Annotated in this window: 113 protein-coding genes, 5 tRNA genes and 3 pseudogenes (2 of these 121 only partly in view); 46 read left to right on the top strand and 75 right to left on the bottom strand. The window is 64.1% G+C overall.

The genetic code is table 11. The features are described 5' to 3' along the window. From CFB50_RS08585 to CFB50_RS08575, 3 genes are all read left to right on the top strand, one after another. Window positions 1-696, top strand: partial view of a type VI immunity family protein gene (locus CFB50_RS08585; RefSeq protein WP_089445548.1) — the 3' portion only. It extends 423 nt beyond the left edge of the window; 696 of the gene's 1119 nt are visible here — the last part of the coding sequence; its start codon lies beyond the left edge, outside the window; it ends in the stop codon at window positions 694-696. A gap of 402 nt (window positions 697-1098) precedes the next feature. Next, window positions 1099-1401, top strand: coding sequence for a hypothetical protein (locus CFB50_RS08580; protein ID WP_256978814.1), 303 nt, complete (start codon window positions 1099-1101; stop codon window positions 1399-1401). An 87-nt stretch (window positions 1402-1488) separates the two neighbouring features. Continuing rightward, the gene (locus CFB50_RS08575) at window positions 1489-1686 is read left to right on the top strand and encodes a hypothetical protein (protein ID WP_012328164.1); all 198 of its coding nucleotides are present in this window, start codon (window positions 1489-1491) and stop codon (window positions 1684-1686) included. Between the two features lie 40 nt (window positions 1687-1726). Here the strand turns inward: CFB50_RS08575 and CFB50_RS39460 are convergent. Next, window positions 1727-1900 (bottom strand): annotated as a pseudogene (locus tag CFB50_RS39460) (SOS response-associated peptidase family protein); the annotation flags it as partial. A 77-nt stretch (window positions 1901-1977) separates the two neighbouring features. Between CFB50_RS39460 and CFB50_RS39910 the strand changes: the two are divergent. Further along, window positions 1978-2148 carry a hypothetical protein gene (locus CFB50_RS39910; RefSeq protein ID WP_236027402.1) on the top strand — a complete coding sequence of 57 codons (171 nt, stop codon included), beginning with the start codon at window positions 1978-1980 and terminating at the stop codon, window positions 2146-2148. Between the two features lie 87 nt (window positions 2149-2235). On the opposite strand, the gene istB is transcribed toward CFB50_RS39910, so the two are convergent. The 13 genes from istB to CFB50_RS08510 all read right to left on the bottom strand — a co-directional run bounded on the left by istB (window position 2236) and on the right by CFB50_RS08510 (window position 10463). Next, a complete protein-coding gene (istB, locus tag CFB50_RS08565; protein ID WP_060091270.1) occupies window positions 2236-3033 on the bottom strand; it encodes an IS21-like element helper ATPase IstB in 798 nt (265 codons plus the stop codon). Next, a complete protein-coding gene (gene istA, locus CFB50_RS08560) occupies window positions 3026-4531 on the bottom strand; it encodes an IS21 family transposase (protein ID WP_089444799.1) in 1506 nt (501 codons plus the stop codon). Before istA ends, istB begins: the two co-directional genes overlap by 8 nt. A 149-nt stretch (window positions 4532-4680) precedes the next feature. Beyond that, a complete protein-coding gene (locus tag CFB50_RS08555) occupies window positions 4681-5115 on the bottom strand; it encodes a hypothetical protein (RefSeq protein WP_089446070.1) in 435 nt (144 codons plus the stop codon). A 43-nt stretch (window positions 5116-5158) separates the two neighbouring features. Then, window positions 5159-5407: a phage portal protein gene (locus CFB50_RS08550; protein WP_089445546.1), complete on the bottom strand. Its 249-nt coding sequence runs from the start codon at window positions 5405-5407 to the stop codon at window positions 5159-5161. Next, window positions 5404-5742, bottom strand: coding sequence for a hypothetical protein (locus tag CFB50_RS08545; protein WP_373452947.1), 339 nt, complete (start codon window positions 5740-5742; stop codon window positions 5404-5406). The genes CFB50_RS08550 and CFB50_RS08545 overlap by 4 nt, the downstream gene beginning before the upstream one ends. Next, on the bottom strand, window positions 5739-6167 hold the full coding sequence (locus tag CFB50_RS08540) for a nuclease domain-containing protein (protein ID WP_089445544.1): 429 nt from the start codon (window positions 6165-6167) through the stop codon (window positions 5739-5741). The genes CFB50_RS08545 and CFB50_RS08540 overlap by 4 nt, the downstream gene beginning before the upstream one ends. After that, window positions 6164-6556 (bottom strand): winged helix-turn-helix transcriptional regulator, encoded by a 393-nt coding sequence (locus tag CFB50_RS38625; RefSeq protein WP_144020641.1) that lies wholly within the window; start codon window positions 6554-6556, stop codon window positions 6164-6166. The genes CFB50_RS08540 and CFB50_RS38625 overlap by 4 nt, the downstream gene beginning before the upstream one ends. Beyond that, window positions 6556-7119, bottom strand: coding sequence for a hypothetical protein (locus CFB50_RS08535; protein ID WP_089445543.1), 564 nt, complete (start codon window positions 7117-7119; stop codon window positions 6556-6558). Before CFB50_RS08535 ends, CFB50_RS38625 begins: the two co-directional genes overlap by 1 nt. A 169-nt stretch (window positions 7120-7288) precedes the next feature. Further along, window positions 7289-7936 (bottom strand): DUF6475 domain-containing protein, encoded by a 648-nt coding sequence (locus CFB50_RS08530; protein WP_089445542.1) that lies wholly within the window; start codon window positions 7934-7936, stop codon window positions 7289-7291. After that, entirely contained in the window at window positions 7933-8739 is an 807-nt protein-coding gene (locus tag CFB50_RS08525) for a helix-turn-helix domain-containing protein (RefSeq protein WP_089445541.1), read from the bottom strand. The genes CFB50_RS08530 and CFB50_RS08525 overlap by 4 nt, the downstream gene beginning before the upstream one ends. Further along, window positions 8736-9590, bottom strand: coding sequence for a ParB/RepB/Spo0J family partition protein (locus tag CFB50_RS08520; RefSeq protein WP_089445540.1), 855 nt, complete (start codon window positions 9588-9590; stop codon window positions 8736-8738). The genes CFB50_RS08525 and CFB50_RS08520 overlap by 4 nt, the downstream gene beginning before the upstream one ends. A gap of 20 nt (window positions 9591-9610) precedes the next feature. Continuing rightward, the gene (locus CFB50_RS39905; protein WP_256978808.1) at window positions 9611-9778 is read right to left on the bottom strand and encodes a hypothetical protein; all 168 of its coding nucleotides are present in this window, start codon (window positions 9776-9778) and stop codon (window positions 9611-9613) included. A 385-nt stretch (window positions 9779-10163) separates the two neighbouring features. Beyond that, window positions 10164-10463 (bottom strand): DNA-binding protein, encoded by a 300-nt coding sequence (locus CFB50_RS08510; protein WP_089445538.1) that lies wholly within the window; start codon window positions 10461-10463, stop codon window positions 10164-10166. A gap of 161 nt (window positions 10464-10624) precedes the next feature. Here CFB50_RS08510 and CFB50_RS08505 point away from each other — a divergent pair, with 161 nt between their 5' ends. Next, the gene (locus CFB50_RS08505; RefSeq protein ID WP_089445537.1) at window positions 10625-10837 is read left to right on the top strand and encodes a hypothetical protein; all 213 of its coding nucleotides are present in this window, start codon (window positions 10625-10627) and stop codon (window positions 10835-10837) included. Here the strand turns inward: CFB50_RS08505 and CFB50_RS39900 are convergent. Then, window positions 10834-11163, bottom strand: a complete 330-nt coding sequence (locus CFB50_RS39900) for a hypothetical protein (protein ID WP_256978806.1) — start codon at window positions 11161-11163, stop codon at window positions 10834-10836. The genes CFB50_RS08505 and CFB50_RS39900 overlap by 4 nt on opposite strands. Between CFB50_RS39900 and CFB50_RS08495 the strand changes: the two genes are divergently transcribed. Continuing rightward, window positions 11162-11470 (top strand): hypothetical protein, encoded by a 309-nt coding sequence (locus CFB50_RS08495; protein ID WP_256978805.1) that lies wholly within the window; start codon window positions 11162-11164, stop codon window positions 11468-11470. The genes CFB50_RS39900 and CFB50_RS08495 overlap by 2 nt on opposite strands. 43 nt (window positions 11471-11513) lie before the next feature. Here the strand turns inward: CFB50_RS08495 and CFB50_RS40505 are convergent, their stop codons facing one another. Further along, on the bottom strand, window positions 11514-11714 hold the full coding sequence (locus CFB50_RS40505; RefSeq protein WP_373452956.1) for a helix-turn-helix domain-containing protein: 201 nt from the start codon (window positions 11712-11714) through the stop codon (window positions 11514-11516). A gap of 94 nt (window positions 11715-11808) precedes the next feature. Here CFB50_RS40505 and CFB50_RS08485 point away from each other — a divergent pair, with 94 nt between their 5' ends. The 4 genes from CFB50_RS08485 (at window position 11809) to CFB50_RS38620 (ending at window position 14012) form a co-directional block, all read left to right on the top strand. Beyond that, a complete protein-coding gene (locus tag CFB50_RS08485) occupies window positions 11809-12246 on the top strand; it encodes a helix-turn-helix domain-containing protein (protein ID WP_256978803.1) in 438 nt (145 codons plus the stop codon). Window positions 12247-12759: 513 nt separating this feature from the next. Then, entirely contained in the window at window positions 12760-13170 is a 411-nt protein-coding gene (locus CFB50_RS39455; RefSeq protein ID WP_179254160.1) for a hypothetical protein, read from the top strand. Next, window positions 13097-13579: a helix-turn-helix domain-containing protein gene (locus tag CFB50_RS40500; protein ID WP_089445535.1), complete on the top strand. Its 483-nt coding sequence runs from the start codon at window positions 13097-13099 to the stop codon at window positions 13577-13579. Before CFB50_RS39455 ends, CFB50_RS40500 begins: the two co-directional genes overlap by 74 nt. Next, window positions 13512-14012, top strand: a complete 501-nt coding sequence (locus CFB50_RS38620) for a DUF6941 family protein (protein ID WP_373452955.1) — start codon at window positions 13512-13514, stop codon at window positions 14010-14012. Before CFB50_RS40500 ends, CFB50_RS38620 begins: the two co-directional genes overlap by 68 nt. Before the next feature lie 362 nt (window positions 14013-14374). Here the strand turns inward: CFB50_RS38620 and CFB50_RS08470 are convergent, their stop codons facing one another. The 4 genes from CFB50_RS08470 to tnpA are packed head-to-tail and all read right to left on the bottom strand — an operon-like array spanning window position 14375 to window position 17341. Next, window positions 14375-14971, bottom strand: coding sequence for a plasmid pRiA4b ORF-3 family protein (locus tag CFB50_RS08470; RefSeq protein WP_089445534.1), 597 nt, complete (start codon window positions 14969-14971; stop codon window positions 14375-14377). Between the two features lie 38 nt (window positions 14972-15009). After that, window positions 15010-16572, bottom strand: a complete 1563-nt coding sequence (gene tnpC / locus CFB50_RS08465; protein WP_089445533.1) for an IS66 family transposase — start codon at window positions 16570-16572, stop codon at window positions 15010-15012. Window positions 16573-16601: 29 nt separating this feature from the next. Then, window positions 16602-16949 carry an IS66 family insertion sequence element accessory protein TnpB gene (tnpB, locus tag CFB50_RS08460; RefSeq protein ID WP_089445532.1) on the bottom strand — a complete coding sequence of 116 codons (348 nt, stop codon included), beginning with the start codon at window positions 16947-16949 and terminating at the stop codon, window positions 16602-16604. Next, window positions 16946-17341, bottom strand: coding sequence for an IS66-like element accessory protein TnpA (gene tnpA, locus CFB50_RS08455; protein ID WP_089445531.1), 396 nt, complete (start codon window positions 17339-17341; stop codon window positions 16946-16948). Before tnpA ends, tnpB begins: the two co-directional genes overlap by 4 nt. A gap of 1292 nt (window positions 17342-18633) precedes the next feature. On the opposite strand from tnpA, the gene CFB50_RS08450 reads away from it, so the two are divergent. Continuing rightward, a complete protein-coding gene (locus CFB50_RS08450) occupies window positions 18634-18927 on the top strand; it encodes a hypothetical protein (RefSeq protein WP_089445530.1) in 294 nt (97 codons plus the stop codon). 265 nt (window positions 18928-19192) lie between these two features. Here CFB50_RS08450 and CFB50_RS08445 read toward each other — a convergent pair whose 3' ends face one another. Then, window positions 19193-19525: a hypothetical protein gene (locus tag CFB50_RS08445; RefSeq protein ID WP_089445529.1), complete on the bottom strand. Its 333-nt coding sequence runs from the start codon at window positions 19523-19525 to the stop codon at window positions 19193-19195. A 180-nt stretch (window positions 19526-19705) separates the two neighbouring features. Between CFB50_RS08445 and CFB50_RS08440 the strand changes: the two genes are divergently transcribed. Beyond that, window positions 19706-21751, top strand: a complete 2046-nt coding sequence (locus tag CFB50_RS08440; RefSeq protein WP_089445528.1) for a DNA cytosine methyltransferase — start codon at window positions 19706-19708, stop codon at window positions 21749-21751. A gap of 20 nt (window positions 21752-21771) precedes the next feature. Here CFB50_RS08440 and CFB50_RS08435 read toward each other — a convergent pair whose 3' ends face one another. Continuing rightward, window positions 21772-22005, bottom strand: a complete 234-nt coding sequence (locus tag CFB50_RS08435; protein WP_089445527.1) for a hypothetical protein — start codon at window positions 22003-22005, stop codon at window positions 21772-21774. A gap of 243 nt (window positions 22006-22248) precedes the next feature. Beyond that, complete coding sequence (locus tag CFB50_RS08430) at window positions 22249-22485, bottom strand: hypothetical protein (RefSeq protein WP_089445526.1); 237 nt, start codon at window positions 22483-22485, stop codon at window positions 22249-22251. A 72-nt stretch (window positions 22486-22557) separates the two neighbouring features. Here CFB50_RS08430 and CFB50_RS08425 point away from each other — a divergent pair, with 72 nt between their 5' ends. Both CFB50_RS08425 and CFB50_RS39445 read left to right on the top strand, forming a co-directional pair. Continuing rightward, complete coding sequence (locus CFB50_RS08425) at window positions 22558-22893, top strand: hypothetical protein (protein WP_089445525.1); 336 nt, start codon at window positions 22558-22560, stop codon at window positions 22891-22893. An 8-nt stretch (window positions 22894-22901) separates the two neighbouring features. After that, window positions 22902-23429 carry a hypothetical protein gene (locus CFB50_RS39445; RefSeq protein WP_179254143.1) on the top strand — a complete coding sequence of 176 codons (528 nt, stop codon included), beginning with the start codon at window positions 22902-22904 and terminating at the stop codon, window positions 23427-23429. On the opposite strand, the gene CFB50_RS08415 is transcribed toward CFB50_RS39445, so the two are convergent. After that, on the bottom strand, window positions 23398-23640 hold the full coding sequence (locus CFB50_RS08415; protein ID WP_089445524.1) for a hypothetical protein: 243 nt from the start codon (window positions 23638-23640) through the stop codon (window positions 23398-23400). The genes CFB50_RS39445 and CFB50_RS08415 overlap by 32 nt on opposite strands. A gap of 197 nt (window positions 23641-23837) precedes the next feature. Then, window positions 23838-24047, bottom strand: a pseudogene (locus tag CFB50_RS39895) (hypothetical protein). A gap of 36 nt (window positions 24048-24083) precedes the next feature. On the opposite strand from CFB50_RS39895, the gene CFB50_RS08405 reads away from it, so the two are divergent. Together CFB50_RS08405 and CFB50_RS08400 are read left to right on the top strand one after the other, a co-directional pair. Then, window positions 24084-24293 (top strand): excisionase, encoded by a 210-nt coding sequence (locus tag CFB50_RS08405; protein WP_089445523.1) that lies wholly within the window; start codon window positions 24084-24086, stop codon window positions 24291-24293. Further along, the gene (locus CFB50_RS08400) at window positions 24269-25447 is read left to right on the top strand and encodes an Arm DNA-binding domain-containing protein (RefSeq protein WP_089445522.1); all 1179 of its coding nucleotides are present in this window, start codon (window positions 24269-24271) and stop codon (window positions 25445-25447) included. Before CFB50_RS08405 ends, CFB50_RS08400 begins: the two co-directional genes overlap by 25 nt. Window positions 25448-25472: 25 nt before the next feature. Here the strand turns inward: CFB50_RS08400 and CFB50_RS08395 are convergent. The 8 genes from CFB50_RS08395 to ssuD all read right to left on the bottom strand — a co-directional run bounded on the left by CFB50_RS08395 (window position 25473) and on the right by ssuD (window position 30579). Continuing rightward, window positions 25473-25548 (bottom strand) — tRNA-His (locus CFB50_RS08395). 57 nt (window positions 25549-25605) lie between these two features. Then, entirely contained in the window at window positions 25606-26592 is a 987-nt protein-coding gene (gene dusA / locus CFB50_RS08390; protein WP_069247871.1) for a tRNA dihydrouridine(20/20a) synthase DusA, read from the bottom strand. Between the two features lie 130 nt (window positions 26593-26722). Then, complete coding sequence (locus tag CFB50_RS08385) at window positions 26723-26968, bottom strand: hypothetical protein (protein WP_069247870.1); 246 nt, start codon at window positions 26966-26968, stop codon at window positions 26723-26725. 55 nt (window positions 26969-27023) lie between these two features. After that, window positions 27024-27221 (bottom strand): hypothetical protein, encoded by a 198-nt coding sequence (locus CFB50_RS08380; RefSeq protein ID WP_027787628.1) that lies wholly within the window; start codon window positions 27219-27221, stop codon window positions 27024-27026. 142 nt (window positions 27222-27363) lie between these two features. Next, window positions 27364-27579 (bottom strand): TOBE domain-containing protein, encoded by a 216-nt coding sequence (locus tag CFB50_RS08375; protein WP_006476104.1) that lies wholly within the window; start codon window positions 27577-27579, stop codon window positions 27364-27366. Between the two features lie 56 nt (window positions 27580-27635). Further along, window positions 27636-28595 carry an ATP-binding cassette domain-containing protein gene (locus tag CFB50_RS08370; protein WP_089445521.1) on the bottom strand — a complete coding sequence of 320 codons (960 nt, stop codon included), beginning with the start codon at window positions 28593-28595 and terminating at the stop codon, window positions 27636-27638. After that, a complete protein-coding gene (ssuC, locus tag CFB50_RS08365) occupies window positions 28592-29404 on the bottom strand; it encodes an aliphatic sulfonate ABC transporter permease SsuC (protein WP_043182674.1) in 813 nt (270 codons plus the stop codon). The genes CFB50_RS08370 and ssuC overlap by 4 nt, the downstream gene beginning before the upstream one ends. Window positions 29405-29421: 17 nt before the next feature. Next, window positions 29422-30579 (bottom strand): FMNH2-dependent alkanesulfonate monooxygenase, encoded by a 1158-nt coding sequence (gene ssuD, locus CFB50_RS08360; protein ID WP_089445520.1) that lies wholly within the window; start codon window positions 30577-30579, stop codon window positions 29422-29424. A 341-nt stretch (window positions 30580-30920) separates the two neighbouring features. On the opposite strand from ssuD, the gene CFB50_RS08355 reads away from it, so the two are divergent. Continuing rightward, window positions 30921-31349, top strand: coding sequence for a hypothetical protein (locus tag CFB50_RS08355; RefSeq protein WP_006484223.1), 429 nt, complete (start codon window positions 30921-30923; stop codon window positions 31347-31349). 88 nt (window positions 31350-31437) lie between these two features. Here the strand turns inward: CFB50_RS08355 and CFB50_RS08350 are convergent, their stop codons facing one another. The 3 genes from CFB50_RS08350 to CFB50_RS08340 are packed head-to-tail and all read right to left on the bottom strand — an operon-like array spanning window position 31438 to window position 33331. Next, window positions 31438-32592, bottom strand: coding sequence for an enoyl-CoA hydratase/isomerase family protein (locus CFB50_RS08350; RefSeq protein WP_174947442.1), 1155 nt, complete (start codon window positions 32590-32592; stop codon window positions 31438-31440). A gap of 31 nt (window positions 32593-32623) precedes the next feature. Next, on the bottom strand, window positions 32624-32962 hold the full coding sequence (locus tag CFB50_RS08345; RefSeq protein ID WP_069247865.1) for a DMT family transporter: 339 nt from the start codon (window positions 32960-32962) through the stop codon (window positions 32624-32626). A 3-nt stretch (window positions 32963-32965) separates the two neighbouring features. Beyond that, the gene (locus CFB50_RS08340) at window positions 32966-33331 is read right to left on the bottom strand and encodes a heme-binding protein (protein WP_089445518.1); all 366 of its coding nucleotides are present in this window, start codon (window positions 33329-33331) and stop codon (window positions 32966-32968) included. A gap of 197 nt (window positions 33332-33528) precedes the next feature. On the opposite strand from CFB50_RS08340, the gene CFB50_RS08335 reads away from it, so the two are divergent. From CFB50_RS08335 to CFB50_RS08305, 7 genes are all read left to right on the top strand, one after another. Continuing rightward, window positions 33529-33605, top strand: a tRNA-Met gene (locus tag CFB50_RS08335). A gap of 161 nt (window positions 33606-33766) precedes the next feature. Further along, the gene (locus tag CFB50_RS08330; RefSeq protein ID WP_006476111.1) at window positions 33767-34312 is read left to right on the top strand and encodes an NUDIX hydrolase; all 546 of its coding nucleotides are present in this window, start codon (window positions 33767-33769) and stop codon (window positions 34310-34312) included. 11 nt (window positions 34313-34323) lie between these two features. Continuing rightward, window positions 34324-35088: a leucyl/phenylalanyl-tRNA--protein transferase gene (aat, locus tag CFB50_RS08325; protein WP_069247864.1), complete on the top strand. Its 765-nt coding sequence runs from the start codon at window positions 34324-34326 to the stop codon at window positions 35086-35088. A gap of 33 nt (window positions 35089-35121) precedes the next feature. Then, window positions 35122-35952, top strand: a complete 831-nt coding sequence (locus CFB50_RS08320) for an arginyltransferase (RefSeq protein ID WP_069247863.1) — start codon at window positions 35122-35124, stop codon at window positions 35950-35952. A 98-nt stretch (window positions 35953-36050) separates the two neighbouring features. Beyond that, complete coding sequence (locus tag CFB50_RS08315; protein WP_021161559.1) at window positions 36051-37088, top strand: quinone-dependent dihydroorotate dehydrogenase; 1038 nt, start codon at window positions 36051-36053, stop codon at window positions 37086-37088. 100 nt (window positions 37089-37188) lie between these two features. Continuing rightward, on the top strand, window positions 37189-37983 hold the full coding sequence (locus CFB50_RS08310) for a cystine ABC transporter substrate-binding protein (RefSeq protein WP_011351851.1): 795 nt from the start codon (window positions 37189-37191) through the stop codon (window positions 37981-37983). A 122-nt stretch (window positions 37984-38105) separates the two neighbouring features. Continuing rightward, window positions 38106-38798, top strand: coding sequence for an amino acid ABC transporter permease (locus CFB50_RS08305; RefSeq protein WP_006484207.1), 693 nt, complete (start codon window positions 38106-38108; stop codon window positions 38796-38798). A 52-nt stretch (window positions 38799-38850) separates the two neighbouring features. Here the strand turns inward: CFB50_RS08305 and CFB50_RS08300 are convergent, their stop codons facing one another. From CFB50_RS08300 to rnr, 6 genes are all read right to left on the bottom strand, one after another. Next, window positions 38851-39837 carry a Gfo/Idh/MocA family protein gene (locus CFB50_RS08300; RefSeq protein ID WP_089445517.1) on the bottom strand — a complete coding sequence of 329 codons (987 nt, stop codon included), beginning with the start codon at window positions 39835-39837 and terminating at the stop codon, window positions 38851-38853. A 101-nt stretch (window positions 39838-39938) separates the two neighbouring features. Beyond that, the gene (locus CFB50_RS08295) at window positions 39939-40655 is read right to left on the bottom strand and encodes a FadR/GntR family transcriptional regulator (RefSeq protein ID WP_089445516.1); all 717 of its coding nucleotides are present in this window, start codon (window positions 40653-40655) and stop codon (window positions 39939-39941) included. 279 nt (window positions 40656-40934) lie between these two features. Further along, on the bottom strand, window positions 40935-41630 hold the full coding sequence (gene rpiA, locus CFB50_RS08290; RefSeq protein WP_011351848.1) for a ribose-5-phosphate isomerase RpiA: 696 nt from the start codon (window positions 41628-41630) through the stop codon (window positions 40935-40937). Between the two features lie 91 nt (window positions 41631-41721). Further along, window positions 41722-42594 carry an N-acetylmuramoyl-L-alanine amidase gene (locus CFB50_RS08285; protein WP_089445515.1) on the bottom strand — a complete coding sequence of 291 codons (873 nt, stop codon included), beginning with the start codon at window positions 42592-42594 and terminating at the stop codon, window positions 41722-41724. Window positions 42595-42691: 97 nt separating this feature from the next. Further along, window positions 42692-43435: a 23S rRNA (guanosine(2251)-2'-O)-methyltransferase RlmB gene (rlmB, locus tag CFB50_RS08280; RefSeq protein WP_039358863.1), complete on the bottom strand. Its 744-nt coding sequence runs from the start codon at window positions 43433-43435 to the stop codon at window positions 42692-42694. 148 nt (window positions 43436-43583) lie between these two features. Continuing rightward, window positions 43584-46052: a ribonuclease R gene (gene rnr / locus CFB50_RS08275; RefSeq protein WP_069247857.1), complete on the bottom strand. Its 2469-nt coding sequence runs from the start codon at window positions 46050-46052 to the stop codon at window positions 43584-43586. Window positions 46053-46301: 249 nt separating this feature from the next. On the opposite strand from rnr, the gene CFB50_RS08270 reads away from it, so the two are divergent. Beyond that, a tRNA-Leu gene (locus CFB50_RS08270) sits at window positions 46302-46388 on the top strand. A gap of 223 nt (window positions 46389-46611) precedes the next feature. Here the strand turns inward: CFB50_RS08270 and CFB50_RS08265 are convergent. After that, a pseudogene (locus CFB50_RS08265) lies at window positions 46612-46818 on the bottom strand (MarR family winged helix-turn-helix transcriptional regulator); the annotation flags it as partial. Window positions 46819-46974: 156 nt separating this feature from the next. On the opposite strand from CFB50_RS08265, the gene CFB50_RS08260 reads away from it, so the two are divergent. The 8 genes from CFB50_RS08260 to CFB50_RS08225 all read left to right on the top strand — a co-directional run bounded on the left by CFB50_RS08260 (window position 46975) and on the right by CFB50_RS08225 (window position 54950). Further along, complete coding sequence (locus tag CFB50_RS08260; RefSeq protein ID WP_089445514.1) at window positions 46975-47964, top strand: aliphatic sulfonate ABC transporter substrate-binding protein; 990 nt, start codon at window positions 46975-46977, stop codon at window positions 47962-47964. 114 nt (window positions 47965-48078) lie between these two features. Continuing rightward, window positions 48079-48165 (top strand) — tRNA-Leu (locus CFB50_RS08255). Window positions 48166-48533: 368 nt separating this feature from the next. Then, window positions 48534-48620, top strand: a tRNA-Leu gene (locus tag CFB50_RS08250). A gap of 371 nt (window positions 48621-48991) precedes the next feature. Next, window positions 48992-50239, top strand: coding sequence for an ROK family protein (locus CFB50_RS08245; RefSeq protein ID WP_069249285.1), 1248 nt, complete (start codon window positions 48992-48994; stop codon window positions 50237-50239). After that, on the top strand, window positions 50226-51779 hold the full coding sequence (locus tag CFB50_RS08240) for a sugar ABC transporter ATP-binding protein (RefSeq protein ID WP_089445513.1): 1554 nt from the start codon (window positions 50226-50228) through the stop codon (window positions 51777-51779). The genes CFB50_RS08245 and CFB50_RS08240 overlap by 14 nt, the downstream gene beginning before the upstream one ends. 42 nt (window positions 51780-51821) lie before the next feature. Next, the gene (locus tag CFB50_RS08235; RefSeq protein ID WP_089445512.1) at window positions 51822-52859 is read left to right on the top strand and encodes an ABC transporter permease subunit; all 1038 of its coding nucleotides are present in this window, start codon (window positions 51822-51824) and stop codon (window positions 52857-52859) included. 82 nt (window positions 52860-52941) lie between these two features. Further along, on the top strand, window positions 52942-53886 hold the full coding sequence (locus CFB50_RS08230) for an ABC transporter substrate-binding protein (protein ID WP_089445511.1): 945 nt from the start codon (window positions 52942-52944) through the stop codon (window positions 53884-53886). Window positions 53887-54014: 128 nt separating this feature from the next. Then, window positions 54015-54950: a carbohydrate kinase family protein gene (locus tag CFB50_RS08225; RefSeq protein ID WP_089446066.1), complete on the top strand. Its 936-nt coding sequence runs from the start codon at window positions 54015-54017 to the stop codon at window positions 54948-54950. Between the two features lie 22 nt (window positions 54951-54972). On the opposite strand, the gene CFB50_RS08220 is transcribed toward CFB50_RS08225, so the two are convergent. The 3 genes from CFB50_RS08220 to CFB50_RS08210 all read right to left on the bottom strand — a co-directional run bounded on the left by CFB50_RS08220 (window position 54973) and on the right by CFB50_RS08210 (window position 58016). Further along, entirely contained in the window at window positions 54973-56703 is a 1731-nt protein-coding gene (locus tag CFB50_RS08220; protein ID WP_089445510.1) for a SulP family inorganic anion transporter, read from the bottom strand. Between the two features lie 7 nt (window positions 56704-56710). Next, a complete protein-coding gene (locus CFB50_RS08215) occupies window positions 56711-57337 on the bottom strand; it encodes a ParB-like protein (RefSeq protein WP_089445509.1) in 627 nt (208 codons plus the stop codon). Between the two features lie 136 nt (window positions 57338-57473). Beyond that, window positions 57474-58016 carry a GNAT family N-acetyltransferase gene (locus tag CFB50_RS08210; RefSeq protein ID WP_089445508.1) on the bottom strand — a complete coding sequence of 181 codons (543 nt, stop codon included), beginning with the start codon at window positions 58014-58016 and terminating at the stop codon, window positions 57474-57476. A gap of 281 nt (window positions 58017-58297) precedes the next feature. Between CFB50_RS08210 and CFB50_RS08205 the strand changes: the two genes are divergently transcribed. The 4 genes from CFB50_RS08205 to CFB50_RS08190 all read left to right on the top strand — a co-directional run bounded on the left by CFB50_RS08205 (window position 58298) and on the right by CFB50_RS08190 (window position 63413). Then, window positions 58298-59518, top strand: coding sequence for an MFS transporter (locus CFB50_RS08205; protein WP_089445507.1), 1221 nt, complete (start codon window positions 58298-58300; stop codon window positions 59516-59518). A 215-nt stretch (window positions 59519-59733) separates the two neighbouring features. After that, window positions 59734-60555, top strand: coding sequence for a TetR/AcrR family transcriptional regulator (locus tag CFB50_RS08200; RefSeq protein WP_089445506.1), 822 nt, complete (start codon window positions 59734-59736; stop codon window positions 60553-60555). Window positions 60556-60711: 156 nt separating this feature from the next. Beyond that, complete coding sequence (locus CFB50_RS08195) at window positions 60712-62466, top strand: AMP-binding protein (protein ID WP_089445505.1); 1755 nt, start codon at window positions 60712-60714, stop codon at window positions 62464-62466. Window positions 62467-62495: 29 nt separating this feature from the next. Continuing rightward, window positions 62496-63413 (top strand): DUF1571 domain-containing protein, encoded by a 918-nt coding sequence (locus tag CFB50_RS08190; RefSeq protein WP_089445504.1) that lies wholly within the window; start codon window positions 62496-62498, stop codon window positions 63411-63413. A gap of 27 nt (window positions 63414-63440) precedes the next feature. On the opposite strand, the gene CFB50_RS08185 is transcribed toward CFB50_RS08190, so the two are convergent. Next, window positions 63441-63725 (bottom strand): hypothetical protein, encoded by a 285-nt coding sequence (locus CFB50_RS08185; protein ID WP_069247847.1) that lies wholly within the window; start codon window positions 63723-63725, stop codon window positions 63441-63443. A gap of 296 nt (window positions 63726-64021) precedes the next feature. Here CFB50_RS08185 and hfq point away from each other — a divergent pair, with 296 nt between their 5' ends. After that, window positions 64022-64600 carry an RNA chaperone Hfq gene (gene hfq, locus CFB50_RS08180; protein ID WP_069247846.1) on the top strand — a complete coding sequence of 193 codons (579 nt, stop codon included), beginning with the start codon at window positions 64022-64024 and terminating at the stop codon, window positions 64598-64600. A 76-nt stretch (window positions 64601-64676) separates the two neighbouring features. On the opposite strand, the gene CFB50_RS08175 is transcribed toward hfq, so the two are convergent. From CFB50_RS08175 to CFB50_RS08110, 14 genes are all read right to left on the bottom strand, one after another. Beyond that, on the bottom strand, window positions 64677-65378 hold the full coding sequence (locus CFB50_RS08175) for a DUF2968 domain-containing protein (protein ID WP_089445503.1): 702 nt from the start codon (window positions 65376-65378) through the stop codon (window positions 64677-64679). A 54-nt stretch (window positions 65379-65432) separates the two neighbouring features. Then, complete coding sequence (locus CFB50_RS08170; protein WP_089445502.1) at window positions 65433-66824, bottom strand: sigma 54-interacting transcriptional regulator; 1392 nt, start codon at window positions 66822-66824, stop codon at window positions 65433-65435. A 108-nt stretch (window positions 66825-66932) separates the two neighbouring features. Then, window positions 66933-68957 (bottom strand): pilus assembly protein TadG-related protein, encoded by a 2025-nt coding sequence (locus CFB50_RS08165; RefSeq protein WP_256978783.1) that lies wholly within the window; start codon window positions 68955-68957, stop codon window positions 66933-66935. 11 nt (window positions 68958-68968) lie between these two features. Continuing rightward, on the bottom strand, window positions 68969-69295 hold the full coding sequence (locus tag CFB50_RS08160; RefSeq protein ID WP_089445500.1) for a DUF3613 domain-containing protein: 327 nt from the start codon (window positions 69293-69295) through the stop codon (window positions 68969-68971). A gap of 20 nt (window positions 69296-69315) precedes the next feature. Further along, the gene (locus CFB50_RS08155; RefSeq protein ID WP_089445499.1) at window positions 69316-70161 is read right to left on the bottom strand and encodes a tetratricopeptide repeat protein; all 846 of its coding nucleotides are present in this window, start codon (window positions 70159-70161) and stop codon (window positions 69316-69318) included. A gap of 17 nt (window positions 70162-70178) precedes the next feature. Then, window positions 70179-71174 (bottom strand): type II secretion system F family protein, encoded by a 996-nt coding sequence (locus CFB50_RS08150; RefSeq protein WP_089445498.1) that lies wholly within the window; start codon window positions 71172-71174, stop codon window positions 70179-70181. A gap of 4 nt (window positions 71175-71178) precedes the next feature. Beyond that, window positions 71179-72180, bottom strand: a complete 1002-nt coding sequence (locus CFB50_RS08145; protein ID WP_089445497.1) for a type II secretion system F family protein — start codon at window positions 72178-72180, stop codon at window positions 71179-71181. After that, window positions 72173-73528 carry a CpaF family protein gene (locus CFB50_RS08140; protein WP_089445496.1) on the bottom strand — a complete coding sequence of 452 codons (1356 nt, stop codon included), beginning with the start codon at window positions 73526-73528 and terminating at the stop codon, window positions 72173-72175. The genes CFB50_RS08145 and CFB50_RS08140 overlap by 8 nt, the downstream gene beginning before the upstream one ends. A 3-nt stretch (window positions 73529-73531) precedes the next feature. Further along, window positions 73532-74806 carry a fimbrial protein gene (locus CFB50_RS08135; protein ID WP_089446065.1) on the bottom strand — a complete coding sequence of 425 codons (1275 nt, stop codon included), beginning with the start codon at window positions 74804-74806 and terminating at the stop codon, window positions 73532-73534. A 60-nt stretch (window positions 74807-74866) separates the two neighbouring features. Continuing rightward, complete coding sequence (locus CFB50_RS08130; protein WP_089445495.1) at window positions 74867-76195, bottom strand: type II and III secretion system protein family protein; 1329 nt, start codon at window positions 76193-76195, stop codon at window positions 74867-74869. Between the two features lie 65 nt (window positions 76196-76260). Beyond that, window positions 76261-77193 carry a Flp pilus assembly protein CpaB gene (gene cpaB, locus CFB50_RS08125; RefSeq protein WP_089445494.1) on the bottom strand — a complete coding sequence of 311 codons (933 nt, stop codon included), beginning with the start codon at window positions 77191-77193 and terminating at the stop codon, window positions 76261-76263. Between the two features lie 86 nt (window positions 77194-77279). Continuing rightward, window positions 77280-77726, bottom strand: a complete 447-nt coding sequence (locus CFB50_RS08120) for a TadE/TadG family type IV pilus assembly protein (RefSeq protein WP_089445493.1) — start codon at window positions 77724-77726, stop codon at window positions 77280-77282. Then, window positions 77723-78223, bottom strand: coding sequence for an A24 family peptidase (locus tag CFB50_RS08115; RefSeq protein WP_089445492.1), 501 nt, complete (start codon window positions 78221-78223; stop codon window positions 77723-77725). Before CFB50_RS08115 ends, CFB50_RS08120 begins: the two co-directional genes overlap by 4 nt. 114 nt (window positions 78224-78337) lie before the next feature. Next, the gene (locus tag CFB50_RS08110) at window positions 78338-78544 is read right to left on the bottom strand and encodes a Flp family type IVb pilin (protein ID WP_089445491.1); all 207 of its coding nucleotides are present in this window, start codon (window positions 78542-78544) and stop codon (window positions 78338-78340) included. Between the two features lie 677 nt (window positions 78545-79221). Here CFB50_RS08110 and CFB50_RS08100 point away from each other — a divergent pair. From CFB50_RS08100 to CFB50_RS08085, 4 genes are all read left to right on the top strand, one after another. Beyond that, entirely contained in the window at window positions 79222-80964 is a 1743-nt protein-coding gene (locus CFB50_RS08100) for a collagen-like triple helix repeat-containing protein (protein ID WP_089445490.1), read from the top strand. A 40-nt stretch (window positions 80965-81004) separates the two neighbouring features. Next, window positions 81005-82354, top strand: a complete 1350-nt coding sequence (locus CFB50_RS08095) for a collagen-like triple helix repeat-containing protein (RefSeq protein ID WP_089445489.1) — start codon at window positions 81005-81007, stop codon at window positions 82352-82354. Between the two features lie 144 nt (window positions 82355-82498). After that, a complete protein-coding gene (locus CFB50_RS08090; protein ID WP_089445488.1) occupies window positions 82499-84184 on the top strand; it encodes a ShlB/FhaC/HecB family hemolysin secretion/activation protein in 1686 nt (561 codons plus the stop codon). Window positions 84185-84350: 166 nt separating this feature from the next. Beyond that, the gene (locus tag CFB50_RS08085) at window positions 84351-84812 is read left to right on the top strand and encodes a DUF2147 domain-containing protein (RefSeq protein WP_069247829.1); all 462 of its coding nucleotides are present in this window, start codon (window positions 84351-84353) and stop codon (window positions 84810-84812) included. A 103-nt stretch (window positions 84813-84915) separates the two neighbouring features. On the opposite strand, the gene CFB50_RS08080 is transcribed toward CFB50_RS08085, so the two are convergent. The 6 genes from CFB50_RS08080 to typA all read right to left on the bottom strand — a co-directional run bounded on the left by CFB50_RS08080 (window position 84916) and on the right by typA (window position 94606). Further along, window positions 84916-85326: a transposase gene (locus tag CFB50_RS08080; protein WP_069247828.1), complete on the bottom strand. Its 411-nt coding sequence runs from the start codon at window positions 85324-85326 to the stop codon at window positions 84916-84918. Between the two features lie 144 nt (window positions 85327-85470). Continuing rightward, on the bottom strand, window positions 85471-86568 hold the full coding sequence (gene zapE, locus CFB50_RS08075) for a cell division protein ZapE (protein WP_069247827.1): 1098 nt from the start codon (window positions 86566-86568) through the stop codon (window positions 85471-85473). Window positions 86569-86666: 98 nt separating this feature from the next. Beyond that, a complete protein-coding gene (lpdA, locus tag CFB50_RS08070) occupies window positions 86667-88097 on the bottom strand; it encodes a dihydrolipoyl dehydrogenase (RefSeq protein WP_089445486.1) in 1431 nt (476 codons plus the stop codon). Between the two features lie 83 nt (window positions 88098-88180). Beyond that, a complete protein-coding gene (gene odhB / locus CFB50_RS08065; RefSeq protein ID WP_089445485.1) occupies window positions 88181-89461 on the bottom strand; it encodes a 2-oxoglutarate dehydrogenase complex dihydrolipoyllysine-residue succinyltransferase in 1281 nt (426 codons plus the stop codon). 135 nt (window positions 89462-89596) lie between these two features. Further along, window positions 89597-92461: a 2-oxoglutarate dehydrogenase E1 component gene (locus CFB50_RS08060; protein ID WP_046545499.1), complete on the bottom strand. Its 2865-nt coding sequence runs from the start codon at window positions 92459-92461 to the stop codon at window positions 89597-89599. Window positions 92462-92779: 318 nt separating this feature from the next. Then, window positions 92780-94606: a translational GTPase TypA gene (gene typA / locus CFB50_RS08055; protein ID WP_039358989.1), complete on the bottom strand. Its 1827-nt coding sequence runs from the start codon at window positions 94604-94606 to the stop codon at window positions 92780-92782. Window positions 94607-94934: 328 nt separating this feature from the next. Between typA and CFB50_RS08050 the strand changes: the two genes are divergently transcribed. From CFB50_RS08050 to CFB50_RS08035, 4 genes are all read left to right on the top strand, one after another. Then, entirely contained in the window at window positions 94935-95426 is a 492-nt protein-coding gene (locus tag CFB50_RS08050; RefSeq protein ID WP_069247824.1) for a MarR family winged helix-turn-helix transcriptional regulator, read from the top strand. A gap of 87 nt (window positions 95427-95513) precedes the next feature. Next, entirely contained in the window at window positions 95514-97010 is a 1497-nt protein-coding gene (locus tag CFB50_RS08045; protein WP_089445484.1) for an efflux transporter outer membrane subunit, read from the top strand. 52 nt (window positions 97011-97062) lie between these two features. Continuing rightward, window positions 97063-98277 (top strand): HlyD family secretion protein, encoded by a 1215-nt coding sequence (locus CFB50_RS08040; RefSeq protein WP_069247822.1) that lies wholly within the window; start codon window positions 97063-97065, stop codon window positions 98275-98277. 28 nt (window positions 98278-98305) lie between these two features. Further along, the gene (locus tag CFB50_RS08035) at window positions 98306-99865 is read left to right on the top strand and encodes a DHA2 family efflux MFS transporter permease subunit (RefSeq protein ID WP_089445483.1); all 1560 of its coding nucleotides are present in this window, start codon (window positions 98306-98308) and stop codon (window positions 99863-99865) included. Between the two features lie 90 nt (window positions 99866-99955). Here CFB50_RS08035 and truB read toward each other — a convergent pair whose 3' ends face one another. The 8 genes from truB to CFB50_RS07995 all read right to left on the bottom strand — a co-directional run. Continuing rightward, window positions 99956-100888, bottom strand: coding sequence for a tRNA pseudouridine(55) synthase TruB (gene truB, locus CFB50_RS08030; RefSeq protein ID WP_069247820.1), 933 nt, complete (start codon window positions 100886-100888; stop codon window positions 99956-99958). 13 nt (window positions 100889-100901) lie between these two features. After that, window positions 100902-101300 carry a 30S ribosome-binding factor RbfA gene (gene rbfA, locus CFB50_RS08025; protein ID WP_039339297.1) on the bottom strand — a complete coding sequence of 133 codons (399 nt, stop codon included), beginning with the start codon at window positions 101298-101300 and terminating at the stop codon, window positions 100902-100904. A 113-nt stretch (window positions 101301-101413) separates the two neighbouring features. Further along, window positions 101414-104332, bottom strand: coding sequence for a translation initiation factor IF-2 (gene infB / locus CFB50_RS08020; RefSeq protein ID WP_069247818.1), 2919 nt, complete (start codon window positions 104330-104332; stop codon window positions 101414-101416). Window positions 104333-104423: 91 nt separating this feature from the next. After that, window positions 104424-105899 carry a transcription termination factor NusA gene (nusA, locus tag CFB50_RS08015; protein ID WP_006476166.1) on the bottom strand — a complete coding sequence of 492 codons (1476 nt, stop codon included), beginning with the start codon at window positions 105897-105899 and terminating at the stop codon, window positions 104424-104426. Beyond that, window positions 105899-106357: a ribosome maturation factor RimP gene (rimP, locus tag CFB50_RS08010; RefSeq protein WP_014897219.1), complete on the bottom strand. Its 459-nt coding sequence runs from the start codon at window positions 106355-106357 to the stop codon at window positions 105899-105901. The genes nusA and rimP overlap by 1 nt, the downstream gene beginning before the upstream one ends. A 453-nt stretch (window positions 106358-106810) precedes the next feature. Continuing rightward, window positions 106811-108568 carry a 23S rRNA pseudouridine(2605) synthase RluB gene (gene rluB, locus CFB50_RS08005; RefSeq protein WP_089445482.1) on the bottom strand — a complete coding sequence of 586 codons (1758 nt, stop codon included), beginning with the start codon at window positions 108566-108568 and terminating at the stop codon, window positions 106811-106813. Window positions 108569-108628: 60 nt separating this feature from the next. Continuing rightward, on the bottom strand, window positions 108629-109660 hold the full coding sequence (gene scpB / locus CFB50_RS08000; protein WP_089445481.1) for an SMC-Scp complex subunit ScpB: 1032 nt from the start codon (window positions 109658-109660) through the stop codon (window positions 108629-108631). Between the two features lie 272 nt (window positions 109661-109932). Continuing rightward, on the bottom strand, window positions 109933-110921 hold the 3' portion of the coding sequence (locus CFB50_RS07995; protein ID WP_089445480.1) for a pyridoxal phosphate-dependent aminotransferase. The gene runs 223 nt beyond the window's last position; 989 of the gene's 1212 nt are visible here — the last part of the coding sequence; its start codon lies beyond the right edge, outside the window; the stop codon is at window positions 109933-109935.

The raw sequence follows: 110921 nt of genomic DNA, 5'->3' as shown, positions 1-110921 counted from the left end.
TTTTGCATCCCAGATTGGCAGGCAGAACAAGGGGATCGCGGACTGGACGCGATGGTGTTCACCGTCCCGCGCCGCTTCCTCGAAATGTGCCCCGGAACGTTCGAGAAGCTGTTCGCGGAATTCGCCGCGGCAGTGCCGACGATTTGGGGGCATGCGGGCATCGGCGTCAATCTCCCGCCGCTGGACCCGGAAGCGAATGAGGCGAGCGAGAATTTCTGGTCGCGGCTATACGGTCCGGGTGTCGATGTCGGCGACCCGATGCGAACGTCGATCCGCGACCTGGTGGACAAGATCAAGACAGTTGATTGGCTGACGGCTCTTGATGGGGATTTCGTCCGCCGCGTCGGCGGCGCTGACGCCTTGATGCTGCCCCCCGACTGGTTCCGCAAAACTCCGATCGCTAACGGCGGTTTGCTGATTCAAGCAGGAGTCGACCCGGTTGCCGGCGTGCCACTTGGCAAGGGCATCCCGCCCGCGCCGCCAGCCGCATACGTCCTTCTTAACCATGCGTTGCGTTCGATCGTGGCCACCGAGAGCGGTATCCTCCAACGCGGCACGGTCAACAGCACCGCACCCTTGCTCAATACGACCGTGGCAAGCGAGGCGTGGTTGCGGCGCTTCAACGTGCCCGACGACGAACTCAACGGATACTGGGTCGAGTTGCACAAGACGCAGAAACTGCAGACATCCATGTAAGTGCACGCACGGCCGCCGAGCCGTGCGAGCGTGCGTCAAGAGTTCACCGGTCGTCGCGCCCCTGACGGAATATCACTACTTCGGCGCCGCGATCATCTCGTCAGCGGGGGTAGAACTGCATCATCGCGCGCGCGGCCTCAATGTTCGACGTCGTCAGCCGATCGTCACAGTCGCCGGGCCTCAGGATCAGGTCGGGCCGCCTCTCTCGCCGCGGACGAAATACAGCGGTTGCCTGAACAGGGATACGCGTATGATGGGTTGATCCGAGCACCAATTGTAGATTCACCGCTCGCCCTCTCCCCAAGTCTGTGCCACACCCTGCCTGCGCACGACATTTGCCCCTTACACCACACTCGTCGGACCGTGCAGCAGCACGGCTCGAGATCGGCTCGCGCGTCCTCTTTGAGCGAGCTCAAGGGCTCTCGCGAAGCAGCAAATCAAGATAAAAATCATCAGAAGGCGGCAAACATGAGCTGGTACTGCGAAGCGGAACGCGAATTACTGCATATTAGGCGAGCGATCGGACTACTCGAGCAAGCCCAACACGCCTTCATTAACAAATCGTCGGTGAACGACCCGGCGTACTGGAGGGTCAAGCTCAACAAGCTCCGCACGCAATCCATGCGAAACAAGGTCCTCGAAATCCAAGTGGACGAGCTTTTAGCCCGCCTCGCACTGATCCAGGATCCGCACTGTCGCAAGTAGGAATCTACCCCTTCACTCTCACCTCCTTCCGGGTGCACGCGCATTCCAGGCGGCAGTCCGAAGGCGCCATCATCACCGGAGCAAGCCATGACCCCCCACGACGTAATCACGATCTTCGAGCGGTTGAATGCAGAAGGGCGGGCAGCGGTCGATCTAGACCACGCTTGTACCGGCTTCGCTGGTTGGCTGGCGGGCGTGTGGGATACATTAGGGGAAGAGGACATTGCGTTGCTGACATCTATCGGCGCGACGCTGTATCGCGAAGGCTACGGGCGGCGATACTAGGGACTGTTGGCTTTCGACGAACGCTTCACCTGTGCCCCGTTTACATTCCCGCTTGCGCCGGTTCGGTGACCATCTCGTCCGCTGGATAGAGCTGCAGCATCGCGCGCGCGGCTTCTACGTTCGACGTCGTCAGCCATTCCTCCCAGTCGTCCGGACACAGGATCACGACCGCCCGTTTCTCATCGTCGGGTTTGCGCATCCGGGAGAAGATCGGGTACCGGAGTTCGACGCCTCAACGATGCCGAGCTGCGCAGACTGTGGCGCGAGTACTCCGATCTTCAAGTTCGCTGGTTGATCCTCGAGATCTTTGCCCTTCGAAAATCGCTGGATCGGATTCAGGAGTGGTTCGACTACGTCGACAAGAACGTCGAGGATCGCGGTCAGCTTGGTGGCGGGAATGGGAAATTGCAGGAGCTGCGCCACCTTCTCCGGAAGGAAAAGGGGCGCGCCGGGATGATGTGACGAATCTGCGCCGCCTGTTGATTTCCACCGAGTCTTAACCCACCGATTTCATCTAAATCTGACCCACCCCGAGACAGCGTAGTACATCTATTCCGGTGTGGATAACTCTTCGTTACCCGCTGGTTTTGCTGCTCTCTTTCTTGTCGTCTTCGCCTTGGCAGAACTGGTCCTGAAGCGCCACGATTCATTGCCCGTTTCAACGATGTGGCAGTGATGGGTGACGCGGTCCAGCAGCGCTGTCGTCATCTTTGCATCCCCGAACACGCTCGCCCACTCGCCGAAGCTGAGATTGGTCGTGATCGCGACGCTCGTGTGCTCGTAAAGCTTTGAGAGCAGATGGAACAGCAATGCACCACCGGTCTGGCTGAACGGCAGATAGCCCAGCTCATCGAGAATCACCAGATCGACGTACATCAGCTTGTGGGCGATCTGGCCTTGTTTGCCGATGGACTTCTCCTGCTCCAGGGCGTTGGTCAGCTCGACGGTCGAGAAGTAGCGCACACGCTTGCCGTGGCGCTGTACGGCTTCGATTCCGATCGCTGAGGCGAGGTGCGTCTTGCCAGTGCCCGGACCACCGATGAACACGACGTTGTGCGCGCTTTCGAGGAACGACAGCTCGCTCAGTTCGCGCACCAGCGCTTCGTCGACGTGTGCCTGCGCGAAGTCGAAGCCCTTCAGGTCGCGGTGGGCCGGGAAGCGCGCAGCGGTCATTTGATAGGCGATCGAGCGCACCTGCCGTTCGGCGGTTTCAGCCATCAACAGCTGCTTCATGAAGCGCTCCGGCTCGAAGTCCGTGTGGCGCGACTGCGCGAGCAGCTCCGGCCACGTGCTCGCCATGCCGTGCAGTTTAAGACCCTTGAGCTGGGCCGCGATATCGTTAGACATGACGATCCTCCGGTGGGTTGGCGCGCAGCGTCTCGTAACGGCTCACGTCGGCCGCGGGCTCTTCCTTGAGCTGGAGTTTCGTCGTGGCGAGGCTGCCATTCGTGACGGGCGCCTTCAGCCGGCTCAGCACGTTCAGGACGTGCTCTGCGCTGGGGCGTCCTGAATCCAGCGCAGCCTGTACGGCGAGCAGCACCGCATCGAGCCCGTGTTCGCGCACCGCAGCGAGCACCTGCGTCATGACGCGATCGCCGCCCGGGTGTTTCAGCAGATGCCGCTGCAGCAGTTGCAGCGGCTGCGGCATCGTGATGAACGGCGCGCCGTTGCGCAGTGCGCCGGGTTTGCGCTCGACCAACGTGACGTAGTGGCGCCAATCGTAGAAGGTCATGTGCCGCTCGAAGCTGCGTTCGTGGCGTGCGATCTCCTGGGCGTTGGCGACGACGCTGAGATATGCCGGATAGCAGCGCACGCTCACCAGCTGGTTCGTGTACTCGGTGGGCACGCTGTAGCGGTTGCGCTGGAAGTGAATCAGGCTGGTCGACGAGACTCGCAGGGTCTGCTCGATGTAGCCGTCAAACGGCCGTGGATTGGGCATCAGCCGGGTACGCTCGTCCTGCAGCACATCCTCGACCGTCAGCTCAGGCCACTGCGGGTGCCGCATGTGCCACGCCTCACGACACTGACCAGCGACCCATTCGTTCAGGACCTCCAGCGTTTCCCAGCGCCGTAGCGCTGCTTCGTGCCAGATCTGACGTCGCCGGTCCTGAACGTTCTTCTCGACGATGCCTTTCTCCCAGCCTGCAGCCCGGTTGCAGAACTCCGGCTCGAACAGGTAGTGACTGCACATCGCTTCGAAGCGCGCGTTGACCGCACGCTCCTTGCCGCGGCCAACCTTGTCCACGGCGGTCTTCATGTTGTCGTAGATGCCGCGCCGCGGCACGCCGCCGAACGCGGCGAACGCGCGGGCGTGCGCATCGAACAGCATCTCGTGACTCTGTGTGGGATAGGCGACGAGCCAGAACGCGCGGCTGGAGTTAAGTTTGACGTGGGCGACCTCCAGGCGTCGCCGCAGCCCGCCAATAAAAGCGTATTCGCAGCTCCAGTCAAACTGGAAGGCTTCGCCGGGTTCGAAGGCGAGCGGCACGAAGGCCTGCCTGCGAGGCGCCTCAGCCTGCTCCTCGTGCCAACGCCTCACGAACGCGCTCACCCGGCCGTAGCTGCCGGCGTAACCCTCGGCGCGGATCGCCTCGAACATGAACCGGGCGGTGCGCCGGTCACGCTTCGGGCGATGACTGTCGGCACGCAGCCAACCTGTCAGCTGTGCGGCCCAGTCGTCGATGACGCTCGGGCTGACGCGCTTCGGATACTTCGGCTCGACGGCATCAGTCTGCCGCAGCCAGCGGCGCACCGTGTTTCGGGACAGGCCCGTATGCCGCGCAATCTCGCGCAACGGGACCTTCTCGCGGAAATACATCCGCCTGATCTTGGCCAATATACCCACCGTGATCACCTTTGTATCCCCTGCTCAAAGATTGAGCAGAGCATTCAATCACGTGGGTCAAAATTCGATGAAAATTTCCAGCTCTAGTGGGTCAGTTCTGCGCGGACATCAACAGTGGGGTGGCGTTGACCGAACGACGAGGCCTAACCTTACGCACTTTGTTCCGGGTGTGGCTCCTTCAACAGACCGCGCGCCCTCACGCGCGGATACAGCGCTACCTTCGCCGCCTGATAGCTCGCATGGGCGTCCGACAGATCAAGGCCGCGCGGATTGCTCCAGACTTTTGCGCCGCATGCCTCGTTCATCGCGCCGATTCGCTTCGCCTTCATGTGTCGCTGGATTGCTGCGCGCTCCTGCCACGTCAGCGCGTCAACGCACACGTCGACCTGTTCCGCACGCTTCTTCGCCGCCTTCCGGTCTGCCTCTTCCGACCGCTCGTCAGCCGTGACCGTCCGTTCGTCTTCGGAGAAGCCACGGCACGACGGATCGACGCGCCCATAGCCAAGGCTCGGCACATAGCCTGCCTGCCAGTCGTACCATTCGCCGAGCAGTTCTTCGATCTGGTTGCTTTCGTCGGTCATCATGTTCATCTTTTTCGATTTGATTGAGAGGCCGGGTTGTTCGTCGTTACATGACGACCGTGAAGTTGATCCCGTAGTGAGTAAGCCAGTCGCCTACGGCATGGCGCATCGTTCGATTCCGCGGCCAAGGAAACGAAACCTGCGTGCCGTGTTCCGTATCCGTGATCTCCCCAGAAAACGGGCATTCGTCGAGCGCGATGAGGTCTGCACCGGTCAGCGAGTCACGATGACGGATCGCCGATACGAGCAGTTGCTCGGGCACGTCGCTGTACAAGATGCATGCGGCGGCACTCATACCTCACCTCTCAACTCCAGCACGTGTGCGCCGCTCGCAAGGAAACGCCCCAGCTCGGGCGACTTCTGGTTGCGGTATACGTATGCCTTCGTCCGGAACACGCCCGGCTCAACCCACCGCGGATCGGCCTTCGGCATGCGCGCCCGATGCATTTCGGGAATGAACGCGTCCACTTCGACGGCCGTGATCAGTTGTCGCTTAACGGTAGCGATACGGGCAATGCGAAACACGGTCGCATCGATCTCGCGCGTACGCTCATAGAAGACGATGCCACCGCTCCCACGCTTTCTCGACGCGCTATATACCCCGTCTGGAATCTCAACCCACAATCTCACTGGCAATTTGCCTCTCCCATCTTTCGGGCGCGCACGGGCGCCCATGCTTCGTAAGCGACGTCCCATGCCGCGAACTTTTGCTCCCGCAGCCCCGGGCCCTGATCGATCAGTGAGTGACAATTGGCGCATCCAGGTACCGTAAATTCGTGGCGTGCCTTGATGCCCATGCCCTTACCGTGTTTCGCCTGGTTCGAGTGACAGGGAACTACCGTTTCCCCTCCGCCGAGACAACCGCGCATGCGCAGATAGCACGGCTCGCCCCGGCAGGCCTCGAGGTATTTCGATCCTTCAGCGACCGTCGGACGCTTCGCTCGCCGCTTCATCGCCACCTTGCGGGGCGCCTGATCGGGCAACGGTGAGCTTTTACGGATCCACGAACCGCGCTTCATCGGCGTCTTGCGCGTGCCAAAGCCTGGGCGCTTCATGCCGCCGCTCGTCCGGTTTCGACCATTGCGCGTATCGCCCTTTCAGCCCATTCGATCGATTCAACTGCTTGCCGCTCACGTGCGGCCTCTGCCGCAATACGCTCCTGAATTCGTCGCCAGCGTTCAGAGCCGGCCCATTTATCGAACCCTTTGAACCGCTTTCCCGTGTACATCAGCGGCGAAGCCGCGTGCCCCTTGGTACCCGCAGCGGTCGCTTTCTCGCCTCTTTTCAAATATCCAGCAGCGATCAAGGTTCGGATCGTCTCGCGCGGGCCACCGCCCTGACTCAGACCCAACCTACGAGCGATTTCACCGGCGTGAATGCCGGGATTCGCCTTCACGCACTCGATGATCATTTTCGAGACCGGCCCCACCTTCCCATCAGCCATCAGAATTCCTCCGTTTGCCAGCCGCCACCGGTCTTCGCGCGGCCGGCCGTCACTGCAATGAACCGCACCGGATATTGGTCCGCCGCGACCTTCACCTTCACGCGCGCGTCGTCTTGCCAGTGGCCCTTGACCTCATGCGCTTCGAGCTGCCCACTCGCCAGCATCACGGCGAAGTCCGGCGTGTAGAACGTGTTGTCAGCGAGTCGGAATTTGATGCCCTCGAACCGATACCAGGCGATCTCCCCGGCCTGCTTCCGCTCCTCGAGGTGATTCGCATATCGCTGCTCGGTCTTGTTCATCTCGCCGGTCTTCAGGCGCCCGAGCGCCTGCATGCGCGCCTTGGCGTCTGGCTGGCGGTACCCAGGCGTCAGCACGGGCGGCGCACCGATTCCATTGCTGATATCGTCGAACCCTGCGTCGACTTGCGGCCGATTGCCAGTCGCGTCGAATACCGCCTTCTGTGCCGCCGTCATCTTCGGTCGCGAGTCATCGCGAACGCGTGCCGTGCCGACCTTCATCGTTGCCGCGTCGACGCGCATCGGCCATGTGGTTCGTTTCGTCATGCCTTCCTGTCGCTATCCACGTAATTCCTCAACTCACGGCGCGCCGTCGCGGCTGCCGTATCCCCAAAGCGTTCACGCACCGAAGTGATGAGCGCGTGCGCCTTGCCGTTTCTTCCCAATCGAGCGTCACGAACAGCAGCCATGAACCGCTCGCGGCACTGATCTGGCGTCATGCCGCACCAAGCAACGGCATCGGCCGGTTTGCCGCCAGTTCGGGCGTCATGCGCACGAAGCCGAGCATTGGTTTGTCTTGGCCGGCGAGCATCACTTGATGAGCCGTTCGGGCATCACCGATCAGCACTGGCGGTTGGCTCTTGTGCCCGGTGCGGTGGTTCTGTGCCTCGGCCATGCCGATGAGCACCGGCAGGTATTCGGGCGTTTCGCTGCGCATCTTGTAGCCGCGGTAGCGATTGACGAACTCGTTCCGCACGAACGGCCATTCCTCTTCGCCCTTCCCGCCAACCAGCACCCACCCGCCCATTTCAGCGATCACCCGGTGAATAAGCGCATCGTCAAAGACGACGCTGTTGTACGTCCCGCACGACCGGACAGCGCGGTCCACCTTCGCCCACGCGACGAGCGCCGCGTCTTGAGTCGAGCCGCCGAGCATCCTCACGATGTCTGCCGGCATCGGCATGAATTGCCCCGAGTCAGGGTTGACGCTGTGGCGGCCGAGTGCATCGTTGACCGCGGCGAGGTCGTACGGCTTCATCGCAGCCCACCAAACGCCGAGCGCAAACTCCGAAAAGTCGCGCTTGTAGAACGCGAACACTCCGGCAATCAGGTTCGAAAACTCTTCGTAGTCGTTCGGCGTCATGCCGCACCTCCGTTCTGAGCCTTGAATTTCTCGGCAGCCCGTCGAGCGATCTCGCGATTCCGGGCCTCCAACGATTCCTGCTTGTTCTCACCGCCGGCAATGCCGCCAGCGAGCGGCTTTTCGGTGCGGACCCAGTTGCGCCACGTTGCCGCCCAATCGGTCTTGCGCCCCCTCTGCCCCGGCTGGGCACGCCAGTGATCCGCGAACTTCTCAGCAACCTTGCGGACGTGATCGACAGTCCACGTCGGTTGCTCGGCAAGAGCCCATTCTCCCAACGCCTTCGAGAGAACCCAGTCGTCGGGTAAGCGCGTTCCGCGCGCACCAACACCGTTCCCACCGTTCTCTACTGTTCCTACTGTTCTGTGTCCCAAATTTGGGACTGTTCCCGGCGGTTTTTGGGACTGTTTCCCACCGAAATTGGGACTGTTTCCGGTGGAATTCGGTACTGTTCCGTTTTCGGAACTGTTCCGGTTATGGAACTGTTCCGAATTCGGGCCTGTTAATAACTCTCGCGGCCCGATCTTCACTTCCACACCACGACCCACGTTGATGACGTAGACCACGACTTGACGCGTTCGCCCGGTGCGCTCGCCCGTGTCGGTGATCCAGCCACCTTCCTTCAGCCGGTCGAGGTTAGCCATGACGGTCTTGCGGTCCTGTTCGGTCCATGCGACCAGCGTCTCAACACTCGGATACGAAACGAAGTTCTCGTTCGCGTAGTCGGCCAGCGCCATCAGGACCGATTTGGCCGGCCCCTTGCCAACCTTCTGATGGCGCGCCCAGGTTGTCGCGTCTAAGCTCATGCAGCCTCGTCGAGCGACATTTGGCGGGAATCGGCAGCATCGGCCGCCGGCTCGCCATCAGCCAGATTCAGAACCCAGCGCAATGCCTCTGCGCGCTCGCCAGTGGCGTTCGCCAGCTCGGCCGTGATCTGCTTGCGGGTACGCATGCGCGGGGCCGCGTCGCCGGTTAATGCGGCCTTCTGCGCGCGCGAGCGTTCGTGCCCCTCCTTGCCGTCGGCTGCGGCGATGACTGCCTTCACCTTTTCGCGCTGTTGGTCCGGCGTCAGCTTCGCGAGCTTCAGGGCGCTCGACACAGTGATCTGGTCCGCTTCGAGCGCATCGCGCACGGCGGCCGTGCAGTCGAGCAGCTTCAACTGCTGGCGGACCGTCGGCACCTCGACGCCGAAGTAAACAGCGACTGTTTCTTCCGTATGGCCGACGTCGAGCATGCGCGCCATCTTTTCGGCACGATTGATCGGCGAGTCCTCGTGGCGGATCTCGTTCGCGCTAACCATCACGGCAGTGAACGACTTCCCGCCGTCATTGATGACCTTCTGCGGAATGGCAGGGATCGTGATCCGCGGTTCGCCAGCAGCAATCAGCTGTCGATTCAGCTCACGGGCATTGATAACGCGCGTCCGGCCGTCGATAACCAGGTTCTTGCCGGTTTCCGGATCCTTGTAGAACAGCACCGGCTCGCGCACACCGATCGCACGGTAGTTCAGTACCGTCTTCGGGTTCGGCTCTTGATGCACGCGACGGTCGTACAGCGGGTGCGAAGGGTCGACAACGAGTTCGAGGTCGTTCGGGTCCATCGCGAGCGCAGTTACCTTGCTCTTCGCGCCATATGCTTCAACGGAGCTTTTTGCCACGTTTCCTCCAGAAGAGAAATTCAGGCCGCCAGCGCTTCGGGCGGCGGATTGCGATCCGCGAAATCGGGATCGCCGGGTGATCGGGTCGAGCCGTCGGTGCGGTGCCAGCAGTACAGCGAACCGCGCCGATGCCAGAACCAGTAACCGGCGCACGTGCACGCCATCAGACGCGTGTTGCGCTTCTGCATCCAAGAATCGATTCGGAAATCGCGCCGGCCGCAGACGTCGCATTGCGGCTGCCGCACGTACTCGTCGGGACGCTTCTTCAGCACCCGGCGCGTTTCGCAGTGCCGGCAGCGGCAATGAAAGCGGGCCATTTCAGTGACCGCACGGCACGGAGCCATCGAGAGATTCGGACGCCCCGCACGACAGGCACTTGCGCGGATAAGTCGGAGGTTGGTTGGTGTCGCGCACGATGCGCTTCACCTCGTCGGACAGGATCGGATTCCGCTGTCTGACTTCGTCCTGCTGGCAAATCGGATTGGTTTCCATAAATTCAATTTTTTAGGATTACTAAGCCAAGACAGAAGCACTCTCCGTCGAAAATGCTTTTGCCTAGACCGGCCGCTTACATCACCACCGGCCGCCGCACTCCCCGAACCCTTCCCTCGCACAGTGGCAGTTCACACCCACCTTGCTCATCGTCGACAGCCCGTCCAGGTACTCGCGCGAGACGACGCGCAGTTCCAGCGAATTCAGTCCGGCGTCGATTTTGTTGATCGGAACGCCGAGATTCCCGGACAGGAACCGACTCACCTGCGAGTCGTCCCAACCGAGCGCATCCGCCACCGGCCCGCGGCTACGCGGATCGCTCAGCGCTTCCCGAAATGCCCGCTCGATGCTCGGCTTCCGGATGACCTCAATCGTGTTCATAGCAACTCAACTCCGTTCAAAACTAATTGAATGACCTTGAAGGTCGAATTTTCTAAACTTCAAGCATCGAATCTCGATGCAGATCGGACTAAGGCGAGGGTTCCGGCCCTATCTGTAGAATTGGCAGCTCTCACACAACCATTCCGATACGGGGAACCCTCATGATCACAGAGCGCTTCAAAGCGACCGACAATGCTGGAAAGGTTTACGAAGTCGTTGTTTTGCAAGACGAAATCGATACCAGCGACCTCGATGGTCCCAGCAGCATGTTGGGAATGAAGGAATTTCGCTTATCAACCGGTGAGGCGCTAAATCGCGTTTCTGAGAACGTCTTCCGCGTCCTCAGATCGGGTATCGAAATCACTCGCGTTTAATCTCCGGCGACGATGTACTCACGACTAGTCAAGCTCATCGTCGTCACCTCCACTTCCTTTCCGTACTTGGACGACAGATGCTTCCACATGGCAACTTCAACGGCAGCGGGAACCGCAATGCTGTCGACCAGAATTTCTGCTCCTTCGAGTCGAAAGACGTTGTCGGGCGCTGCCAGCTCCAGCCGTACCAACGGCTGGCGACCCGCTGTAGCGGTCAAGCTGACCCCGCGCACGCATCGACCGATGTCCACGCCGTCAACCTCAACACTTCCGAGGCCGACTCCGTCGACGCAGATCGTCACTGCGCTTTTCAATAATCCAGCCATGAATAAGACCTCCGTGGAGATCCGCAAGATTGCGGACGACATCGAACAAGTGCTGCGAGAGCACGACCTGGCAACTCCCGATTCAAGCGCGATTGGCGCCCTTCAACTGCACGCCTCTCGCCTCAGAGCACACTGCAACTACTGCGGCGAAAAAGCGGGAAAAATCACGACCCTTGCGAGCACGTTCTACAGCGCTCGGAAACACCAATCTCATCGAGGAGGTTCCGACGGCGTCTGGAGCGACATGCATACCAACCTAGAACTGATTCGGTCATGGGCTGACGTCTGGGAACAGCAAGGCAAGTGAGCTGAACCGATCAACCATGGGACCAAGCGTGCGTACAAGCGCTTCATACGATTTCCTTTCGTTGAGCAAGCTCGCTCCACCACGCCTGTATCGCCACGAACGTACTGCTCTTGCAGTCCGATTTCCCTCGCAGGATTCGATTGACTGTTGGCTGGGAAATTTCGAGGCGACGAGCAATCTCAACTTCGCTGAGACTCCGTTGAGTCTTAATGGCGCTGAGAAGCGCAGAGGCAGTAGTTGGCATGTCCATGCCGGCATTCTATACGCGAATGACTACATGTCAATGCGCGGTTGAGTGATTTGTTGATATGGCCTATTCATTGACGCATAGTCTCGCCATGAAAAATGTCGGCGACCGATTGAAAGAACTCATGCTTGCCCACCCCAACTATGGGGAACGCGGGCAAAGCAAGCTTTCACGTGATACTGGGGTTCCACAGCCCACGATCAGCCGCATCCTTCGCGGCGGGTCCGTCCCCGAGCTTGAGACATTGGCAGCCCTTGCGATTCCATTCGGCGTGACCTGCGAGTGGCTTTTGACCGAACGTGGGCCCAAGTTTGTGGCAGAGCTGTATGCCGCGCAGCCTCATGAGCGCATGGCTGAGACTGGCCGGCCTCTTCCGCCGAACGCTCAGAAATTGCTTTCCGAGATAAGACGGGCAGGCGAGGCGGGTATCCCGGAAGATGCATTTGCTGCCGTATTGACATTGCTTAGATTGATACCGGCGCACCAAACCTCCGACGACGACGGCGATCTTCCTCACCTGCAGCCGTAAAATCGCTACGCTCATCCGAGCCCACAGCCCGGATGGGTTCAAGAGCTGAGTCATACGCCAGCACGCAGCTACTAGCCGCCATCCGCTTTCTATTTTTCGTTAGCGTAACACCCGGCTCCCCCAGCAACGTCACGACCCATTCCGTCCTCGAATGGGCTGCCTTAATCAGCACGATCCGACCGACTAGGGCCGGGTTCCAAGCCTCCTTAACCTTCGCCAAATCTCCCGGCCTGCACCGCAGCCCGCTTGCGTTTGTCCCTCGATTCACCTTAGCCCCCCGCTTGCCCACCAAGAATACTGTATGCATGTACAGTAGTTTAGCGCCAGAACAAGTAAGCTTTCAACGGTATTCACGCGGACGGCAGCGTTCCACTGGTCAGCTTTGTTGGCAATCTGGATATAATCGCACCTGCATCGGCTTGGCTCTCAGGCGTCGGTGCGCTCACCACACGGAACCACTACGCTCCCTCCCCGATTTCTGGGCAGGTCAAAAAATATAACTTGCGTGTTATAATGCCAAGCCTTATCGTAGAGCCGAATGCCGAGGCGGACCTCGACGAATTGTTTGACCAAGACGAAGACGCCGCTGCAGTCATCAACGTTTTGTTAGATGAAATCTATGGCAACAACGGTCTGATTGAGATCCTCTGCGAGAACAGATCGGCACGGCATGAAGATCCTGCTTTCAATGTGGAGCGTTTTATCGAGCTCTGGGAAGATGGGTACACTGTCTTCCGCCTGAAGATTTGGAACTTCGACGGAGCACTGTTGGACTATCGAGTGCTCACTTGCTACGACGGCCGCACCGACTGTACCCACGTGCTCGGCATTCTCCATAGAGAGTTCGCATATGACACAAGCCACCCAAAAGTCAGAAGATGCATTTCTGACTACGAGGCCATTGGGATTTATCGAGCCAAGTAGCCCTGCTTCGGCTGCAACGATCGTCCAATTCGTTGTGCGTACATTTGAGCCGACCACACATCGCGGCGCTGGGCGATCGATTCGAGATGTAACCGCTAAATACGAAGCGGACCCCGTAAAGAAAGCTGCCTTGGACAGAGCGCGCGCGAAGCTTGCGGCGCGAATCGAGGACGCTCATGGTGGTCGGCGTTCGCTTGCGGCAATGCGGCTGAGCAAGGGCCTCTCTCAAACCCAGCTTGCTCAACTCACCGGCTTGCAACAGCCGCAGATTGCTCGATTGGAGGCCGGGGCCATAGCAAGTGCCGGCGCAAAGACAATCAAGAGGCTGAGAGACGCTCTTGGTGTTACTGCTGACGAAATCCTCGACTCGGTTATTGAAAATGACTCAAACAGTTCCGCAACCGACTGACGTCGACCGAGCCCTCTCAGTCACCTATTGCGATGACGTGCGGCAGGAAGTGAACAATAAGCTGTCTTTCATGGGCATGTATCAAGGACAGTTGATTTTCCCCGCACTACCCGCACGTGTGCCGCGTCTTTGTGTGATACAGCAACTCGTTTGCCCAAAAGTTCAGCCGTTTCAGCACGCAAAGGTGGCCGTTTACCGTGACGAGTCACTATTTGCCGAATCTGAGCTTACCCCCCCGGAAGATGCGTGGACGTCCGGCCGGGAAGAGGGATATCTTCGATTCATGATTCCATTCATATTCGAGAACCTAGAGTTCTCACAAAAAACGATTTTTCGCGTGCGCTGCACGTTCGACGATGGAATGATCATCCCTGCGCCAGCCTTGGAGATCGACGCCGCCCCCGGACCTGGCGCTGCACAACATTTCAGCTGAATTTCGTATGCCCCCGTCATCCAGCGGGGGCTTTTCATTTCTCGCAGCACTCAAAGCCTTCCGGCGAAAGAGCGCTCGTATCGTGCGAGCGGCATCAGACACCAGCTTAGCTGGCGTGCCTCTCGCATACCTGCCCTCCGTTAATGTTGAGCCTTCCAGCTGCTCGACAACTCGAGTTCCCAACACAGAAAAATCAACCGTACTCGAAAGAGTAGCGTGGGACGTCGCGCAATCTCGGCACGGCGCGGTGGCTTGGCTATCTAACTCTCTTCCTGCACGCCGGATCACATAGCTCTCGTTGCCACCACATGCCGAAAGCAAAGTCTCGTCGTAAGCGCGTCACCAGCACCGTCGTGACGGAGTTATCGATTACCCCATCGATTGGTCGCGAGTCGCATCAACGCGGCGTTGGCAGCACGCAAATCGAATAGCTCCGGGTCGAATCCTGGGCCGACCCATTGACGATAGTTATCCGCTTCTTCGCTGTCAGGCCTGTCGCGCAACGTGGTCAGGAACGTTTCATACCCTGGCGCACCGCCGACGTCTTCCGGTGGGCAAGCGCGAGCACCATCGATCACCCTGGACTCGCCCCACGACTCGTCTGCAATCGTCTCAACGCTTTCGACCACGATCTGGTGATCCCAGCCGTCTCCGAAGTCATAGCGGTAGAGAATGCGCGAGTCAGGTCGCAGGACTTTGTTCAGTTTGGTTTTCCGGTCGTCGAATGTCTTCGATCGATCCATGAACTCTAGTGCCGCATCGACATCGAACATGGCGTAGGTTTTGCCGTCGATCAGGAAGTCGTGCATGTGTGTGCTTTCCCATCCGAAGGCTGCTTGCAGAATGTGGTGTAACTTGCGCAGCGAGTCGGGTCCTTCGACTGTGATCCGGCGCCAGATAGGCGGTTGGATATACAGTAATTGCACGTGCAAGGTATAGCGCTGAAACGACTTGGCCATCTGATCTCCGAGGTCTGGGCATCAGTGGCATTATCCCTTCACGGCGTGGGAAGGGGCACCGTCCAGGGCAGCAGTTCGTCGATTCGGTTGATCGGGTGATCGGCGATGCGCGCCAGGACATGACGCAGGTACGCCTCGGGATCGATACCATTGAGCTTGGCCGTGCCGATCAGGCTGTAAATCGCGGCCGCACGTTCACCGCCGGAATCCGCGCCGGCGAACAGGTAGTTTCGTCGGCCCAGGGCAACGCCGCGCAGTGCCCGCTCGACCGGCAGATTGTCGATTTCCAATTGTCCGTCGTCACAGTAGCGCGTCAATGCTTCCCACCGGTTCAGGGCATAGAGGATGGCCTGACTCGTGTCCGATTTGCGCGAGAGTGTTGCCAGCGCGGCGTTCAGCCACACATGGAACTGTTCGAGCAATGGTTTGGCGTTCGTCTGCCGGTGCGCTTGCCGCTCGTCTGGCGGTTTGCCCCGGATCGCTTCTTCGACCTCGTAGAGCGCGCCGATGCGTTCCAGCGCCTCCTTGTTCAGCGCGTTGGGCCGCGCCGCATACAGATCGTAGAACTTGCGCCGGGCATGCGCCCAGCAAGCCGCCTCAAGTACCTTGCCGGTCTCGTAGATCTTCTGATAGCCGCCATAGGCATCGGCCTGCAGCGTCCCCTTGAACTTGGCCAGATGCTGTTGCGGATGCTCGCCACGGCGATCGGGGGTGTAGGCGAACCAGACTGCCGGTGGCGCCTTGTCGCCCGAGTTCCGGTCATCGCGCATATAGACCCATAGCCGCCCGGTTTTCGTCTTGCCATTGCCCGGCGCGAGCACCGGAACTGGCGTATCGTCGGCGTGCAGCTTCGTGGCTGCCATCACATGCAGGCGCAGCGCATTGACCAGCGGTTGCAGTAGCTTGGCACTGTGCCCCACCCATTTCGCCAGCAACGAGCGATCCAGTTCCACGCCTTCTCGGGCGTAGATCGCCGACTGGCGGTACAACGGCAGGTGATCGTTGAACTTCGCCACGAGCACATGCGCAAGTAGTCCCGGGCCGGCCTGACCCCGTTCGATGGGGCGGCTTGGCGCTGCCGCCTGTGCGATCTGATCGCAACAGGTGCAGGCCAGTTTCGGTCGAACATGGCGAATCACACGGAAGCTGGCCGCCACGTATTCCAGTTGCTCGGACACGTCTTCGCCGAGCGGCTTCATCTCGCCACCGCACGCCGTGCAGGTTTCGTCGGACTCCGGCAGGTACATTCGTATGTCGCGCGGCAGATACTCCGGCAGCGGCTTGCGTTGTATCTGTTCCGGTACCGTGCGCGGTGCCTTGGGAATCTCGATGGGCGCAGCGCCTTCGTCGGCTTCGAGATCTTCCAGTTTCAGTTCGAGCTGCTCGATCTGGCGATCCAGTTTCTCGGAACTGCGCCCGAATGCCATACGGCGCAGCTTCGCGATCAACAGCTTCAGGTGCTCGATCTCGGCCTTGCCCGTGGCCACCACGGCTTCGTGTGATTCGACCAGATCTTCCAGATGACCGATGCGCGCATCGCGCTCAAGCAACAAGGCTTTGAGCGCTTCGATGTCATCCGGATAGGCGTTGGCCGTGGTCATGCCCACAGTTTACGCGGGCGCCGGTAGGTTTACAACGCCGAACTCGGCTCGGTCGTACGCACCGGCTGCCGCCAGTCGATGCCTTCGAGCAGCATCGATAACTGGGCCTGACTCAGGCAGACCACGCCGCCATCGGCGCGCGGCCAGATGAAGCGCCCACGCTCCAGGCGTTTCATCAGCACACACATGCCGTCGCCGCTCCACCATAGCACTTTGACCAGATCGCCCCGCCGGCCACGAAACACGAACACGTGCCCGCTGAACGGATCTCGCTCCAGCACGGTCTGGACCTTAGCCGCCAGGGTGTTGAACCCGCAGCGCATGTCGGTCACGCCTGCAGCCAACCAGACGCGAGTTCGACTCGGCAAACCGATCACGCTGCCATCCCCGGCATGCCGCGCAACATGTGCAGCACCAGCGTCAACGTACTCTCGTCCGGAGCGCCTTCGATGCGGACATGGGCGTTGCCTACGTTGATCTCAATCGCGCCGGTCGGTATCGTGGTCGGCGCCGACACCGGCACCAGCGGCGTAGTCTCGGCAAGCGGCGTCTCCACTTTCACCGGTAGCAGTCCAGCCGAATCGTATTCGCCGGCCCGCAACGAACGGCGCCATTTGAACACCAGATTCGCATTCAGGCCGTGCTCCATTGCCAGGCGCGCGACCGACACGCCGGGCTCGCATGCCAGCCTGGCCATCTCGCGCCGGAATTCGAGTGGGTGATTCGGGATGCCTTTGCGGCCAATCCTCTTTGGTGCTTCTGTTGTCAAAGTAGTCCCCGCTACTTGAAGTGGTGGGCACTACTCTGGCAACTTCCGGTCACGCCGTCGAGACGGTGCTGGAGACTCGCTTACGTCTCGTCGATGATCCACGCGCAGCTCTTCATCATCTGTTCTCTCTCGCCCCCGCCTTCCATCGGCGCGGGATTCACCACTGCTAGAGGCTAGATTCACAACGTGCATGTCAGTACGGCGTACGCATGCCAGCACTGATCAGCCCACACATATATTCATTCGAGAATAGATTTGGCTTGTTATTTCCATTCATTCGGGTATAGTTTGTTCCGATGCAGCGCCGAGAGCTGCTCCACCGCCCCAGCGGTCGATCTTTAAGAGTGCTAGCGCGCCGGGACCGCAATACAGGGAGCAACCGGCTGGCTCAACGGTGTAGCCGAGAAACGGGGTAGCGCCCGACACCGCACAGCTTTCATGAGATGGGGCCCTGCTGAATCGGACGCGGTCTGGCCGCGGCAAGGGAGCCAGAGGTCACGGGAGTCGGTCGCGACACACATGATGGTTCGCGAGATAGCCGGAGAGTTGACCGGTGGGGAAAGCGAAGCCGGCGACGGCAATGGCCCCATCCCATGAAAGCTGCTCTCAAGAGCGCGCATTCGGTTCGCGGATCCTCCGTCCGCATTCACCAACCCAGCCCAGCAGCCCCCTGCCGAGTGCGCGTCCTTGAGAGTGCTGGAATCGAAATTGCGGAGATGTCAGGAGCAGCGACCCGACGGTGTTCTGTCGGGTCGCTCATCCTAGGTAAAGACGATCGTGAGGATCAGGAACAAGTGCCAAAGGCACTTGGCCAGATCAACCTTAACGTCCACCTTCACAGTTACTTTCGCCATGTGTTGAGCACCGGAGAAAGCCTGTGGCCACAGGCGTTAAGCCCGTTGAGTATTTGTAGCGCGCCCCTGCTCGGCGCGTGCGAGTCACTTCCTAGGATCGCTCCTCGCTCCGGCTTGCGTGGTATCCCGCGAGGGGCACGCTCACCGGGCGGCTCTCCATCCTCCTGGGTGGTCATCCGAAGGCTGCACTATTTTTACGTGGGCGTGACCACGTGCTACGGATGGCGCCCACTTGGGCAGATTACCTTCAGCGGTTCGTGACACCGCCGGCAGGGTTCACGACCTGCCCTATAAGCATAACAAAGCCACCGTTAGGGGTTCCAGTTTTCGTATTTATTTTTCGGACGCCATGACAGCGTTGATCGGACGGCATTGATCCCAGTGTCATTCATTGAGCGCTTTCATATATTCGCATTCCTAATCACTAGAGAGGGAAAAATGGTGACTATCACCAAGGAGCAGATCTACGACGAGCAGATCTCGCCGCTCATGGCCCAGATCATCGCGATCTGCAAGGAACACAAAATTCCGATTCTCGCGTCGTTCTTCACACCCGGCGACGACGATCCGGAGCTCGCGGTCACGACCGCACTCCTCGGAAACGGATTCGAGGCGCCGGTGAATTTCGGCAACGCGCTGCGTGAACTCCGGCCCGAACTGTTTGGCGGAACGCCACTCATGCTTCGAACCGATCACGGCGACGGCAGCACGACACTGACTGCCGTTATCTGATGCCGGCCGCACCACGCCAAATCAACAACGTGAGGTAACGATGAATCGAGATTGGATTCCGCTCTGTTTGATAGCCAGCTTCTACCTGCTTGCCGGCGCCGTCGCTCCCCCGATCGAAGCACTGATGGGAGCCTGGTCGTGAAAACCCTTCTGATCCTGTGGCTCAAGAGCCTCGGCGTGTTGATCGTTGCAGTGCTGGTCCTCGCTACTACCCAGCAATGGGATGAGTCCGCGCGCTGCGCAAGTAGCTACTGCACGTAGATCGTCAGCCTCCTACGTCGATCCCGGCTTTCCGCAAAGCCGCTTCGAGTTCATCGAAACTCTCGAATCGCTTTGCGTCATAGAAGCAATAGAGGTATTCGCCGCTGTTTTGCCGAAATGCTCGGGCTTGTATGGTGAGGTCGCGAATCTCGTCAAATCCATACTTGCGTACCAGCGGCCTGAGCTCGTCACCCTTCGGCCAGTGTCGAAAAGCGAATGGCGTCAGATGAAGGTCGTCGTCACTTACCCAACCTCTGTCGAGAAGCGCCTCTGCGAATACCTCGAAACGGTCACCCATGTCGAGCAATTCGATAATCGAAATATTCTCAATCTTCATTTCGGCTCCAAGAGCACGCAGATGTAGAGCAACTCTGCTGACGCAGATCCCGTAGATGCGTTCTCGATCCTAGCACGACCACCCTACCCCCAAGCCGCGCAAATTCCGGTGCCTCGGATGCGTGGCTTTTTCTTGTGGGCGGCTTGAATAGCACCCTACTTTTTTCCCGACAGAGAACTCATGAAGCGCGACAACTTCACGATGCCGCTCGACCTCGGCAGCGATTTGATCATCGACAACTTCGCCGGCGGCGGTGGAACTTCGACCGGCCTCGAACGCGCGTTCGGCCGCCACGTTGACATCGCGATCAACCACGATCCCGAAGCGCTCGCGATGCACGCGTTGAACCATCCGCACACGAAGCACCTGTGCGAATCCGTGTGGGAAGTGGATCCAATCGCGGTGACGAACAACCGGCCCGTCGGCCTGGTCTGGCTCAGCCCTGATTGCAAGCACTTCAGCAAAGCAAAGGGCGCGACGCCGGTGTCGAAGAACATCCGCGGCCTGGCATGGGTCGGCATGCGGTGGATCGCACTCACGAAGCCGCGCGTGCTCATGCTCGAGAATGTCGAGGAGTTCCAGGACTGGGGCCCGCTGATCATCGACGCCGACGGCAACGCGCGGCCGGACCCGAAGCGGAAGGGAAAGACGTTCGAGAGCTTCGTGCGCCAGTTGCGCCAGCATGGGTACAAGGTGGACTGGCGCGAGCTGCGCGCGTGCGACAACGGCGCGCCGACGCTGCGCAAACGCCTGTTTCTGGTGGCGCGCCGCGACGGACTGCCACTCGCATTCCCACGTCCGACGCACGCCGAGCCGACGTCGGCCGAGGTGCTTCGCGGCATCCTAGCGCCGCATCGCACCGCGGCCGAATGCATTGACTTCAGCATCGCGGCGCCCAGCATCTTCGATCGACAGAAGGGGCTCGTGCACAACACGCTGCGCCGCGTCGCGAAGGGAATGTGGCGCCACGTGCTCGCGAGTCCGACGCCGTTTATCGTGCCGTCCGCCTACGGCGTATCTGCGCCGTTCGTCAACGAACACGCGAACGCCAGCAATCAGCGCACGATGCGCGTCGATGAGCCGCTGCGCACGATCTGCGCTCAGGTGAAAGGCGGCCATTTCTCCGTCGTCGCGCCAACGATGGTCAAGCTGCGCGGCACGAGCGAGGCGCACCTCCGTGCCGATAGCGTCGAACAGCCGCTGTCGACCGTGTCGGCCGGCGGCAACCATCATGCGCTCGCGAGTGCGCACCTGATCACGATCGGCTACGGCGAGCGCGCCGGCCAGCGGCCGCGCACGCAGGAGATCGCAGCACCACTCGGCACGGTCGTCGCCGGCGGAGTGAAGCAAGCGATCGTCGTCGCGCACATCACCAAGTTCCGCACTGGGAGCGCCGGCGCATCGCTCGACGATCCGATACCGACCGTCACGGCCAACAGCTTCGTGAAGCGCCCGGGCGGTTCGGCGCCGCTCGGCATCGTCTCAGCGCGTCTGATGCACGTGACGCATCACGGCGATCGCGCTGGCAGCACGCCAGCGCATCCGCTGCCGACCGTCACCGGCGCGCATCGCGGCGAACAGGCGCTGGCCGCGGCGTTCTTTGAGCAGGCGAACGGCGGCTTCTGGGAAGACAACGATGGCCGGCCCGCAACCGCCCCGCTGTCGACGATCGCGTCGAAGGGAGCCAATCAGCGCCTCGTCACTGCCTACCTCGTGAAGTACTACAGCTCGGGCGGCCAGTGGCAGGACATCGGCGCGCCAATGCATACGCTGCCGACCAAGGCGCGCATGGGGCTCGTGCAGGCAGTGAAAGTGCCGGCAGCCTACCTGTCAGAAGAGCATGCAGAGAAGGCCAGCAAATGCGCGGCGCTGCTGCGCGAGCACCTGCCGGATGAATTCACGGAAGACGCCGACATGGTGATGATGCATCACGCCGGCGCCTGGTGGGTTCTCGTCGACATCACGCTGCGCATGCTGAAGGCTCGGGAACTCTATCGAGCTCAGGACTTCCCCGACAGCTACATCATCCACGAGATCCCCGATCCGAAGCTTCTGTTTGTGGATGGCGTGCAGGTGCCGGGCGATCCGCGCGACCTCCCGCGCATTCCGCTTTCCATCACCGCGCAGATCCGCATGTGCGGCAACAGCGTGTCACCGGGGCAGGCCGAGGCGCTCGTCCGCGCCAACTTCGCCCACGAACAACAGCTCGCGTACGCCGCGGCATGACCGCCATGCATTCCAACCGCTTACGCGAATCCGCCGTCAATGCTCATCTTGAGAGTGGCTTTCGACGCTGCATGCGCCGCCGCCCTGCTGGGGTGGATCTTGTCGGGGCTTTCGATCTTGACCAGCGTCCATGTGCGCTGCCCCAGTTTGCGAGCCAATTGCGAGACGAGTTTAAAACCGCCCTCGACCTCATGGGCTCTAATGCTCAATTCGCGGCCTTCGTAATTGCCGTCCAGGTGAATTCGGTTCGCCATGGTGCCCCCCCTCCCTGAGGTATGGGACCAGCATGGGCCTTTCGATTGTTTTTTGCAATTTACATGTTGCTCAAAACCAAAAAAATTGAACCTGAATCCGGACCTCCTGAGGACCACACCATGACTACCAAAAACGAAAAAAAGCCCGTTCACGCGGAACGCGAGCGGCTAAGAAAACGGAACAGCAATCGAGGCACGAGGACTGTCATCAGCGGATAACGGCACGCGGTCCGAGGACGCAGATCACTCGTCGGGACCAAGCAAAACGTCAATCGCCGCCTGCCCTGCGATCTCGGCCACGAGATATGCCCAGCGTCGGGTAAATGGGCCGTTTCTAAGCTTTATCCGATGTCCACGCGCACCAAGGATACCGAGATTGTCGTGACCCTTTATCTGGAACGTGACGTCGTACATGTCCGGAGCAGATGAGGTCAGTTGGACATCAATTTCAAAGCCGCGGTACTGGATAGTTCGCTGCATGAGAACCTCCGCTATGTGAGTCCGAGCCTAGCACGAATGCAATACAACCTTCCGACGTCCTGAGGACCACACATGATCACCACACCGATGCTGCAAAAAATCCCCGTCGTGCGTGACCAAGACGGCTATTTCATCCACCCTGATTTGCTCCACTTCTGGACGGTCACGATGGACAGCGCCGAGCACTGCACGAAGGAACAGTGGGCCGCGCTCGAGGCGCAGGCCGGCATCAAGACGTCGATCTACTACCTCGAATCCGAGCCGGCAGATCATCCGGCCGTCGTGGCGTATTGGGAACGCGGCGAAGGTGTCTCGCTCTGGAATCCCGATCCGGAGCCAGGCTGGTGGCTGATCGAGATCGGCGACAACGACGACGGCCCGTACGCCGTATATGCAACGCACGCGTGAGGAGCGCCATGACCACGACCACCGATAAGAGCCGCGCTGATGCGCTGACGGACGCCCTTCGCCGAGCGCGTGCCGAACTTGAGATTGTCGAATGGGAAAACGATCCGCCGAGACGCGTCGTTGATCTGTTCTCGACGATCGACACCCTTCTCGTCGCTCAGCAGCCCGAGCCGCGTGACGCGATCGAACGTTCGAAGCGAATCCTCACCCTCGTAGACGATTACCACGAGAAACCGACGCGCGATACGCGAACTACACTTCGAGTCGCCCTGATGTACGAGTTTCAGCGGGAGCCGCGCGCCGAGGTGACAGACGACGACAAGGTGTGTGCCGAGCGGTATCGATGCCTACGGCACGGCCAGCGCTGGAGCGTGATCAACGGCATTGGCGACACGCTGCGCGCCGATGAACTCGATGCCGCCATCGACGCCGCCCGCGGTCACGGCTGGGATAAAAACCCCTGGGTGTGGGTTGTTGAATTCCGGACTGGACGGTGTCTTGAAACTACTCCTCCCCGAAACTCCCCTCGTCGATGAGCAAATGACAGTAGGCGTCGGACGCGTCGAGTGCCAGACCCTCCGAAATGAAAGTGCCAGGCACGCTCATCTGCGAAATCACGGTTTCGGTGGTGCCGTTCCAATGGCGCCGAAGAACATCTATCGTGCCGCGCCACTGGCCATCGTCGCCGAAATTTGCAGAGACTCGGTAGAAATAGCCACGATATGGCTTGAATTCGTCCAGGTCCATTGCTCCCCCCCGCTCGCCGATCGATCATCGTAGCACGCGGCGGCGACTGAGATTTCGGGAAGCGGCACACTGTTTGAGGTTGACGGCGCACTTTGGCAGGCGTGACGCGAAATTTACGACGCCACCGCTATATCCGCATCTCGCTTGGTCGCCTCAATCTCGACGTCGTAGCAGAGATAGGTGTTGCTCCTGCTCCGTCACGCGTACCGGCTCAGCCATTCTTCAGAATAATTCTTCGCGCAGGCAACAGACTCGGCTTCAGTGCCAAACACGCCAAGATTCGGAAACGCAGCTTCCCGGCTGAATCCCAACTTCGTTACTTCGACCTAGGCGGCGTACTTGCCATCCTCCGCCACGCGCGGTTCGCAGTTCATCTCGTACCCGCGCATCACAAATTTCTTCTGCATTGGATCAACGCCTTTTTGAGACAGAGGGATCGTAGCATGGTCGACTCACCTACTCTAATTGCACCCGCCCCCTACGTCACCGTGGCGCTTGCCGCCATGATCACGGGCCTCACGGAGAAAGCCATCCGCCGAAAGATCGAGGACGGAAAGTGGCTCGATGGTCGCGAGTACCGGCGCTCGCCTGACGGCGGCATCTTTATTTCTATCAAGGGGTATCAACAATGGGTAGAACAAGCGGCGGCGTAGAAATCCGCGCATCCTCCATCCGACTAAACTTCACGCTCGAAGGTAAGCGGGAGCGGCAAACACTGATGCTGAACGGCAAGCCGATGCCGCCAACCCCCGCGAACGTGAAGTATGCCTACCGCCTGATCGCGGAGATCGTCGATCGGATCCGGCTCGGCACGTTCAGCTTGGTCGAATATTTTCCGACCGCTGGAGCACCAAGCACGCTAACTGTCGGGGGCTGGCTCGACACCTGGCTCGCCGCCCAGCGAATTGAGTCTTCGACGAAAGATGGATACGAGAGCGCCATCCGATTCTGGAAAGCAGCGGCTTGTGACAAGAATCAGAATCCGCTCGGACCCACTCCGCTCCGCAAATTGAAGCTCAGTCACATATTGACTGCGATCGCAGGCCGGCCTGACCTAAGCGGCAAAACGATCAACAACTACGTTTCAGTTCTGAGAAAGGCGCTCGACCTGGCTGTGTCCGACAACGTGCTAACGGACAATCCCGCCGCGAACGTCCCTCGCGCCAAGCATCAGAAGCCCCCACCCGATCCATTTTCTCGTGAAGAGTCAGAAAGAATCATCAGCGAGGCCGAGCGCGCATATCCGGGGCAAGCCCACAATCTCATCGAATTCTGGTTCTGGACCGGTCTTCGTACGTCCGAGATTTTTGGCTTGCAATGGGTGAATGCGGATTTGCAGAACGGGACGATTTTGGTCGCAGAAGCGCTAGTACGTGGCGAACACAAAGATCGAACAAAAACGGCAGTCGCGCGCACGGTTCGTCTCAACAGCCGGGCACTTGCTGCGTTGAACCGTCAGCGATCGTTTACACAGATCTCCGGAGCCGCAATCTTTCATGACCCGCGGTACAGCATACGCTGGGAGGACGAACGAGCATTCCGACGAAGCTTCTGGACGCCCATTTTGAAACGACTCGGAATTCGCTACCGCCGGCCGTACAACATGCGACATAGCTACGCGACGGCAATGCTGATGGCCGGAATGACCCCAGCCTTCTGCGCGAAACAACTCGGGCACAGCATCGAGATGTTCCTGACAACGTACGCGAAATGGATGGATGGCGAGCAGAACGCTCTAGAGATGGCGAGGCTCGAATCGACGCTATTGTCCCCGAGTTGTCCCCCGCAAAGCAAAACAGGCGCCTAAGCGCCTGTTTTGTTAATGCATTCTTTGGGGTGGCTGATGGGACTCGAACCCACGACGACAGGAATCACAATCCTGGACTCTACCAACTGAGCTACAGCCACCACTGTTACTACTTTTTGTTCTTCGCTGCTTTTGTGTTTCAGCAGCGAAGAACAAGATTATACGAACACTTTTGAATCTTGCAAAGCTTTTTTTTCAAAAACTTCTTCGGCCTCGTTCAGATGCGCGCGCGCCTCGTCGAACACGGCCAGATCAGCACGCGCGAGCTTCTTGTTGTCGGACAGCACACGACGCCAGCCGCGTGCGCCGGGCATGCCGCGATACAGTCCGAGCGCGTGCCGCACGATCGCGCCGAGGTAGGTCCCGCGCTTCAGTTCGGCCGCGCAGTATTCGATCAGCTTCGCCTCGGCCTCTTCGCGCGTCGGCACCGCGGCGGTCGACCCGTAGAAGCGCGCATCGACCTCCGCCAGCACATACGGGTTGTGATACGCCTCACGGCCGAGCATCACGCCGTCGACATGCTCGAGGTGCTGCGCAACCTCGTCGAGCGTCGTGATACCGCCGTTGATGACGATCTCGAGCGACGGAAAATCGCGCTTCAGCTGATACGCATAGTCGTACTTGAGCGGCGGGATCTCACGATTCTCCTTCGGCGACAGCCCCTTCAGGATCGCATTGCGCGCATGCACGACGAACGTTTCACAGCCAGCTTCGGCCACCGTGCCGACGAAGTCGCGCACGAACGCGTAGTCCTCGACCGCGTCGACCCCGATCCGATGCTTGACCGTGACCGGCACCGACACCGCATCGCGCATCGCCTTCACGCAGTCGGCGACGAGCTGCGGCTCGTTCATCAGGCACGCGCCGAACGCGCCGCGCTGCACGCGCTCGGACGGGCATCCGCAATTCAGGTTGATTTCATCGTAGCCCCACTGCTCGCCGAGCTTCGCCGCGCGCGCGAGATCGTCGCGCTCGCTGCCGCCCAGCTGCAGCGCGACCGGCGATTCGTTCGGCGTGAACGCGAGATGCCGCTGGGCATCGCCGAACAGCAGCGCACCCGTCGTGATCATCTCCGTATACAGCCACGTGTCGCGCGTCAGCGTACGGTGGAACGACCGGCAATGGCGGTCAGTCCAGTCGAGCATGGGCGCGACGGATACGCGGCGGGGAGGAAGTGAAGACGGTACGGACATGGATTTCGGGCAACAGGCCAGGTGGCGCGGAAACAACCTGATATTTTACCGCAACACGGGCCGTACCTGCCCGGCACGCGCGCTACCCCTCGCCCAGCTCCGCATCGACCGCCCGCCGAGCCTCGTCGAGCACACGCTCGATCACGCGTCGTTCGGTCAGCAGCATCCCGTCGACCTTGACGCGCCGCCAGTCGATCCGCACGGCATCGCCCTGCAGCACGCGGTAATGCGCATGCTCGCCGTCCCAGACCTGCTCGGTCTTCACCTCGATCTCGAAGCCGCGGTACGGCTCGCTGAAATCGCCGAGGTCGCTGCCTCTCGGTTCCATCGCACGCTCCGTGGCGACGCAGCGCCAGGTCGCCCGCGCGGCCGGCGCCGTGCGCTCAATCGTATTCGTCGGACAAAAAGGACTTGCCATCGGCCGTTAGGTCGACCCGGTCGGCCGCCGCCTGGTAGATCAGCCCCTCGTTCAGCAACGCGTAAACGACGTCGTCGAACGCAGCGGGAACCGGCCGGCTTTCACCGAACTGATCGATCCATTTCAGCGCCTCGATGGCTTCGGGGGAAAGGATGGGGGTCATGCGTTGGCCTCCGACATCGGTGTCGCTCCATCCTAGCACTTCGTCCGAGCGTCGAATACCAACGCAAACGCGCTGCGCAAATGCCGGGCGGCGCCGACGGGCAGGTTGCCCGCGGCGCCGCGCCGGTGCAGGACACGCGGGCTCAGAGGCGCGCGATCGATACTTCGGTCGATTTCACGAGCGCGACGACTTCCGCACCCACCTTCAGTTCGAGTTCGTCAACCGAACGGGTCGTGATCACCGACGTGACGATGCCGAACGGCGTCTCGACGTCGACCTCGGAAACCACCGATCCGCGAATGATCTCCTTGACCTTGCCCTTGAACTGGTTACGTACGTTGATTGCAGTGATGCTCATCAGGTTGATCGCTCCGAAGAAAAGATCTCAGAACGGGCGGCCGCTGCCGCCCGGATTTAAACGGCCCAGCGGATCTGCCCGACCGGTCGAACGTTGTTTGTCTCATGCGGTGCGCCGTGGTCGGCCGCACCGGGCCCGCCGGCGAGCACGCGTTTCAGCACGCGATCCTCGAGCGCCGCAAACGCGGCCGACGCGCGGGCGCGCGGCCGGTCGAGCGGCACCGGCTGATCCAGCGCCACCCGCCCCTGCTCGATGAGCAGGATGCGGTCGCCGAGCGCGACGGCCTCCTGCACGTCGTGCGTAACGAGGAGCGCGGTGAATCGATGCTCACGCCACAACCGCTCGATCAGCGCGTGCATCTCGATACGGGTCAGCGCGTCGAGCGCGCCGAGCGGCTCGTCGAGCAACAACAGTTGGGGCCGGTGCACGAGCGCACGGGCCAGCGCGACACGCTGCCGCTGGCCGCCCGACAGTTGCGCGGGCCAGTCGTTCGCGCGTTCCAGCAGCCCGACTTCATCGAGCACCGCGCGTGCCTGGTCGCGCGCGCCGCGTCCGAGGCCCAACATCACGTTCTGCAGCACGGTCTTCCACGGCAGCAGGCGCGCATCCTGATACATGATCCGCGTATCGAGTTCGCCGCCGCCCTCGCCGCGCGTCTGGAGCGTGCCGCTGCTCGGCTGCTCGAGTCCCGCCACGAGACGCAGCAGCGTCGATTTCCCGCAGCCGCTGCGGCCGACGATCGCGACGAAACTGCCGCGCGCGATGCCGAGCTCGACGTTGTCGAGCACCGTGCGTGCCCCGAAGCGCTTGCTGACGCCCGACAGTGTCACGGCATCGTCGGGTGCCGGGCTTCCTGGCCGTCGCCGCGCGAGCGGAACGACGGATGCGCTGCCGTCACGTTCGAGAACCGCTGCGTCCCGCGCGTCGCCGTCCGCGACACGCGCCTGCGCCAGTTCGGCCTCGAGGTCTGCGCCGGCGAGCGGGCTGTAGGCGGCCGCCGAAGTCGTCGCATTCATGCCTTTGCTCCTGATTGATAAGCGGGGTGCCAGCGCAGCGTCACGCGCTCGAGCCATTTCGCCAGTACATCGGCCAGCTTGCCGAGCACCGCGTACAGCAGGATGCCGACCACCACCACGTCGGTTTGCAGGAATTCACGCGCGTTCATCGTCATGTAGCCGATGCCCGACTGCGCGGAGATCGTTTCCGCGACGATCAGCATCACCCACATCAGCCCGAGCGCAAAGCGCACGCCGACGAGAATCGACGGCAACGCACCAGGCAGGATCACGTCGCGGTACAGCGCAAAGCCGCGTACGCCGTAGCTCTTCGCCATCTCGATCAGGTTTGCATCGACCGAGCGAATCCCGTGGTACGTGTTGATGTAGACCGGGAAGAACACCCCGAGCGCAACGAGGAACAGCTTCGCCTTCTCGTCGATGCCGAACCACAGGATCACGAGCGGAATCATCGCGAGCGCCGGGATGTTGCGGATCATCTGGATCGTCGAATCGAGCGCGACCTCGGCCGCCTTCGACAAGCCGGTCGCGAGCCCCAGCGCGAGGCCGACACCGCCACCGATCGCGAAACCGAACAGCGCACGCCAAGTGCTGACCTTCACGTTCGCCCACATTTCACCCGACGTCACGAGCGACCAGGCCGCTCGCACGACCGCCACGGGCTCGGGCAGCACGCGGGTCGACAGCCAGCCGGTGCGCGCACCGACTTCCCATGCCGCCAGCAGCGCGAGCGGCACGAGCCACGGTGCGACGCCGCGCCATGCGCGGGCAGCCACGGCCGCGCCCGTCGTCGACGTTTTCGTTGTCATCGCAGGCCTCCTGTCGCTCAGCTCTGGGCCGCTTTCGGCAGATAGCTGTTGCCGACGATCTCGCCGAACGGGCCCGACAGCGGGCCAGTCGCCTTCGCCGCGCCGTTGCCCTTGATCAGCGGGAATACGAGTTCCGCAAAACGGTACGACTCCTCCAGGTGCGGATAACCGGACAGGATGAAGGTCTCGATGCCGAGATCCGCGTATTCGCGCATGCGCTCCGCGACCTGCTCCGGATTGCCGACGAGCGCGGTGCCCGCGCCGCCGCGCACGAGGCCGACGCCGGCCCACAGGTTCGGGTACACCTCGAGCGCCTCGCGGCCGCCGCGCTTGCCGCCGTGCAGCGCGGCCATCCGGCGCTGGCCTTCCGAATCCATGTTCGCGAACGCCTTCTGCGCGCGTGCGATGGTTTCGTCGTCGAGGCGGCTGATCAGGCGCTCGGCGTCGCGCCATGCTTCGTCCTCGGTCTCGCGCACGATCACGTGCAGACGAATGCCGAACTTGATCTTGCGGCCGCGCGCCTCGGCGCGGGCGCGAATATCGGCGATCTTCTTCGCGACGGCCTCGGGCGGCTCGCCCCAGGTCAGGTAGGTGTCGATGTGATCGGCCGCGATCTCGTGCGCAGCCGGCGACGAGCCGCCGAACCACAGCGGCGGATGCGGACGCTGCACGGGCGGATACAGCGCCTTGCCGCCTTTCGACTGCAGATGCTTGCCGATGTAGTCGAACCCGCCGTTGTCGTGCGACGTGGACAGCAGCCCGCGCCAGATGTTCAGGAAGTCGTCGGTGATTTCATAGCGCGTGTCGTGATCCGCGAACAGGCCGTCGCCTTCGAGCTCGGCAGCATCGCCGCCCGTCACGACGTTGATCAGCAGGCGGCCGCCCGACAGGCGGTCGAACGTCGCGGCCATCCGCGCCGACAGCCCCGGCGATGCGATGCCGGGACGGATTGCGACCAGGAATTTCAGGCGCTGCGTCGCCGGGATGAGGCTCGATGCAACGACCCACGCATCCTCGCAGGAACGGCCGGTCGGCAGCAGCACGCCCTCGTAGCCGAGCGTATCGGCCGCCACCGCGACCTGCTTGAAGTAATCGTAATCCGCGGCGCGCGCACCTTCGGCCGTACCGAGATAGCGGCTGTCGCCGTGCGTGGGGATAAACCAGAACACATTCATCTGCTGCTCCTGCTTGACTGTCCTTGCCGGAATTTGAAAAAGACACCGCCCTGCTCGCGTCGCGGATGAGCGGCGCATGCATGGTGTGCGTTCGAATCGGGATGGCTCGCCGGTCAGGCCGTGCAGCGGGCGAGGACGCAATTGCACGGCTGTTTCTGGGAAATCAGTCTAGGGATCGGTGCAGGGCTTTGGAACGATTTTTTTGAGCTTAGGTTTTCCGCTTTCGTGATTAGCACGACGCTGGAGCGAATATCGCGGCGGGCGGGCCCTATAATGGCGCACCTATCCGAATAACTCCGCGCGGACGGCCCCGGCCGTGCGCGCCTGCGGTGCACTCATCGATGCAGAAAGTCATCCTGCCATTCCTGTCCGGCTTCCTGGCCGCCCTGTTCTTCCGCGAAGCCACGCTCGCACTCCTTCATACGGCCGACCTGATCGCCGCAACCGGCTTCTCCACACAGCCGTTCGCGCCGCTCGGCATTCCTGAATTTGTCGCGAATGCGCTGATCAGCGCGTGCTGTGCGATCCCGATGGCATGGCTGCTGCGCGTCTCGCCGGAGCGCGAGGCCTCGTGGATCGGCGCGCTGGTGTTCGGCGGCATCGTGCTGACGGCCGCCCGCGTGTTCGCGATCGATCCGCTGCGCGGCATCTGGCCGTCGGGCAACATGATGCCCGTGCTCGCAGCCGGCTTCGCGGCGAACGCGGTATGGGGCTTCGGCGCACTCGTGTTCATGCGCGCGTTCATGTCGGACGACGCAGGCGACGAGTAACGCGGTCGACACACATGAAAAAGGCTGCCTGCACACATGCAGGCAGCCTTTTCTTTTCCAGCTCGCGCTTCGGTCAGTCCGACCGACGTCAGTCCTGCAGCTTCCGCAGCGGATGCGTGTCCGGCGTCCACGGGCTGTCGAACATCGCGAGCACGTCCGCGCGATCGATATCGGCGGACGACTTGAAACGCCAGGCCGGCTGGTGGTCCTTGTCGACGATCAGCGCGCGCACGCCTTCGATCACGTCGCCGCGCGCGAACGTCGAGCGCGTGAGATCGAGATCGCGCCGCAGGCAATCGGCCATCGTTGCCCCGCGTGCACGTTCGACGACTTCCAGCGATACGGCCATCGACAGTGGCGACAACTGTTCGCGCATCGCATGGGTCGCCTTCTCCACCCATCCGTCGACGGCCGCGCAATCCTGCTCGGTGTCGAGCGACGCGAGGATCGCGCCGATGTCCGGCTGCGCGAAATGCCGGTCGATCCCGGCACGCGCGTCGGCCAGCGCCGACGTGTCGGGCGTCGGCACGACCTTGTGTGCGGCCGCCGCGTCGGCCACGCAGGCGACCGCCTGCTCGCCGCTGTCGATGCGCGCGCTGCGCAGCGTATCGAGCAACGCCGGCAGCGCGGCATCGGGCAGATAGACGTCGGCGAGTTGCGCGTACAGCGCGCCGGCCGCGTCGAGCGTCGCGCCGGTCACGGCGAGATAGCGGCCGATCGCGCCGGGCGTGCGCGCGAGGAACCAGCTCATCCCGACGTCCGGGAACAGGCCGATACGCGTTTCCGGCATCGCCATCTTCGTCGAGTCGGTCACGACACGCAGGCCGCCCGTATGCCGCGCCGCCTGCGAAATCCCCATGCCGCCGCCCATCACGACGCCGTGCATCAGCGCGATATAAGGCTTCGGATACGTGAAGATCGTGTGGTTCAGCGTGTATTCCTCGATGAAGAACGTATCGACCGCATCGCGGTCGCCGCGCTGCCACGCGTCGTGGAAGAAGCGCACGTCGCCGCCCGCGCAGAATGCGCGCGGATGCGGGCTGTGCACGACGACCGCGACGACCTCGGGATCGTCGCGCCACGCGTCGAGCGCCTGCTGCATCAGCCGGATCATGCCGACCGACAGCGCATTCAGCGCCTTCGGCCGGTTCAGTTCGAGAAAGCCGATGCGGTTCGCGACTGTCGCGCGCACGTCGGGCTGAGTGGATTCGGCGGAAGCGGCAGCGAAAGTGGAATCGGTCATGAGGGTCATCCGGCAATTGGCAGTCGCACGCTCAGTGCGCCTGCATCTTCGAAAACAGGTTCAGCACCACGACGCCGGCGATGATCAGGCCGAGGCCGATCACGGCCGGCAGGTCCGGCACCTGGCGATAGAGCAGCATCGCAACGAGCGTGATCAGCACGATGCCGGCGCCCGACCAGACTGCATAGATGATGCCGACGGGCATCGTGCGCAACGTGATCGACAGGCAGTAGAACGCGATGCCATAACCGGCAATGACCAGCAACGACGGCCAGAGACGCGTGAAGCCGTCCGCCGCGCGCAGCGCCGACGTGCCGATCACTTCCGCGACGATCGCGATCGCGAGCCATGCGTAACCGGGAAGCTGCATCGCTCAGCTCCTTGCGAGGGCCAGCACGGCGTAGTCGTGGCCAAGCTCGGCACACAGTGCCTCGACGACGAATTCGTGGTCCGCGCGCTGCGGCAGCCCCGACGCGGTGATCGAGCCGATCACGCCGGCACCGGCGACGGTCAGCGGGAACGAGCCGCCGTGCGGCGAATATTCCGCGATCGGCAGCCCGTGCTTGTCGGCGAGCGTCGCGCCGGCCTGCTGCATGCGCAGGCCGATCGCATGGCCGCGCGACGTCGCGAGCGCGTGCATCCGGTTGCCGAGCGCCCACGCGCGGGCCGGGTCGAAATGGGGAAATACAAGCGCCTGTTCCTGCGCGCCGATCGATTGCAGATCGTGAGCGATGTCCATGAATCCGTCGATACAGTAATGAGAGTCGCAACAGCGCCGAAGCGATCGCGCACGGCCCCGCTGCCGAAGAAACGAAACAAACCGCTCGATTCTAGCGCACGCACCCTCCGTACCGGCCCCACAAGCGGCGACAAGAAATTGTCAGAAAGCGCTTGCGCGCCTTCGGGTTACTCCTTATAATTCATTTCTTCGACGGACGCGGGGTGGAGCAGTCTGGCAGCTCGTCGGGCTCATAACCCGAAGGTCGTAGGTTCAAATCCTACCCCCGCAACCAACGTCCAGAATGATGCGAAAAGCCCGGCCCAGCGCCGGGCTTTTTGTTTTTCCGCCGCAGGCCCCGCCACGCTTCGCGCGACCCGCGGCCTGCACGCGCAGGCGTTCAAGAATGCCGCGCCCCGGTGATACACTCGCATCACCTCGTCCCTTCCACTCGACATGAAATTCTGCTCCGTCTGCGGTCACGAAGTCCTCGCGCGCATTCCTCCGGGCGACAATCGCGAGCGCTTCGTCTGCGATCACTGCGGCACGATCCACTACCAGAATCCGCGCAACGTCGTCGGCACGGTCCCGGTCTGGGGCGATCAGATCCTGCTGTGCCGCCGCGCGATCGAACCGCGCTACGGGTTCTGGACGCTGCCCGCCGGCTTCATGGAAATGGGCGAGACGACGGCCGAAGCGGCCGCACGCGAAACGCTCGAGGAAGCCGGCGCGCGCGTCGAGGTGCAGAACCTGTTCACGCTGCTCAACGTGCCGCACGTGCATCAGGTCCACCTGTTCTACCTCGCGCGGCTCACCGATCCGGGTTTCGAGGCCGGCGAGGAAAGCCTCGAAGTGAAGCTGTTCGACGAAGCCGACATCCCGTGGGACGAAATCGCGTTCCCGACCGTCAGCCAGACCCTGCGATTCTTCTTCGCCGATCGAGCCGCGGGCGACTACGGCGTGCACACCGGCGATATCTTCCGCTCGCTGCGCAACGGCTGAGCCCCTGCGCCATGGTCCCCTGGCTCGGCCCGGACGATCCGTTTCCGCCCATCGAACGCGCGCTCGGTCCCGCGACCGGCGCGCCCGGGCTGCTCGCCGCGAGCGCCGACCTGCTGCCGTCGCGCCTCATCGACGCATACCTGCGCGGCATCTTCCCGTGGTATTCCGACGGCCAGCCCGTGCTGTGGTGGAGCCCCGACCCGCGCATGATCCTTGTGCCGGCCGAATTCAAGGTGTCGCCCTCGCTGCGCAAGACGTTGAAGCGCGTGCTGCGCGAGCCGGAATGGGAAGTGCGCGTCGACCACGACTTTCCGGGCGTGATGCGCGCGTGCGCGCAGGCGCCGCGCCGAGGGCAGCGCGGCACGTGGATCACGGCCGAGATCATCGACGCGTATACGTCGCTCTACCGCTCCGGCAACGCGCACAGCATCGAGACGTGGCACGACGGGCGGCGCGTCGGCGGCCTGTACGGCGTGTCGTTCGGGCGAATGTTTTTTGGCGAATCGATGTACGCGGACGCGACCGATGCGTCGAAAATCGCGCTGGCCGCGCTCGTCGCGCACCTTCGCGAGCAGGGGCTGGAAATGATAGACTGCCAGCAGAATACGTCGCATCTAGCGTCGCTCGGCGGCCGCGAGATCGCACGCAAGGCCTTTGTCGCTCACGTGCGCAGCGCGGTAGCCGAACCGCCGATTCCGTGGCAGTTCGACAAGCGCGTGCTCGCCGCGCTGACGGGCCGCGCCGAAACGGCGGCCCCCTCCGGGATCGAGCGCTAGCGCGGCACTCCCTCCCTGCAACGAGAGCTGCCCATGACTCACCCGACTGAGCTGCCGCTTTCACCGCTTTCGGCGCTGCAATTCTATGCAACGGCGCCCTATCCGTGCAGCTATCTGGACGGCCGCGTCGCGCGCTCGCAAGTCGCGACGCCGAGCCACCTGATCAACTCCGACATCTACACCGAGCTCGTGAAGGCCGGCTTCCGGCGCTCGGGCGTCTTCACGTATCGTCCGTACTGCGACGGCTGCCGTGCCTGCGTGCCGGTGCGCGTGCCCGTCGACGCGTTCGCGCCGTCGCGCACGCAGCGCAGGATGTGGAAACGGCACCGCACGCTCGTCGCGACGGTTTCGCCGCTGCACTACGACGAAGAGCACTACGCGCTCTACATGCGCTACCAGTCCGCACGCCACGCGGGCGGCGGCATGGATCGCGACAGCCGCGACCAGTACGAGCAATTCCTGCTGCAGAGCCGGATCAACTCGCGCCTCGTCGAATTCCGCGACCTCGACGCCGCGGGCGGCGAGCCCGGGAAGCTGCGCATGGTCAGCATGATCGACATCCTCGGCGACGGGCTGTCGTCCGTCTATACGTTCTTCGAGCCCGACGACCAGCACACGAGCTACGGCACCTACAACATCCTGTGGCAGATCGAGCAGGCGAAGAGCCTCGGCCTGCCCTACGTGTACCTCGGCTACTGGATCCGCGAGAGCCCGAAGATGGCCTACAAGGCGAACTTCCACCCGCTCGAAGGGCTGATCGACGGCCGCTGGAAGATACTCGATCCGGAACGGATCGACCTGCCGCCCGTCGACGCGGCGCTGGCCCGTGCGCCGTTGCCGGGCGGACATTCCGGCTCGGGCTGACGCGCGCCGCGGGGGTAACGAAGCGAAGCGCGCCCCTGCCGCCCAACTCCCGGTAAAATAGCGGGTTGTCATTCATTCCGGCTGTCCGCCCTATTCCCGTGTTCAGTTCCCTCTATCCGCTGGCCCGCGCATCCCTGTTCAAGATGGATGCGGAAGACGCTCACCACCTCACGCTCCGCGCGCTCGGCGCGGCCGGCCGCACGGGCCTTGCCTGCGCGCTGTCGGCCCGCGTGCCCGACGCACCGCGCACCGTGATGGGGCTCACGTTCCGCAACCCGGTCGGCCTTGCAGCCGGCCTCGACAAGGACGGCGCGGCCATCGACGGCCTCGCGGCACTCGGCTTCGGCTTCATCGAAGTCGGGACGGTCACGCCGCGCCCGCAGCCCGGCAACCCGCGCCCGCGGATGTTCCGCCTGCCGCAGGCCGAAGCACTGATCAACCGGATGGGCTTCAACAACCACGGCGTCGACCAGTTCGTGAAGAACGTCCAGGCTGCCCGCTATCGCGGCATCCTCGGCCTGAACATCGGCAAGAACGCCGATACGCCGATCGAGCGCGCCGCCGAGGACTACCTGTACTGCCTCGAGCGCGTGTACCCGTTCGCGAGCTACGTGACGATCAACATCTCGTCGCCAAACACGAAGAACCTGCGCCAGCTGCAGGGGGCGGGCGAGCTCGACGCACTGCTCGCGGCGCTGAAGGACAAGCAGCAGCGCCTCGCCGACCTGCACGGCAAGCTCGTGCCGCTCGCCCTGAAAATCGCGCCCGATCTCGACGACGAACAGGTCAAGGAAATCGGCGACACACTGCTGCGCCACAAGATCGAGGCGGTCATCGCCACCAACACGACGCTGTCGCGCGCGGCCGTCCAGGGCCTGCCGCACGCGGACGAAGCCGGCGGCCTGTCGGGCCGCCCCGTGTTCGACGCGTCGAACGAAGTGATCCGCAAGCTGCACGCCGAAGTCGGCAGTGAAGTGCCGATCATCGGCGTCGGCGGCATTTTCTCGGGCGAGGATGCCCGGGCGAAGCTCGCGGCCGGCGCGGCGCTGGTGCAGCTCTATACGGGGTTCATCTACCGCGGTCCCGCGCTCGTCGCGGAATGCGTGAAGGCCGTCGCCCGCGAACGCACCGCGTAATATAGGCATAAACAAACGATATTTAGTGGTCGATTGCATTTTTGCTATCATCGGCCTCGTTACCAGAATCAATGACCCGGACAGGGCAAGGAAACACACGATGAAGATTGCGCTGCTGAAGAAGCTGCTGGTTGCCGGCCTGATCGGCACGTCGTTCGCCGCTGCCACCGCGCATGCGGCCGACCTCCTCGACCAGGTGAAACAACGCGGCACGCTGCGGGTCGGCCTCGAAGGCACGTTCCCGCCGTTCAACTCGAAGAACCCGCAAGGCGAACTCGTCGGCTTCGACGTCGACATCGCGAAGGCCGTGGCCGCGAAGCTCGGCGTGAAGGCCGAATTCGTGACGACCGAATGGAGCGGCATCATCGCGGGCCTGCAGGCCGGCAAATTCGACGTGATCGCCAACCAGGTCGGCATCACCGACAAGCGCAAGGAAACGCTCGACTTCTCGCCGGCGTACACGTACTCGTCCGCGCAACTGATCCAGCGCAACGACGATACGCGCCAGTTCAAGTCGCTTGAAGACCTGAAAGGCAAGAAGCTCGGCGTCGCGCTCGGCACGAACTACATGGACATGGCGAAGTCGGTGCCCGGCATCGACGTGAAGACGTACCCGGGCGCGCCCGAGTACCTGCGCGATCTTGCGGCCGGCCGTCTCGATGCGGCGCTCAACGACCGCCTGATGCTCGCGTACCTGACGAAGAACTCGCAACTGCCGCTGCGCCCGGGCGCGAACGTCGGTTCGGCGAACCCGTCGGGCATCCCGTTCAAGAAGGGCAACCCGAAGTTCCAGAAGGCGATCGACGACGCGATGGCGCAACTCGAGGCCGACGGCACCTTCACGAAGATCTCGGACAAGTGGTTCGGCATCGACGTGACGAAGCCGATCAAGTAAGCACGCCTGCATTTCCCGCCTGACGGCGGGCCGGAAAGGGCGGCATCCGTAACGATGCCGCCCTTTGTTTTATGCGTCCGGTTTATGATTGCGCTTTCGCGCACGCATTCGATTCGTATTCCATGTCGACAACGTCCCTGCTCGTCCAATCGCTGCCGGTGCTCGCCCAGGGCGCCGTTCTGACCGTCAAGTTCGCCGTCCTGTCGATGGTGTTCGGCCTGCTTGGCGCCGTCGTGCTCGCGATGATGGGCATCCGGCAAAGCGAAGCGCTCGACGGCTTCGAACGCATCTGGGTCAACGCGCTCGCGTGGCTGGCACGCGCGTACGTGAGCCTGATGCGCGGCACGCCGCTGCTCGTCCAGATCTTCGTCATCTATTACGGGCTGCCGAGCCTCGGCATCTCGCTCGACCCGACGCCCGCCGGCGTCATCGCGCTTTCCGCGAACGTCGCGGCCTACATGTCGGAAAGCATGCGCGGTGCGATCAACGGGATCGCGCGCGGCCAATGGCTCGCCGCGTACAGCCTCGGGTTGTCGTGGGGGCAGACGCTGCGCTACGTGATCGGTCCGCAGGCGCTGCGCATCGCGGTACCGAGCCTGTCGAACAGCCTGATCAGCCTGATCAAGGACACGTCGCTCGTGTCCGTGATCACCGTGACCGAACTGCTGCGCAGCGCGCAGGAAGTGATCGCGGCGACCTATCAGCCGCTGCCGCTCTATCTCGCCGCCGCGGCCGTGTACTGGATCCTGTGCCAGATCCTCGAATGGGTGCAGCGCTGGTACGAAAAGCGCCTGTCGCTGCCGTCGCGGCATTGAGCACACGCCGTCCGCCGGGCCGCGCGCGCGTGCCCGGCTCCCGCCTTCCCGCTTACTCGCCCGAATAACGCACCCCGAGCGCCGCGCGCGCGGCATCGGTCATCGCGATCATCTGCCGCGAATGGTCGTGCGTCATGATCGGGCTTTCGGTCTTGCCCGCGCGCAGCAGGTCGCAGAAATGCGCGGTCTCGTAGTTCAGCCCGCCGCCGTCGACAGGCGCATCGAGTTCGACGGTGCGCCCGTCCGCATAGCGAATCGTCGCACGCGCGGGGTTCCACCATTTCTCGTGAATCGTCACGTGGCCGCCGGCCGCGGCGATCAGCGCGTCGCCGCGCCCCATCACGTCGAGCCCGCAAAAGAGCTGCGCGATCCCGCCGTTCGCGTGCACGCTGTTCAGGCTTGCGAACAGGTCGACACCCGTTGCCCCGACGCGGCCGAGCGTCTGCACGTCGAGCGCCGCGCCGAGCCAGTCCACCGCGAGAAACGCCTCGTAGATCCCGATATCGAGCAGTGCGCCGCCCGCGCGATCGAGGCGATAGACGGCATGGTCGTCCGGCACCGACGACGATGCACACCCTGCCCGCACGAGCCGGATCTCGCCGATCGGATCGTCATGCAGATGCGCACGTAACTGACGGTACAGCGGGAAGAACGGCGGCTTCATCGCCTCCATGAAAAGCCGCCCGGCGTCGCGTGCCGCACTCAGCACGGTGTCGAGCTGCGCCGCGTTCAGCGTCGCGGGCTTTTCGCACAGCACGGCCTTGCCGGCAGCAAGCGCGGCCAGCGTGTACTGCGCGTGACTGTCATGGAGCGTCGCGATGTAGACCGCGTCGATATCGCTCGTGAGGAGTGCTTCGAGGCTTGCGGCAGGCGTACCGCCGTACGCTCCGCAAAAGTCTGCCGCGGCATCGGCGCGGCGGGCCCAGGCACCGGCGAGCGTGGCGCCCGGCACATGCGCGAGGCTTTGCGCGAAACGGCGCGCGATGCTGCCTGCGCCAATGATGCCGAAGCGCACCGTGCGATGGTCGTTGTCGTTCATCCTGATCTTCCGTGTCGGTCGTATGACGGTGGCCGGCACGCTGCCGGCCGGCCGTCATGATAAACGGCCCGGCGGCACACGGATGAGGGACTCACGCAGCGTCAGGCGCGCACGGGCACGTCGACGGAGAAATCGCGCGAGATCTCGTCGGCGCTGAAATCGATCAGCGCGAGCGAAGCGGCTTCGGCTTCGCGCGGATCGCGACGCTCGATCGCGTCGACCACACGTGCATGCGCCTTCACGACGACATCGTGTGCACCTTCCTTCTGCACGACACGCGGATTCACGAGACGCACCGCACCGCGCACGATCGCCGCCATCTGCTGGAAAAACTGGTTGCCGCTCGCCTGCACGATCCGCGTGTGCAGCAACTCGTCCGCCGTGTCGTAGCCGGGGTCGCCCGGCTGCAGCACCTTGAACGCATCGAACGCTTCGCGGATGCTCGCGATGTCGCCAGCCGTCGCACGCACCGCCGCCTGCGCGGTCGCGCGCGGTTCGATCAGCATCCGGAATTCGATGACGTCGCGCATGAACTGCGGATCGGGTTTCGCCCGGAATCGCCAGCTCACCACGTCTTCGTCGATCATCCGCCAGTCGCGCATCGGCCGCACGCGCGTGCCGACTTTCGGACGCACGTCGAGCATGTCGCGTGCAAGCAACATCGATAGCGCTTCCCGCATCACGGTGCGACTCACATCGAACTCTTTCGACAGCACGTCCTGCGGCGGCAAGATGCCGCCATACTTGTCCTCGACGATACCCGAGACAAGCCCATCCATCACTTTCGCGACCAGTGACCGGTCTTTGCCCTGCTCCATGACACCTCCCCGTGCGTCGATTTGCGAACACCTGCTCCGCAGTTCCGCCGGCCCTGGTTACGACTGTTCTTATGATCTATAAGTTGATGAGTTCGACGATATTTCGCTATCTGGTAAACACCTGACAGGGTTATCCCTCTTTTTGACGGGGTGATTTATACGGCTAAAAATAAGGCCCGGGAAGCGCATTGCGCCTACCGGGCCCCGATTTCCACAAGATTTAAACATTCAGTCTATTACGACACGTGACGCATCATTACGGACTGCTTGCCATATCTTTCAATTAGCCGAATATACGATCGTTTCAACGCCGTTTTCCGTGCCGAGCAAGCACAGATTCGCACCGCGCTCGGCGAACAGGCCGACCGTCACGACGCCCGGCCATGCGTTCACCTGGGCTTCGAAACCGCGCGGATCGGCGATCTGCAGCCCCTTCACGTCGATGATCTCGTTGCCGTTGTCGGTGATATACGGCGCACCGTCCTTCGTCACGCGCAGCACCGGCACGCCGCCGAGCGCGGTCACGCGCCGGCCGATCGCCGTGCGCGCCATCGGCACGACTTCGATCGGCAGCGGGAACGCGCCGAGCACCGGCACGCGCTTGCTGGCGTCCGCGATGCAGACGAACGTATCGGCCACCGACGCGACGATCTTCTCGCGCGTCAGCGCGCCGCCGCCGCCCTTGATCATCGCGCCGCTCGCGTCGATCTCGTCGGCGCCGTCGACGTACACCTGCAGCGAGTCGACCTCGTTCAGGTCGAACACCTTGATGCCGTGCGACTTCAGGCGTTCGGTCGTGGCGACGGAGCTCGACACGGCGCCGCGATAGCGCGCCTTGACGACGGCGAGTGCGTCGATGAAGCAGTTGGCGGTCGAGCCGGTGCCGACGCCGATCACGGCGCCTTCCGGCACGTTCTGGATCACGTAATCAGCGGCGGCCTGGCCGACGAGGCGTTTGAGTTCGTCTTGAGTCATGGAGTGGTAATGCTGCGGGATTGCGGAAAACCGCCAGTTTACCGGACTCGGCTGACGGCCCGCGTTTTTCGGCGTGTCGGGCACGGCGAATTCAGGGCGCGCCCGCATCGGGCGCGTTGTCCGCCGGTTGCGTGCCGGGGAAGTACTTGTCGAGCAACGCCTGCGCGATCGCGTCGGTTTCGGCGTCCGGGTTGCCCGCATAGTCGGACGGCCTGAAATGCATCTGGAACGCCGCAAACACGCGTCGCGTGCGTGCGTCGAGCACCCCGTCGGTGGCCACGTCGTAACCGTAGCGCGCGAGCTTGAGCTGCAGTTCGCGCACATCGACCGGCGCATGCGGATCACGCCCGCCGAGCCGCGCGGCCACGGCCGCATCGTCCGGCCACGCGCCGACGCCGGCTCGGGCCAGCGCATGCCAAGGAAACAGCGGCCCCGGATCGATCTTGCGTTGCGGCGCGATGTCGCTGTGCCCGACCACGCGCGTCGGCGGAATCCCGTAGCGCGCGACGATGTCCTGCGACAGCCGGGTCAGCGCCGCGACCTGTTCGGGCGGATAGGGTTGCCAGGTGCGGTTTTGCGGATCGAGCGGCCCGCGGTTCACGTTCTCGATGCCGATCGACACCGCGTTCAGCTCGGTCGTGCCCTGCCACTCGCTGACGCCTGCATGCCACGCGCGCTCCGATTCCGGAACGAGCTGGTAGACGACCGGCATCCCGCGCTCGATGCGCGGCTGCGGTGGGATGACGTAATGCACGCTCACCGAGTCGCCCGTCAGCGTGCGCAGCGATTTCGCCTCGTCGCTTTCGGTGTAATGCATCACGAGAAAGCGGATCCGCGAATCGGCGCCGCGCGCGTGCAGGCTCGTGTCGGCGTAGTAGGTACCGCGTTCGACGAGCGACGGCGACGCGCAGGCAGCCAGCAGGCACAGCACGGCGCAGGATACGCCAGCGCGAAACAGGGTCATCGGTCGCGAGCTCCGGAGAGCCGCGTGCCGCATCGGATCGCGACACGCGTCGTTCGGGTCATTCGAGGCCCGCGCAGGGCGCGCGGGACGGGCTGCGTCAGCCCTTCACGCGCCGCTGGCGCACGGCTTCGTACAGGCACACGCCGCTTGCGACCGATACGTTCAGGCTTTCCACACTGCCGGCCATCGGAATGCTCATCACTTCGTCGCAGGTGTCGCGCGTCAGCCGGCGCATGCCTTCGCCTTCCGCGCCCATCACGAGCGCGACGGGGCCGTCGAGCTTGGTTTCGTAGAGCGTCGCCGATGCCTCGTCCGACGTGCCGATGATCCATACGCCGGCGTCCTTCAGCTCGCGCAGCGCACGGGCGAGGTTCGTCACCGTGATGTACGGCACCGTATCCGCCGCGCCGCTCGCCACCTTGGCCGCGGTTGCGTTCAGGCCGACCGCACGGTCGCGCGGCGCGATCACCGCGTGCGCGCCGGCCGAATCGGCGACACGCAGGCACGCACCGAGGTTGTGCGGATCGGTGACACCGTCGAGCACCAGCAGCAGCGCGGGGCCCTGGATGCCGTCGAGCAGCTCGGACAGGTTCTGCGCGAGCGGGATGTCCTCGACACGCGCGACGACGCCCTGGTGACGCTCGGTATGCGCGAGGCCCCACAGGCGCGTTTCGTCGGCCGCGATCAGCCGCACGCCCGCTTCCTTCGCGGTGTGCAGGAAGTCCTGCATGCGGCGGTCGCGGCGCGTCTGGTCGTACAGCACCTCCGCAACCGTCGATGCATCGTGCCGCAAACGTGCGGTCACCGCATGAAAACCGTAAAGAACCTTCAGACGTGACATGACTGGAACAACCTTCGATCAAACGTGCGGCCGCGCGACGCGCGCAGCCACGATCCATGGAAAAGGAAAGCGCCGCGGTGCCGGCTGATGACCGGTCACGCGGCGTCTCTCGATACTGCAGGGCGGGCGCAGGCGCCGCCCCGAACGCTCAGTACTTCTTGCGGGCGCGTGTCTTCTTCGCGGTCGGCTTCGCCGCCGCACCGCCACCGCTGCCCCCCTTCTTACGCGCGGCGCGTGCTTCCTTCACCGCGACGCTCGGCGCACTCGCGGCCTTCTTGTGGCGCGGCGCGGGCTCGTCCACCTGCGGCAGCGTGCGTACACGCGGGCCATTGCCGCGGTCGACCCCGCCGCCAGCGGAAGCCGGCGCGGGCGACGGACGCGGCGCCTTCACCGGCGTATCGCGCACGAGGCGGAAATCGATCTTGCGTGCATCGAGATCGACGCGGCTCACCTGCACGCGCACCCGATCCGACAGGCGGTAGCGGATGCCCGTGCGTTCACCGCGCAGCTCGTTCTTGATCTCGTCGTACTGGAAGTAGTCCGAGCCGAGTTCCGTGACGTGCACGAGCCCTTCGATGAAGAGCGTGTCGAGCTGCACGAAGATGCCGAACGACGTGACGCCGTTCACCATCCCGCCGTACTCCTCGCCGAGCTTGTCGCGCATGAAGTAGCACTTGAGCCAGGCCTCGACGTCACGCGATGCTTCATCCGCGCGGCGCTCGTTCGCCGAGCAGTGCAGGCCGAGCTCTTCCCAGATCGCCGTGTTCGAACGCGAGCGGCCGCGCGATTCGTCGTCGGCCTGCTGCATCGCGCGGGCGCGCGGCGACAGCGCGGTGTTCAGCTCGAAGCCGTCCGGCGCCTTCGGCGTGTACTTCTTGCCGGACAGGATCGCGTAGATCGCGCGGTGCGTGAGCAAGTCCGGATAACGGCGGATCGGGCTCGTGAAGTGCGCGTACGCCTCGTAGGCCAGGCCAAAGTGACCGATGTTGTCCGGGCTGTAGACGGCCTGCTGCATCGAGCGCAGCAGCATCGGCTGCAGCATCTGCGCGTCGGGCCGGTCGCGAATTTGCGCCATCAGCGCCGCGTAGTCGCTCGCATGCGGCTTCTCGCCGCCGCCGAGCGACAGGCCCATGCCGCGCAGGAACGCACGCAGGTTCTCGAGCTTCTCCGGCGTCGGCCCCGCGTGCACGCGGTACAGGCCCGGATGCTTGTGACGCTTCAGGAAGTCGGCCGCGCAGACGTTCGCGGCCAGCATGCATTCCTCGATCAGCTTGTGCGCATCGTTACGCTGGCGCGGCACGATCTGCTCGATCTTGCCCTGTGAGTTGCAGACGATGTAGGTCTCGGTCGTGTCGAAGTCGATCGCGCCACGCTTCTGCCGTGCGGCGAACAGCGACTTGTAGACGCCGTACAGGTCCTGCAGGTGCGGCAGCAGGTCTGCGCGGCGCGCGGCCTCCGGCCCCTTCGTGTTCGACAGGACGGCGGCGACTTCGGTGTACGTCAGGCGCGCCGCCGAATGGATGACGGCCGGATAGAACTGGTACGCCTTGATCTCGCCGCGCGCGGTGATCACCATGTCGCACGCGAGCACGCAGCGGTCGACCTGCGGATTCAGCGAGCACAGGCCGTTCGACAGCTTCTCCGGCAGCATCGGAATCACGCGGCGCGGGAAGTAGACCGACGTGCTGCGCTCGAGCGCGTCGGCATCGAGCCCGCTGCCCGGCTGTACGTAGTGCGACACGTCGGCGATCGCGACGATCAGCCGGTAGCCGTCGCCGCGGCCGACCTTGACCGGCTCGCAGTAGACGGCGTCGTCGAAGTCGCGGGCGTCCTCGCCGTCGATCGTCACGAGCGGCACGTCGCGCAGGTCGACGCGGAAACGCAGGTCGGTCGGCCGCACCTTGTCGGGCAGCGCGGCGGCTTCGTCGAGCGCCGGCTGGCTGAACTCGTGCGGCACGCCGTACTTGCGCACCGCGATTTCGATTTCCATGCCCGGATCGTCGATGTCGCCGAGCACCTCGACGACACGGCCGAGCGGCTGCGAATGGCGGCTCGGGAAATCGGTCAGCTCGACGACGACGACCTGCCCGACCTTCGCCTTCTTCACGTTCTGCGTGATCAGGATGTCGTGGCCGATGCGCTTGTCTTCCGGTGCGACGATCAGCGCGCCGTTCTCGTTGAGCAGGCGGCCGATCACGCGCTTGTTCGCGCGCTCGGTGACTTCGACGACATGCCCTTCCGGACGGCCGCGGCGATCGTAGCCGACGATCCGCGCGAGCACGCGATCGTTGTGCATCACCTTCTGCATTTCGCCGTTCGGCAGGAACAGGTCGTCCTGGCCGTCGTCGCGGATCACGAACCCGTAGCCGTCGCGATGCCCCTGCACGCGCCCGGCGACGAAGTTCGACGGATGGGTCAACTGGTAATGGCCGCGCTTGTCGAGGCGGATCTGGCCGTCGCGTTCCATCGCGGCGACACGCCGGAAGAACCCCTCGCGCTCCTGACGCTTGATCGACAGTGCTTCTGCGATGTCGTTGGCGGCCAGCGGCGCGTCGCTCGTACGCAGCACGCCGAGAATCTCTTCACGGCTCGGAATGGGGTACGGATATTTGCTCAAGGGTTTATCGATGGTTGTTCTCGTTGCGTTGATTGATGGTGCACGGCATCAACATAGAGGTGTCCTTCAGACAGTTCTATATTGACGGCGGCGGGTCATTCTATCACCCGCCTGTGTCGCCAAATGACCGGAATGCCGCCAGCCGGCGCGGCGGAGCCCGGTTTGCGATGCATCGCAAAAAAGTGTTGACACGAATAATTGGGGCGCTATAATTTCGCTTCTTTGCAGCAAGCAGCTACTGCAAAACGTGCCCAGGTGGCGGAATTGGTAGACGCACTAGGTTCAGGTCCTAGCGGTGGCAACATCGTGGAGGTTCGAGTCCTCTCCTGGGCACCATCTGTATTTAAAAAGGTCGGCTTTTAGCCGGCCTTTTTTCATTTCAAGCCCAGGAAGCAAAGCGCCTGCGCGCTTTGCGTGAGGACTCGAAAGGCTGCGCTTGCAAGCGCAGCCGGGGTCGCGCATGTGTGACCGAGTCCTCTCCTGGGCACCATCTGTTTTTTGAAAAGGTCGGCTTCTAGCCGGCCTTTTTTCATTTCCGGCCCAGGAAACGCCGCTCGGCTCATTCGCCGATGAACTTGCGCAGCAGGCGGGTCAGTTCATCAAACCCGGCCTTCGAAAATTTCCGCAAGCGGGCATTGAGCACCTTCTGCGCAATCTCCGGGATCTGCACGGCAACTGCCTGCCCCGCTTCGGTCAGCGCGATGCTCACCACCCGCCGATCGCTCACGCTGCGTCAACGCTCGACGAGCCCCTTGTGCTCCATGCGCATATCAAATCGCAAGCAGGAGACATCGATCGGGCGCCCTCGCCTTCTCTTATGCCTGCCAGCCGGATCGATAGCAGAATTTATCGGTTATCGTCCGCCCGCCTCGTTGGTACGTTAGCCGGCTCGCTTCGATGCAACGAACCAGGAGCACGATCCATGACGTCGATGAACCGCCGCGCATTTACGCGCGTGTTGCTGGCCGCAGGTCTCACTGTCGCCGGCGTCCGAACGCAAGCCGAGAACGCACCCGATGGGTTGCGTATCGGCTACCAGAAATCATCGACGCTCATCACGCTGCTCAAGACGCGCGGCACCCTTGAACGGGCACTCGCGCCGTTCGGCTTGCGCTTGTCGTGGCATGAATTCGCGAGCGGATTGCCGCTGACCGAAGCGCTCAACGTTGGCGCCGTCGATTTCAGTGCCGACGTGGCCGACACGGTTCCGGCGTTCGCGCAGGCCGCGCATGCACGTTTCGTGTACGTCGCGCAGGAAGCGCCTTCGCCGAAGGCACAGGCGATCGTCGTCAAGCAGGACGGCGCACTGCGCACGCTCGCCGATCTCAGGGGCAAGCGCATTGCGGTCACGAAGGCAGCCGGCAGCCATTACCTGCTGCTTGCCGCGCTCGCACGCGCGAAGCTCGGGCCCGCCGATGCGACGATCCACTACCTGACGCCCGCGGACGGCCGCGCGGCGTTCGAGCGCGGCAGCGTGGACGCGTGGATCACGTGGGATCCCTATGTCGCGTCGGTCGACCAGAATCCCGACGTGCGGATTCTGGCCGACGGCAACGGACTCGCGTCGTACCAGCGCTACTACCTCGCATCCAGCAGTTTCGCCGCCGCGCGGCCCGACGTCGTCCAGATCCTGTTCGACCAGTTGTCGCAGGCGGGCACATGGCTGCGCGACCACCCGCAGGAGGCTGCGAACACCCTCGCGCCGATCTGGGGGCTCGACGCGACGACGATCGAGCGCGCGAACGCGCGGCGTAGTTATCTCGTCCGTGCGGTGGCGCCGCAAAATTTCGGCGAGCAGCAGCAGATCGCCGACACGTTCCTGGCCGCCGGACTGCTGCCCGCCCGCGTCGATACGAGCCAGGCGCAGCGCTGGAATTTCGCTGCGAAACGGGCGGAACCGGTTGGTGTGTGAGTGGGCGTTCAGCGAAGGGCGATAATTTTCATCGTCGTCGATGAAATGGTGTTGACAGCCCCTTCGAACACGCTATAATTGCGTTCTTTCGCGATGCAGCAACAAGCGAAACGTGCCCAGGTGGCGGAATTGGTAGACGCACTAGGTTCAGGTCCTAGCGGTGGCAACATCGTGGAGGTTCGAGTCCTCTCCTGGGCACCATCTGTATTTAAAAAGGTCGGCTTCTAGCCGGCCTTTTTTCATTTCCAGCACCGGAAGCAAAGCACCTGCTCGCTTCGCGCGAGATCTCGAATGGCTGCGCTTGCAAGCGTGATCGAGCACCCCCTGCTGACCACCATCCGCTTTCTACTTTTTCATTTCCCGCATCCGGAAATGATGCGCTCACGCTCCCGGTCGGCATCCCAAGTTTTTCGACGATACACGTCGACCGCCGCAGTGTTTGCTCGCACTGCCCGACGCCTCGAACACGCCCGCCCAATTATTTTCGTTCGCGACCTCAAATTGTGTTGACAGCCCCTTCGAACACGCTATAATTGCGTTCTTTCGCGATGCAGCAACAAGCGAAACGTGCCCAGGTGGCGGAATTGGTAGACGCACTAGGTTCAGGTCCTAGCGGTGGCAACATCGTGGAGGTTCGAGTCCTCTCCTGGGCACCATCTGTATTTAAAAAGGTCGGCTTCTAGCCGGCCTTTTTTCATTTCCGGCCCAGGAAACATACCTCCCTCCTCATCCCCGACAGCAACCCAGTCGCTTCGGTTTGCGCGCCCCAGCGCCGGCGAGCCGTAACGGCATGCGGCAAATCCGGCGACGAGCCATTACCCGGTTAGGACCGCCTCACAAACCACCCCGAGCCCAATTTTCTCGATCTCCACGATCCATCCCCGATTCCGCACGCCCGCACCGCCATCCCTGCCCCCACCCAAAACCGGGATTTCCCTAGGCTGACATGACGTCGCTCACGCGGTTAAATAAATCAACGTGATTTATTTAATGCGCCACCGAACGGCGCACCATGGAAGGAGACACCATGAGAAGCCCGCACTTCGGCCAGGGAAGCAACTCGGCCAACGTGCGCCGTTACAACGAGCGCCTGCTGCTGAAGACGCTGCGTCGCGCGGGCAGCGCGTCGAAGGCAGACCTCGCCCGCCTTGCGAGCATGACGGGAACGGCGGTCGGCAGCATCATCGCGTCACTCGCCGACGCGAAGCTGATCGAATTCGCGGGCCGCACCGAAGGCCAGCGTGGCCAGCCAGCCTCGCTGATCCGCCTCGATCCGCGCGGCGCGTTCGGCATCGGCGTCCATCTCGACCGCATGCGCATCGAAACCGCACTCGTCAACTTCGCGGGCGACGTGCTCGGCCGTCGCTCGCACGACACGCTGCTGCCGCCGCCTGCCGACGTGCTCGAGATCGTCCGCCACGACATCGATGCGATGCAGGCCCTGCTTCCCGACCACGACCGAGCGCGCCTGACCGGCATCGGCGTCGCGCAGCCGTACAACCTCGGCGCATGGATGCGCGAACTCGGCCTCGCACCCGACACGTTCCGCGCGTGGGAAGACGTCGACTTCGCGGCCGACCTCGGTCGCACGTTGTCGCTTCCGGTGTTCGGCGAAAACGACGGCAACGCCGCCGCGATCGCCGAGCTGTTCTACGGATACGGCCGGCAGTGCGACGACTTCGTCTACCTGTTCATCGGGCCGGCCATCGGCGGCGGCATCGCGATCGATGGCGACTGCCTGCGCGGCGTGACCGGCAATGCGGGCGACATCGCCGTGATTCCCGTGCCACCGAGCCGGCTGGCTTCCGCGCCGCCGCCGCGCGGCCCGTGGGACATCCTGCTCGCGCGCGCTTCGTTGCATGCGCTGGTGCGCCATCTGCGCCATCACGGCGAAACGGTCGACAACCGGGCCGATCTCGAAGCGTGCATCGCCCGCGGCCTGCCCGCCGTCGACGAATGGATCGACGATTGCGTCGACGCGCTGGCGCCGGCATTGCGCGCGGTGCTGTGCGTGGTCGACGCGCCGGTGGTCGTGCTCGACGCCGATACCGACGCGGGCCTGCTCGACGCGGTCACAACCCGCCTGCGCGCGGCGCTCGTGGCCACCGCGCCCGAGGCGCGCGGCACGCCGGTGCTCGTACGCGGCACGTTCGGTGCCGACGCCGGTGCGATCGGTGCCGCCACGCTGCCGATGTTCTTCAACTTCTCCCCGCGGGCCGGCATCCTCAAGGGCGCCCGCACCGACTCGCAGGAGGTCAACCATGTCGCGATCTGAGTCGCCCCGCCCGTTGCTCGAGATGCGCGGGATCAGCAAGACGTTCCCGGCCGTGCGCGCGCTCGACAACGTCAGCCTGACCGTCTATCCCGGCGAGATCCATTCGCTGATGGGCGAAAACGGCGCCGGCAAATCGACGCTGATGAAGATCCTGTCGGGCGCATACCGCGCCGATGCCGGCGGCGAGATCCTGATCGACGGCGCACGCATCGACATCGACGGTCCGCTTGCCGCACGCGATGCGGGCGTCGCAGTGATCTACCAGGAGCTGTGCCTGTCGCCGAACCTGAGCGTCGCGGAAAACATCTACATCGGCCGCGAACTGCGGCGCGGCAACCGGCGCTGGGGCACGATCGACCGCGCGGCGATGGCGCGCGGCTGCGAGGACGTGCTCGCGCGCCTGGGTGCATCGTTCGGGCCCGACACGCTCGTCGGCACGCTGTCGATCGCGGAGCAGCAGCTCGTCGAGATCGCACGCGCCGTGCACACGCGCGCGCGCATCCTCGTGATGGACGAGCCGACCACGCCGCTGTCGTCGCGCGAAACCGAGCACCTGTTCCGCCTGATCCGCCAGTTGCGCGAGGAAGGTCTCGCGATCATCTACATCAGCCACCGGATGGCGGAAATCTACGAGCTGTCCGACCGCGTGTCGGTGCTGCGCGACGGCGCGTACGTCGGCACGCTCGAACGCGCATCGCTGTCGGCCGAGCGCCTCGTCGCGATGATGGTCGGCCGCGACATCTCCGGTTTCTACAAGAAGGAACACGCACCATACGACCCCGGCCACCTGCTGCTGTCGGTCCGCGACATCGCCGACGGCGCGCGCGTGCGCGGCTGCAGCCTCGACCTGCATGCCGGCGAAGTGCTCGGCATCGCGGGGCTCGTCGGCGCAGGCCGCACCGAACTCGCGCGGCTGATCTTCGGCGCCGAACCGCGCGTGCGCGGCGACGTGAAGGTGGGCGAGCGCACGTTCGGCGCGCACTCGCCGCGCGACGCAATCGATGCGGGCCTCGTCTACCTGACCGAAGACCGCAAGCGCCAGGGCCTGTTCCTCGACATGAGCGTGCGCGACAACATCAACATCTCGGTCTGCAACCGCGATGCGCGGCTCGGTGCGCTCGACCTCGCGCGCGGCGCCGAACGCGCGAAGGACGCCATTGCGTCGCTGTCGATCCGCGTGCCGAACGCGAACGTCAACGTCGGCGCGCTGTCCGGCGGCAACCAGCAGAAAGTGCTGCTGTCGCGCCTGCTCGAGACGAAGCCGCGCGTGCTGATCCTCGATGAACCGACGCGCGGCGTCGACATCGGCGCGAAATCCGAGATCTACCGGATCATCAACGAACTGGCCCGGGCCGGCGTGGGTGTCATCGTGATCTCGAGCGAACTGCCGGAAATCATCGGTGTCGCCGACCGTGTGCTCGTGATGCGCGAAGGCGAGATCGCCGGCGAACTCGGCGGCTACACGCCTACGCCCATCACGCAGGAAGCCATCATCGCGCTCGCCACCGGCTCGCAAGCCGAACGCGTCGACGCGCACTGAGCCTCGCCTTCTTCATCTCCTTCTTACATTCAGGTTACCGAAATGATCAACCCGACCAAGCAGCGGAACCTCGCTTCCGCGACGGCCCAGCCGGTGGCCACCCGTACGCCGCTGTTGCGCGGCGCCGATCAACGCGCCCGCATGCAGTCGCTGATCCGCACCGCCGGCATGCTGCCGGTGCTGCTGGTGCTGTGCATCGGCTTCGGCTTTCTGACCGACGGTTTCTTCACGCTGCAGAACCTGTCGATCGTCACGCAGCAGGCGTCGATCAACATCGTGCTCGCCGCCGGCATGACCTTCGTGATCCTGACGGGCGGCATCGACCTGTCGGTGGGCTCGGTGCTTGCCGCCGCGGCCGTCGCGGCGCTGCTCGCATCGACCATCCCGGGCTGGGGCTGGCTCGGCGTGTCGTTCGCGCTCCTCGTCGGCCTCGTGTTCGGCGCGATCAACGGCGGGCTGATCTCGTTCCTGCGCCTGCCCCCGTTCATCGTCACGCTCGGCGCGATGACCGCCGTGCGCGGCGTCGCGCGGCTGATCGGCAACGACACGACCGTGTTCAATCCGCAACTGCCGTTCGCGTTCATCGGCAACGGCACGATCCTCGGCGTGCCGTGGCTCGTCGTGATCGCATGCGCGGTGATCGCGATCTCGTGGTTCATCCTGCGCCGCACGGTGCTCGGGATGCGCATCTATTCGGTCGGCGGCAATCCGGAAGCCGCCCGCCTGTCGGGCATCAACGTGCGGGCGATCCAGCTGTTCGTGTATGCGGCGTCGGGGCTGCTCGCCGGCCTCGGCGCGGTGATGTCGGCCGCGCGGCTCTATGCGGCCAACGGCCTGCAGCTCGGCCAGTCGTACGAACTCGACGCGATCGCCGCGGTGATCCTCGGCGGCACGAGCTTCGTCGGCGGCGTCGGCTCGATCGTCGGCACGCTGATCGGTGCGCTGATCATCGCGGTGCTGACCAACGGGCTCGTGCTGCTCGGCGTGTCCGACATCTGGCAGTACATCATCAAGGGGCTCGTGATCATCGGCGCCGTCGCGCTCGACCGCTACCGCCAGCGCGATTCGGCCCGTACCTGAGCCCTTGCCCGTCCATTCAACCTGGCGGCGCAGGCCGATCCCTGCGCCCGCCCGCCAAGCAACTTCACGGAGACACCACGACATGTTCAAGCACAAAGCCGCCCTGACCGCCGTCGCCTGCACACTCGCCTTCGGCGCTTCCGCCGTGCACGCGGCCGACAAGCCGCTCAAATCGATCGGCGTCACGGTCGGGTCGCTCGGCAACCCGTACTTCGTCACGATCGTCAAGGGCGCCGAGGCGCGCGCCAAGCAGCTCAACCCGAATGCGAAAGTCACGGCCGTGTCGGCCGACTACGACCTGAACAAGCAGTTCACGCAGATCGACAACTTCATCTCCGCGCACGTCGACATGATCCTGCTCAACGCAACCGATCCGAAGGCGATCGAGCCGGCGGTGAAGAAAGCGCAGGCAGCCGGCATCACGGTCGTCGCGGTCGACGTCGCGGCGGCCGGCGCGAACGCGACCGTGCAGACCAACAACGTGAAGGCCGGCGAGCTGGCTTGCGACTACATCGCGAAGAAACTCAACGGCAAGGGCAACGTGATCATCGAGAACGGCCCGCAGGTGTCGGCCGTGATCGATCGCGTCAACGGCTGCAAGACCGTGCTCGCGAAAAGCGCCGGCATCAAGGTGCTGTCGAGCGACCAGGACGGCAAGGGCTCGCGTGAAGGCGGGATGAATGCGATGCAGGGCTACCTGACGCGCTTTCCGAAGCTCGACGCGGTGTTCACGATCAACGACCCGCAGGCGATCGGCAGCGATCTCGCCGCGAAACAGCTGAACCGCCCGAACATCGTGATCACGTCGGTCGACGGTGCGCCCGATATCGAGGTCGCGCTCAAGTCGAATACGCTCGTGCAGGCGTCGTCGAGCCAGGACCCTTGGGCGATGGCGCAGCAGGCCGTCAACGTCGGCTACGGCATCATGAATGGCCAGAAACCGGCCAATCCGATGATCCTGATCGAGCCGACGCTCATCACGCGCGACAACGTGAAGAGCTACAAGGGCTGGAGCGCCCCGCGCTGATCGCGCCCCCCCGTCCGCACGACCGGGCAGTGCCGGGCCGCGTCGCAGCGTGCGACGGCCCGCACTGCGCGCCGTTTCAGATCAATCGCTGCATCGCCGCGCACCCCGCCGCGGCACAAGGTTTCGACATGACGACGACGTTTCCCCGCCTGATCGTATTCGGCGAAGCATTGACCGATTTCATCCGCGACGACGCACAGCACTGGCATAGCGTCGCCGGCGGCTCATGCTGGAACGTCGCGCGCGTCGGTGCGCGACTCGGCGTGCCGACGGCCTTCGCCGGCACGGTCAGCCGCGACACCTTCGGTGACGAGCTGATGCGCAAGAGCGCCGACGCGGGGCTCGACCTGCGCTTCATCCGGCAGGTCGATCGCGCGCCGCTGCTCGCGATGGTCGTGTCGAAGCAGCCGCCCCACTACTTCTTCATCGGCGAGAACAGCGCCGATCTCGCGTTCGATCCGGCGGACCTGCCCGCCGGCGCACTCGACGCCGCCGAGATCGTGCACGTCGGTTCGCTCGGCGTCGTGCGCGAGCCGCTCGCGTCGCGCCTGATCGACGTGGCGCAGGCTGCGCGGGCGGCCGGCAAGCGGATCTCGTTCGACCCGAACTTCCGCGCACCGATGGCCGCGCCGTCGTATCGCGACACGCTGCGCCGGCTGGCCGGGCTCGCCGACTGGATCAAGGTATCCGACGAGGACCTGCGCGGGCTGTTTCCCGAACTCGATGAAGCCGCCGCACTCGCGCAACTGCGCACGTGGGCACCGGACGCCGCGATGCTCGTCACGCGCGGCGCATCCGGCATGCAGCTCCTGCATCGCGACATCGTGCTGTTCCAGCCCGCGTTCCCGACCGACGTGGCCGACACCGTCGGCTGCGGCGATGCGAGCATCGGCGGCTGGCTCGCGAGCCAGCTCGCGCGTCCGGATGCATCAGCCGCCGAACATCTGCGCTACGCAGCCGCGTGCGCGGCGGTCGCCTGTGCGCATGCAGGCGCCTATGCACCGACGGCGGCCGAAGTGACCGCCATGATCGATCGCTCCGCCGACGCCGTGGTTTCGCCATAGCGCGCGCCGGCGCGCCGCCTCGTCACGCGGCGGTCGTGCCGTCGCTGCCGTCCGGCGGCATCCGTGCCTGCAGCAATTGCAGGCTCTCGTCGACGCTCAGTTCGGACATCTCATCGTCGTGCAGCGTATCGTCGGCCGCGCGGCGCAACGCGTGCAGCGCGTGCACCTTGAGCCGCACGATCGCGAGCCGCAACCCGCGCGCCGTGCATTCGGCCGCGAACGTGCGCAACGACTCGATCGTCGTGCTGTCGACATCCGGCGTTTCCTCGAGGCTCAGCATCACGGTATGCGCGTCCGGCGCGGCCTTCATCAGCGCACGCACGCGGTTCAGCATCCGGTCCGCATTCGCGAAGAACAGTTGCGCCTCGGGCCGCACGATCAGCACGCCCGGCACCGGCTTCGCATCGGCATGGCTCGCCACGTCGACGAAATCGTGACTGTCGCGCAGCCTGCCGAGCACGCTGACGTTCGGCTCGGACAGCTTGCGCAGCGTCAGCAGCAGGCTCACGCCGATGGCCGCGAGCAACCCGTGCAGCACGCCGAGCACGAGCACCGCGAGCAGCGCGGCGATCACGACGAGCCGGTCGCGATGCCAGGCCCAGTACGGCCGGAATACCGACGGATGCAGCGAGTGGCTGACCGCGAAGATCACGATCGCCGCGAGCACGGGCTCCGGCGTGCGCGCGAGCTGCGGCAGCAGCAGCCAGACGATCAGCGCGACCACGCCCGCCGCCCACAGGCCGGCAAAGCGCGACTGCGCGCCGGCCGCTTCGTTCGCCGAGGTCGCCGAATAGCCGGCGCCGACCGGCATCCCGTGCAGCAGGCCCGACACGAGGTTCGCGCAGCCGAGCGCGACGAGGTCGCGGTTCGGCGACACGCTGTCGCCATGCTTCAGCGCGAAGTTGCGGATCGACCCGTACGATTCCGCGTACAGGATCAGCATCAGCGCGAACGCAAGCTCGATGGTCTGCATCCACGCGTTGCGGTCGAGGGCCGGCAGGCCGAACTCGATATGCTTGAAATCGATATGGCCGACGATCGCGATCCCGTATCGCTGCCAGTCGATCGCATAGCCGACTGCGATCGACAGCACGATCACGACGAGCGTCGCGGGCACGCGTGAGCTCCGCCCGAGCGCGAACAGCAACGCCAGTGCGATCGCACCGAGTACGAGGCTCGCGAGATTCGCATGCGGCGCGCCGGTGATCAGGTCGAGCGCGACATGCGGCGCATCGCTGTGCTGCACGGAAATCGCGAGTATCTTCGGCAACTGCTTGATGACGATCGTCAGCGCGAGGCCGAACGTGAAGCCGCGCAACACCGGCCGTGCGACGAAGTCCGACATGCCGCCGAGCCGCGCGGCACCGGCCAGGATGAACAGCACGCCGGTCATCGCGACGAGTGCCGCCGCGAGCGCGAGCTGCGCGGCAAGCGCCATCCCCGACTCCGCGAGCACGGTCGCCGCGAGCACGGCGGCCGACGACGACGTCGACGACACGATCGCGAAGCGGCTGCTGCCGGTGAGCGCATAGACGACGAGCCCCGACAGCAACGCGATGAGACCGGCCTGCGGCGGCAGGTTCGCCAGCCCCGCGTACGCGACCGCCTCGGGGATCAGCAGCCCCGCGATCGACAGGCCGGCCAACGCATCGAGGCCGATGCGTCGCGTGGGTGGCGGCGAGGCCGTGTCGAGCGCGGCGAAATGGTCGGCATGCTGCGGGCCGGCATCGGGGCGGATCGGGGCGGTCGTCATGAGGCGGTCAGGGCTTGACGGCGATGACGCCCGACCAGCCGGGCAGATAGCGTGCATCCTGCTCATGCGCGCGATGCAGTGCGATGTCGAGCGCCTTCGCGAAGTTCTTGCGGATCTGGTCGAGCGACACGTGCTGGCGCAGGTAGTCGGCCCACAGGAATTCGCTGAACGGCGTCGCATCCTTCGCATAGCCGCCCGCCGTACGCAGCTCGCCGGCAAGGCTGCGGTACGGATCGTCCACGAGCCCCGTCAGCGCCTTCGGCAGATTCGCGTAGTCGCGGCGCGTGCCGTCCGCACCGAACGGATGCACCCACTGGTTGTGTTCCATCATCCGCCAGAAGATCGTGTCGTCGAGCCATGACAGGTCCTTCAGCAGCATCGCGTTCACACGTGCCTCGCCTTCCTCGATCAGCGCGAGGCCGAGGTGGTGGTGATCGGTGATGTAGTGCAGCCCGTCGGGGCCGAGCACCGCCGGGAACCAGTGCGAATCGATCGCGGCCTTGCGCGCGCGCTTGCTGAGCGCCTTCCAGTGCTTGCGCTTCGCCTTGACTTCGCGATAGCCGACCGTCATCTGCGTGGGACGCAGTTCTTCAAGCTTGACGGGAATCAGGTGAACATCGTTGCCGAGAGCCATGGTCGTACCCCATGTTGCGAAATTCCGGCAACGATACTCCTGATCGCGCGAGCCGTTAATACGTCATGACCTCGATACGCGTCCGGTTGACGATCTCTGACAACCGCCCGACGCCCCGCCCTCGCACGGCGCCGCGCTACGCGCGCAGATCGTTGCGCTCGAGACGATGTCGAATGTAAGGAATGCCATCGTGCACGACGCTCACGCGACGCATCCCGAGCTTGCGCGCGACATTCAGCGAGCCGCTGTTGGCCTCGGCGATATCGGCGATCACGCGCGGCAGGCGCACGGTATCGAACGCGTGACGCACGACGGCTGCCGCGGCTTCGCTCGCGATGCCGCGCCCCCATGTCGCACGCACCAGCCGCCAGCCGATCTCGACGTCGTGCGCGCCGTCCACGTAGTCGGGAATCAGCAGGATCCAGCCGATGAATGCATCGGGCGCGGCCTTCTCGAAGATCGACCAGTAGCCGAGGCCCGGCGGATAGTTACACGTGATCCGGTGCGTGACGAAGCGCCGATGCTCGACGGGATCGTGCCACGGGCCCGCGATGTGCCGCGTGACCTCGGGATCGCGATCCATCGCGAGGCACGCGTCGAGATCGGCCAGCACTCGCGGACGCAGCCACAGCCGGGCAGTCTCGAGCACGGGCAGCGTGGCGGCGGAACGTTCGGTCATCGGGACTCCTGATTCGGTGACGATGCGCATCGGGCGCATTACAAAACAGATACAAACAGCCTTCCGGAATGATACAGATGCCTGTCGCCGGTTTCGTGCGACGGCATTGCCGTTTCCGAAACAGTTCATTTCCTAGGGATTATTCCCGATTCGACGTTATCGCGCCCCACATCGTCCGACGCCGCGGCCTACACTCGATCAATGCCCCCGCACCGCGCGCAAGCCGGGCCGGCATCCGCATGCACAACGTAAGCGCGCAAGCCAACGAGGAGACCTCGGACATGAGCTGGACCCGCGAACAACGCAACGTCACGATCGCCGCCTACCTCGGCTGGACACTCGATGCGTTCGATTTCTTCCTGATGGTCTTCGTGCTGAAGGACATCGCCGCCGAATTCGGGTCGACGATTCCTGCCGTCGCGTTCGCGCTCACCCTGACGCTCGCGATGCGCCCGCTCGGCGCACTGATCTTCGGCCGGCTCGCCGATCGCTTCGGGCGCCGCCCGACGCTGATGGTCAACATCGCCTGCTACTCGCTGCTCGAACTCGCATCGGGTTTCGCGCCGAGCCTGACCGCGCTGCTCGTGCTGCGCGCGTTGTTCGGCGTCGCGATGGGCGGCGAATGGGGTGTCGGCTCCGCACTGACGATGGAAACCGTGCCGACCCATGCGCGCGGCTTCGTGTCGGGACTGCTGCAGGCCGGCTATCCGAGCGGCTACCTGCTCGCGTCCGTCGTGTTCGGCCTGTTCTACCAGTACATCGGCTGGCGCGGAATGTTCATGGTCGGCGTGCTGCCCGCGCTGCTCGTGCTGTACGTGCGCTCGCACGTGCCCGAATCGCCGGCATGGAAGCAGATGGAAAAGCGCCCGCGCCCGAGCCTTGGCACCACGCTGAAGCAGAACTGGAAACTCACGATCTACGCGATCGTGCTGATGACCGCATTCAACTTCTTCTCGCACGGCACGCAGGATCTCTATCCGACGTTCCTGCGCGAACAGCATCACTTCGATCCGCATACCGTGTCGTGGATCACGATCGTGCTGAACATCGGCGCCATCGTCGGCGGCCTGTCGTTCGGCGCGATCTCGGAACGGATCGGCCGCCGTCGCGCCATCTTCATCGCTGCGTTGATCGCCCTGCCCGTGCTGCCGCTGTGGGCGTTCTCGAGCGGCCCGGTTGCCCTCGCCGCAGGGGCGTTCCTGATGCAGATCTCGGTGCAGGGTGCGTGGGGCGTGATCCCGGTTCACCTGAACGAGATCTCGCCCGACGAGATCCGCGCGACCTTCCCCGGCGTCGTCTACCAGCTCGGCAACCTGCTCGCGTCGGGCAACGCGACGATGCAGGCCTCGCTCGCCGTTTCGAACAACAACAATTACAGCTTCGCGCTCGCGCTCGTGGCCGGCATCGTTGCCGTCGTGATCGCCGTGCTGATCCAGTTCAGCCGCGAGCGGCGCGGCATCGACATGACGCAATCGGTCAATACGCGTAGCACGGTCACCTGAACCCGTGCATTGCCGCACCGCATCATCGCGCATGCCCCGTCCTGTCGAGGGCACGCGCGATACTTTCCGCATTCGCACATCGAACTAGAGGAATTTGTCCAGATTCCCCGCTTGCCCGCACGGTCCGCGATTTTTTATCTTAATAAAAACGACTGTTTGAATCAGACAAACAAATCACCAGTTCGCGGCCGGGCGACCGGCATGGGAGGCGGGACATGGCAGTAAGTCAGGAGGGGCGGCCATCCGCGGGACGGCCGTCCGGGGCACGGTCATCCGGCACGCGGCAGACCGGCGGGACGAAGGCGCGCATCCTCGATGCGGCCGAGGACCTGTTCATCGAGCATGGCTTCGAGGCGATGTCGATGCGGCAGATCACCTCGCGCGCGGCGGTCAACCTCGCCGCGGTCAACTACCACTTCGGCAGCAAGGAAGCGCTGATCCACGCGATGCTGTCGCGCCGGCTCGACCAGCTCAACCAGGAGCGCCTCGGCATCCTCGACCGCTTCGATGCACAACTCGGCACGCACATCACCTGCGAGCACGTGCTCGGCGCGATGTTCATTCCCGCGCTGAAGGCCTCGCGCAATCCCGAACGCGGCGGGCCCGGCTTCCTGCGCCTGATCGGCCGTGCGTACACCGATCCGTCGCCGTTCGTGCGCAACTTCCTGACCGCGCACTATGCGAGCGTCGCCGGCCGCTTCTTCGACGCGTTCCAGCGCGCGTTGCCGCACCTGCCGCGCACGGAGCTCGGCTGGCGGCTGCACTTCGCGATCGGCGCGCTGTCCGGCGCGCTCGCGGGCGCCGAAACGGAAAGCCTGATCGACGAGTTCTCGCAAGGCCGCACGATGAACGACGTGCAGATGATCGCGCGACTGTCGTCGCTGATCGTCGCCGCGCTGAAAGCGCCGATGCCCGACAGCGCGCAACTGTCGATCTTCGCGGCCGTGCTCGACGATGCGGGAGCCAGCGAAGCGTTCGGGCTGCCGCAGTCGGGTGCGCGCCCCGTCGATGCGGCGACGCTGCATTCCACGAACTGAGCGCGCGAGGCCACGCGCGGCGTCCTGTTCACGATTTGATTGAAACGCACGGTCGTGCGGGGCGTCGAGGCGCCCCATCGATCGACCGTGCGGCACGGGGCACGGGCCGGCGCCGAAGCGCCCACCCTCGCCGAGAGCAAAGACCGGAGACTCGTCATGTCATCTTCCGCAGCAACCGCAGCGGCCCAGGTTCCGCCGAACACCGACGGCATCTGGTACGCGTCATACCCGCCCGGCGTCCCGCACGACATCGACGTCACGCAATACGCGTCGCTCGTGCAGTTCTTCGACGAATGCACGAGCCGCTTCGCCGAGCGCGTCGCCTACGTGAGCGCAGGTGCATCGATGACCTATCGCACGCTCGCGCAGAAGGTCGACGCGTTCGCGTCGTACCTGCAAAGCATCGGCATCAAGCCCGGCGACCGCGTCGCGATCATGCTGCCGAACACGTTCCAGTATCCGGTCGCGCTGTTCGGCACGCTGAAGGCCGGCGCGATCGTCGTCAACGTCAATCCGCTCTACACCGTGCGCGAACTCGCACACCAGCTGAAGGACAGCGGCGCGCAAACGATCGTCGTGTTCGAGAACTTCGCGCGCACGCTGCAGGACGCGCTGCCGGAAACGCAGGTGAAGAACATCGTCGTCACCGCGCTCGGCGACCTGCTCGCCGACGGCTTCAATGCGAAAGGACGCCTGATCAATTTCGTGCTGAAGCACGTGAAGAAGCTCGTGCCGGCCTACCACCTGCCGCAGGCCATCCGGTTGCGCTCCGCCCTCGCGCTCGGTGCGCGCGGCAAGCCGCAGCCGGTGCCGATCACGCGCGACGACCTCGCGTTCCTGCAATACACGGGCGGCACGACCGGCGTCGCGAAAGGCGCGATGCTCACGCACGGCAACCTGATCGCGAACCTGCTGCAGGCGAAGGCCTGGATCGCCGACCAGGTCTCGGGCGACGTCGAAACCGTGCTCACGCCGTTGCCGCTGTATCACATCTATTCGCTGACGGTGAACGCCTTCATCTTCATGGGGCTCGGCGGGCGCAACATCCTGATCGCGAACCCGCGCGACATGACGATGGTGATGAAGATCATTCGCAACGAGACGTTCACCGGGATCACCGGCATCAATACGCTGTACAACGCGTTCCTCGACAACGAGGAATTCCGCAAGCGCGATTTCTCGAAGCTGAAGCTCGCGATGGCCGGCGGGATGGCGATGCAGCGCGCGGTCGCCGAGCGCTTCCAGCAGGTGACGGGCCGGCCGGTCGTCGAAGGCTACGGCCTGACCGAGTGCTCGCCGATCGTCACGATGAACCCCGTGGACCTGAACGACATGGCCGCGTTCAGCGGTTCGATCGGCCTGCCCGCGCCGTCCACCCTCGTGCGCTTTCGCCGCGAGGACGGCACCTGGGCGCCCGTCGGCGAACCGGGCGAGCTGTGCGTGCGTGGCCCGCAGGTGATGCGCGGCTACTGGCAGCGCCCCGACGAGACGGCCAAGGTGATCGACGCCGACGGCTGGCTCGGCACCGGCGACATCGGCGTGATGGACGAACGCGGCTTCATCCGCCTGATCGACCGCAAGAAGGACATGATCCTCGTGTCGGGCTTCAACGTGTATCCGAACGAGATCGAGGAAGTGCTGGTGATGCATCCGGGCATCAGCGAGGCCGCGGCGATCGGCATTCCTGACGAGGTACAAGGTGAACGGATCAAGGTGTTCGTCGTGCGCCGCGACCCGTCGCTGACAGTCGACGACGTGCTCGCGCACTGCCGCAAGAACCTGACCGGCTACAAGATGCCGAAATTCGTCGAGTTCCGCGACGCGCTGCCGCAGACGAACGTCGGCAAGATCCTGCGCCGTGCGTTGCGCGACGAGGAACTCGCCAAAATCAAGGCCGCGAAGCAAGGCTGAACGATCCATCGCCCCGGGAGACGCCGTCGATGAACGAAGGAAAGAAGCGCCACGCGCGGCATGCCGCCGCCGTGGCAGTCGCGTGCATGCTGTCGCTCGCCCAGAGTGGCCTGCGTGCGCAGGAAGCGGCCAGCGCCGTGAGCGCGGCGCAGGAGATCGCCCTGCCGGCCGATCTCGCGAAAGTCGTACGCGAGCCGGTCGCGCAGCAGGCACGCTGGCTGCGCACGGCCGCGCAGCGCGGCACGCTCGCGCAACTCGATGACGCGACGCTCACGGCGCTCTTCAAGGCACTCGATCCGCTCGCCGTGCCGCTCTATATCCGTAACGGTCCCAACGGCTATCCGTCCTACCAGTTCACGATGGTGCGCCAGGAACGCATCAGCGGAAAATGGTCCGATACGCCCGACCGCATGCTCGTGAAGACCACCCGCGAGCCGCTGCGCGTCTATGCGAAATGGCTGCCGGGCGGCGCGCATGCCGGACAGGAGACCATCTACGACACGACGCAGCGCAAGGACGAGATGTACGGCCACCTCGGCGGCCTGCTCGGCAAGATTCCGCTGTGGACGGCCATCGACGGCGCACTCGCGCGCGCCCAGTCGAATCACCAGGTGAAGGATCTCGGCACCGAATTCATCACGAACCTGTACCTGACCGAAGGGAAGAAATATCTGGAAGCCGGCGTGCAGCGGCCGACCGATGTGGAAGCCAGAACGATCAACGGCGTGCGTGTCGTTACGCTCACCTACGAAACACCGACCGGCCGGCCGCAGTTCTACGCGAAGAAAGAAGTCCTCGGGCTCGACCTGCACGCGCCCTATTTCCGGACCGTCGAGTCGTATGACAACGACGGCAGGGCCTTCGAGCGGATCGTCATCGAGAAAATCGCGCCGGCGACGCTCGACGACACCGCATTCGACCCGAAAAACCCCGACTACGCGTTCTGACGCGCGCCGGCGGGGTGGATCCCGGGCTCAGTCGTCATCGTCGTCGCCGTGGTGCCGATGCCAATGCTTGTAATAGTGCTTGCGCCACTTGCGATAGCGATCGTCGTCATCATCGCCGTCGTAGCCGTATCCATAGCCCGGATAGGCGACGACGGCCGGCTGCGGCGCCACATAGACCGGTGCCGGCTCGACATAGACCGGCGCGACCGGTACGCCGATGCCGACCGACAGGTCGACATGCCCCGCCATCGCACTGCCGGAGGCCAGCAACGCCACGCTCCCGACCCACCCTGCCCATTGCCTCTTGTTCATGTTCTGAATCCCTGATATACCGGCCCGCCCGGCTCGCGCGAAGCAATATAAGCGTCGCGCGCGAGCCAAGGTGATACGCCATTGCGAGAGTCGTAACGCGGCGTAACGAAATGGCATTTGCCGTTCGGCCGAATCGCGAAAATGCGCTGGAACGTCTATAGTGGGTTACGGTTCGACACAATCACGACTTCGCGCTCCCCGATCGAACAGGGTAGAATTCCGCGAAACGGCTTGTGGACGAACACGCCACACACACGCACAACATATTCTCTGACGCAGGCTCCTGCCGCACCTCAATGGCCAATCCCGCAGAATCCCATCCGCAAAACGACTTCATCAATTCGGCGCGCAAGGAACGTAAGCGCGTTGAAATCTATCTCGTCAACGGCATTCGTCTGACGGGGTGTATCGAGTCGTTCGACCAGTACCTGGTGATGCTGCGCACCCCCGTGGGTCTGCAAGGCATCTACAAGCGCGCGATTTCCACGATCCAGCTCGACACGGGCGGCTCGCGCCCGGGCGGCAGCGGCCCCCGCGGGCCGCGCACCGGCGGGCGCCCCGGCGGCCGCGAAGGCGGCGGTCACAGCCCGTACGGCTCGCACGGCGGCCCGCGTGAATCGCGCGGCGACGGCGGCTACGGCTCCCGCGAACCGCGTGAAGGCTATGGCTCGCGCGAACCGCGCGAGGGTTACGGCTCGCGTGAGCCGCGCGAAGGCTACGGTGCCCCGCGCGAACCCCGTGAACCGCGCGAAAGCTACGGCGCACCGCGCGACACCGGCGACGCATCCGGCAACGCCTCGTCGTCGGATTCCCGCGGCGGCAGCGGGCCGGTCATCGTGACGCGCCGCCGGCGAATCGTGCCGGACGGCCAGTAAAGCAAAAGGGCAAGCCAACCGGCTTGCCCTTTTTACTTGTGCTGCCGCGCGGCATGTCGCCGCACCGCCGCCGGGTTCAGCGTGCCGTCGTCGGCAGGCCCGCATCGGCCTCACGCTGCAACGAACGCACCTGCTGCTGCAACGCACGCAGTTGCGACTGAAGCTCGGCCTGCTGCGCCTGCAATGTGGCCGTCTCGTTGCGTACGCTCTTCTGGCGATCCGCGACCGCCGCCTGCTGCTGGCGCGCGATCGAGATATCGGCCTGCAGACGCCGCGCGCGATCCTGCGTGACCTCGATCTGCTTGTCCATTTGCGCCTTCTGCGATTCCAGCTTCGCCGCCCGCAGTTCGTTCACGGCCAGCCGCTCCGCCTGGCGCGAGAAATCGCGATAAATCGCTTCCGCACGCGTTTCGTCGTAAGTCTTGATGACACGCCAGAAAGCCTTCTGCTGGAACAGCGCGACGAAGTACGCACCGTCCTTCACGTTGAACAGCAGGCTCGCGCCGTAGCTGCCGTTGTAGCTCGTGCGCATTTCCGTCAGCGAGTGCGCCTGGATCTGGCGCTGCAAGTCGTCGACCGTGCTCGGCCCCGTGGACTCGCCGGCCTGCGGCTGCAGCGACGTCTGCGAATCGATCACCGGAATCGCCGCCACCGGCGCCGATGCCTGCTGTACGACCGGCGAACCGCTGTCCGCCAGACTTTGCGCATATGCGCCCTGCATGCCTCCCGCCAGGGCGAACAATACGCACGCCCTTCCCAACCCCGTCATATGGCTCATGAAGTTCTATTCCCGCCCGAGTCGTTGTAATTCAGCGCGATTTTATCTCATTAATTACTCACTTTCGCGGGTCTCGGGCTCCTCGTCGAAGATCTGGTATTTGCGCATTTTTTCCCACAGTACCTTGCGGCTGATGCCGAGCTGCTGCGCCGTATCCTGACGCCGCCAACCGTTTGCGTCGAGTGCAGCAATGACTCGGTTGCGCTCGTTCATGTCCCACTTGCTGCGATCGACGAAGACCTCAGCCGCACTCTCCACCGGTACCGGCTGGGCCGAACTGCGCGCGTGCGCGATCAGCCGCTGCAGTCGCGCGGCATCCCACCCGCCCGTCTGCCGCACCGTCACGCCGACACGCTCGGCGAGGTTGCGCAGTTCGCGCACGTTGCCGGGGAAATAGCTGTCCGCGACGGAATCCGTCAGCCAGTACGGCAGGTCGGACAACTGAGCGAGCCGCTCCTCGCCGACGACCTGTGCGACGAACGACTTGAACAGCGCGATCTTGTCGACGGCGCCGCGCTCTTCCAGCGACGGAATGCTCAGCTCGATCACCGCGAGCCGGTAGTAGAGATCGGCGCGGAACAGCCCATCCTTCACGAGCTGCGGCAGCTTCTTGTTGCTCGCCGCGACCAGACGGAAATCGACCTTGACCGGTGTCGTCGCGCCGACGCGCAGCACCGCGCCATCCTCGAGCACGCGCAGCAGCTTGACCTGCTGGTACAGCGGCAGATCGCCGACTTCGTCGAGGAACAGCGTGCCGCCGCCCGCCTGCTCGAAATAGCCTTTATGCGCAACAACCGCGCCCGTGAACGATCCCTTCGCATGACCGAAGAACAGCGATTCGAACAGACCGTCGGGAATCGCGCCGCAGTTCACGGGTACGAATTCGCCATGCCGGTAGCGCGAATGTTTTTCGTGCAGCAGCTGCGCGATGCGCTCCTTGCCGACGCCGGTTTCGCCGTGCAGCAACACGTTGGTGTCGCAATCGGCGAACGTATCGACTTCGTGCAGCAGAGCCTGCATCGATTCCGAGTGCGCGACGAGTTCGGCCGGATGCGACGTTTCGGCTGCGTGCGCGCGCAGTTGCGTGACGAGCTTGCCGATCATGCCGCGCAGTTCCGCGCACGTGAAGTCGAGCGGCAGGATGTGCGAATACTCGGGCGGATACTGCGACGCGTCGTGATCGCGCGCCGCGCCGACCCAGACGACCGGCATGCCGATATTGGCCTGCCAGTCGCGCAGGAATGCCGCGCCGCCTTCGATCATCGTCACGCTGATGATCGCCAGCGACCGCCGCATCGCGGCGCGCTCGGGCGAGACCGTCGCGTTGTCGGCGCGGATCACTTCGACGTCGAAGCTCGCCATGCACCGGGCGACGCGGTCGACAATGTCCGCCTTGCCTTCCCAGACGTACAGGTCGAGCTCTTCGATTGCTGGCGTGGTTCTCATGTTTCGGGTGCGGCTTCAGTGATTGACGAGTTGCTTTGCATTGCAGATCAGTGCGCAGTTGCAGGCAGCAGCGACGCTGCCCGCGTTGATGACTGAACGTTCAGGCATTTATTGAACCAGCATGGGGTTGCCGCATTTGATCGAGTCCGGTGTGTTCGTGACATAGGCGTTCCCGAGGCTCAGACCGAGCAGGCCCGTGACCGAGTTCAGGAGAGAGTCGACCGGTTGCAGGAGCAGCGGAACGAGCGTACTTCCGAGTGCGCTCAGGAGCGGCACGGTCAGAATATTCAACACCGGATTCAAGATGCCGGCCAGCACCTTTGCAAGGCCACCTTGCGCCGACAACGTGAACGATAGTCCACTATTGGCTATTCCCTTGACAGCAGGCGCCAGAAACTGACCCGTTGTCGTACTAAGCATGTACGGCGACCCAGGACTCGGCAGCGCGGACGACCCAGGTCCAGGATACGTAAACGTCAGCGGCGCCCAATTCTGATTGGCAACAGGAATCGTCACCTGTCCTGGCTGTATGGCGATGTTGACCGAAATCTGATTCAGGTTGATGAGCCCCAACGTCAGAGCAGTGAGCAAATCCGTCACGGAACCAAGGCCGAGCAGGTCGAGCAGACTCTGCAGGCTGACGGTCACCAGCGGAATCGGGGTTGCTCCGCTGTCGGGCGTATATCCAGACGGTGCGTTGAGATTGAGCAGCGTAGTCGATGAACCGCCGATATACACGGCAGCCACTCCGGTCTGCACGTTCACAGTCGCGCTCTTCGTACCGTCCGCGGAACAGGTGACGGACGCGAGGCCGGCCTTGGCCGGCGCCACGGAGGCGGTGATCGGCAATTGAACGGCAGCAAGCGGCGTCGGACTACCCGAAGGGCAACTGCCGCCCGGATAGACCAATCCGCCGGTAGGACAGCTCGACAGCAGCGATATCGACGTATTGAGGAAAATGTTCCCTTGCGCGGTCGACGTATTGGTCGTGCAATTGTCCGTTCCACAGTTCGACGGCCCGGGCGGACCACTCGCGGTGGACGGCGGATTGGCCCCCAGCTTGACGGAACCCGACACGGTCACGTTCAGTAACGGCGCGAGCAACGTAGGCGTCTGGACCGTGACGCTCGGAATGGCGACCGAATTCGTGCCATTCGCGATCTGCAATGCGGTCGACAGCAATCCGAGGGCATTGACGCTAGCGTCAACTGCGGAGGTTCCGGTCGCGGTTGCAGCGGAAACCAATTGGCCGAGCGCGATCTGCGGCCCGGTGCAGACACCGGTCGAACAAAGGGCGATGTTCAGCGCATTCAGCACCGTCAAATTCGCCGCGGCCACGTTTTGCTGTGTCGCTGCCTGCAATACGGCAGTGGCCAGTTGGCCGAGCGTCACGGTACCGTTCAATACGCCCGTGGTCGTGCCGACTGGCAGATTGGCGAGAATACCGGCCAGTTTCACGTTGACTTGCGCCAGACCCTGGTAGTCGAGGACCTTCAGACTCAGCGCATTCGGAGACCCCGTCAGCACTTGCAGCAACTTGTTGGCCAACCCGCCGTTCAACGCAGCCAGCGACGTGGTCAGCGTGAAGCTGTCGGTCGGCACGCTCTTGGCGATAGCCGACGCACTGATCGTGACGCCGTTGATAAAGATCCCGCTCACCGGCTCCGAAACGGTCACGCACACCGCGTTGACCGATTGCCCCGCGCCGACCGCTCCGCCTGACAAGCCGGCGCATTGGTTATTGGCGGGCAGCGGGGCTCCCGAGGTACGCGTAAATTGTGCGCTGGCGCCGCTGGTTGCCGGCGGGCTCCAGATCCCGCACGTCACGGCTGCAGTGGCCTTTCCCGACAGCAGGCTTGCCGGCACGTTCGTGACTTGATTGACCGCGGTCGTTGCTGCCGTGCAAGTGGCGTCGCTGGCGACCTGCGTAACACCAGAAAGCGCGGCCAAATCGGCGGCCGACTGCATATGGCGTCGTTCGGCATAGTAGCGTCCGATATCCGTCGCACCCAGCACAATGACCGCTATCGCCAGGAAGATCGTCGCCATGATCCCGGCACCGCCGCGCTGGTGATGTTTGCGCAAGCAGTTGGCCCGGCACCGCCGAACCGCGTGTGATTGAGTCGTGCGCATCGCCGTCTCGCCTACTGCGCAGCTTGCCCGCCACCCGACATGCCGCTGGCAGAGCCGAGCTGCGAATTCATCGTGTCGGGAATTTTGTTCTTGAACGAGTCGAGATAGCGTTGATAGACAAGCGACGCAACGTCGCCGAGCACCGGTTGCGCCGGCGCCGCAGCAAGATTGCCGCGCTGCATGGCGAGCCATTCCTTCGCCGAGCGCTCAACTTCGGACGCGCGCGGCGCACCTGCATCCTGTGCATAGGCGACAGCCGAGCCGACCACGATCCACACGATCGCACCGAGTGCTGCGATCCGGCCCACGCGCACGTTTCGATGATGTTTATTGTTCATGTCGTTCCCCCGATGTCTGTTCATTGTGCAAAGCGCTGCAACAGTGGCACGGTCTGGTCATAGCCGAAATTGTTCGCCATCGGTGTAATCGGCGTTGCGGCAGCGCGACGCGACACCACCGATGGTGTCGCGACCGCACGCTGCTGCGCCCGTGCCGCCGCGACGATCTTCGCCGCGTCGCCGGCGATGTCCTTGCGGATATCCGCCGGTAGATGTTGCTGATTCATCAACCGCTGAGCATCCTGTGTACGCCCCGCCGCGATCAGGTAAAGCGCAAGATTGCTGACGATCTTGGGATTGCGCTGATCCAGTTCGGCCGCCTTCATCAACGGCACCCGCGCACCGACGACGTCGCCGCTGCGCAACTTCGCATATGCGAGATCGGACAGCAGCGACGCATCGGTCGGCGCAAGATCCGACGCCTGCGCGAGCACCTGCGCCGCACGATCGAAATCGCCTGCCGCGCCGGCGATCAACCCGAGCCCGCGATAACCTCGCGCGGCAAGCGGCGTTTTCAGCAGTTGCGTATAGACGGCCGCGCTTGCGGCCGGCTGGTCGGTCATCCGCAGTGCGTCCGCGCGCAACAGGATCGACTCCGGAATCGCGCCATAGGTCTTGTCGTACGCATCGATATGCGCGAGCGATGCAAAGTAGAGCCCCTGTCCCTGCATCCGCTGGATCAGACCGAGGTACATCCCGGGCGTATCCGGCATGGACTGCTTCTGATCGGCCGCCTGCATCAGCGCCGCACGCTCGGTCTGCGAGCTGACGCCGTACCCGTTTTCCTTGGTTGCGCACGCACCGAGCAGCAGCACTGCTGCCGCAGCCACACCCATTTGCGATGCCATCCCGCTGATCCGCTTCATCGTCTTTCCTTCCACCGTCAATGGCGCGACGACAGTGCGTGCGTCACGGCCAGCAAACCCGGTCCGGCCGTCACGATCAGCAAGGCGGGCAGCAACGTCAACACCATCACGCCAGTCATCTTCACGGTCAATCGGCCAATCCGTTCACGCAACATCGCACGGCGCGTCTCGCGCAGCCGGTCGCCGAACTGCTTGAGCGGCTCCTGCACCGCACCGCCATGTTTGTCGACCTGGACCATCAATCGCACGATCGCGCGCAGATCCTCGTTGTCGAATCCGCCGGACAGACGCTGCAACGACTGCTCGCGCGTCCGGCCTGCCGCGAACTGGCGCTGTGCGATCCCCATTTCCGACGACAGTACCGGCATCATTCCGCGAAAATCGTTCGTCACGACCTGCAGGCTCTGATCGAGCGACAACCCGACGCCTTGCAGCAGACGCAGCATGTCGACGAGCAACGGCAGTTCGTCGATCACGCTTTGACGCCGCGCCGCCGCGCGGCGCTGCACGTATAGCTTCGGCAACATGAAGCCGAGCCCGAAAGCGGCAAATAAGCCGACCATCCACGTGCTGCCCTTCATATGCCCGCTCGCGAAAATCGCGAACAGCAGCGGCAGCCCGATTCCGCATGCGACCCGCGCGCTCAGGAACAGCCCGCGCGTGCGCGTGTCGACGTACCCGCATTGCTCGAGCAAGCGGCGATCCTCTTCCGCGACAGCGTATTTGCCGAGCCCGGTATCGAGCCAGCGCACACCCGCCGCCGACAGGCGATCGAGAATTCGTTCGACGCGCTGTCCCCGCCGGACGGCGGGCTTGACTGGCGCCTCGCCTCCGTCCGGCGCGGTCCGCGCTTTCGCTGCTTCGAGCGTGGCCATGCGCCGGTCGAGCGCATCGACAAGCGCGCGCTCGGCGCGCGTCGCGGCACTCGCGCGCAACAATGCGATCATGCCGAACAGCAGCACGCCGAGTGCGCCGCTCCCCAGGGCAATCGCTCCGATCTGAGTCGCTGTCATAACATCACCTGAGCCGAGCCATTCGATACAGCCAGAGACTGCCGGCCAATTGCAACAGGAACGCGAACATCAGGAGCGTCCGACCGCTCGGATCATTCCACATCCCGTGCAGATACTTCGGATTGGTCACGACGATAAAGCTGCCGATCCCGATCGGCAACATCACGAGCACGAACGCCGACAACCTCGTTTCTGCCGACATCGCCGTCAACTCGCGCTCCGCCTGTTCGAGATCGCGCATGAATACGGCCATGCGCTCGAGCATCACGTCCGCGCGGCCGCCGTACTTGACCGACAGTCGCAACACGGAACCGACGAGTTCGAACTCCTCGGTCCGGTAGATTTTCGCGATGTGCACCATTGCGCGATCGATTTCGACACCGCCTCGCAACATCCTCGACACGTGATCGAGACAGCCGCGAAGCGGCTCCTCAGTCGTCAGCAGCGCGGACTGGAATGCCGCCGGCACGCTATTGCCAAGGGTCACGAGACGCACGATGCCGTCGAGGAACGACGGGATCTGCCGGACGATCTTCAGCCTGCGCCGCTGAATTCGCGACGCGAGCCAGACGCCGAAAATCGAGCAGCCGCACGCGAGCGCGGCGAAGCACGCGAGCGCGCCACCACGGTTGCCCGCGAACGCCGCGATCGCAACCAACACGGCAAGCGCGACCAGCGCCTTGCCGCGCGCATCCTCGATCCCCGCGCGACTCACAAGGTTCGTCAGATATTCGGATGCGACCGCATACTGATGCTTCCAGAACGTATCAGACGATGCGCTCCGTGCAGCGCCAGGTTGCGGCGACATCGCACGCTCGGCACCTGCCGTCGACGGTCGGGCTGCCCGTGCGGCAACCCCGGCACGTGCGCCCGGTTCGAGCCGGCTGTCGATAAAGCGTTTCGCGTCGGTCCGTACGCGCCGGTTCTCCGCGTGACGCCACAGCATCACCGCCGCCGCGACGCACAGCATCGCGAAAGCCAGCACCCACGCCATCGCGCTATACATTGAAGCCCCCGCCGCCGCGGCCGAACCCGCCACCACCGAAGCCACCGCCAAACCCGCCGCTCGTCAGCGTCTGACGGAATCGTGCGAGCTTCGGCGAATGCGGATGAATGCCCAGCGTTTCCCAGTTGTCGACTTCCTCGCCCTCCGGCGTCACGCGCGCTTCATAGCGATAAAGCTCCTGCGTCGCGATGATGTTGTCGGACAATCCGGTCACTTCGGTGATCGACAGGATCCGCCGCCGCCCGTTCGACAGACGCCCGATCTGCACGATGAAGTCGATCGCGTTCGCGATTTGCCGGCGCAGGCTCGATTCGGTGCCCTGGAAGCCAGCAAAGCCGGCAAGCATCTCGAGACGGTACAGACACTCACGCGGCGAACTCGCATGCACGGTGCCCATCGAGCCGTCGTGACCGGTATTCATCGCCTGCAGCATTTCCAGCACTTCGCCGCCGCGCACTTCGCCGACGATGATCCGGTCAGGGCGCATCCGCAGTGTATTGCGCAACAGGTCGCGAATCGACACGACGCCGGTGCCGTCGAACCCGCCCGGACGGCTTTCGAGCCGCACGACGTGCGGGTGGTTCAGCGACAGTTCCGCCGTATCCTCGATCGTCACGACACGCTCGATCTCCGGAATGTGGAACGCGAGCGCGTTGAGCAACGACGTCTTGCCGGAACTCGTGCCGCCCGACACGAGAATGTTGCAGCGTGCCTCGACCGCTGCCTGGAGCAGCGTGTTGATCTCTTCGTTGAACGTGCCGTTGCCGAGCAGATCGGACGGCTTCAGTGGATCCTTGCGGAATTTCCGGATCGATACGACCGGGCCGTCGATCGACAGCGGCTCGATCACGACATTCACGCGGCCACCGTCGGGCAGCCGCGCGTCGACCATCGGGTTAGACTCGTCGAGCCGACGACCGATCGGCGCGAGAATCCGGCGCACGATCCGCAGCAGGTGCGCGTTGTCGGTAAAGCGCACCGGCAGCCTCGCGAGGATCCCGTGACGCGACACGTACACGTCGTTGTAGCCGTTGATCAGGATGTCCTCGACGGCCGGGTCCGCGAGCAGGTCCTCGATCGGCCCGAAGCCCGCAAGCTCCTTGGTCAGCGCCTCGGCGATCGTACGCACCTCGTTCTCGTTGAGCGGAATGCGGCGCAAGCGCACGAAGCTGTCGATCTCGAGATCGACGAACTGGTTGATCGCCTGTCGGGACCATCGGCCGAATTCGGCGCCCAGTTCTTCGATGCGCGTCAGCAGATGTTCATGCGCGGCATTCTTGATATCGTGGAATTGCTGCGTCTGGGAGAACGGCGCTGCGCCGTCGGCGAATTGAATGTCGTGTGCCATCGCTTACGACCGCTTGGACGAGGGTTGAATGAAGCGCTTCAGCGCAGACAGGCCGGATGCCGGTCGCGTGGCGGTCGATCTGACCGACACGCCCGGCAGCCGCGCGGCAAGCGACTCGAGCGCGCGAACGTACGGGTCGCGCTCCGTCATGTCGACGATGAGCCGGCCCTGGTTTGCCGCATGGCCGATCGCGACGCGTCGCGACGGCAACGTACCCACCAGCGCCAGGCCGAGACGCTCGGCAATCTGTGCAGGCGTCAGGTCGAGCGCGGGATCGTACTGGTTGACGACGAGCCGGACGCGATCGGTGTCGACACCCGCGTCGCGCAGCCCGGTGAGCAAATCGGCTGCGGACACGATCGACGCGACGCCCTGATCACAGACGAGCCACGCCTCATCGGCCGACGTCGTCATCTGGGCAACGAACTCGCGATTCGAAAAACCACCGAGATCGACGATCTGCTGATCGAAGAAGGCTCGAAACCGGTTCAGCAATCCGGCACACGACGCATACGAGACATCGCGCAGCCCGCCGAGATCGACAGGAAGCGTCGTCAATGCAACACCGCTCTCATGCCGGGTCAGTGCGGTATTCACGAAGGTTCGGTCGATGCGGCGCAGGTTGTGAACTGCATCGATGAAATGGAATTCGCAGCGGGTATTCAGGAACAGCGCGCCATCGCCTGCCGGCAGCCCCAGGTCGACGAGCGCGGTCTGGCGACCGGCCGGTGTACCGCCATTCGACTCGCCGCTCCCTCCCGGACTCACCGCGCGCTTCTGCAGCCATACGGCGAGATTCGCAGCGAGCGTGCTCACCCCCATGCCGGCGCGCGCGCCAAGCAATGCGACGACCTTGCCATGGCGGCTCGCCGGCTCGCCGACGTTCGCAAGCAGTCCGCGAGTCGTGCGCAATGCCTCCTCTGACGGCGCCGACACGTCGATGAAATCGCGCACGCCTGCACGCAATGCCGCCAGCGTGCTCTCCGGCTGTGCGAGCGAGCCGAGCGCAACGATCGGCAGGCCCGGATGGGATGCACGTACCGCTGCGGCCGCCACGCTCGCCGCCGTGCTGCCACCGGAAAAATCGATGAATACGAGAGCCGGGTTGAGACCCGTAATGCGCTGCGCGAGCACGCCCGGCTCAAGTGACGCAGGCTCGACCGCACCGGCCGATACGAGCGTATCGGCCAACCAGCGGACGTGCGCCTCCTGTTGCGATGCGCAAACGAAATAGTCTGTCACGGCGGGTTCACACAATGATTGGATTCGCGCGTTCATGTTGAACAACCCGGATTACGCAAGGCGTGGCAATACGTCGCGACTCGCGATGCATCGCACTCATTTCGAAAAACCCGGAGCTGCATCCGGCGATGCTGCTCCGCCCAAATACGATTTCCAAACCGGCCCGTCCCGCTGCTCAGACAGTTCACCAGGTGTCGCGGGCAATACCGCGCCCTTCGCAATCGGTGCGACGAGATGCGGCGTCACGATGAACAGCAATTCCTTGTCGTTCTGCTGATAGTTCAGATTCTTGAAGAACGTACCGATGATCGGCAAATCACCGAGCAGCGGCACCTTGTTGACGTTCGACATGGTCTGGCGATCGATCAGGCCGCCAATCACGAAACTCTCGCCGTCGCCGAGCTCGACCGTCGTGTCGGCACGACGCGTCGTGATTCCCGGCACCGCAACACCGCTGATCGTCACGCTGTTCACGTAATCGAGTTGGCTCGATTCGGGCGCAACCTTCAACGCGATCCGCTGCGGGCTCAGCACCGTGGGCGTCAGCGACAGTCCGACACCGTACTGCTTCCACTGGATCGCGGTCGAGCCAAGCCCTTGCGGCGACGGCACCGGAATCTCGCCGCCGGCGAGGAAGCTCGCGCTCTGGCCGGACAACGCAACGAGCGTCGGCTCCGCAAGCACGCGGGCGAGATTGTTCGCCTCGAGCAGCGAGAGGTCGGCGAAGATCCCGCGGCCCGCAGCGTTCACGACCAGGTTGAACGCGGACGAGACAGGCGAGCCGAGCGTCGGAATGTACCCCGCCGCGCCAGGGGACCCACCGTTATACGATTGCACACCGCCGGGCGAAAACGATCCGAACGAAAAGCCGTTGCTCTGCTTGAAGAAATTGAACCCAACCTGCTTGAGGACCGAGCGGCTGAATTCAACGACCCGCACGTCGACCTGCACGACGCTCTTGCCCGCGATCGTCGAGCGATCGATCACGGCGCCCTTCCCGCTCATGTTCTTGCCGACTGCGGCCGCGCGCGCATGCGCATCGAGCGACGCCGACGAACCCTGCAGCACGGCAGTGCCACCGTATGCATTCACGCGCGGCGTGGAGCCGTCGAGCACCGCTTGCGCCGCCGCGTCGACAACCTCGACGCTCCAGACCGTCGGTTCGTCGTGACCGCGCTCCCACAGCATCACATTCGTCGCGCCGGGTGCCTTCGCCGTCAGCAGCACGGAACCGGAGCGGCTGCCCTTCATGATCAGTACGTCGGCGATTGTCGGATCGCCAACCGCGACACGCTGCAGCGCGCGGCCCGCCGAAAGCTGCCGCTGCGCGCCGACCGCCAGCTCGATCGTGCCGTTCGCGCTCGCAAACGACGCCAAAGTCATGGTGCAGATAGCAATCGCGAATCCAATCAGTGTGTTTTTCATTGTTTGGTCGACCGTCACGCGGCCCTTTACTTGTCGTCGCTGATATCGATGGCCGTCGATGTCGTTCAATAGGCAACCGTTTCCGACCGGCCGCCGCGGATCACTTCGATGCCGCCTCCGCCGCCCCCGCCCGTCCGCACCGCCGGCGGCAGACGCGATGGCAACGGCGGCACGTTCACATTGGCCACCGCGGCTCTCTGTGTGCCGGATAGTTGCTGCAGCGAGACGCCAGCGGCGGCGAGCGCCGACGGCGACAGCTTGTTGTCCGTCCGCACCGCGACCGTCTGTATCGCAAGCTCGTCGTCGCGCGGGTTGCGCAACGCGAACGTCAGGCGCCCGCTCGCCTCGCCGAGCGTCAGCGCATCGACTTGCGCGGTCGGCACCGCAAGCACCGCGATGCGGACACCGGACGGTTGACCGTTGTTGCCGTTGGCGGTGTTGCCGCTGTCTCGATCGGGTGTCGCGTCGCCGAACGACAACACACGCACCTTCGACAACAGCAGCCGCGCCTGCGTCTGCGAAACTTCGCCGTCAAGCATCGTGCCCCCGCCTTCGCGCTTCAAATTCAGAAATACGTCGACGAAATTGCCGGGCCGCAACCGGTTGCCGACCGCATTGGTTTCGTCGACCCGCACTGCGATCGCACGCTCGCCCGGTTGTACGTCCTCCGCAAGCCCCGACACCAGCGCCCCCGCGACAACCGGCGACGAAGCCGGAATATCCGCTGCCGGCACCCGGCCAACGAGCACGGACGGATCGGCAAACGCACCCGTCGGTACCGGTGCCGTCTGCTTGATCTTCAGTGCGTCGGCCGTGATCGGCTGGCCGGCAGGCAACACCCGTGTCGCGATCACGACCGGAAACGGGCTGGCCGCCACGGTTTGCTGGACTGGCGTCGCATTCTGCGTGCTGCGCCCGAGCATCCACGCGTAGATTCCGAGCAATACGGCGATTGCAATCAGCAGTCCCGCGATGATCTTCGTTAAATTGTTGGCCATGTTGTTGTGTGGATGCCGGGATGAAAGTCCGATGGGTTTCTGCGTGATTCGCGCGTCAGCGGGCCCTTCGCGTCACGATACGTACTTCAAAGGATCGACTGCGGAATCTGCACGACCGCCGTACTCGTCAACGGTCGATTCAGTATGCTTCCCAGAAATGGCATGGTTGTTATCCAGTCCTTGGGGGTGTAATTCACCGTAACCGACAGGCAGTACAACGACGGTGGAACCGACGTGTCATAACTGCACGGCGGTGCCACGACTTGCGGCGTACCGACATTCAGCCAGGCCACGACACTCTGCGCAGTCGTTGTGGCGTTCGTTATGCGCGCCGCAAGAGTGGGGGCGTAAACCAACCCGGCCCGTGCACCTTCGCTGGCGGCAAATGTCAGGCTCTGCTGAATCGTGAAGATCATCCCGAAACTGACGACGCCGTAGAAAATCACGAACAACAACGGAAACACGATCGCAAACTCGACTGCCGTCGCGCCACGCTGCCGACGGCGTCCACGCGGACACGTCTGTCGTTTCATCGCACGCCCCCCGTTGCGACAAGAAAGACAACCCATGCGGCAGCTGGCGCCATGAGACATGCCGCATAAGGTGTTGCCCGGTATTTGCCGAGCACCATTGCCGGCTGGCCCCGTTGCCACAACGCGCCGATCGACGTGCGCGACAGCAGCATCAGGGCCAGAGCATGAATGCCGGCGGCAAGACTGGCGGCGATCCAGATCCACAGCAGCGCATGTGCGCCGCACCACACGCCGATCGCGGCAAAGATCTTGACGTCCGCCGCACCCATGACGCGCAGCAAAAAAAGCGGAAAAAAGGCGACCAACCCGACCAGCAGGCCGATCATCGCCTGCGCCGGGAGAATGCCGAATGGGCCGGCGTTGAAATACGCTCCACTCAGGCCGAAGACCAACCCCGCCAGAACGAGCGAATTCGAAACGCGCCGATAACGGATGTCGCTGGTTGCGACGAACGCAGCCCAGACCAGGAACACCCCGCTGAAAATGAAATGTGCCATCGCACCGCAACCTGCGACAAATGTCGCGGAGGACGGACTGCCAACGGCAATCCGCCCGCCACAACATCAAGACGACTCAATGTTTCGAGGTCGTACCAATTAACGCCAGGTGGGTTACTTAAAGATACTGGCAGCCGTACAGTTCGTCCCGCTCGGGGTGGTCAGACACGCCCCGAGGTTCGTGAACATATTGCCAAGATTAGTGCCGATCGTTGAGGCACCAGCCAGGATCGCGACAGCGATAAGACCCGCAATCAGCCCGTACTCGATCGCGGTAACCCCGTTGTTTTCCTTAAGAAAACGCTTGATGTTTGCTCTCATTTTATTCCTCGTGCCTGTATTTGCGTTCTTTGGCCTTTTATACGTATACGTCCCCGCATATCCAGCCGTTGCCCCGCGCTGTTCGCCACATCTGCTGCAACGACAACCGGGTGCGCTTTCTTTATAGATTGCCCCGAGGGGCATGGCTCAACATTTGATGCAAGTTAACATTCGCGATAGTGACCCTCCTCGAACGTTGTGTACCGAACCGTACATTTGCTTACATCTGCTTCGGATTCTATATCCGATCCTATTTAACTTCCAACCTCTTTTAACGGCCTGGATCGAGAAAAATGACCCGGAGCGCAACGTATTTGTACGGCGTTTCGGTACTACTTACACATAGGATTTACGATAGGTTAGATGTGCACACCTAATCCACCAGTAAAACAATTGCCTCGTCCACCAAGCCTGCGCGCGCCCCACGTTACGCCGCACGCGTAACGCCAATGTTGTGACGTTACGTTACGAAACACTCGAAACCGTTCTCATTCATCCGTCCTTAAACAGATTCAACAATCTTTCAATTTCCATAACTTCCTTTTCCGACAAGGAATTGCCCCGTTTAAAACCTGTTGTCGAACCGTCGAGCATCGAAATGGCACGACAGTTGCAGAGTAGTCCGCGCACCACTCAACACAACGCAGTTCACAACACATTTTTAATGCGAGGAAGAAATGGACATTAAGGTTATCCCTCATGGCGTGTTCCGGACGACTCTGATCGCGGCCACCGTTGCAGCCATGCTTTCCCTCTCCGCGTGCGGCGGCTCCGGTTCGATCAGCAAGGGCATCAGCGGCGGCTCGAGCTCCGGCGGCGGCGACTCCATCTCCACGTCGGGCGGCGGCACCTCGGGCGGCACGTCCGGCTCGACGAGCGGCGGCACGTCGGGCAGCACCAGCGGCTCGACGAGTGGGTCGACCAGCGGCACCACGAGTGGAACGTCCAGCGGCACTTCCAGCGGTACCTCCAGCGGCACGAGCGGCACCTCCGGCGTGTCGGCGAATCCAGTGGGTACCGTCATCGCAAAAAGCAGCAATCTCATCACGGATATCGGCGGCACCGTGTCGGGCGTCGGCACCGCGATCGCCGGCCAGTCGCTGCCGGGCGTGAACCCGGGCACGACGCAAGCGGCAGGCGGCATCGTGCAGAGCGTTGGCGGCGCGGTCACGGCACTCGGCAATGGCGTCGGCAACGGCCTCGGCCAGCTCGGCGCGACGAAAGACCCGGTCGGCGTCACGGTCGCCAGCACGGGCGGCGTCGTGAACCAGCTCGGCGGCGCAGTCACGCAGACCGGCAACCTCGTCACCAGCCTCGGCAGCGGCCCGCTGTCGCCGCTCGCACCCGTCACCGGCGCCGTCGGCGGCCTGGTCACGCAGGTCGGCAACGCGGTAGCGAACGGCGGCACCACGCTGTCCAACGTGCTGTCGACCGGCCCGATCCAGCAAGTCACGCAGACGGTCAGCTCGGCGATCACGCCGATCACGACGATGGTCGGTCAGACGACCCAGACGATCGGCACCGCGACCGGCCTCGGCGCGCCCGTCAACACGCTGCTCGGCACGGTCGGCAACGGCCTGAACCAGGCCGGCGCCCTGCTCGCGTCGGCGGGCGGCAACCCTGCCACGACCGGCCTTGGCAACACGGTCTCGTCGACGGGCAACACCGTGAAGGCCGTCGGCGGCCTGCTCACGGGTGGCACCGGCGGCGTGACCAACCCGCTCGCACCGCTCACGGGTCTCCTCACGACGGTCACGGGTACGCTCGGCGGCGCAACGGGTGGCGCCAGCAGCCCGCTCGCCCCGGTTACCGGCCTCGTCTCGACGGTCACGGGCGCACTCGGCGGCGCAGCAGGCGGCGGCAGCGGCCCGCTCGCTCCGGTCACCGGCCTCCTCTCGACGGTCACGGGTGCGCTCGGCGGCGCAGCAGGCGGCGGCAGCGGCCCGCTCGCTCCGGTCACCGGCCTCGTCTCGACGGTCACGGGTGCGCTCGGCGGCGCAGCAGGCGGCGGCAGCGGCCCGCTCGCTCCGGTCACCGGCCTCGTCTCGACGGTCACGGGCGCGCTCGGCGGCGCAGCAGGCGGCAGCGGCGGCCCGCTCGCCCCGGTTACCGGCCTCGTCTCGACGGTCACGGGTGCACTCGGCGGCGCAACGGGCGGCACGAGCGGCAGCCCGCTCGCCCCGGTCACGGGTCTCCTCGGCGCGGTAACGGGCGCACTCGGCGGCGCGACGGGCGGTGCAGGCAGCAGCAGCCCGCTCGCCCCGGTGACGAACGTCGTGTCCACGGTGACCAGCGCGGTCGGCGCACCGGCATTGACCGGCGGCACGGGCGCCGTCACGAACTCGGGTTCGTCGTCGAATCCGCTCGCGCCCGTCACGTCGCTGATCGGCGGCCTGCTCGGCGGCACGCACGGCAAGTAAACCAACATCCATCAATCGACAAGACAGCGAGGAGTCCATCATGTCCCAGCAACGTTCTCTCACGACAGCCGCCCTGCGCCAATGGCGCGCGCCCCTCACGGCCTTCGCCGCCGCCTGCCTGCTGGCCGCCTGCGGCGGTGGTGGCGTCAGCTCGCCGCCGACCAGCAGCAGCAACAATAACAACCCGAGCACGAGCGGTACGCCGAGCACGAGCGGTACCAGCGGCTCGCCGACCGGCACCAAGGGCGCCGTCAGCACGCTCGGCCAGACCGCAACCGACCTCGGCAGCACGATCGGCAACGTCAGCCTGCCGGGCCTCGGCGACGGCGTGACGAAGGGTGTCGGTAGCACCGTGTCGAGCACCGGCACGATCATCAACGCGGCCGCGGATGCGTTGAGCAACGGGCTCGGCCAGACCGGCTCCATCAAGGATCCGGTCGGCACCACGGTCGCCGGCCTCGGCAACGTCGTCGGCGCGACGAGCAACACGGTGTCCGGCCTGAGCTCGACCGTCAAGGCGCTGGGCACCGGCCCGTTGGCACCGCTCGCGCCGGTCACGACGCCGGTCGGCACGGTGCTCGACACAGTCGCGAACGGCCTGTCGGCGGCCGGTACCACGGTCGGCTCGACGCTGTCGTCGGGTGCCGTACAGCAAGTCACGCAGCCGCTCAGCTCGGCGATCACGCCGCTGGTGATTACCGCGGGCCAGGTCACGCAACAGGTCGGCACGACCACCGGCCTCGGTCAGCCCGTGTCAGGCCTGCTCGGCCAGATCGGCGGCGCCATCAGCTCGGCCGGCAAGCAGGTCGCCGGTACGTCGAGCCAGCCGCTCGTCGGCGACGTCGGTCAGCTCGTAACAGCGGTCGGCAACACCGTGACCAACGCGGGCGGCCTCGTCAATCCGAACGGCCCGAATGGCGCGGCACCGATCCCCGGCCTGATCACGAGCCTCGTCGGCGGCTCGACGGCGACCGTACAGAACGGCACGTCGTCGGGTTCCGGCTCGACGAATCCGCTCGGCGGCCTGCTGTCGGGTCTCGGCTCGACGCCGCTCGGTTCGCTCACGGGCGCACTCGGCGGCGCGACCGGCGGTTCGGGTAGCAGCCCGCTCGCGCCCGTTACGAATCTCGTGTCGACGGTCACGGGCACGCTCGGTGGCGCTACGGGTGGTGCAGGCAGTGCAAACCCTCTCGCGCCTGTCACCGGTTTGCTGAATACTGTCACCGGAGCAGTGGGCGGCGCAGCAGGAGCCGGGGGATCGAGCCCGCTCGCACCGGTCACGTCGCTGGTTGGCAGCGTCACGGGTACGGCAACGTCGGGCGGCGGCTCGACGGGGCTGCTGGCACCGGTAACGGGGTTGCTGGGTACGCTGGGTAGCGTTGGCAAGTAAGGAGGACGGTCGCACCTTCGCAGCCGGAGCGGATGGCGCGGCCGTACAAACACAACCGGCATTGCGGCACGCGGCGCGCGGCACCCTGGTGTCGCGCGCCGGCATTACAAAGAAGACGAAGAGCAAGGCCAACGAGGAAGAACAATGAAATCCAGACTCGACAGATGGATGATGCTGCTCGCCATCGCGGCAGCAGGCACGGCACATGCACAAACGCGCGTCGGCGGTAACCCGCTCGACTCCCTGCCCCAGATCAATGCGCCGAAAACCGGCCCGAACGTGACCGTGCAGGTCGCACCACAAGCGCCGCAATTGCAGGAGTTGCTGTCGCGCCACCTGACGCCGACCACATTCCAGGTCGAAGGCGTGAAGTCCGTTCCGTTCGAGGAAATCTCGCGTCGCTTCACCCCTCTCGTCGGCAAGGACATCACGATCGGCGAACTGATCGAAACCGCCAACGGCGTGACGAAGCTGTATCAGGATCGCGGCTTCGCGCTGTCGTTCGCGTTCGTTCCGGCGCAGACGTTCGAAAACGGCGTCGTGCGCATCACGGTTGTCGAAGGCTATGTGTCGGACGTCAAGGTCACCGGCAAGCCCGGTGCGATGGAATCGAAGATTCGTGCAATCGCCGCGCATATCACTGCCGATCGCCCGCTGCGCCGCGCGACGTTCGAACGCTACGTGAACACCTTCGGCCTGTTGCCCGGCCTCACGGTCAAGGCGAACGTACCGCCGCCGCAAACCACCGACGGTGCCACCACGCTCGAGCTCGCGGTCGACCGCAAGCCGTTCAACGTCAGCACCGGTATCGACTTCAACCACCCGGGCGTCCAGGGTCTCATCACCGCGACCGAAAACGGCCTCACGTCGTTCGGCGAGCAACTGAGCATTTCCGCGCTCGCGCCGCCTGGGCGCGACAAGCAAACCTATTTCGCATTCAGCGGCGCGGTACCTGTGGGCAGCAGCGGCCTGATCACGCGCCTCGACGCGAGCACCTATCGCGGCAAGCCGACCGACAACCCGGGGCTGCCGTCGTACGTGCAACGCACGGTCAAGAACGAGAAACTGGGTCTTTCGGCATCCTATCCGATACTACTGAACAACCAGCGCAGCCTGCTCGGCACGGTGTCGGGCTACGCCGCGCACAACGAGGACAATTACCAGAACCAGATCAACGGCGCGACGCTCAACAATCGGTCGCAGGTTCGCGTGGTGCAACTGCAACTTGACTACACCAGCGTCCAGCCGAAGCAAGTGCGAAAGTTGAGCGTCAACGTGGCCAAGGCGTTCGACATCCTCGGCGCGTCGAAATCGCAGGTCGCCCAGGCCAACGGCTCGACGATCACGTACGCCGACCCGACTTCGCTGACGTTCGTCCGCACGGGCGCGACCTTCACGCAAACCAACGAGTGGCCGTTCCGGATCGGCACGTCGGTCTCGCTGACCGGTCAATACAGCCCCGACTCGCTGCCGACGTCCGAGCAGATCTCGTTCGGCTCGACGCGTTACGCGCTCGGCTATCAGCCGGGCGAAGCGTCGGGCGACTCGGGATGGGGGATGTCGCTCGAGGTCAACCGCGGCTTCACGCCGGGCTGGACGTATATGAAATCCGTTACGCCGTACATCGCCTACGACATGGCGCGTGTGTACCTGCATGCGGGCACCCCATCGCCGAACCGCATGTCGTCGGTCGGTATCGGCGTGCGTTTCACCGACAGCCGCTTCTACAGCCTCGACCTGAACGTCGCGAAGCCGGTGGGTGACGCTCCCGTCGAAAGCGCGTCACGCAGCCCGCGCATCAACGCTGCATTCTCATATCAGCTCAACTGATCGGTCACCAAACAGCCCGCGCCACGCGGGCTGTTTCGATTAGAGTCCCCTCTATCAAACGTGGCACGCGGTTTCACGTATTCTGGCGAAGCTCGCAACATGCCCGCCCCATGCAGACGGTCGTGCGAGCAAATCGCACACGACATGCAAAACAAGGAGGACGACAATGATTCAACTGACCCACCCGTTTCGTGCAATCGCCGTCGCAGGCGTACTGCTCGCTTGCGCCGCCCCCACGTTCGCACAAGCAGACAGCCCTATCGGCATGTGGCAGACGATCGACGACAACACGCATCAGCCGAAGGCACTCGTACAGATCGCCGAGGACGGTGACGGTGCGCTGACCGGCAAGGTCGTGAAGGGCCTCGGCGCGAACGATACGCCGGATCGCCGCTGCACTGCCTGCACGGACGAGCGCAAGGATCAGCTCATCAAGGGCATGACGATCATCAAGGCCATGAAGAAGGAAGGCGACCACTGGGACGGCGGCAACATTCTCGACCCGGAAAACGGCAAGGTCTACAAGTGCAAGATGACGCTTGAAGACGGCGGCCAGAAACTCGTCGTGCGCGGCTACATCGGCGTGTCGCTGCTCGGTCGTTCGCAGACCTGGGTTCGCCAGCAGTAATGCGGCTCGCGCTTAAATGCGCGGCGCAATGAAAAAATCGGCCTGCGACGAAGTCGTCAGGCCGATTTTGTTTTGGTGCGTGCGTAGGTGGAACGGATGAAGATCACGCTGCATGCTTCAGCGTGTCCGACGCATAACTGCCAGGTGCGCGATACGCGGGCGCCGCATTGCTGCGTGCTTCCGCCGCCTTCGATTGCGTGTGCTTGCGCATCCGCGTGGACAACTCGTTGCACAGTTTCACGCCTGCGTCGCCATAGAGCTCACGCATGACACTCATCAACGTGCCCGTCTCGTGCCAGACCTTGAAGCGACGATGGCAAGTTTGGTACGAAGGGTAACGACGCGGCATGGCCGACCACGTTGCGCCGCTGTAGATCACCCAGAGCACGCCGTTCAGGACGGCACGCGTATTGGCCAACGGCCGGCCGCGCAACTCGGTGCGCGGCTGCATTTCGGGTAGAAGCGACGCAACACAGCGCCACTCTTGGTCGTTCAGATCGCGATACGGTGTCATGGACATCTCCAGCCTTGGTAACCATGACACAACGATATCGGCTCACCTCAACGATGAATATAAGACAAATCCGAAATTACCCGGGGATTGCTTTAATTTGACCGGAATTGACGTTTGAATCCCGTCAATTGCCGGAAATCGTATTCAGGTCAGCGACGTATCGACGATGCGGCGCGGCGTTTCGATGTATTCCTTCGACTGCATCTCGACGATTCGCGAGACCGTTCGCGCAAATTCGTTGGCCATCGGGCCTTCGATGTACAGTTGCTCCGCCGGCACCGCTGCGGACATCAGCAGCTTGACCTTGTGGTCGTACAGCACGTCGATGAGCCACGTGAAGCGCCGCGCCTCGGACGCCATCCGCGGCGACATCTGCGGCACCTCGGACAGCACGATCGCGTGGAAGCGGCTCGCCAGTTCGAGATAGTCGTTCTGCGAGCGCGGGCCGCCGCATAGCGTCGCGAAGTCGAACCATACGACACCGTCCGCCTTGCGCAGCGCCTTCAACTCGCGCTTCTCGATATGCAGGAGCGGGCTTTCGTCGGGAACGGCCGCGAGCTTCTGGAACGCATGCCGCAATTCGCGATCGGCATCCGCACCGAGCGGCGTGTGATACATCTTCACCTGCGCGAGCGTGCGCTGGCGATAATCGACGCCCGCGTCGACGTTGAGTACGTCGAGCTTGGACTTGATCAGCGCGATCGCCGGCAGCATGCGGTCGCGATGCAGGCCGTCCGGATACAGGTCGTCGGGATCGTAGTTGGACGTCATCACGAACTGCACGCCGTTGTTGAACAGGCGGTCGAGCAGACGGTACAGGATCATCGCATCGGCAATGTCCGACACGTGGAACTCGTCGAAACAGATCAGCCGGTAGCGCTTCGCGATGCGCCGTGCGAGTTCGTCGAGCGGATCGGCCTGCCCTTTCAGCTCCTCGAGCTCACGATGTACTTCGCGCATGAATTCGTGGAAATGCAGGCGCGTCTTGCGCTGCACGGGCACGACCGCGTAGAAGCTGTCCATCAGGAAGCTCTTGCCGCGACCGACGCCGCCCCACATGTAGACACCGCGCGGGAGGTCGGGATGATTGATGAGCTTCTTGAATGCGTTCGAGCGGCGCGCCTTGTACTCGACCCACTCGTCGAAACATTCCTGCAGGCGATCGACGGCCGCGCGCTGTGCGGGATCGGACTGATAGCCGCGCGTGGTCAGTTCGCGCGTGTAGTATTCGGTGACGTTCATCGGGCAAACCGGAAAAAACGAAGGCGGACGGGAATCCCCGCCCGCCTTCGTCATGAGACGGCTGCGCCGGCCGATGGCCGGCCGGCGCTATACCGCGCTCAGCTGTTCAGCGAGCGCTTGTCGACGGCGAGTGCCGCTTCGCGCATCACTTCCGACATCGACGGGTGCGGATGGCAGATGCGGGCGATGTCTTCCGACGCCGCCTTGAATTCCATCGCCACCACGGCTTCCGCGATCAGGTCCGACGCGTTCGCCGCGATCACGTGCACGCCGAGCAGTTCGTCGGTCTTCGCGTCCGCGATCATCTTCACGAAGCCGTCCGGCGCGTTCATGCCGAGCGCGCGGCCGTTGATCGAGAACGGGAACTTGCCCGACTTGATCTCGCGGCCTTCCGTCTTCAGCTGCTGCTCCGTCTTGCCGACCCAAGCGATTTCCGGGTACGTGTAGATCACCCACGGAATGCAGTTGTAGTCGATGTGCGGCTTCTGGCCGTCGATCACTTCCGCGACCAGCACGCCTTCGTCTTCCGCCTTGTGCGCGAGCATCGGGCCGCGCACCACGTCGCCGATCGCGTACACGTTCGGCACCGCCGTGCGGCAGTGGTCGTCCACGTCGATGAAGCCGCGCTCGTTCGCCTTCAGGCCGATTGCCTCGAGGCCGAGGTTGTCGGTGTTCGGCACGCGGCCGACCGACACGATCAGGCGGTCGGCGTCGAGCGTCTGCGCGTTGCCGTCCTTGTCCGTGTAGGCGATCGACACGCCATTCGCGGTCGTCTTCACTTCGCCGATCTTCACGCCGAGATGGATGTCGAGGCCCTGCTTCTTGAACAGCTTGGCCGCTTCCTTCGCGAGCGCTTCGTCAGCTGCGCCGAGGAAGGCCGGCAGCGCTTCGAGCACCGTCACTTCGGCACCGAGGCGACGCCACACCGAGCCAAGCTCGAGGCCGATCACGCCTGCGCCGATCACGGCGAGCTTCTTCGGCACCGTATCGAACGTCAGCGCACCTTCGTTGTCCGACACGATCTTGTTGTCGACCGGAATGCCCGGCAGGTGACGCGCCTTCGAGCCCGTCGCGATGATCACGTTCTTTGCAGTGACGACTTCGGTTTCACCTTCGCCGCTCACTTCGATCTGCACGCCGGCATCGGTCTTGCCGGTGAACTTGCCATGGCCCTTCAGCCAGGTGATCTTGTTCTTCTTGAACAGGAACTCGATCCCGTTCGTCATCTTCTCGACGATCGCGTCCTTGCGGCCGAGCATCTTCGCGATGTCGATCTTCACGCCGTCGACATTGATGCCGTGGTCGGCGAGGTGGTGCGACGCGTTCTCGAACTCTTCCGACGACGCGAGCAGCGCCTTGGACGGGATGCAGCCGACGTTCAGGCAGGTGCCGCCGAGCTTCAGCGCGCCGGCCGGGTTCTTCCACTTCTCGATACAGGCAACGGTCTTGCCGAGCTGCGCGGCGCGCACCGCGGCGATGTAGCCGCCGGGGCCTGCACCGATCACGACGACGTCAAATTCCTTGGACATGACAATCCTTTCTTCTTGTGCAACCGCACGGGCAGCGCGTGTCGCGCGCCCGTGCGGTGCGGGTCAATGCGGTGAAACTCGGCTTACAGGTCGAGCAGCAGGCGTGCCGGATCTTCCAGCGCATCCTTCATCGCGACGAGCGACAGCACGGCTTCGCGGCCGTCGATGATGCGGTGGTCGTACGACAGCGCGAGGTAGTTGATCGGACGGATCACGATCTGGCCGTTTTCGACGACCGGACGCTCCTTCGTCGCGTGCACGCCGAGGATTGCCGACTGCGGCGGGTTGATGATCGGGGTCGACAGCATCGAGCCGAACACGCCGCCGTTCGAGATCGAGAACGTACCGCCCGTCATTTCCTCGATCGACAGCTTGCCGTCCTTCGCCTTCTGGCCGAATTCGGCGATCTTCTTCTCGATCTCGGCGAGGCTCAGTTGATCCGCGTTGCGCAGGATCGGCACGACGAGGCCGCGCGGCGAGCCGACAGCGATACCGATGTCGAAGTAGCCGTGGTAGACGATGTCGTTACCGTCGATCGACGCGTTCACGAGCGGGAACTTCTTCAGCGCGTGGACGGCCGCCTTCACGAAGAACGACATGAAGCCGAGCTTCACGCCATGTTCCTTCTCGAACTTGTCCTTGTACTTGTTGCGCAGCTCCATGACCGGGGCCATGTTCACTTCGTTGAACGTCGTCAGAATTGCGTTGGTCTGCTGCGACTCGAGCAGACGCTCGGCGATACGCGCACGCAGGCGCGACATCGGCACACGCTGTTCCGGACGGTCGTTCAGCCAGGTCGCGGCCGATGCCGGCACCTTCACTTCCGGCAGCGACGGCTTCGCAGCGGCGGTCTTCGCCGGTGCGGCAGCCGGAGCGGCCTTCGGTGCGCTGCCTGCCGCCAGCGCGTCGCCCTTCGTGACGCGGCCGTCACGGCCCGAACCTGCGACGTCGCCCGCCGACAGGCCCTTCTCGGCCAGCAGCTTCGATGCGGCCGGCGATGCGGTGGTCGACGATGCCGCTGCGGTTGCGGCGACCGGCTGTGCTGCCGGTGCGGCTGCAGCAGGCGCTGCTGCCGGCTTGACTTCGGCGGCGCCTGCCGCGGCTTCGGCTGCACCTGCCTTCGCTTCGGTGTCGATCGTTGCGATCAGCTGATCGGCAACGACGGTGTCACCATCGTTCTGCAGCACTTGCGCGAGCACGCCCGCGGCCGGTGCCGGCACTTCGAGCACGACCTTGTCGGTCTCGAGTTCGATCAGGATTTCGTCTTGAGCAACTGCTTCGCCCGGCTTCTTCTTCCACTGCAGCATGGTGGCTTCCGAAACCGACTCCGAAAGCTGGGGGACTTTGACTTCTACGATAGCCATGTGATTTTCCTGGATGCTTAATCTGGGTAATGACGAGGTTCGTGCGATTCCTTCGGCCGGTGCGGCGCGCAACGCGCCCGGCGGGCCAAAAGAGACGGGAAAGCGCATGGCGCCTTCCCGTTTCGCTTCCGTCGGTTATTTCGCGATCGATGCGCTCTTCAGGCGGCCGAAAGCACCTTCGATGAGGGCCTTCTGCTGCTCGTAGTGCTTCGCGTAGTAGCCAACCGCCGGCGAGGCCGAAGCCGGACGGCCGCTGTATGCCAGCTTCTGCCCTTCCTTCATGCCTTCCTTCAGATGGTGCTCGACGTAGAACCAGGGGCCCTGGTTCTGCGGCTCGTCCTGCACCCAGACCACTTCAGTCGCGTTCTCGTACTTCTTCATTTCGGCTTCGAACTGCTTGTGCGCGAACGGATACAGCTGCTCGATACGGATGATCGCGACGTCGTTCGCCTTCGCTTCGCGGCGATGTGCGACGAGGTCGTAATACACGCGGCCCGAGCATGCCAGCACGCGCTTGACCTTCTTCGCGTCGATGCCGCCGTCGGTTTCGCCCAGCACCGGCTGGAACGAACCCTTCGCGAGTTCCGACAGGTCCGACACCGCTTCCTTGTGACGCAGCAGCGACTTCGGCGTCGCGACGATCAGCGGCTTGCGGAACAGGCGGATCATCTGGCGACGCAGCAGGTGGAAAATCTGTGCCGGCGTCGTCGGTTGAACGACCTGCATGTTGTGATCCGCGCACAGTTGCAGGAAACGCTCGATACGCGTCGACGAGTGTTCCGGACCCTGGCCTTCGTAGCCGTGCGGCAGCAGCATCGTCAGACCCGACACGCGGCCCCACTTCACTTCGCCCGACGAGATGAACTGGTCGATCACGACCTGTGCGCCGTTGACGAAGTCGCCGAACTGCGCTTCCCACAGCACGAGCGTGTTCGGCTCGGCGGTCGAGTAACCGTATTCGAAGCCCAGCACCGCTTCTTCCGACAGCACCGAGTCGATCACCGTGAACTTCGCCTGACCTTCAGCGATGTTCTGCAGCGGCACGTACGTGCCGTCGTTCCAGCGCTCGCGGTTCTGGTCGTGCAGCACCGCGTGACGGTGCGTGAACGTGCCGCGGCCCGAGTCCTGGCCGGTCAGGCGCACCGAGTAACCCGATGCGACGAGCGACGCGAACGCGAGGTGTTCGCCCATGCCCCAGTCGAGCGGCTGGTCGCCACGCGCCATGTTGCGGCGGTCGTTGATCACGCGCTCGACGAGCGGGTGGACCTTGAAGTTTTCCGGGACCGTCGTGATGCGTTCGCCGAGGCGCTTCAGTTCTGCGAGCGGCACGGCCGTGTCGGCTGCATCCGTCCACTTGCGGTTCAGGAACGGAACCCAGTCAACCGCGTACTTGCTCTTGTAGTTCGACAGGACCGGGTCGACCGTGTGGTGACCATCGTCCATCGCCTTGCGGTACGCCTTCACGAAGTTGTCGGCGTCTTCCGCAGTGATCACGCCCTGCTGCACGAGCTTCTCGGCGTACAGCGCACGGGTGCCCGGGTGCTGCGCGATCTTCTTGTACATCAGCGGCTGCGTGACCGCCGGCGTGTCCTGCTCGTTGTGGCCCAGCTTGCGGAAGCAGACGATGTCGATCACGACATCCTTGTGGAACTGCATCCGGTAGTCGATCGCGATCTGGATCGCGAGCACAACGGCTTCCGGATCGTCGCCGTTCACGTGCAGCACCGGCGCTTCGATCATCTTGACGACGTCGGTACAGTACAGCGTCGAGCGCGCATCGCGCGGGTCGGACGTCGTGAAGCCGATCTGGTTGTTGATGACGATGTGCAGCGTGCCGTGCGTGCCGTAGCCGCGCGTCTGCGCGAGGTTCAGCGTTTCCATCACGACGCCCTGGCCAGCGAAGGCCGCGTCACCGTGGATCTGCACCGGCAGCACTTGCAGGCCGTCTTCGTCGCCGCGACGGTCCATCCGCGCCTTCGCGGAACCTTCGACCACCGGGTTCACGATTTCGAGGTGCGACGGGTTGAACGCGAGCGACAGGTGGACCGGGCCGCCTTCCGTCGACACGTCCGACGAGAAGCCCTTGTGGTACTTCACGTCACCGGCCGGCAGGTCGTCGACGTGCTTGCCTTCGAATTCGGCGAACAGGTCGGCCGGCATCTTGCCCAGCGTGTTGACCAGCACGTTCAGACGGCCACGGTGGGCCATGCCGATGATGATTTCCTGCACGCCGCGCTTGCCCGCGTGCTGGACGACTTCGTCCATCGCCGCGATGAAGCTTTCGCCGCCTTCGAGCGAGAAGCGCTTCTGGCCGACGTACTTGGTATGCAGGTAGCGCTCGAGGCCTTCAGCGGCCGTCAGGCGATTCAGGATGTGCTTCTTCTCGTCCGCCGAGAAGTTCGGCGTCGCGCGGGTCGACTCCAGGCGCTCCTGCCACCAGCGCTTCTGTTCCGGGTCGCTGATGTACATGTACTCGGCGCCGATCGTGCCGCAGTACGTGTCGCGCAGACCCTTGACGATGTCACGCAGCGAAGCCTGGTCGAAACCGAAGTACAGGTTGCTTGCGCTGTACGTCTGGTCGAGGTCGCCTTCGGAGAAATCGTAGAACGCGGGTTCGAGCTCGGGAATGGCGGGACGCTCGCGACGCTTCAGGGGATCCAGATTGGCCCATTGCGAGCCGAGGAAGCGATACGCGCTGATGAGGGACTGGACGTGCACCTGCTTGCGTGCCGCAGCCAGATTGGTCGTGCTTTCGCGCGGGATGAAGGCATTGGCCTTCGCACGCTCGGCGAACGATTCGACGATCGGAAAATGGGCGACGTCATTGGCATTCGAACCGTCCGTTGCAGGTACATTCTGCAGCGCGTCGAAATACTCTCGCCAGTTCTCCGGCACCGATGCCGGATTGTTGAGGTATGCATCGTACAGTTCTTCAACGTACGAAGCATTGCCGCCGAACAGATAGGAGTTCAGCTGAAACTGCTTCATTACATCTGACATTTTACGCTCACCTTTCTTCGAGCTTCTCGAGAAATAGCGGGTTACTCAACCTTCCGCGACACGGCCTGACCGTTTAGCGGATTGCGAATCAAGTCTTGCTTGGAAGGACCTAAAACTTGCGTGCGCGCAGCATATCACAGAACCGATACCGGAGTTCACGGCGAAATGTGCCTGAAAGCACCGCGCGACGGGGTTTTGCCGGATTGCCACGACCCGCGGGAACAGTGTTTTGCAGTCAACCCGATTGCGCATCGCGCAGATGCAAAAAAGGCTGCCCGCAGGCAGCCTTTTCCGTGATGCAGCGAACGGCCGAAACGCTTAGTCGACCGCGCCTTCGCGGCTCGCGCGGCGACGCTCGTGCTCCTTCAGGAAGCGCTTGCGCAGGCGGATCGATTGCGGCGTCACTTCGACGAGTTCGTCGTCGTCGATGAATTCGACCGCGTATTCCAGCGACATCTGGACCGGCGGCACGAGACGCACGGCTTCGTCGGTACCCGACGCGCGCACGTTGGTCAGCTGCTTGCCCTTGATCGGGTTCACGACGAGGTCGTTGTCGCGGCTGTGGATGCCGATGATCATGCCCTCATAGAGCGCGTCACCCGGCTTCACGAACATGCGGCCGCGATCCTGCAGCTTCCACAGTGCGTAGGCCACGGCAGCGCCGTCGTCCTGCGAGATCAGCACGCCGTTGCGGCGCTCGAACACCGAGCCGTCCTTGACCGGTGCGTACGAGTCGAAGATGTGGCTCATCAGGCCCGTGCCGCGCGTGAGCGTCAGGAATTCGCTCTGGAAGCCGATCAGGCCACGCGCCGAGATCTTGTACTCCAGACGCGTACGGCCGCGGCCGTCCGACGCCATGTCGAGCATTTCGCCCTTGCGGCGACCGAGCTCTTCCATCACGCCACCCTGATGCTCGTCCTCGACGTCGACGGTCAGCAGTTCGTACGGCTCGTGACGCACACCGTCGATTTCCTGCATCACGACGCGCGGACGCGACACGGCCAGCTCGTAACCTTCACGACGCATGTTCTCGACGAGAATCGTCAGGTGCAGTTCGCCACGGCCCGACACCTCGAACACCGTTTCGTCGCCGGTGTCCTTCACGCGCAGCGCGACGTTGTGGTTCAGTTCCTTCATCAGGCGGTCGCGGATCTGGCGGCTCGTGACGAACTTGCCTTCGCGGCCGGCAAGCGGCGACGAGTTGACGAGGAAGTTCATCGTCAGCGTCGGCTCGTCGACGGTGATCATCGGCAGCGCTTCCGGCGTGTCCACCGCGCAGATCGTTGCACCGATGCCGACGTCTTCAATACCGTTGATCAGCACGATGTCGCCCGCTTCGGCCGACTCGACCTGCACGCGCTCGAGGCCCGTGAACGACAGCACCTGGTTGATCTTGCGGTTCAGCACATCGCCTTCCGGCCCGAAGCGCATCGCGACCGGCTGGCCCGGCTTGATACGACCGCGCGTGATGCGGCCGACGCCGATCCGGCCGACGTACGTCGAATAGTCGAGCGACGTGATCTGCAGCTGCAGCGGCGCGTCCGGATCCGCCGGGCGGACCGGCACGTGCTCGAGGACTGCCTCGAACAGCGGCCGCATGTCGCCTTCGCGCGCGGCCGGGTCGAGCGACGCATAGCCATTCAGGCCCGATGCGTAGACGATCGGGAAGTCGAGCTGCTCTTCCGTTGCGCCGAGCTTGTCGAACAGGTCGAAGGTCTGGTTGATGACCCAGTCGATCCGCGCGCCCGGACGATCGATCTTGTTGACGATGACGATCGGCTTCAGGCCGAGCGCGAGCGCCTTCTTCGTGACGAAGCGCGTCTGCGGCATCGGGCCCTCGACCGCGTCGACGAGCAGCAGCACCGAGTCGACCATCGACAGCACGCGCTCCACCTCGCCACCGAAGTCCGCGTGCCCCGGCGTGTCGACGATGTTGATGTGCGTGCCTTCGTACTCGACCGCGCAGTTCTTCGCGAGAATCGTGATCCCGCGCTCTTTTTCGATGTCGTTCGAGTCCATCACCCGCTCCGCAATCTGCTGGTTCTCGCGGAAGGTGCCGGACTGGCGAAGCAGTTGGTCGACGAGCGTAGTCTTGCCGTGGTCGACGTGGGCGATGATGGCGATATTGCGAAGGGCGCGGGTCATAGAAACCTGGAAATCGTTTGAACGCGCAAAAGCGCCCGCTCGTTTCTCACGGGCGCGCGCATTGCAGCTTGGAAAGCCACAAATTATAGCACGTGCGGATGTCGGGAGCTGACGGCGCGTTGCGACGCAACACAAGTGGGCCGACTACCCCTCCCCCTCGGACACACCAGTCAATCGAAGCCCACGTCACCGGAGAGCTCAAAGACCTTATTTCTATAAGGGATTTGTGTGACGTAAAGCGCGCCCTTTGCCGTTCGATTAACATTTGCCGCGGCAAGCAACTGTGCCTATACTGCTGCCTAGTCAACTATTGCAGCTTCAGGGTTTTATGTCGGATTCTTCTACGCAACCACCCGTTTCGCCGCTGTCCTCGTATCAGATGAACGACAGCGTCGGTTATCTGATGTCGCGCGTGAAGTCGGTGATGACCAACCTCGTCACGCAACGCACGCAGGAAGAGCTCGGCATCACGGGCACACAGGCGAGCATGCTGTTCATGATCGCGGTCGGCAAATGCTCGACGGCCGCCGAGCTCGCGCGCGAATACGGGATCGATGCGAGCGCGGTCACGCGCCTGCTCGACCGGGTCGAGAAACGCGGCCTGCTGTCCCGCGTGCGCAGCGTCGAAGATCGGCGTGTCGTGCGCCTCGAACTGACCGACGAAGGCCGTGCGCTCGCCGAACGGCTGCCGCCGATTTTCCGCAGCGTGCTCGACCAGGTGCTGGACGGGTTTACGCCGGAAGAAGTCGGGTTCCTGAAGAGCATGCTGCGCCGCATTCTCAGCAACTACTGCGAGACCGCCGGCGGCAGCATCACGTAATAGTTGCCATAACAATTACTTTTGACAGATTAATGTAAGGAAATCCTTGCAGTGTCCATCATTCATTCCGAGTCAGGGATCAGCGCGATGAAATCCTCCCCGTTGTCCGTGCGCGCCGGCTCGTGCCGCGCCGCCGTCGCCGCCGCGGTCGCCGCACTGGCGCTGGCGGGCTGCGCGAACTACATCGGCATCAAGAGCGACAAGCAGATCGCTCCCGCGTCGCAATTCGAATCCGCCCAGAGCCTGCCGGCCCAGGGCGGCCAGTGGCCGGCGCTCGACTGGGCCAGCCAGTTCGGCGACCCGCAGCTGCCGAAGCTGATCGACGAAGCCCTGCAGGGCAATCCGTCGATCGCACAGGCGCAGGCGCGCATCGCAAAGGCGTCGTCGTACATCGAATCGTCGCGCTCGAATCTGATGCCGAAGGCGGAAGCCAGCTATTCGTGGACGCGCGAGCTGTATTCGTCGAACGCGCTGTTCCCGCCCCCGTACGGCGGCCAGTGGTACAGCGAGAACAACGCGCTCGCGAGTGCGTCGTGGGAACTCGACCTGTGGGGCAAGAACCGCGAACGCCTGCACACTGCCGTCTCGCAGGAGAAGGCGGCCGAAGCCGACATGCAGCAGGCGCGCATCACGCTCGCGTCGTCGGTCGCACGCACCTACAACTCGCTCGCACAGCTCTATGCGCTGCGCGATATCGCGCAGCGCGAGATCACCAATCGCGAGACGGTCGGCAAGATCACCGACGGCCGTGTGTCGGCAGGCCTCGACACCAACGTCGAACGCCAGACGGCGCGCGGCAATATCGCGACGACCCAGGCTTCGCTGTCCGATCTCGATGGCCAGATCACGACGGTGCGCTACCAGCTCGCCGCGCTGCTCGGCAAGGGCCCGGATCGCGGGCTGCAGATCGCGGCGCCCGTGCTGAACCCCAGCGGCGAAGTCGCGCTGCCCGGCAACCTGCCGGCCGATCTCGTCTCGCGCCGCCCCGACATCGTCGCCGCGCGCTGGCAGGTCGAAGCCGCGATGCACGACGTGAAGGAAGCGAAGGCCGAGTTCTATCCCGACGTGAACCTCGCGGCCGGCTTCGGCTTCGATGCGTTCGGCTGGGGCAAATTCCTGAACTTCGCGAGCCGTCAGGCGCAGTTCGGCCCGGCGATCCACCTGCCGATTTTCGACGCCGGCGCGCTGCGCGCGCAGCTCAAGGGCCGCTACGCGGACTTCGACCTGTCGGTGGCGAACTACAACCAGACCCTGATCAGTGCGCTGAACGACGTCGCGACGCAGGTCGCATCGATCCGCGCGGTCGATCGCCAGATGGGCGATGCGCAACGCGCACTCGACGCATCGACGCGCGCTTATGACCTCGCGGTCATCCGCTACAAGGCCGGCCTGTCGCCGCAACTGCAGGTGCTGACGGCGGACAGCAACCGCCTCGCATCGGAGCAGACGGTGACCAACCTGAAGATGCGCCGGCGCGACATGCAGCTCGCGCTGATCAAGGCGCTGGGTGGCGGGTTCGACGCGACCGGCACGCCGCTCGCCGCACCCGATGCCGACAAGCCGACAAAACAGGCCGCCAACTGATCCGGCGCCACCACTACGCAGACACTCGAAATAACGGACGGAGAAAATCGCCATGAGCGACCAACAAAACGCCGCCAGCGCGCAGCCGCAGAACAATGGCAAGCGCAAACGGATGATGACGCTGCTCGTCGCGGTCATCGTGATCGCGGCCATCGCGTATGGTCTGTACTACTTCCTCGTCGCCCGCTTCCATGAAGGGACCGACGACGCGTACGTGAACGGCAACGTCGTGCAGATCACGCCGCAAGTCACCGGCACCGTGATCGCGGTGAAGGCCGACGATACGCAGACCGTCAAGGCCGGCGATCCGCTCGTCGTGCTCGACCCGGCCGACTCGCAAGTCGCGCTGCAGCAGGCCGAAGCCAATCTCGCGCAAACGGTGCGCCAGGTGCGTGGCCTGTTCGTCAACGACGACCAGTACCGCGCGCAAGTCGCGCTGCGCCAGTCCGACCTGTCGAAGGCCGAGGACGACCTCCGCCGCCGCGTGGCCGTCGCGCAAACGGGCGCCGTGTCGCAGGAAGAAATCTCGCACGCTCGCGACGCCGTTCGCGCCGCCCAGGCGTCGCTTGACGCTTCGCAGCAACAGCTCGCGTCGAACCGCGCGCTGACCGCGAACACGACGATCGCCTCGCATCCGAACGTGATGGCTGCGGCCGCGAAGGTTCGCGACGCGTACCTGGCAAACGCCCGTAACGTGCTGCCCGCGCCGGTCACCGGCTATGTCGCGAAGCGCTCGGTGCAGGTCGGCCAGCGCGTGTCGCCGGGCACGCCGCTCATGTCGGTGGTGCCGCTGAACGCAGTGTGGGTCGATGCGAACTTCAAGGAAGTCCAGCTCAAGCACATGCGCATCGGCCAGCCGGTCGAACTGACGGCCGACATCTACGGCTCGTCGGCGGTCTACCACGGCAAGGTGGTCGGCTTCTCGGCCGGTACGGGCTCGGCGTTCTCGCTTCTGCCAGCGCAGAACGCGACGGGTAACTGGATCAAGGTCGTGCAGCGCCTGCCGGTGCGGATCGAACTCGATCCGAAGGATCTCGACAAGCACCCGCTGCGCATCGGCCTGTCGATGCAGGTCGACGTGGACATCAAGGACGAACGCGGCGACCAGCTCGTGAACGCGCCGAACACCGTCTACGAGACCAACGTGTTCGCGAAGTACGGCGACGAAGCCGATGCCGAAATCGCCCGCATCATCGCCGAGAACGCAGGCGGCAACGCACCGGCGCCGGCCGCGTCGAAGTCGAATGCCGTCGCGAAGATGATGTAACCGCTCCGACTCCGGAAAAACAACCGACATGGCACAGGCTCCTGTCTCTCACCCGCCCTTGCAGGGCGGGCAACTCGTGATCGGGACGATCGCGGTATCGCTCGCGGTGTTCATGAACGTGCTCGACACGTCCATCGCGAACGTCGCGATCCCGACCATCTCGGGCGACCTCGGCGTGTCGTCCGACCAGGGCACGTGGGTCATCACGTCGTTCGCGGTCGCGAACGCGATTTCCGTGCCGCTGACCGGCTGGCTGACCGATCGCTTCGGGCAGGTGCGCCTGTTCCTCGCGTCGATCATCCTGTTCGTGATTTCGTCGTGGATGTGCGGTCTCTCGCCCAACCTGCCGTTCCTGCTCGGGTCGCGCGTGCTGCAAGGCGCGGTGGCAGGCCCGATGATTCCGCTGTCGCAAGCGCTTCTGCTGTCGAGCTATCCGCGCGCCAAGGCACCGATGGCGCTCGCGCTATGGGCGATGACGACGCTGATCGCGCCCGTCGCCGGCCCGATTCTCGGCGGCTGGATCTCGGACAACTACTCGTGGCCGTGGATCTTCTACGTCAACATCCCGGTCGGCATCGCCGCCGCCGCCGCGACGTGGGCGATCTACCGCAATCGGGAGTCGACCGTGCGCCGCGCGCCGATCGACGGCGTGGGCCTCGCGCTGCTGGTCGTCTGGGTCGGCTCGCTGCAGATCATGCTCGACAAGGGCAAGGATCTCGACTGGTTCGCGTCGACGACCATCATCGTGCTCGCGCTGACCGCCGTCATTGCGTTCGCGTTCTTCGTCATCTGGGAATTGACTGCCGAGCATCCGGTCGTCGATCTGTCGCTGTTCCGCATGCGGAACTTCACCGGCGGCACGGTTGCGCTGTCGATCGGGTACGGCCTGTACTTCGGCAACCTCGTGCTGCTGCCGCTGTGGCTGCAGACCCAGATCGGCTACACCGCGACCGACGCCGGTCTCGTGATGGCGCCGGTCGGGCTGTTCGCGATCCTGCTGTCTCCGCTCACCGGGAAGTATCTGCCGCGCACCGATCCGCGCTTCATCTCGACGGCATCGTTCCTGACGTTTGCGCTGTGCTTCTGGATGCGGTCGCGCTACACGACGGGCGTCGACGAGTGGTCGCTGACGCTGCCGACGCTCGTGCAGGGCATCGCGATGGCCGGCTTCTTCATCCCGCTGGTGTCGATCACGCTGTCCGGCCTGCCCGGCCACCGCATCCCCGCGGCATCGGGCCTGTCGAACTTCGTGCGGATCATGTGCGGCGGTATCGGCACATCGATCTTCCAGACGGCCTGGGACCATCGCAACAACTTCCATCACGCGCAACTGGTCGAGCAGGCGAACGTCTACAACCCGACGTTCAACCAGGCTGTCACGCAGATGGGCAACCTCGGGCTGACGCAGGACCAGGCGCACGGGCTGATCAACAACATGGCCACGCAGCAGGCCGCGCAGCTCGGCGTGAACGACCTGTTCTACATCTCTGCGGCGATCTTCGTGCTGCTGATCGGGCTGATCTGGATCACGAAGCCCGAGCGCGCGGGTGGCGGCGATGCAGGTGCCGCAGCATCGGCTGCACACTGAACACGCAGCCTGAACGCAAAAAAGCCCGGTCGACATCTCACGTCGACCGGGCTTTTTTCATTCCGACGGAAGCGCGTTCGCGCGGCTGCGTCAGGCCGCCGTGACGACGAGCCGTTCCGGCGCAAGTACGCCGTTCGCCTTGCGAGCCACGCCGAGCAGCCGAGTGGCGTCATAGACGCGCACACGCTCGCCTTCGGCCGCATCGATCGGATCGAGCCCCGACAGCGGCAGACGCTGGCCGTGCAGGAACCGTTTCGCGCTGGTTTCATCGAGACGAACCAGCGGAAACGTCGACAGCAACGCGTCGACCGGCTGGAGCCACGCATCCCGCGACGCTTCGTCCGCATCGGACAGCGCATCGAGCGTCACCGCATGCTCGAGCGTCAGCGCACCGACGCCCGTGCGACGCAGCATCGTCAGATGCGCACCGCAACCGAGTGCCTCGCCGATATCCTCCGCCAGCGTGCGCACATAAGTGCCCTTGCTGCAGGTCACGCGAAACGTCACGTCAGGCAGGTCGCACGCGAGCAGGTCGAGTGCGAGGATCGTCACGTTGCGGCCCTCGCGCTCGACGGTCTGCCCCGCCCGCGCATATTCGTACAGCGGCTTGCCATCGCGCTTGAGCGCCGAATACATCGGCGGCACCTGCACGATCTCGCCGGTGAAGCGCACGAGCGCGGCCTCCACCGCCGTGCGATCGCACTCGACCGGCCGCGTGTCGATCACCTCGCCTTCCGCGTCGCCGGTGGCCGTGCGCTGGCCGAGACGCATCGTCGCTTCGTAGGTCTTGTCCGCTTCGAGCAGATCCTGCGAGAACTTCGTCGCCTCGCCGAAGCACAGCGGCAGCAGGCCCGAAGCCAGCGGATCGAGCGTGCCGGTGTGACCGGCTTTCTTCGCGAGCAGCAGACGCTTCGCGCGAATCAGCGCGTCGTTGCTCGACAGGCCGACGGGCTTGTCGAGCAGGAGGACGCCATCCAGCACGCGCCGGGGCACGCGCGGACGTTGGGATGCTGCAGTCGTCATAGGCCGGTCGAGCTCAGTCGTCCTTGGCGGCCGCGTCGGCCTCGTCGTCGTCCTTCGCGCGCGTCGAGTTCGCTTCCTTGATCAGGCGCGACATTTCCACGGCCTTCTCGATCGTCTGGTCGTAGTGGAAATGCAGCGTCGGCACCGTATGGATGTGCAGGCGCTTGAACAACAGGTTGTGCAAGTGACCCGACGCGTGGTTCAGCGCTTCCTGCGTCTTGTCCGGATCGCCGGTCAACGCGGTGAAGTAGACCTTCGCGTGTGCGTAATCCGGCGTGAGTTCCACGCTCTGGATGGTCACGATGCCGATGCGCGGATCCTTGACCTCGCGCATGATGAGTTCGGACAGATCGCGCTGAATCTGGTCAGCGATCTGCACGTTACGATTGGGGGAAGTACGTTTCCTGGACATGATCGATCCGTGATCCGTTTATCAGGATGAAGCGGCGGCCAGTGTTGGCACGCCACATGAAAATGGGCGGGACAGGCCCAAGCCTGCCCCGCCCATGAGCCGATGCGCGAGGGTTACAGCGTACGCGCGACTTCGGTCACTTCGAAGACTTCGAACTGGTCGCCTTCGACGATGTCGTTGAAGTTCTTCACCGACATACCGCACTCGAAGCCTTGCTTCACTTCCTTCACGTCGTCCTTGAAGCGCTTCAGCGATTCGAGTTCGCCCGTGAAGATCACGACGTTGTTGCGCAGCACGCGCACCGACGACGAGCGCTTGACGATACCGTCCGTCACCATACAGCCGGCGACTGCACCGATCTTCGGTACCTTGAAGACCTGGCGCACCTCGACCATGCCGGTGATGACTTCGCGCTTCTCCGGCGCCAGCATGCCCGACATTGCCGCCTTCACCTCATCCACTGCGTCATAGATGATGTTGTAGTAACGGATGTCGATGCCGTTCGACTCGGCCAGCTTGCGCGCCTGTGCATCTGCACGCGTGTTGAAACCGATGATGACCGCCTTCGATGCCGTTGCGAGGTTGACGTCATTTTCGCTGATGCCACCCACCGCGCTGTGCACGATCTGCACGCGCACTTCGTCGGTCGACAGCTTGAGCAGCGACTGCACGAGTGCTTCCTGCGAGCCCTGCACGTCCGCCTTGATGATGAGCGGCAGGTTCTGCACTTCGCCTTCGCCCATCTGCTCGAGCATGCTCTCCAGCTTCGCGGCCTGCTGCTTCGCAAGCTTCACGTCGCGGAACTTGCCTTGACGGAACAGTGCGATTTCACGCGCCTTGCGCTCGTCCGGCAGCACGATCACTTCCTCGCCCGCACCCGGCACTTCCGACAGACCCTGGATTTCGACCGGGATCGACGGGCCGGCTTCCTTCGTCGGCTTGCCGTTCTCGTCGAGCATCGCGCGCACGCGGCCGTAAGCCGTACCCGCCAGCACGACGTCGCCTCGGTTCAGCGTACCGGACTGCACCAGGATCGTCGCGACCGGGCCCTTGCCCTTGTCGAGCTTCGCTTCGATCACGATGCCCTTGGCCGGCGCCTCGACCGGTGCCTTCAGTTCCAGCACTTCGGCTTGCAGCAGCACGTTCTCGAGCAGATCGTCGATACCCGCGCCCGTCTTCGCCGAAACCGGCACGAACGGCGAATCGCCACCGTACTCTTCCGGCACGACGCCTTCCGCGACCAGCTCCTGCTTGACGCGATCGAGATTCGCGTCCGGCTTGTCGATCTTGTTGATCGCGACGACGATCGGCACACCGCCTGCCTTCGCGTGGGCGATGGCTTCCTTCGTCTGCGGCATCACACCGTCGTCGGCTGCCACCACCAGCACCACGATATCGGTCGCCTTCGCGCCGCGTGCACGCATTGCCGTGAACGCTTCGTGACCCGGCGTATCGAGGAACGTGATGACGCCACGCGGCGTCTCGACGTGATAAGCGCCGATGTGCTGCGTAATACCGCCCGCTTCGCCAGCAGCAACCTTCGCGCGGCGGATGTGGTCGAGCAGCGAGGTCTTGCCGTGGTCGACGTGACCCATGACCGTGACGACCGGCGGACGCGGCAGTTGCTCCGCATCGGTACCCGTTTCGCCTTCGACGAGCAGCGCTTCCGGATCGTCCAGCTTCGCGGCAACCGCGCGGTGGCCCAGTTCCTCGACGATGATCATCGCCGTTTCCTGGTCCAGCACCTGGTTGATCGTGACCATCTGGCCCATCTTCATCATCACCTTGATGACTTCAGAGGCCTTGACCGACATCTTGTGCGCGAGGTCGGCAACCGACACGGTTTCCGGCACGTGCACTTCGCGGACGATCGGTTCGGTCGGCGCCTGGAACGTCGAGCTGTCCTGGTGACGGCCGCGACCCTTCGGGCCGCCGCGCCAGCCGCGGTCGACGCCGCCGCTCGAATCACCGCGCGTCTTGATGCCGCGACGCTTCGATGCGTCGTCCTGCCAGCCGCCCTTGCCTGCGCCCGGCTTCTTGTTGCGGTCGCCCGCGCCTGCCGGCGCCTGCGTCGTTGCCGGTGCTGCACCGGCCGGCTTCTTCACGGCCGGACGCGCCTGCGCACCTTCCGGCTTTGCCGGTTTGTGCAGCGTGCCCTTCGCTTCGGCCGGCTTCGGCGGCTCGACCGGCTTCGGCGGCTCGACTGCCTTGACCACGGCCTTGCGCGGCGTGTTCATCATTTCGCGAATCGCACGCGCTTCGGCTTCTGCCGCCGCACGACGCTTGCTGATCTCTTCCTGCTCGGCGCGCGCCTTGTCCGCCGCCTCGCGGGCAGCGTCTTCAGCCTTCTTCGCCGCTTCGCGCTGAGCCGCACGTTCGGCGGCTGCGCGTGCTTCGTCCTGCGCGGACTGCGTGCTCGCCGCTTCCTGCTGCTCGGCTGCTGCAGCCTGCTGTGCGGCTGCCTGCTGCTGAGCGGCCGCAGCTTCGGCCGCAGCACGCTTCGTCGCTGCCTCTTCCTCGGCGCGACGACGCTCGGCTTCAGCCGCTTCCTCGCGGGCGCGGCGCTCCGCTTCCTCGCGCTCGAGGCGTTCCTGACGCTCGCGAAGCTCCTGCGCCTGCTTCTCGAGCAGCTCGGCCTCACGGCGCGCTTCTTCTTCGCGACGCTTCAGTTCCGCATCGTCGTCCGCTTCGGCAACCTGCGCCTGACCCTGTTCCGCACCCTCGCTCACGTCGTCGCGCTTGACGAACGTACGCTTCTTGCGGACCTCGACCTGAATGGTGCGAGCCTTGCCCGTCGCGTCAGATTGCTTGATCTCCGACGTATGCTTGCGGGTCAGCGTGATCTTGCGCTTGTCGCCGTCGGTTGCGCCGTGCGACTTGCGCAAATGATCGAGCAGACGCGCCTTGTCCGTTTCGGACAGCGCATCGTCTTCACTCGCTTTCTGGACGCCCGCTGCCTGCAGCTGTTCGAGCAGCACACCAGCAGGCATTTTCAGTTCCGCGGCAAATTGGGCTACGTTGTTACTCGCCATTCATTCCTCTTAGTGCAAGGACCGATTCCTTGCGGTTAGCATCGGGTCAGGCCATACGGCCGCCATCAAATCAGTGCGCCATGGTCATTTCTCACTGGAACCAATGTTCACGTGCTTTCATGATCAACGCCTTAGCGGCATCCTCTTCCATTCCGGTCATGTCGACCAGTTCATCTACAGCCAGCTCGGCGAGATCGTCGCGCGTCTGCACGCCGTGTTCGGCCAGCTTCGCGAGCAGCTCCGGCGTGATGCCGTCGAGGCTCTTGAGATCCAGCGCTGCGTTCTCGACCTTTTCTTCGTTCGCGATGGCCATCGTCAACAGCGCGTCGCGTGCGCGGTTGCGCAGTTCGTGCACGGTGTCCTCGTCGAACGCCTCGATTTCGAGCATTTCGTTGAGCGGCACGTACGCGATCTCTTCCAGGCTCGTGAAGCCTTCGTCGATCAGGATGTCGGCAACTTCTTCGTCGACGTCGAGACGCGCCATGAACAGTGCACGCAGCCGGTCGCGCTCTTCACCCTGCTTCAGGGCGGATTCGTCCGGCGTCATGATGTTGATCTGCCAGCCGGTCAGTTCGCCTGCAAGACGAACGTTCTGACCGCTGCGGCCGATCGCGACAGCCAGCTCGTTCTCGTCGACGACGACGTCCATCGAGTGCTTTTCTTCATCGACGACAATCGACTGGACAGCTGCCGGCGCGAGCGCGCCGATCACGAACTGGGCGGGATCCTCCGACCATAGCACGATGTCGATGTTTTCGCCACCGAGCTCGTTGCGCACGGCCTGCACGCGGGAACCGCGGATGCCGACGCAGGTCCCGATCGGATCGATCCGCTTGTCGTACGCGATGACGCCGATCTTCGCGCGCACGCCCGGGTCGCGGGCAGCCGCCTTGATCTCGAGCAGGCCCTGCTCGATTTCCGGCACTTCCATCTCGAACAGCTTCATCAGGAACTCGGGCGCCGTACGCGACAGCTCGATCTGCGGGCCGCGCGCAGTGCGGTCGACCTTCGCGATGTAAGCGCGCACGCGGTCGCCCACGCGCAGGTTTTCCTTCGGGATCAGCTGATCGCGGCGCAGCAGCGCCTCGACACGGCCCGATTCGACGATGAAGTTGCCCTTGTCGAGGCGCTTCACCGTACCCGTCATGATCTTTTCACCACGCTCGAGGTAGTCGTTCAGGATCTGCTCGCGCTCGGCGTCGCGCACCTTCTGCAGGATCACCTGCTTGGCGGCCTGCGCGCCGATGCGACCGAACTCGATCGACGGAACGGGTTCCTCGACATACTCGCCGACTTCGACGTCGGGCTTCTGCTCACGTGCTTCGAACAGCAGGATCTCGCGATCCGGCTCCTGCAAACCTGCCTCATCGGGCACGACGAGCCAGCGACGGAAGGTTTCGTGCTCGCCGCTTTCGCGATCGATATGGACGCGGATTTCGGCGCCTTCGTCGAACAGCTTCTTGGAAGCGGACGCGAGCGCAGCCTCGAGGGCGCCCAGCACCACATCCTTGTCGACGTTTTTCTCGCGCGCCAGCGCATCCACCAGCATCAACACTTCGCGACTCATTATTTGCGGCTCCTAAAGTCAACTTGCGGAATCAGGCGGGCTTTGTCGATATCGGCCAGCGTGAAATCCAGCATGGCCGCCTCGCCCTTCTTCCTCTCAAATTCCAAACCGATCGTTTCGCCATTCGGCGCGTGCAGAATGCCCCGGTACGTCTTGCGCCCGTCCAGCGGCTTTTTCAAGGTCACGGAAACTTCGCTGCCGGCGAAGCGCTCGAAGTCGGCCAGCTTCTTCAACGGGCGGTCGAGCCCCGGGGACGAGACTTCGAGCCGTTCGTAATCGATGTTTTCGACCGTCAAGACGTGCTGGAGCTGACGCGTGACCTTTTCGCAATCTTCGAGCGAGATGCCGGCAGGCTGATCGATATAGATGCAAAGCATGCCGCGCCCGGTGCGCTCGAGATCCACCAGCTCGTAGCCGAGCCCGGTGACCGTGGTTTCTATCAGTTCCGTCAGTTGCACTGTGTCCTCTCAGGTGTTCGCGCCCGCCGCTCGCGATTCACCCGCGGGCGCGCGCCTTAGCCGGCGCAGGAAGCGCTACCCGAGATGCCTAACCGTTTCAGCAAAAAAAAATGGGCGGAACGCCCATCTTCTTACTGGTGGTCGCACCTGAGCCGCACATTGAATCCGTACGCCCAGCGACTCCGCGATTATAGCGATTTTTGGCGCAAACGCCAAGCCAGCCGGTAAAAGCAGCATGTCGCCTGCCTTTACGGGCCCAAAAATGCGAAATCGGGCTGCATGATCGACCGGCGCCATCGTGGCATGCCGGTGATCGGTTATGCCGGCGGCCGTCCAGCACCGCGTGACATATATACAGTCGAAAGCAATAAACGCAATGCCTCGCGCCGGCAGGACCGGCCGGATGCCGATCCAGCCGGCACACCGGCGGCCTTGCGCCGCATGCCTGAATGCTCAGCGGCTGCGCGTACGGCTGCGCTGCGGACGCTGACCGCCGCGCGGGCCGCCGCCGTTGCCGGCACCCTCGGCACGATTGCCGTTCGGGTTGCGGTTACCGCCCTTGCTGCCGCCACGCTTGGGGCCCGCGCCGTCGCGCTTGGGGCCTGCGCCATACGACGCGCGGTTGCCGTCGACATCGCCACGGCCACCGCCAGGGCGATTGCCATCGCGTCCGCCTCCGCCCGCACGGTTGCCATCCCGGCCGCCGCCGGCGCGATTGCCGTAGCCCGACGGTGCGACCGGCAGGCTGCCGTAGCCGCTCAGACCCGGCAGGCCCGGCCCGCCACGACGACCACCACCACGACGCGGCTGATCCAGCTGCCCGTGCGTCGTCAGCACCGGCTCGCGGCTGATGAAGCCCATCGACGTCTGCATCGGATCGGGCTGGCGACGCTCTGCCTGGCCTGCACCGGCGCGCTTGCCCTTCTCCTCGGACGGCGCCTTCAGGCCGACGGTCGCCATCAGCTTGCGCACCTGCGTGTCGTCGAGCTCTTCCCAACGACCGCGCTTCAGGCCGCGCGGCAGCGGAATCGGGCCGTGACGCGTACGGATCAGGCGGCTCACCATCAGGCCGACCGCCTCGAACATCCGGCGCACTTCGCGGTTGCGGCCTTCGGCCAGCGCAACGTGATACCAGTGGTTCGTGCCTTCGCCGCCGCCGTCGCGGATGCGCAGGAAGTTCGCCGGGCCGTCATCGAGCTCGACGCCGTGCAGCAGCTTCTGCCGCATGCCTTCGGCCAGTTCGCCGACGACACGCACCGCGTACTCGCGCTCGACGCTGTAGCGCGGATGCATGAAGCGGTTTGCGAGGTCACCCGAAGTCGTCAGCATCAGCAGACCTTCGGTATTGAAGTCGAGGCGGCCCACCGCGAGCCATTTCGCCGTCTTCATCGGCGGCAGGCGGTCGAACACCGACGGACGGCCTTCCGGATCCGCGTGGCTGACGATCTCGCCCGTCGGCTTGTGGTACAGCAGCACGCGCGGCGGCTTGTTCGGCAGCTTGCGCTTGACCGGCTTGCCGTTGATCCGCACCTGGTCGGTCGGCATGATGCGCTGGCCAATGTGCGCGGGCTCGCCGTTCACCGACACGCGGCCGGCGACGATCAGCTCTTCCATTTCGCGGCGCGAGCCCATGCCCGCTTCCGCCAGCACCTTGTGAAGCTTCGGCGCGTCGTCGTCCGGCGACAGCACGCGCTTGTTCGCCGGCTGGCTACGGCCGCGACGCAGCATCGGCGCACGCACGCCGCTACCGCCCGCGGAGTTGTCCGCGTCGAATGCCGGCGACGTCACGTAGGCGAACAGTTCGTCCTGGGACGCATCGCCTTCCACCTTTGCCTCACCGCCTTCAGCCTTCGGTGCGCTGCCGCGACGACCCTGGCCGCCCTGAGCCTTGGCCGCGCCTTCGCGCTTGGCCGCCGGCTTGCGAGCACCCTTGGCCGCACCTTCCTTGCGCGGCGCACGCGTCGGCTGCTGCGCTTCGGCGGCCTCGGCCGGCTGCGCGTCAGCGCCTTCGCCGCCCTGCGACTCGCCTTCGGCGCCCTTCGACTTGGCTGCCGCGCGACGCCGCGCGATCAGGCTGCGCGGGCCTCGCCGCAGACCGCGGCGGGGACGCTCGTCGCCACCCTCGGCCGAAGCGCCCTGCTCCGGCGCATCGTCGGCACGCGCTGCCTGCACGGCAGGCGCGGACGATTCAATATCGTGGATATCTGTCAAAACAACCTCAAAATGTCAGGTCTCGCGCCCGGCGCGGGCGCGGCAAGAAGTTGGCCGCGATCAGGCGCGACGCTGTTCAGGTTCTGCTTCGTCGTCCGGCAGCGCATCGGCACCGATGGGTGCACTGGCGCTTCGTACGGCATCGGCGAGACTGTCGGACGTGTCGTCCAGCATCTCGTCGTCCGCAGGACGGGAACGGGGGGCGTCGGCCTGACCAGCCTCGCCGGGCGTGTCGCCGGCCGCTTCCGCTCCGTCTCCGGCAACCGCTTCGGCAGCCGGCTTGCGATCTTCCTCGCTCCAATCCGCGCGCAGCGGTTCGGGCTGCACACCGGCCGGCACTGCTTCGGCGCCAGCCTGTTCCATTTGTTCCGTTTGCCCGCGGACAGCATCGAGCGTATCGCGGCTCGCGATTTCATGCGTCGACGCGACGTCCGCCGCGGGATCATCCGGCAAGCCGGCCGATTGACCGGCGGATGCTTCATCCGTTTGCGGCGCGTCGTCCGCGGCGTCGCCGGCAACCGGCATGCCCTCGTCGAAATCCATCGCCTGCTGCGCAAGCAGCGCGGCCTCGATGTTCGCGGCCGGCTCTTCGAGGGCAGGCAGATCATCGAGCGCCTTCAGGCCGAGGTCGTCGAGGAACTGCTTGGTCGTCGCATACAGCGCCGGGCGTCCCGGCACGTCGCGATGACCGATCACTTCGATCCAGCCGCGATCCTCGAGTTGCTTGACCACCTGCGTATTGACCGTCACGCCGCGAATCTCTTCGATGTCGCCGCGCGTGACAGGTTGCCGGTACGCGATGATCGCGAGCGTTTCGAGCACCGCACGCGAATATTTCGGCGGCTTCTCGGGATGCAGGCGGTCGAGATAGTGACGCATCGCCGGCTTGCTCTGGAAGCGCCATCCGGTTGCCAGCGCCACCAGTTCGACGCCGCGGCCGGACCAATCCTGTTTCAGATCTTCGAGCAACGTGCGGACCGTGTCAGCCGACACGCCGTCGGCAAAGAGCTTGCGCAAATCGCCGAGTTTCAGCGGTTCCTGCGCGCAGATCAAAGCAGTCTCGAGGACGATCTTCGCCTCTTGGGTATTCATGCAGCTAGGCCAGACCCTGTGGTCAAACGAACCGGATCAACAAACAGACGAAAGGAACGGAAGACGCGCTCGCCCGATTCTGATCGGTCATATTGATGGGAGCACGAACCGGGGGCGGCGAACCAACTTCAGGCCAGGCCCAAACCGGACGGAACAGCACGGCTCAACGACGGAACCGCGTGACTGAGCGCCATATTACGCAAAATTGCCCGGTGCGTAAAGATGAGCCGAACGGGTTGCCGCCAGCGCGCCGCGCCCGCTCCGGCCCCGCTTCAGCGGTCGGCCACGCCCCGCGCGAGGAACCGCCGCAACCGCTCGACACCCGCGTCGAGGCGCGCCGGATCGCACGCGTAGCACCAGCGCACGAACCCTTCCCCCTCCTGGCCGAATGCACGCCCAGGCGCGAGGCCGAGCCCCGCCTCGCGCACCAGCGTCTTGCAGAACGCGAGGCTGTCTGACGCACCCGGCAGGCGCAGAAACATGTACATCGCGCCCGGCGGAGGCGGCACCTCGACACCCGGCAGGGTGCGCAGCGCGGCGACCAGGTGATCGCGCGCATCGCGCAGTGCCGCGACGAACGATCGCACGAACGGCTCGCCATCGCGCAGCGCGACCTCACCCGCGGCCTGCACGAAGCCCGGCGCACACGACGTGTTGTATTCGACGAGCTTCGACAGGTCAGCCATCACCGCTGCCGGCGCGATGAGCCACCCCAGGCGCCAGCCCGTCATCGCCCACGCTTTCGAAAACGAATTCACGACGATGACCCGCTCGTCGCGCGATGCGATGTCGAGGAACGATGGCGCGCCGTCCGCGCCGCCTGCGTCGAACGCGAGCCGCTCGTACACCTCGTCGGCAACCAGCCAGATACCGTGGCGGCGGCAATGGGCGAGCACGGCTTGCTGGTCGTCGCGCGACATCGTCCAGCCGGTCGGATTGTTCGGCGAGTTGATCAGCAGCATCTGCGTATCGGGCGTCAGCGCCGCAAGCAGCCGCCCGACATCGAGCTGCCAGCCCGCATCGCCATAGCCGAGCGGGACGCATTCGACCTGCGCCCCAAGGATCTTCGGAATCTCGACGAGATTCGGCCACAGCGGCGTGACCGCGACGACGCGCTCGCCCGGACCGACCAGCATCTGCGCGGCCAGCATCAGCGCGCTCACGCCCGAACTCGTCACGGCCACGGTGTCGGCCGCCGTCGCCCCGTGACGGGCGCCGACGTAGGCCGCGATCGCGGCGCGCAGCGGCGCAGTGCCGAGGT

It is taken from the genome of Burkholderia sp. AU33423, assembly GCF_002223135.1.
Classification (GTDB): domain Bacteria; phylum Pseudomonadota; class Gammaproteobacteria; order Burkholderiales; family Burkholderiaceae; genus Burkholderia; species Burkholderia lata_D.
Note: the sequence above shows the minus strand (reverse complement) of the source record. Positions and strands in the feature narration are given on the sequence as shown.

Excerpts from the sequence above, each read along its gene's own strand:
- CFB50_RS08225 (WP_089446066.1), top strand. The coding sequence starts at position 54,015 with ATGACGACGACGTTTCCCCGCCTGATCGTATTCGGCGAAGCATTGACC.
- CFB50_RS40500 (WP_089445535.1), top strand. The coding sequence starts at position 13,097 with ATGACACAAGCCACCCAAAAGTCAGAAGATGCATTTCTGACTACGAGG.
- CFB50_RS08340 (WP_089445518.1), bottom strand. The coding sequence starts at position 33,331 with ATGGACATCGCTCACGATCTGCAATCGATCGGCGCGCAGGAACAGGCG.
- rpiA (WP_011351848.1), bottom strand. The coding sequence starts at position 41,630 with ATGACTCAAGACGAACTCAAACGCCTCGTCGGCCAGGCCGCCGCTGAT.
- dusA (WP_069247871.1), bottom strand. The coding sequence starts at position 26,592 with ATGCTCGACTGGACTGACCGCCATTGCCGGTCGTTCCACCGTACGCTG.
- CFB50_RS08215 (WP_089445509.1), bottom strand. The coding sequence starts at position 57,337 with ATGGCTCTCGGCAACGATGTTCACCTGATTCCCGTCAAGCTTGAAGAA.
- CFB50_RS08080 (WP_069247828.1), bottom strand. The coding sequence starts at position 85,326 with ATGACACCGTATCGCGATCTGAACGACCAAGAGTGGCGCTGTGTTGCG.
- CFB50_RS08160 (WP_089445500.1), bottom strand. The coding sequence starts at position 69,295 with ATGAACAATAAACATCATCGAAACGTGCGCGTGGGCCGGATCGCAGCA.
- CFB50_RS08320 (WP_069247863.1), top strand. The coding sequence starts at position 35,122 with ATGACTCACCCGACTGAGCTGCCGCTTTCACCGCTTTCGGCGCTGCAA.
- scpB (WP_089445481.1), bottom strand. The coding sequence starts at position 109,660 with ATGAATACCCAAGAGGCGAAGATCGTCCTCGAGACTGCTTTGATCTGC.
- CFB50_RS08445 (WP_089445529.1), bottom strand. The coding sequence starts at position 19,525 with ATGAAGATTGAGAATATTTCGATTATCGAATTGCTCGACATGGGTGAC.
- CFB50_RS08205 (WP_089445507.1), top strand. The coding sequence starts at position 58,298 with ATGAGCTGGACCCGCGAACAACGCAACGTCACGATCGCCGCCTACCTC.
- rbfA (WP_039339297.1), bottom strand. The coding sequence starts at position 101,300 with ATGTCCAGGAAACGTACTTCCCCCAATCGTAACGTGCAGATCGCTGAC.
- CFB50_RS08400 (WP_089445522.1), top strand. The coding sequence starts at position 24,269 with ATGGGTAGAACAAGCGGCGGCGTAGAAATCCGCGCATCCTCCATCCGA.
- istB (WP_060091270.1), bottom strand. The coding sequence starts at position 3,033 with ATGTCTAACGATATCGCGGCCCAGCTCAAGGGTCTTAAACTGCACGGC.
- CFB50_RS08090 (WP_089445488.1), top strand. The coding sequence starts at position 82,499 with ATGAAATCCAGACTCGACAGATGGATGATGCTGCTCGCCATCGCGGCA.
- ssuD (WP_089445520.1), bottom strand. The coding sequence starts at position 30,579 with ATGAATGTGTTCTGGTTTATCCCCACGCACGGCGACAGCCGCTATCTC.
- CFB50_RS08550 (WP_089445546.1), bottom strand. The coding sequence starts at position 5,407 with ATGAGTGCCGCCGCATGCATCTTGTACAGCGACGTGCCCGAGCAACTG.
- CFB50_RS08355 (WP_006484223.1), top strand. The coding sequence starts at position 30,921 with ATGCAGAAAGTCATCCTGCCATTCCTGTCCGGCTTCCTGGCCGCCCTG.
- CFB50_RS08210 (WP_089445508.1), bottom strand. The coding sequence starts at position 58,016 with ATGACCGAACGTTCCGCCGCCACGCTGCCCGTGCTCGAGACTGCCCGG.
- CFB50_RS08235 (WP_089445512.1), top strand. The coding sequence starts at position 51,822 with ATGATCAACCCGACCAAGCAGCGGAACCTCGCTTCCGCGACGGCCCAG.
- CFB50_RS08450 (WP_089445530.1), top strand. The coding sequence starts at position 18,634 with ATGGTGACTATCACCAAGGAGCAGATCTACGACGAGCAGATCTCGCCG.
- CFB50_RS08045 (WP_089445484.1), top strand. The coding sequence starts at position 95,514 with ATGAAATCCTCCCCGTTGTCCGTGCGCGCCGGCTCGTGCCGCGCCGCC.
- CFB50_RS08110 (WP_089445491.1), bottom strand. The coding sequence starts at position 78,544 with ATGAGAGCAAACATCAAGCGTTTTCTTAAGGAAAACAACGGGGTTACC.
- CFB50_RS38625 (WP_144020641.1), bottom strand. The coding sequence starts at position 6,556 with ATGGCTGATGGGAAGGTGGGGCCGGTCTCGAAAATGATCATCGAGTGC.
- CFB50_RS08525 (WP_089445541.1), bottom strand. The coding sequence starts at position 8,739 with ATGAGCTTAGACGCGACAACCTGGGCGCGCCATCAGAAGGTTGGCAAG.
- CFB50_RS08310 (WP_011351851.1), top strand. The coding sequence starts at position 37,189 with ATGAAGATTGCGCTGCTGAAGAAGCTGCTGGTTGCCGGCCTGATCGGC.
- lpdA (WP_089445486.1), bottom strand. The coding sequence starts at position 88,097 with ATGTCCAAGGAATTTGACGTCGTCGTGATCGGTGCAGGCCCCGGCGGC.
- CFB50_RS08405 (WP_089445523.1), top strand. The coding sequence starts at position 24,084 with ATGGTCGACTCACCTACTCTAATTGCACCCGCCCCCTACGTCACCGTG.
- CFB50_RS08575 (WP_012328164.1), top strand. The coding sequence starts at position 1,489 with ATGACCCCCCACGACGTAATCACGATCTTCGAGCGGTTGAATGCAGAA.
- ssuC (WP_043182674.1), bottom strand. The coding sequence starts at position 29,404 with ATGACAACGAAAACGTCGACGACGGGCGCGGCCGTGGCTGCCCGCGCA.
- CFB50_RS08150 (WP_089445498.1), bottom strand. The coding sequence starts at position 71,174 with ATGACAGCGACTCAGATCGGAGCGATTGCCCTGGGGAGCGGCGCACTC.
- CFB50_RS08095 (WP_089445489.1), top strand. The coding sequence starts at position 81,005 with ATGTCCCAGCAACGTTCTCTCACGACAGCCGCCCTGCGCCAATGGCGC.
- zapE (WP_069247827.1), bottom strand. The coding sequence starts at position 86,568 with ATGAACGTCACCGAATACTACACGCGCGAACTGACCACGCGCGGCTAT.
- CFB50_RS08535 (WP_089445543.1), bottom strand. The coding sequence starts at position 7,119 with ATGACGAAACGAACCACATGGCCGATGCGCGTCGACGCGGCAACGATG.
- CFB50_RS08035 (WP_089445483.1), top strand. The coding sequence starts at position 98,306 with ATGGCACAGGCTCCTGTCTCTCACCCGCCCTTGCAGGGCGGGCAACTC.
- CFB50_RS08385 (WP_069247870.1), bottom strand. The coding sequence starts at position 26,968 with ATGGAACCGAGAGGCAGCGACCTCGGCGATTTCAGCGAGCCGTACCGC.
- CFB50_RS08295 (WP_089445516.1), bottom strand. The coding sequence starts at position 40,655 with ATGGAGCAGGGCAAAGACCGGTCACTGGTCGCGAAAGTGATGGATGGG.
- CFB50_RS39905 (WP_256978808.1), bottom strand. The coding sequence starts at position 9,778 with ATGCAGAAGCGCAACACGCGTCTGATGGCGTGCACGTGCGCCGGTTAC.
- CFB50_RS08245 (WP_069249285.1), top strand. The coding sequence starts at position 48,992 with ATGAGAAGCCCGCACTTCGGCCAGGGAAGCAACTCGGCCAACGTGCGC.
- CFB50_RS08485 (WP_256978803.1), top strand. The coding sequence starts at position 11,809 with ATGAAAAATGTCGGCGACCGATTGAAAGAACTCATGCTTGCCCACCCC.
- CFB50_RS08425 (WP_089445525.1), top strand. The coding sequence starts at position 22,558 with ATGATCACCACACCGATGCTGCAAAAAATCCCCGTCGTGCGTGACCAA.
- CFB50_RS08510 (WP_089445538.1), bottom strand. The coding sequence starts at position 10,463 with ATGAACACGATTGAGGTCATCCGGAAGCCGAGCATCGAGCGGGCATTT.
- CFB50_RS08085 (WP_069247829.1), top strand. The coding sequence starts at position 84,351 with ATGATTCAACTGACCCACCCGTTTCGTGCAATCGCCGTCGCAGGCGTA.
- odhB (WP_089445485.1), bottom strand. The coding sequence starts at position 89,461 with ATGGCTATCGTAGAAGTCAAAGTCCCCCAGCTTTCGGAGTCGGTTTCG.
- CFB50_RS08300 (WP_089445517.1), bottom strand. The coding sequence starts at position 39,837 with ATGAACGACAACGACCATCGCACGGTGCGCTTCGGCATCATTGGCGCA.
- CFB50_RS08165 (WP_256978783.1), bottom strand. The coding sequence starts at position 68,957 with ATGCGCACGACTCAATCACACGCGGTTCGGCGGTGCCGGGCCAACTGC.
- CFB50_RS08195 (WP_089445505.1), top strand. The coding sequence starts at position 60,712 with ATGTCATCTTCCGCAGCAACCGCAGCGGCCCAGGTTCCGCCGAACACC.
- typA (WP_039358989.1), bottom strand. The coding sequence starts at position 94,606 with ATGACCCGCGCCCTTCGCAATATCGCCATCATCGCCCACGTCGACCAC.
- CFB50_RS40505 (WP_373452956.1), bottom strand. The coding sequence starts at position 11,714 with ATGCCAACTACTGCCTCTGCGCTTCTCAGCGCCATTAAGACTCAACGG.
- CFB50_RS08470 (WP_089445534.1), bottom strand. The coding sequence starts at position 14,971 with ATGGCCAAGTCGTTTCAGCGCTATACCTTGCACGTGCAATTACTGTAT.
- CFB50_RS08140 (WP_089445496.1), bottom strand. The coding sequence starts at position 73,528 with ATGGCACACGACATTCAATTCGCCGACGGCGCAGCGCCGTTCTCCCAG.
- CFB50_RS08200 (WP_089445506.1), top strand. The coding sequence starts at position 59,734 with ATGGCAGTAAGTCAGGAGGGGCGGCCATCCGCGGGACGGCCGTCCGGG.
- CFB50_RS08130 (WP_089445495.1), bottom strand. The coding sequence starts at position 76,195 with ATGAAAAACACACTGATTGGATTCGCGATTGCTATCTGCACCATGACT.
- CFB50_RS08495 (WP_256978805.1), top strand. The coding sequence starts at position 11,162 with ATGAATAAGACCTCCGTGGAGATCCGCAAGATTGCGGACGACATCGAA.
- CFB50_RS08050 (WP_069247824.1), top strand. The coding sequence starts at position 94,935 with ATGTCGGATTCTTCTACGCAACCACCCGTTTCGCCGCTGTCCTCGTAT.
- CFB50_RS08220 (WP_089445510.1), bottom strand. The coding sequence starts at position 56,703 with ATGACGACCGCCCCGATCCGCCCCGATGCCGGCCCGCAGCATGCCGAC.
- rlmB (WP_039358863.1), bottom strand. The coding sequence starts at position 43,435 with ATGTCACGTCTGAAGGTTCTTTACGGTTTTCATGCGGTGACCGCACGT.
- CFB50_RS08155 (WP_089445499.1), bottom strand. The coding sequence starts at position 70,161 with ATGAAGCGGATCAGCGGGATGGCATCGCAAATGGGTGTGGCTGCGGCA.
- CFB50_RS08555 (WP_089446070.1), bottom strand. The coding sequence starts at position 5,115 with ATGATGACCGACGAAAGCAACCAGATCGAAGAACTGCTCGGCGAATGG.
- CFB50_RS08190 (WP_089445504.1), top strand. The coding sequence starts at position 62,496 with ATGAACGAAGGAAAGAAGCGCCACGCGCGGCATGCCGCCGCCGTGGCA.
- CFB50_RS08120 (WP_089445493.1), bottom strand. The coding sequence starts at position 77,726 with ATGAAACGACAGACGTGTCCGCGTGGACGCCGTCGGCAGCGTGGCGCG.
- CFB50_RS08375 (WP_006476104.1), bottom strand. The coding sequence starts at position 27,579 with ATGAGCATCACTGCAATCAACGTACGTAACCAGTTCAAGGGCAAGGTC.
- CFB50_RS08345 (WP_069247865.1), bottom strand. The coding sequence starts at position 32,962 with ATGCAGCTTCCCGGTTACGCATGGCTCGCGATCGCGATCGTCGCGGAA.
- CFB50_RS08285 (WP_089445515.1), bottom strand. The coding sequence starts at position 42,594 with ATGACCCTGTTTCGCGCTGGCGTATCCTGCGCCGTGCTGTGCCTGCTG.
- CFB50_RS08175 (WP_089445503.1), bottom strand. The coding sequence starts at position 65,378 with ATGAGCCATATGACGGGGTTGGGAAGGGCGTGCGTATTGTTCGCCCTG.
- CFB50_RS08100 (WP_089445490.1), top strand. The coding sequence starts at position 79,222 with ATGGACATTAAGGTTATCCCTCATGGCGTGTTCCGGACGACTCTGATC.
- CFB50_RS08540 (WP_089445544.1), bottom strand. The coding sequence starts at position 6,167 with ATGAAGCGCCCAGGCTTTGGCACGCGCAAGACGCCGATGAAGCGCGGT.
- CFB50_RS08430 (WP_089445526.1), bottom strand. The coding sequence starts at position 22,485 with ATGCAGCGAACTATCCAGTACCGCGGCTTTGAAATTGATGTCCAACTG.
- CFB50_RS08370 (WP_089445521.1), bottom strand. The coding sequence starts at position 28,595 with ATGAATGCGACGACTTCGGCGGCCGCCTACAGCCCGCTCGCCGGCGCA.
- CFB50_RS08135 (WP_089446065.1), bottom strand. The coding sequence starts at position 74,806 with ATGAACGCGCGAATCCAATCATTGTGTGAACCCGCCGTGACAGACTAT.
- hfq (WP_069247846.1), top strand. The coding sequence starts at position 64,022 with ATGGCCAATCCCGCAGAATCCCATCCGCAAAACGACTTCATCAATTCG.
- CFB50_RS08240 (WP_089445513.1), top strand. The coding sequence starts at position 50,226 with ATGTCGCGATCTGAGTCGCCCCGCCCGTTGCTCGAGATGCGCGGGATC.
- CFB50_RS08435 (WP_089445527.1), bottom strand. The coding sequence starts at position 22,005 with ATGGCGAACCGAATTCACCTGGACGGCAATTACGAAGGCCGCGAATTG.
- CFB50_RS08145 (WP_089445497.1), bottom strand. The coding sequence starts at position 72,180 with ATGTATAGCGCGATGGCGTGGGTGCTGGCTTTCGCGATGCTGTGCGTC.
- CFB50_RS39455 (WP_179254160.1), top strand. The coding sequence starts at position 12,760 with ATGCCAAGCCTTATCGTAGAGCCGAATGCCGAGGCGGACCTCGACGAA.
- CFB50_RS08415 (WP_089445524.1), bottom strand. The coding sequence starts at position 23,640 with ATGGACCTGGACGAATTCAAGCCATATCGTGGCTATTTCTACCGAGTC.
- CFB50_RS08330 (WP_006476111.1), top strand. The coding sequence starts at position 33,767 with ATGAAATTCTGCTCCGTCTGCGGTCACGAAGTCCTCGCGCGCATTCCT.
- cpaB (WP_089445494.1), bottom strand. The coding sequence starts at position 77,193 with ATGGCCAACAATTTAACGAAGATCATCGCGGGACTGCTGATTGCAATC.
- CFB50_RS08350 (WP_174947442.1), bottom strand. The coding sequence starts at position 32,592 with ATGACCGATTCCACTTTCGCTGCCGCTTCCGCCGAATCCACTCAGCCC.
- CFB50_RS08380 (WP_027787628.1), bottom strand. The coding sequence starts at position 27,221 with ATGACCCCCATCCTTTCCCCCGAAGCCATCGAGGCGCTGAAATGGATC.
- CFB50_RS08040 (WP_069247822.1), top strand. The coding sequence starts at position 97,063 with ATGAGCGACCAACAAAACGCCGCCAGCGCGCAGCCGCAGAACAATGGC.
- infB (WP_069247818.1), bottom strand. The coding sequence starts at position 104,332 with ATGGCGAGTAACAACGTAGCCCAATTTGCCGCGGAACTGAAAATGCCT.
- CFB50_RS08115 (WP_089445492.1), bottom strand. The coding sequence starts at position 78,223 with ATGGCACATTTCATTTTCAGCGGGGTGTTCCTGGTCTGGGCTGCGTTC.
- aat (WP_069247864.1), top strand. The coding sequence starts at position 34,324 with ATGGTCCCCTGGCTCGGCCCGGACGATCCGTTTCCGCCCATCGAACGC.
- CFB50_RS08530 (WP_089445542.1), bottom strand. The coding sequence starts at position 7,936 with ATGACGCCGAACGACTACGAAGAGTTTTCGAACCTGATTGCCGGAGTG.
- CFB50_RS39900 (WP_256978806.1), bottom strand. The coding sequence starts at position 11,163 with ATGGCTGGATTATTGAAAAGCGCAGTGACGATCTGCGTCGACGGAGTC.
- CFB50_RS08505 (WP_089445537.1), top strand. The coding sequence starts at position 10,625 with ATGATCACAGAGCGCTTCAAAGCGACCGACAATGCTGGAAAGGTTTAC.
- CFB50_RS08440 (WP_089445528.1), top strand. The coding sequence starts at position 19,706 with ATGAAGCGCGACAACTTCACGATGCCGCTCGACCTCGGCAGCGATTTG.
- truB (WP_069247820.1), bottom strand. The coding sequence starts at position 100,888 with ATGACGACTGCAGCATCCCAACGTCCGCGCGTGCCCCGGCGCGTGCTG.
- CFB50_RS39445 (WP_179254143.1), top strand. The coding sequence starts at position 22,902 with ATGACCACGACCACCGATAAGAGCCGCGCTGATGCGCTGACGGACGCC.
- CFB50_RS08230 (WP_089445511.1), top strand. The coding sequence starts at position 52,942 with ATGTTCAAGCACAAAGCCGCCCTGACCGCCGTCGCCTGCACACTCGCC.
- tnpC (WP_089445533.1), bottom strand. The coding sequence starts at position 16,572 with ATGACCACGGCCAACGCCTATCCGGATGACATCGAAGCGCTCAAAGCC.
- CFB50_RS08060 (WP_046545499.1), bottom strand. The coding sequence starts at position 92,461 with ATGTCAGATGTAATGAAGCAGTTTCAGCTGAACTCCTATCTGTTCGGC.
- nusA (WP_006476166.1), bottom strand. The coding sequence starts at position 105,899 with ATGAGTCGCGAAGTGTTGATGCTGGTGGATGCGCTGGCGCGCGAGAAA.
- CFB50_RS08185 (WP_069247847.1), bottom strand. The coding sequence starts at position 63,725 with ATGAACAAGAGGCAATGGGCAGGGTGGGTCGGGAGCGTGGCGTTGCTG.
- CFB50_RS08305 (WP_006484207.1), top strand. The coding sequence starts at position 38,106 with ATGTCGACAACGTCCCTGCTCGTCCAATCGCTGCCGGTGCTCGCCCAG.
- CFB50_RS08170 (WP_089445502.1), bottom strand. The coding sequence starts at position 66,824 with ATGAGAACCACGCCAGCAATCGAAGAGCTCGACCTGTACGTCTGGGAA.
- CFB50_RS08260 (WP_089445514.1), top strand. The coding sequence starts at position 46,975 with ATGACGTCGATGAACCGCCGCGCATTTACGCGCGTGTTGCTGGCCGCA.